This window comes from Xanthomonas sp. NCPPB 901 (genome assembly GCF_056725085.1).
In genome coordinates this window covers 1,034,044-1,147,911 of the sequence record NZ_CM161511.1, presented here as the reverse complement: position 1 = coordinate 1,147,911, position 113,868 = coordinate 1,034,044, and the positions used below count along the sequence as shown (strand labels likewise).

The window sequence follows — 113,868 nt, the reverse complement described above, 5'->3', positions numbered from 1 at the left end:
ACCACATCAGCGACGAAGCCACGGCCGAGCGCATCGCCGCCACGCTCAATGCCAAGTACCCTTCGCACAACTATCCGATCCTGCTCGCCGAAGCGCGCAAGATCGGCCTCAACGTGGACGCGATGCCGCCGCGGGTCAACACGCTGTTGCTGGAACTCAACCGGCTCTACAGCGAGATGGGACAGAAGGCGACCACCGACCTCGACGAGATCCGCGCGCACGGCAACGAGATCCTCAACATCTGGGAGGCCGACGGCCTGCAGGTCTACTTCCAGCAGGACAAGGACTGGTTCTACCGCAGCGAGGAGCGGCGCTGGATCACCATGAACGACAAGAGCAGCTGGCGCCGCATCGAACGGGTCAAGGGCAAGCTCAGGCGCAGCGTGATGCACGTGGCCTGAGTCTTCTCCGCAAGCTGCAAGGCGACCGCGGCGGACGCAGGCGCCGCCGCGGCGCGTACGGGCCCGGCGCCTGCGGAAACGGTCCCGCTACTTGCAGGCCTGGCCTTCCACGGTCATCTGCGCGGTGAACTGCGGCACCTGCGCGACCTTGCCGGCGGCCGCCTGCTGCCTGGCCTCTTCCAGGTAGATGCGCGACTGGCCCTGGCCGTCGCGCTCGGTGTTCAGCGCCACCGGCTTGCGCCACACCCGCACCACCGCCTGCTGCGACGGACAGGCGGCGCTGGGCACGCGGATCAGGTCGTTGAACTTCCAGCCGGTGGCCTCGCTCGGCTTGGCCTGGTCGAACTCGACCAGCTTCGCGCGCGGCTGGCAGGTCGGGCTGCTGCGCACCGCGGCGAACCGGTAGGGCTGCGCCGCATCGCCGGTGTACTCGCCCTCGAAGCGCACGCAGGCCTCGGGGATCTGGCGGATGGTGTGGACCACGCCCACCGCCTGCGGCGCGCTGGCCGGGCGCTGCAGTTCCGGGGTCGGATCCGCGGCCACGGCGGCCAGCGGCGCCATGGCGCACAGGCCAATGGCCAGGATCGAGGCGCGGGCGCGCAGCCGCGGGGAAATCGTCGATTGCATCGGGTTGGCTCCTGGAAGCGATGCGCCACGCTGCCATGCGCAGACTGAACCGCACGCCAAAAGTGAGACGCCACGCCTGATCGCTGGCGGCGGCACCGGGCCGGGCGCATACTCGCCGCGTTCAGGCCAGGTGACATTGCGATACGCACCAGCGGCGCGCGTTGTGGCCGCGGAGTCGTTGCATGCTTCAGCTCCTACGGTGTGATCCCACGGTATGTCCAGCGCTTGGGCGCCATCCACATCCTTGGGAGGGGTCATGCTGGAACGATATGCGGTCACCGTGGCACTGGCGTGCGCGGCTCTGGCGGTGCTCTATGGCATCGTCTCCACGCGCTGGATCCTGGCGCAACCCGCTGGCAACGAACGCATGCGGCAGATCGCCGATGCGATCCAGGAAGGCGCCCGCGCCTATCTCAACCGCCAATACCTGACCATCGCCATCGCCGGCGCAGTGCTGCTGGTGCTGGTCGGGGCATTCCTCAGCTGGTACACCGCCGGCGGCTTCGCGATCGGCGCGGTGCTGTCCGGGGTCGCCGGCTACATCGGCATGAACCTGTCGGTGCGCGCCAACGTGCGCACCGCCGAGGCGGCGCGGCGCGGGCTGGCGCCGGCGATGGCGGTGGCGTTCCGCGGCGGCGCGATCACCGGCATGCTGGTGGTGGGACTGGGCCTGATCGGGGTGGCCGGCTACTACGGCCTGCTGCAGTGGCTGGGCCACAGCGTGGGCGACAGCCTGCATGCGCTGGTCGGCCTGGCCTTCGGCAGTTCGCTGATTTCGATCTTCGCGCGCCTGGGCGGCGGCATCTTCACCAAGGGCGCCGACGTCGGCGCGGACCTGGTCGGCAAGGTCGAGGCCGGCATCCCCGAGGACGACCCGCGCAACCCGGCGGTGATCGCCGACAACGTCGGCGACAACGTCGGCGACTGCGCCGGCATGGCCGCCGACCTGTTCGAGACCTACGCGGTCACGGTGATCGCGACGATGCTGCTGGGCGGACTGATGGCCGCCGAGGCCGGCCGCAACGCCGTGCTGTACCCGCTGGTGCTGGGCGGGGTGTCGATCGTCGCCTCGATCGTCGGCACCTTCTTCGTGCGGGTGCGCCCGGGCGGCTCGATCATGGGCGCGCTGTACAAGGGCGTGGTGGTCTCGGCGGTACTGGCGGCGCTGGCGTTCTGGCCGGTCACCCAGCAGTTGATGGGCGACACCGCCGCCGGCGCCGGCAAGCTCTACGGCTGCGCACTGATCGGCCTGGCGCTGACCGGGCTGATCGTGTGGATCACCGAGTACTACACCGGCACCCAGTACAAACCGGTGCAGCACGTGGCCGCGGCCAGCACCACCGGCCACGGCACCAACATCATCGCCGGGCTGGGCATCTCGATGAAGTCCACCGCGCTGCCGGTGATCGCGGTGTGCGCGGCGATCTGGGGCGCGTTCGCGCTGTCGGGCCTGTACGGCATCGCCATCGCCGCCACCGCGATGCTGTCGATGGCCGGCATGATCGTGGCGCTGGACGCGTACGGCCCGATCACCGACAACGCCGGCGGCATCGCCGAGATGGCGGAACTGCCACCGGAGGTGCGCGCGGTCACCGACCCGCTGGACGCGGTCGGCAACACTACCAAGGCGGTGACCAAGGGCTATGCGATCGGCTCGGCGGCGCTGGCGGCGCTGGTGCTGTTCGCCGACTACACCCACAACCTGCGCGCCGCCCACCCCACCGAGACCTTCGCCTTCGACCTGTCCGACCACACGGTGATCATCGGCCTGCTGATCGGCGGCCTGATCCCCTACCTGTTCGGCGCGATGGCGATGGAGGCGGTCGGCCGCGCTGCCGGCGCCGTGGTGGAGGAAGTCCGACGGCAGTTCCGCGAGATCCCCGGGATCATGCAGGGCACCGGCAAGCCGCAGTACGACCGCGCGGTGGACATGCTGACCCGCTCGGCGATCCGCGAGATGATCGTGCCATCGCTGCTGCCGGTGGCGGTGCCGATCGTGGTCGGGCTGCTGCTGGGCCCGCGCGCGCTCGGCGGCCTGCTGATCGGCACCATCGTCACCGGGCTGTTCGTGGCGATCTCCATGACCACCGGCGGCGGCGCCTGGGACAACGCCAAGAAGTACATCGAGGACGGCCATTTCGGCGGCAAGGGCAGCGAGGCGCACAAGGCCGCGGTCACCGGCGACACCGTCGGCGACCCGTACAAGGACACCGCCGGGCCGGCGATCAACCCGCTGATCAAGATCATCAACATCGTGGCGCTGCTGCTGGTGCCGCTGCTGTAGCCGCAGGCGACGGGCGTCGGTGGCATGCCGGCGCCCGCTGCGCAAGGCGCGCCGTGGCCTCAGGCTACAGGCAGTCGATCAGGCCGTCGTTGATGCTGCGCTTGCTGTGCGGCAGCGGCGCGAACAATGGACGCTCGCCCGACAGCGCCGCATACAGCGCGTGCAGCCGGGTCTGCGGCTGCAACGGCGTACGGCAGTGCCACAGCCGCGCGTCGACCACGACCTGGCCGGTGTCCGGGTCGATGCTGGCCTCGCTGGCGCCGAAGCTCCACAGGCATTCCCCGATCACCCCGTCGCGCTGGCGCACCGAGCAGCGGTAGCGCAGCGGCCGGTAATCGCTGTAGTCGCCTTCGCAGAAGGTGTCGCCGCAGAGCTGGTCGAAGTCGTCGGCCAGCCGCCGCTCCAGGTCGGCGAACGCTTCCTGGCCCTCGCCGGGCGCCGGGTAGTCCATCGCATCCACGTAGGCCGCCTGTGCCTGCTGTGCCTGCGCGCCACTGCAGGCCAGCACCAGCACCAGCACCGCCAGCAACGGCAGCCGCGATCGTCGGAATCCGTTCATCGTATTGCTCCTTGGGGGACGGTGGGCACAGGGTCGCCGTTGCCCGCTGCCGGCACCATCGGCGTGCGCCCCATGCGGACCAGTATGGAGTCCGAAACCGTTGTAGGAATTCTCCGCACCGCCGTGCGCTGCATTGCAACAGCCAACCGACTAGAATGCCTGCCTCTTTAGAAGCCACTCCACTGGAGCTAGCGCATGGGTCTGGAACTGGTCACCTCCGGCAAGAATCTGCCGGACGAAATCAACGTCGTCATCGAAATCCCCAAGGATTCCGAGCCGGTCAAGTACGAAGTGGACAAGGCCAGCGGCGCGATCTTCGTCGACCGCATCCTCTCCACCCCGATGCGCTACCCCTGCAACTACGGCTACGTGCCCAACACCCTGTGCGGCGACGGCGACCCGGCCGACGTGCTGGTGGTGCTGCCGCTGCCGCTGGTGCCCGGCTGCGTGGTGCGCTGCCGCCCGGTCGGCGTGCTGAAGATGAGCGACGAGGCCGGCAGCGACGAGAAGATCCTGGCGGTGCCGGTGGCCAAGGTGTTCCAGGGCTACGCGCACATCGAGGACATCACCCAGGTGTCGGGTCACTGGATGGAGCGCATCGGCCACTTCTTCGAGCACTACAAGGACCTGGAGAAGGGCAAGTGGGTCAAGCTCGACGGCTGGGGCAACGCCGAGGAAGCCAAGCGCATCCTGCGCGAGTCCGTGAGCCGCTTCGAAGCCGGCGCCTGAGCCGCCCGCCACGGCGGGGCGCTGCCGCCCCGCCGTGGCCGATCCGCTTCACGTTTTGCCGTTGCCGGGGCACCGCCCTTCGGGGTTTGCGGTACATTGCGCCATGGCATTACCGAGCCGGCTCCGTCCGCGACCCGGCTCTCCTTGGGGGACAGTCTCTTGCGCATCCTGTTCGTCGGCGACGAAGCCAGCCTTCCGTCCGCAGTCACTGAATATATTCGCGATCTCGGCGAGGACTGGCAGGTCCAGAGCGTCGCCGACGGCAATTCAGCCATCGCCGCGGCGGCCACGGTGCGCCTGGATGCGGTGATCGCCGCGCCGACGCTGCCGGACCTGACCACCGCCACCCTGCTCGGCCAGATCCGCACGCTGAGCCCGGAAACCATCCGCATCGCGCTGATCGAGGCCGAGCAGAGCAACCGTGCGCCGCCGGCGCGGATCATCGGCGTGGCGCATCGCTTCCTGCCGCTGCCGCTGTCCCCGGAGATGCTGCTGGAGGCGGTCACCAGCCTGGAGGAGCTGCAGGAGCTGCTGGGCAACCCGCGCCTGCGCTCCAGCATCGGCCGCATCGAAAAGCTGCCCTCGCCGCCGCATCTATACCTGAGCCTGATGCACGCCCTGGAGCAGGACGAAGGCAGCAACGCCGCGGACCTGGCCAAGCTGGTCTCGGCCGACCCGGCGATCGCGGCCAAGGTGCTGCAGCTGTGCAATTCGGCGTTCTTCTCCAACGGCCGCACCATTTCCGACCTGCGCACCGCGGTGACCCGGCTGGGCACCGCCACCCTGCGCGACCTGGTCCTGGCCAGCGAAGTGTTCTCGGTGCAGGCGCTGTCCAATGCCGAGCGCAACGCGCTGCAGCATCGCTCGCTGCTGGCCTCCAAGCTGGCCTCGAAGATGCTGCCGACGTCCTGCGTCGAGTTGGGTTCGACCGCGGCGCTGCTGGCCGACATCGGCCTGCTGCTGCCGGGCGTGCGCGACGAGCGCGAGCCGGCCGCCGATGCCAACGACACCCGCCCCGGGCATGCCGAGGCCGGCGCCTACCTGCTCGGCCTGTGGGGCCTGCCGATGCCGATCATCGAGGCGGTGGCCTTCCATCGCCAGCCGCAGCGCTCCAGCAGCCGCAGTTTCTGGGTCACCGGCGCGGTGCACGTGGCGATGGCGCTGGCCAGCGGCTCGGAGGTCGACGAGGAGTACCTGGCCAAGACCGGCGTGCTCGGCAAGCTGCCGACCTGGCGCGAACACGCCGAAAACCTGATGGGGCTGACCTCGGCATAGGCCCACCATGGCGCGTGCGGCCTGCCGCCGCTCGCGCCGCGCATGGCGCTTGCACTCGTCAGCGTCCTTGCGGCTGCTGCCGCCCCACGCTCGGCGCATCGCGCGCCGGCACCGCGGCCCGCCAGCCGCTCTGTCCGCAAGACGCTCCCCGCCGCGCCCCCTTGCCGTGGTGCGACGACCGCGCCATCCCGAGTCGCGGCTGAAGCCGCTCCTACGCCTCCTACGCCTGGGCAATTGCATTCGGTCGGCTCGTGGCGACAGCGGCGTCCCGTCGCCGCGACCGCAGGCACGCGCTGCCAGGTGCCTCACGGCGCGATCGTCTGCCGGACCAACGCCGGCGAGGCGGACGCGAGGATGCGCCGCGCCACGGCTGGCAACCGCCCGCCCCGATACCCAGCACGCCATGTCACAAGCGCCGCGCAGGCACAAAAAAAGACGGGCCTTGCGGCCCGTCTTCGTGTCACGCAGACAACAACTGCATCAGAAGCGCTGGGTGTACTTCATGTACACGTAGCGACCGATGTCGAAGCCGCCGTAGTAGGCGAAGCTGCTGTCCGGGGCCGAGTACATCAGCGGACCGCGGTGGTCGAACACGTTGTTCGCACCGATGGCGATCGTCGCGTCCCACGGTGCCTTCCAGTTGACCTGCAGGTCGTGGAAGGTGTTGGCGCCGGTGTGACGCAGCGGATCGGATTCGCCGTTGGCGAAGTGGTCCGGCGCATCGCAGTAGTCCGTGGCCAGCGAGATGCAGCTCTCCTTCATGCCGGAGTAGTAGCGCAAGGTGTAGTTCACACCGAAGTCGCCCATCGTCCAGTTCACGCCCAGGTTGGAGCGCACGCGGAAGATGCCCGGCTCGCCCACGCGACCGATCGTGATGTTGTCGCCCGCAGCGTTCTGGCCGGCTTCGTCGTACTTGCTGACGTAGCTGGTCTGCCAGTCGATCAGGATCTTGCCGAACGCCATTTCCGGCAGACGGTAGCGGATGCCCAGATCGTAGCCTTCGGTCTCCATCTGGCCGAGGTTGGCCACGCCGTAGGTCATCGCCGAGATGTGGCCGTCGGCGGCGCGGGTCACGCCGGCGCAGCGCTCGGCATTGCCCAGCACGTAGCAGTCGCGCAGGATGCGGTCCACGCTATCGGCGATGATCATGTCCTTGATCTCGTAGCGGTACCAATCCAGCGAGATGTCCAGGCCCTGCACCCAGCGCGGGCTCCACACCAGACCGGCGGTCTTGCTGGTGGAGGTTTCCGGCTTCAGGTTCGGGTTGGAGCCGCTGATGAACTCGTCCGGCGTCTGGCACGGATAGGTGGTGCACGGCACGTAGCCCTGGCCGAGCTGGGTGTAGCCGACCGGCACGCCGGCCGCGGAACACGCCGCATTGCCGTTGACGCTGTTCGGCGCGCCCACGCCGCACGGATCGACGTACGACTCGAAGCTGCTGCTCAGGCCGCCGTACAGATCGCTGATCGTCGGCGCGCGGAAGCCCTCGGCGTAGGTGCCGCGGACCAGCAGCTCGTCGATCGGCTTCCAGGTGAAGCCGAACTTGGAGTTCACCGTGTCGCCGAAGTTGCTGTAATCCGAGTAGCGGCTGGCCAGGTTCAGGGTCAGCTGCTTGGCGAACGGCATGTCGGCCAGGATCGGCACGTTCAACTCGAGGTAGAACTCGTCCAGATCGTAGCTGCCGGAGGTGGTCTTGGCGCCCAGGCCGGTGCTCTCACCCGACTGCGCGAAGGCGTCCGGCGAGAAGCGGCCTTCTTCCTTGCGGTGCTCGTAGCCGACCGCGATGCCGAGGTCGCCCGCCGGCAACGTCGCCAGCGTGCCGCTCAGGTTGGCGGTGTAGCTGGTGGTCTTGGTCAGGCCGGTGTCGGTGAAGTACGGGAACAGGAAGGCCTGGGTGTCCGGATCGGCCAGCGAACCGGGGCCGGCCACGCCGTACGGCAGCAGCGGGTTCCACGGACGGCACGCGCTCAGCGACACCGGCGCGGCGGCGGTGCCGCACTGGGCGACGCCGTTGGCGTTGATGAAGGACGAACCCAGCGCCTGGCGCGCCGCGATCAGGCTCATGTCGCCGTGACCGGTCTTGGTGCTCTCGTTACGGTTCCACAGCGCACCGACGTCCCAGTCCCAGGTCTTGTCGGCGAAGTCGAAGGAGCCGCTGATGGTCGGCGCGAAGCGCGTGGTCTTCAGCTTGCTCTCGGTGGTGCGCGGCACTTCCCACAGGCGGCGGCGGAAATCGATGTCCTGGCCGATCGGGTTGAACGCGCTGTCGCCGGCCAGCGGGGTGCCGAACGCGGCGGACTGGTACGGATAGCCGGCGATCTGCTGATCGGTGGTGCGCTCGTTGTAGAGCACGTCGGCGTTGAAGACGATCGAGTCGGTCAGGTCGTAGTTGGCGTTGGCGAAAACCGACTTACGCTCGATGCCGGTCTGCACCATCATCTGCTGGTTGGCGTTGGCGCGTTCGGCCGCCGTCAGCGGGTGGTAGTCGGCCGGGTTGTTCGGGTTGCCGCCCTGGTTCAGGGTCTGCCACACCGCCACGTTCGGATCCGAGCAGTCCACGGTCAGCGGGTTGCACCAGCTGCCGTTCTGGCTGATCGGGCTCCAGCTGCCCGGGGTGGAGTTCGGGCCGCGGCTGCCGTCGCGGCTGAACCAACGGTTCTTGGCGAACACCGGATCCTGCTTGGAGTACTCGGCGGTCAGCGCCACGCCACCGCGCTCGCCCTGCGAGCCGATGGTGAAGGAGTACTGCGAGGTCTTGCCGTCGCCTTCGCCGAACTGGCCGAACTCGGCCGAGGCCTCGGCGCCGTCGAAGCGCTTGCGGGTGATGATGTTGACCACGCCGGCGATCGCGTCGGAGCCATAGATCGACGAAGCGCCGTCCTTCAGCACTTCGATGCGCTCGATCGCCGCCATCGGGACCTGGCTCAGGTCCTGCAGGCCGGAGGTGGACGCGCCCAGGCGCTTGCCGTTCAGCAGCACCAGCGTACGTTCGGCACCGAGGTTGCGCAGGTCGACGTAGTAACCGCCGACGTTCTCGCCGGAAGCCAGCGCGTCGGCACGCGAGATCGCCGGGGAACCGGCCGAGGTGAGGTTCTGCAGCACGTCGGCGACCGAGGTGTAGCCCTGGCGCTCCAGTGCCTGGCGGTCCAGGGTCAGGATCGGCTGCTGGGTCTCGACGTCGGCGCTGCGGATGCGCGAACCGGTGATTTCGATCCGGTCCAGCGTGGTGGTGGACGAGGCGGCAGCTTCTTGCGCGCCGGCAATCGCCGGCGTCAACGCGATCGCGATGCTGGCGGGCAGCAAGCCCAGCCGCACTGCGGGAGTGCGAAGGTTCATCAATCTCTCCAGGGTAACGTTAGGGGCGTGTTAAGACGCCCTCGGCACGTTACGTTCCGGTGAGCGCGGCTGCTTTGCCGCTGTCGCCCGCAGACTTTGCCGATTCTGGCGGCACCATGGCCGCATGCCGATATTGCGAGGCGGAGACGCCGAAGCGTGCGCGGAAGGCCCGGGCGAAACTGCAGCAGTTGTCGAATCCGCTGGCGGCGGCGACCTCGCCGATCATCATCGTGGTGTCGCGCAGCAGGTCCGCCGCACGTTCCAGGCGCAGGCGCGCCGACAGTGCCTGCGGACTTTCCTCGTATAGGCTCTGGAACGTCTTGGACAGGTACCAACCGGAGAAGTTGGTCAGTTCGGCCAGTTCGCTGATCCGCACCACGCGGTCGCGATGGCCGTCCAGATACAGCCGCGCGCGCTGCATGCGCCCGAACACCTGCCGCTTGCGCATCCGCGAGCGCCCGGGACAGCGCTGCACGCGGCGCGACAACTCGCCCTGCATGGAGGCCAGATGCAGCAGCACCGGCCGCATCGCCAACGCATCGCCGGGCCGCGCCGCCGCCTGCCGCCACAGCCGCAAGGCGGTGCGCGTCTCGCGCAGCGATAGCTCGCCGCGCCCGGTATACAAGGTCTCGTCGGCCATCCGCCCCAGGGCCTTCAGCGCCTCGCCGTCCAGGCTCAGGCCGATGCACAGGCCGTCGCGGTCGGTCTGCAGCAGCGGCCGCGAATCGCGTTCGAAGGCCAGCCACTGGCCGCGGCGCAGGGCGAAACGCCCCTCCTTGGCTTCGATCCAGGCGCTGCCGCGCAACTGCAGCCAGACCGTGAAGGCGTGTGCCGACGCCTGTACGCTGGCCAGGCGCGCCGCGCCCAGACAGGCCGGCCCCGCTGGCACGTCGTCGGCGTCCAGCACGAGTTGTTGTCCATGATCGACCAGGAAAGATTGCCGCATCCGAGCACCCGTTTGACGTAAACCGGTACGCAGTGTTTGCCGAATGTGGCGACAGGTCAGGAAGCCTTGGCGATATTTGTCCGAAATCGCCACGATGCCATTACGAACGACTTACGAAACTCATTTTTCTCGCCCGATCAACCACTTATGCGAGATCGTAGAGAACCATTCCGGCTGCTCGTGCATGCGAATGAAACCGATCTCGCTGCCGTCCTCGATCGCCAGGGCGACATAGACGTCGCCGCTGCGCGGGTCGATGCTGAAACCGTTGATGGCGCTGAAATGCTCGCGGTCCAGGCACACACTGGCATCGAGGCCGTCGTCGATCCGCGCCAGCCGGCTGGCGCACTCGCCGGTCTGGAACAGGTAATACACCGCGCCGCCGGGCCCCAGTGCCCAACTGCGGTAGCGCCACAGCGACGGCAGGCTGTCGTCCACGGCGCGCACGCTGCCCAGGTCCAGGCTGGCATCGGCGCGCCACAGGCCGCTGCGCGCAAGCCGGGTGAACAGGATCTGCCCGTTGGCCGGATCGGTCCGGACCTGGGACACGTCCGGCAACGCGGCCAAGGGCCGCCAGGGCACCGCGCGCCGATCGTACAACTGCAGCCGGGTCCGCCCGTTCTCGCCCAGCAGGACCAGCAACTGGCCGGGGTCGGCGGTGTACAGCGCCTGCAGCGGCTCGCCGGCCGGCACCGGCAACGCCGCCACGCTGCCGGACTGCGGCCGGACCTCGTAGATCGCCGAGCGCCCCTGCGCATCGCGGCCGCTGACCAGCAGGGCCTGGCTGTCGGCCGACCAGAGCAGCGGCTGCCGGGTCTCCGGGCGCACGCCATCGATCAGCCGCAGCGAGGCAGGCTGGGTCACGTCGCCCCACCACAGCCCATAGCTGCCGTCGCGATCGGAGGTGAAGGCGAGCTGGCGCCCGTCGGGCGCGATGCTCGGCTGTCCGTCGCGCCCGGTGGACGCGAACAGCCGCTGGCGCTCGCGCGGCGCGTCCACCGCCCGCATCGGGATGCGGTGCACGGCGAACTGCGGGCGCCGGTGCACGAAGGCCAGGCTGCCGCCGTCGTGGGCCAGGCGCGGCGCCTGCGCGTCGCTGATCCCCAGGTCGCGCAGGCGCCGGGTCTGGGTGTCCAGCCGGTACAGCCGGGTCTCGCCATCGACCCGGCGCCCGAAAACGATGCCCTGCCCGTCGTGCACCCAGTCCCAGCCGCGGATCTCGGCGAATTCATGGGTCAGCGGCTCGGCGATGCCGCCTTCGGCCGGCACCCGCCACAGCCCGCCCATTTGCGGATTGCGCACGAAGGCGATCCATTTGCCGTCCGGCGAGTAGCGCGGCGCATAGTCGAAATCGCCGGCGGCGACCGGGTAATCCAATGCCCTCCAGCGTCCGCTGTCCAGATCCAGCACGCGGATGCCGCGTGCCGGCTGGCGCCCGTTCATGCTGCCGAACACCAGGCCATGTCCGTCCGGCGTCCAGTCGAAGCTGAGCAGTTCGCTGCCGTCGCAGCGCGCGACCTCGCGCGCGGGCGCGCGTCCGTCGGCCTGGACCAGCATGACCCGGCACTGCCGGTCGGCCCCGAGGCGGGCGAAGGCGATGCGCGTGCCGTCGGGCGACCAGGCCGGCAGACGGTCGGACTCGCCGCGGGCCGGGACGCCCAGCGAGCGCGGGGGCGTACTGCCGGCGGCACCGCTGGTCGGCTGCACCAGCAACTGCGTGCCGTCGCTGCCGGCGGGGCGGGCGGCATAGGCCACCTGCGTGCCGTCCGGAGACAGCGCCGGCTCGAGCTTGAACCCGGACATGGCGGTGATCAGCCGATAGGGCCGCTTGGGGCTGCCCAACACCCGCTCCTGTTCGGCGCTGTCGGCCGGCACCGCCGGATCGCGCGCGAACCACCACCAGACGGCCAGCGCCAGCACCAGCATCGCGGCCGCACCGGCCGCGGCCGCCAGCCACGGCGGCAGGCGCCGCCGCGCCGCGGACACGGCGGCGGCCGGCGCACTGGCCGCGGCCGTGTCCGCGGGGGCGTGTGTGTCTACCGGGGAAGCCGACGCCGCGCCCGCCTCGGCCTCGACCTCAACCTCGACATCGGGCAAGGCCTGCACCGGCGCCACCAGGCGGTAGCCGGACTTGGCCAGGGTCTCGATGTACACCGGCGCCTCGCCGCGCACGCCGGCGGCGAAGGCCTTGCGCAACTGGGTGATGGCCTGGGTCACCACATCGTTGGTCGGCTGCGTGTCCGGCCAGACCTGCGCCAGCAGGGTCTCGCGTTCCACCACCTGGCCCGGCTGCGCCAGCAACACGCGCAGCACGCCCATCACCTTGGGCGTGAGCCGTTGCGGCCGGCGCGCGCGCGGCGCGTGCACTTCCCGCAAGGACAGCAGCACCAGGCAATCGCCCACCTGCATCCGTTGCGGAAGCGTCGGTGGGGTGAACGATGAGGAAACCATGTTGGACAACGAAGAACGCCGTGAAAAAAGTGCCGCGGATGCGGCGGCGACGCGGCCACGCGTGGCAACGCTGCGGGAGCCAACGAGCAAACTCGGCAAAATGAGGCAGCGGATGCCGCCAAGCGCGGCTTGTCATCGGATTCTACTCTAGTCATCGTCGCCGCAAATCGCGACGACGCATTCAGGCTCTCTCTCCGCCGACGAAATTCACATAATCGCCTCATGACTGCGCGCCCCTGGGCGCGCTTTTTTTTATCCCACGTTCACACTTTCATCTGCCGTGTGACGCTGAGTCCAATCAATCGCGACACCACCAAGGCGATATACATCACGCCGGCGAACTGTTCGATCATCACCAGCGCACGCGCGAACGGCTGCACCGGCACCACGTCGCTCAGGCCCACGCCCGAGAGCACGCTGAAGCTCAGATACAGCAATTCCATCCAGGTCCGCGGCGAGGCCGCGTCCACTGCCGCGGTAAAACTGCCCGGCAGCCATTGCTGACAGACCGCGAAGACGAACGCGAATGCCCAGGCCAGCAGCGTGAAGGTGGCGCCGGCGGCATAGAGTTCGTCGCGGGTGACCACGTGATCCTGCAGCATGTAGGCGATCAGGCTGCCGGCGGTATAGAAGTACAGCAGGCTTTCCAGCAGTTGCGCCCAGGCGGCCATCGCCGGATTGCCCAGCAGGGCCGCGGCGATCGACAGCGCCACCGACGGCAACGCCAGGCAGCAGGCGATCCACAGCGCCGAGGGACCGCGGTTGACCACCCACAGGGCCAGCGCCAGCACCACGATGCCGAAGGCGCCGAACAGCGAGCGCCCGGCCGCGGTGTCCTCCATCCACGGATACAGCAGCACGCCGAGCAACTGCACGCCGAGCAGCAGCGCGGACGGATGGCGACGCAGCGCGAACGCATAGCGCAGCATGAGACATTCCCTGTGGCGACCAGCGCGCATCATAGACGTGCGCACGCAGGACGCGGGCTGCCATCGCCGTGCGCGCGGCGGACATGGCGTCGTGCCGGCGCGCGCGGCCAGCGCACGCGCCGCAGCGGCGGTCGGCGGCAGACACACGGCGCCGCCGACCGACCGCCGCAGGTCACTCGGCGCGGTACACCTGCGCGCCGGCAGCGAGGAACTGCGCCGATTTCTCCGCCATGCCGGCCTGCAGGGCCGCCTCCGCGTCGACGCCGTGCTCGGCGGCGTAGTCGCGCACGTCCTGGGTGATCTTCATCGAGCAGAAGTGCGGCCCGCACATCGAACAGAAGTGCGCCAGCTTGTGCGCGTCCTTGGGCAGGGTCTCGTCGTGGAACTCGCGCGCCTTCTCCGGGTCCAGGCCGAGATGGAACTGGTCGTCCCAGCGGAACTCGAAGCGCGCCTTGGACAAGGCGTTGTCGCGCACCTGCGCACCGGGATGGCCCTTGGCCAGGTCCGCGGCATGCGCGGCGATCTTGTAGGCCATGATGCCGTCGCGCACGTCGGCGCGGTTGGGCAGGCCCAGATGCTCCTTCGGCGTGACGTAGCACAGCATCGCGGTGCCGAACCAGCCGATCATCGCCGCGCCGATCGCCGAAGTGATGTGGTCGTAGCCCGGCGCGATGTCGGTGGTCAGCGGCCCCAGCGTGTAGAACGGCGCCTCGCCGCACTCGCGCAGCTGCTTGTCCATGTTCTCCTTGATCAACTGCATCGGCACGTGGCCGGGGCCTTCGATCATGGTCTGCACGTCGTGCTTCCAGGCGATCCTGGTCAGCTCGCCCAGCGTCTCCAGTTCGCCGAACTGGGCGGCGTCGTTGGCATCGGCGATGCAGCCGGGGCGCAGGCCGTCGCCCAGCGAGAAGGCCACATCGTAGGCCTTCATGATTTCGCAGATGTCCTCGAAGTGGGTGTAGAGGAAGTTCTCGCGATGATGCGCCAGGCACCACTTGGCCAGGATCGAGCCGCCGCGCGAGACGATGCCGGTGACGCGTTTTGCCGTCAGCGGCACGTAGCGCAGCAGCACCCCGGCATGGATGGTGAAGTAGTCCACGCCCTGCTCGGCCTGCTCGATCAGGGTGTCGCGGAAGATCTCCCAGGTCAGTTCCTCGGCGCGGCCGTCCACCTTCTCCAGCGCCTGGTAGATCGGCACGGTGCCGATCGGCACCGGCGAATTGCGCACGATCCATTCGCGGGTCTCGTGGATGTGCCTGCCGGTGGACAGATCCATCACCGTGTCCCCGCCCCAGCGGATCGCCCACACCAGTTTCTCCACTTCCTCGGCGATGCCGGAACTGACCGCGCTGTTGCCGATGTTGGCGTTGATCTTGGTCAGGAAGTTGCGGCCGATGATCATCGGCTCGCTTTCCGGGTGGTTGATGTTGCACGGCAGGATGGCGCGGCCGCGGGCGATCTCGGCGCGCACGAACTCGGACGTGATCTGCTGCGGGATCGCGGCGCCGAACGCCTCGCCGGGATGCTGCGCGCGCAGTTGCGCATCGCGTACCTCCTGCAGGCGCTGGTTCTCGCGGATCGCCACGAACTCCATCTCCGGGGTCACGATGCCGCGCCGCGCGTAGTGCATCTGGGTGACGTTGGCGCCGTCGCGGGCGCGCCGCGGCAGGCGCCGCGCGGGGAAGCGCACCGCCTGCAGGCGCGCGTCGTCCTCGCGCGCGCGGCCGAACTGCGAACTCAGCCCGGCCAGCGCCACGCTGTCGCCGCGCTCGGCGATCCAGGCCGCGCGCAGCGGCGCCAGGCCGGCGCCGAGATCGATCCGCGCCTGCGGGTCGGTATACGGCCCGGAGGTGTCGTAGACGGTGACCGGCGCGTTCTCCTCGCCGCCGAACACGGTGGGCGTGCGGGTCAGCGCGATCTCGCGCATCGGCACCTGCAGGTCGGCGCGGGAGCCCTGCACGAAGATCTTGCGCGAGCCGGGAATCGGGCGGGTCACCGCCGCGGACAAGGTGTCAGTCTGCTGTTGCAGCGGGTTGGGTACGGCGTTCATCGGCATTCGTCCTGGTTCGGGTGACCCGCGGGAAGCGCGGGACGGCTGCGAGCGGACTCGCATCTCGGACGAAGCGGCGGCGCGGGCCCGCCACGGACACGCGCGCGCGCCACAGCGGACTTGCGAAGCTTCCCTACGCCGGTATCAACCGGATCAGGTTCGAAGGGACTGTCTCAACCGCGGCCTGCGCCGACGGTACCCCCGCTTCTGCGGCTATTAGACCCGTTTCCGTCGCAGGGCGCCAACCGGCGCGAGCTGAATGCCGGCACAGCCGCCGTGCGCATGTGTCAGCACCGCCACACGCCGCGCCGCCGGCGACAAACCGCGGCCACGTCGCCGGCCTAGGCTACGCAGACAAGAATCAGGGCTCTCTCTCTCATCGCCGTCGGCCCTGCCGGCGGCATTTTTTTGCAAGCGCGTGCGCAGGCTCATTCCAGCACGTAGGCCACGCGCACGCCGCCCCAGTGGCGCCTGCGCACATGCACCGGCACCGACAGGTCGAACAGGATCTGCCCGGTGTCGCGCCGGTACACCTGCAGCAGGTACGGCTCGGTGTGGCGGCCGACGTTGCGGCCGACCCGGTCGGCGAAGATGCGCTTGGTGCGGTTGCCGACCAGGTCGCGCGCGCGGTCGCCGCTGAGCGGCTGGCTGAAACGCAGGTTGTGGGTCGGCACGTAGCCGTCGACGTTCGCGCAGATCGCGAACACGATCCACGGATGCGCGGCCAGCAGCGGCTCCTGCAACGGCGGCAACAGTTCGTCGCACAGCGCGTCGAAGGCGGTGCGGTACTTGGGCGGGTCGATGCCGGGGATCGGGACATAGTCGGTGGCGAACAGCGCGTCCTCGCCGATGCGTCCGCGCGCGAGCGCCGTCTCGAACGCCTGGCCGATACTGGCCGCGGCGGCCTGGGCCAGGTCGCGCACGCGCGCATGCCGCGGCTGGCGCATCGGATCGGCGGGCAGGCGGAACAGGTTCACGCAGTCGTGCAGGGTCTCGCTGCCGGCCGCCAGGTCGGCGCTGCGCTGCACCACCCGCGCGGCATGTTCCAGGTTGCTGCGGCTGAGCCCGACCACGTGCTCGACGGCGCGGTCGATGCCGCCGATCTCCCCGCTCTGCGTGGCGATGCGGCCGGCCACCGCGTCCATCGCCGCGCTGGCGCGGCCGAGCAGCTCGCCGATGCCGCCCAGCACCTGCTCGGTGCGCTGCGCCGAGGCGGCGCTGTCCTGCAGCGCGGCGCCGGTCTCGCCGATGATGCCGCGCACGTCGCGCGCCGCGGTGGCGGCACGGTCGGCCAGTTGTCGGATCTCGGTGGCCACCACCGCGAAGCCGCGCCCGGCCGGGCCGGCGTGCACCGCTTCGATGCTGGCATTGATCGAGAGGATATTGGTCTGGAACGCGACCGCATCGATCACCTCGATCACCTGGTTGGCGCGTGCCGAACGCCGCGCCACCTCCTGCATCGCCTGGCCCAGGCTGCGCGCCGCTTCCACGCCCTGGCGCGCGCTGTCGTCGGCGCTGGCCGCCACCGCGATCACCGCGCGCAGGTCGCGGTCCATCTCGTGCAGGCCCTGCAGCAATTGCCGGGTGCTGGCGAGCACCGTCTGCAGCGCGTCCAGCTGGGTCTGCGATTGCCGCGCCAGTTCGTCGTTCTCGGCGACCACGTGCGGTACGTCGGCGGCGATCTGCAGCGACAGCGCCACCGCCTGGCGGATGGCCTCGGCCAGGTTGCCGAAACCGGCCGACAGGCGCCGGCCCGGCATCGCCTCGGTTTCCTGCGCCGACAGCGGCGTCTGCAGTCCCAGGTCCAGATCGCAGCCGGTCAGCCGCTCGCCGACCCGATCCAGCAGCGCCTGCGCCGCCGCGCCCTCCTGGATCCGCTGCGCCAGCGCCTGCAGCGCGGGGCTGATCGCGCCCTGCGCCTGGCCGGCGCCGAGCAGGGCGACGTCGCGCAACAGCGCCGCGGTTTCCGGGTGCGGCAGCGACAGCAACCAGCCCTGGCCGCCATGATCGCGGTCGCGCTGGTAACGCACGCGGCGCGTGGGGTCGGTACCCGGTGCCTGCCAACTGCCCTCGGCCTCGACCAGGGCGGCCAGCGGCAGGCCCCAGATCGCCTCGCTGGCGGCGCCGAGCAGGGTCTCGGCCGGCACGCCCAGCAGGTCCAGGGCGGCCCGGTTGGCGGCGCTCACGCGGCCGCCGGAGTCCAACCGCAACAAGGCGATCGGGGCATCCGGCAAACCGGCCGCAGGCGCGGTATCGGCATCGGGACTGCGTGAGAACAAGGCCATCGGCGTCTCCCTCGTTGCTGCGGGCATGGTATCGGCTTGCCCCCTGCCGTCGCAGCCATCGCGCCCGCAACCGGGATCGCCGTCATGGGCCGGCCCCGACGCACCGCGCCGAAGCGACCCTGCGGTGCACGATCGGGGTCCGGATCGCGCGCACCGGCCGCATCACGTCGCTGCTGGCGCCCTGCTGTTCCGGGTCCCGGGCACCCGGCCCTGGGACCCGGCGTTTTCCTCAGTAGCCAGCCGCCTGCCCATCCTTGCGGCTTTCCGAAGCCCCGTAGTACACGCCGCTGTCCGGGTCGCGGGCGATCGCCTGGTAGCCGCCGTAGGGGCCGTCGGCGAAGATCACCCGGTGGCCCTTGCGCATCAGTTCGCGGATGGTGTCGTAGGAAAAGCCGGTCTCCAGGTTCAGCTCGCCGCCGTCGCGCATCGCCGTGGCCTGCCCGGTCGGCTCGGTGGAGCCGTCGTGCTGGATCCGCGGCGCGTCGCCGGCCTCCTGCAGGTTCATGTGGAAATCGATCAGGTTCATCAGGATCTGCACGTGACCCTGCGGCTGCATCGCCCCGCCCATCACCCCGAAGCTCAGCCACGGCTTGCCGTCCTTGGTCACGAACGCGGGGATGATGGTCTGGAACGGACGCTTGCCCGGCGCGTAGCCGTTGGGATGGTCCTTCTGCAGCACGAACATCTCGCCACGGTCCTGCAGGATGAAGCCCAGCCCCGGCGGCGCCATGCCGCTGCCCATGCCGCGGTAGTTGGACTGGATCAGCGACACCATCATGCCGTCGGCGTCGGCCACGGTCAGGTAGATGGTGTCGCCCTCCTCCAGTTGCTTCGGGGTGCCCGGCTGCACTTCCTTGAGCGCGCGGTCCATCGAGATCAGCGCGCGCCGCTGCGCGGCATAGTCCTTGGAGATCAGCCGCGCCAGCGGCGCCGGCTGGAACGCCGGGTCGGCGTAGAACCGCGCGCGGTCGGCGAAGGCCAGCTTCTTGGCCTCGGTGAACAGGTGCACGTGCTCGGCCGAGCCGAACGGGATCTTCGAGAAATCGTAGCCTTCCAGGATGTTGAGCATCTGCAGCGCGGCGATGCCCTGGCTGTTGGGCGGCAGTTCCCACACGTCGTAGCCGCGGTAGTTGGTGGACACCGGCTCGACCCATTCGCCGTGGTGGCTGGCCAGATCCTCATAGCGCAGGAACCCGCCGTTGGCCTTGAAGTAGGCGTCGATGGTGCGCGCGATCGGCCCCTTGTAGAACGCGTCGCGGCCGCCGTCGGCGACTTGCTGCAAGGTGTTGGCGAGGTTCGGGTTCTTCCACAGCTCGCCCTTGCGCGGGGCGCGGCCGTCGATGGTGAACTGCTCCTTGAAGCCGGGGTACTGCGACAGGCGCGGCACCGAACGGTCCCAGTAGTAGGCGATGGTCTCGGCGACCGGATGGCCGTCGCGGGCGTAGCGGATCGCCGGCGCCAGGTTCTGCGCCATGCTGCGGCGGCCGAAGCGGTCGTGCAGCGCGAACCAGCCGTCGACCGCACCCGGCACCGACACCGGCAGCGGGCCGGTCGGCGGAATCTCCTTCAGCCCGCGGCGCTGGAACTCGGCCAGGGTCAGCGCCTTCGGCGAGCGCCCGGAGCCGTTGTAGCCATAGAGTTTCTGCGTCTTCGGGTCCCAGACGATGGCGAACAGGTCGCCGCCGACGCCGTTGCCGGTCGGCTCCATCAGCCCCAGCGCGGCATTGGCGGCGATCGCCGCATCCACCGCCGAGCCGCCGTCGCGCAGGGTGTCCAGCGCGATCTGCGTGGCCAGCGGCTGCGAGGTGGCGGCCATGGCGTGCGGCGCGATCACTTCCGAGCGGGTCGCGAACGGCTGGCCGGTGATGCGGTCGGCAGCCTGCGCCGGCACGGCCGCCGCCAGGGCCAGCGCGAGCGCCAGGCGCGCCATGGAAGGAAGCGAAACGGACATGCGCGGCTCTCCGGGAACGGGGACGCCCACCGTACCCGAGTACGGCCGACGGCGCCGCGCACGCGTGCACATCGCGGCATCGGCCATGACCGGATTTCCGCGCAATCGAGCGTTCACGCCGCCTGCGCCGCCTCCGTTTCATGCGTAACCATGCAGCGCTGGCGCGGCTTTCGGCACATTCGCCCACGCCGGCCCGCAACACAGTTGACAGTCGCGCAAAGCCCATGTTTATCTCGCTGCATGTTGCAGCGCCACACCCGCCCGAAGTCGACCCGCCAGCCCGCCGCCTTGCGCGCGGACGCTGCTGCGTCGCTCCTCGTACTCGTGCTTATTACCTCGCCCACAAGTGCGGGACGAACCGGCGTGTAAGCGACAGGCAGCCAGGATTCGATCAGACCCCGCACCGGCAACGGCGCGGGGTTTTTCGTTTCAGTGACCGCGAAGTCAAAAACCCCCTCACTCCAACACCGCTCAAGGACATCCGCCCCATGACCAGTTCCGCCCAGCCCACCACCAAGATCGCCATCGTCGGTTATGGCAGCCAGGGCCGCGCGCACGCGCTGAACCTGCGCGAGTCCGGCTTCGACGTCACCATCGGCCTGCGCGCCGGCGGCCCGACCGAAGCCAAGGCGCAGGCCGACGGCTTCGTGGTGAAGAGCCCCGCCGAAGCGGTCAAGGACGCCGACCTGGTCGCGGTGCTGACCCCGGACATGGTGCAGAAGAAGCTGTACGACGAAGTGCTGGCGCCGAACATGAAGCAGGGCGCGTGCCTGCTGTTCGCGCACGGCCTGAACGTGCACTTCGACATGATCAAGCCGCGCGAGGACCTGGACGTGGTGCTGGTCGCGCCGAAGGGCCCGGGCGCGCTGGTGCGCCGCGAGTACGAGATCGGCCGCGGCGTGCCGTGCATCTGGGCGGTGTACCAGGACAAGAGCGGCAAGGCCGAGCAGTTCGCGCTGGAATACGCCGCCGGCCTGGGCGGCGCCCGCGCCAACCTGATCAAGACCACCTTCAAGGAAGAGACCGAGACCGACCTGTTCGGCGAGCAGGCGGTGCTGTGCGGCGGCGCCTCGTCGCTGGTGCAGGCCGGCTTCGAAGTGCTGGTGGAAGCCGGTTACCAGCCGGAAATCGCCTACTACGAAGTGCTGCACGAACTGAAGCTGATCGTCGACCTGTTCTACGAAGGCGGCATCACCCGCATGCTCGAGTTCGTCTCCGAGACCGCGCAGTACGGCGACTACGTCAGCGGCCCGCGGGTGATCGACGCGGCGACCAAGGAGCGCATGCGCGACGTGCTGACCGACATCCAGAACGGCACCTTCACCAAGAACTGGGTGGCCGAGTACAACGCCGGCCTGCCGAACTACAAGAAGTTCAAGCAGGCCGACCTGGACCACCCCATCGAAACGGTCGGCAAGCAGCTGCGCGCCAAGATGGTGTGGCTCAACGGCGAGGCCGCTGCCGCGCCCGCCGCCGGCGGCTCCAAGGCCGCGTAACCCGCGGCTCCCCTACCCGCTTCCACCGAAAGGTCGCCACCGTATGAACTCCTCCGCTCACGGCACGCCCCGCAACGGCGCGCGCTGGCTGACGCAGGCCCTGGAAGCCGAAGGCGTGGACACGCTGTTCGGCTATCCGGGCGGCACCATCATGCCGTTCTACGACGCGCTGGTAGACAGCCAGCTCAAGCACATCCTGGTCCGCCACGAGCAGGGCGCGGCGCTGGCCGCCAACGGCTACGCCCGCGCCAGCGGCCGGGTCGGGGTGTGCGTCGCCACGTCCGGCCCGGGCGCGTCCAACCTGGTCACCGGCATCGCCGATGCGATGCTCGACTCGGTGCCGATGATCTGCCTGACCGGGCAGGTCGCCACGCCGCTGCTGGGCACCGACGCGTTCCAGGAACTGGACGTGTTCGGGCTGACCCTGCCGATCGTCAAGCACAGCTTCCTGGTGCGGCACGTGGACGACCTGCCGCAGGTGCTGCGCGACGCGTTCCGCATCGCCCGCGAAGGGCGGCCGGGCCCGGTGCTGATCGACCTGCCCAAGGACGTGCAACTGGCCGATGCCGCGCATCTGCCGGCGCATGTGCCGGCGGCGGTGCCGACCCCGCCGGCGCCGCAGGATGCGGTGCTGGCCGAGGCGCTGGCGGCGATCGCCGGCGCCGAGAAGCCGGTGATCTACGGCGGCGGCGGCATCGCCCTGGGCAATGCGGTGGAGGCGTTCCGCCAGTTCGTCGACGCCACCCGCATCCCCACCGTGCTGACCCTGCGCGGCCTGGGCGCGCTGCCGCACGCCCACCCGCATTACCTGGGCATGCTGGGCATGCACGGCACCCGCGCCGCCAACATGGCGGTGCAGGAGTCGGACCTGCTGATCGTGGTCGGCGCCCGCTTCGACGACCGCGCCACTGGCAAGCTGGCCGAGTTCGCGCCGTTCGCGCGGGTCATCCACCTGGACGCCGACGCCTGCGAGATCTCCAAGCTGCGCCAGGCCGACATCGCCGTGCCCGGCGACGTGGCGCAGGCGCTGCGCGCACTGGCCGCGGCGACCAGCACCTGCGAGGCCTGGCACGCGCGCTGCGTCGGCCACCGCGAGAAGTTCGGCGCGCGCTACGACGCGCCCGGGCAGGACATCTACGCGCCCGGCCTGCTGAAGCGGCTGAGCGAACTGGCCCCGGCCGACACGGTGATCGCCTGCGACGTCGGCCAGCACCAGATGTGGGTGGCGCAGCACTGCCGTTTCAACCATCCGCGCAACCACCTGACCAGCGGCGCGCTGGGCACCATGGGCTTCGGCCTGCCGGCGGCGATGGGCGCGCAGTTCGCCTGCCCCGACCGCACCGTGGTGCTGGTCAGCGGCGACGGCAGCTTCATGATGAACGTGCAGGAGCTGGTCACCATCGCCCGCTGCAAGCTGCCGGTGAAGATCGTGCTGCTGGACAACAGTTCGCTGGGCATGGTGCGGCAATGGCAGGAACTGTTCTTCGCCGAGCGCTACAGCGAGATCGACCTGTCCGACAACCCGGATTTCGCCGCGCTGGCGCAGGTGTTCGGCATCCCGGCCAAGCGCATCACCGCGCGCGGCCAGGTCGAGGACGCGCTGGCCGAGCTGCTGGCGCAGCCGGGCCCGGCGCTGCTGCACGTGGCCATCGACGCGCGCGCCAACGTGTGGCCGCTGGTGCCGCCCAACACCGCCAACAGCACCATGCTGGAAAGCAATCCCGCCGCCCAGCGCCAGGAGACGACACATGCGTTACCAGCTTGACCTGGTGCTGAAACCGATCGACGGCGCACTGCTGCGCGCGATCGGCATGGCCGAACGCCGCGGCTTCGCGCCGATCTCGATCAGCGGCGCGCCGGTGGCCGAGGACGCCGGCCGCTGGCACCTGCAGTTGGTGGTGGACGGCACCCGCCCGGGCGAGACCCTGCGCCTGCAGATGGAAAAGGTCTACGACTGCGAGTCGGTGCGCGTGACCGCGCTGGATGGGGTGGCGTGATGGGGCCGGGAGTCGGGAGTCGGGACTTGGGATTGGGCGCGCATCCCGACCTGTCGGGGTGCGTGGCAGCCCTGCCGCGCCAGCGCCGTGCAGCCATGCGGAGGCGCCTTCTTCAACGGAGGTCGCTTCTTCGCGTTCGCGCCCCGGATTCCCGCTGCGAATCCCCACTCCCGAATCCCGAATCCCGGCATCTCCATGTCTGATGCCGCCGCGCCTGCCCAGGAACCCGACGTACCCCACGTCGCCGTCAGCGTGGCCGACGTGCTGGCCGCGCAGGCGCGGCTGCGCCGCTATCTGTCGCCGACGCCGGTGCATTACGCCGAGCGCTTCGGCGTGTGGCTGAAGCTGGAAAACCTGCAGCGCACCGGCTCCTACAAGGTCCGCGGCGCGCTCAATGCGCTGCTGGCCGGGCTGGAACGCGGCGACGAGCGCGCGGTGATCTGCGCCTCGGCCGGCAATCACGCCCAGGGCGTGGCCTGGGCCGCGCACCGCCTGGGCGTGCAGGCGATCACGGTGATGCCGCACGGCGCGCCGCAGACCAAGATCGCCGGCGTCGCGCACTGGGGCGCCACCGTGCGCCAGCACGGCAACAGCTACGACGAGGCCTTCGCCTTCGCCCGCGAACTGGCCGACCAGAACGGCTACCGCTTCCTGTCCGCCTTCGACGACCCGGACGTGATCGCCGGCCAGGGCACCGTCGGCATCGAACTGGCCGCGCACGCCCCGGACGTGGTGATCGTGCCGATCGGCGGCGGCGGCCTGGCCTCCGGCGTGGCCCTGGCGCTGCGCTCGCAGGGCGTGCGCGTGGTCGGCGCCCAGGTCGAAGGCGTGGATTCGATGGCGCGGGCGATCCGCGGCGACGTCCGCGCCGTGGACCCGGTGCCCACCCTGGCCGACGGCGTCAAGGTTAAAATCCCCGGGTTCATCACCCGCCGGCTGTGCGCCAGCCTGCTCGACGACGTGGTGATCGTGCGCGAGGCGGAACTGCGCGAGACGCTGGTCCGCCTGGCGCTGGAGGAGCACGTCATCGCCGAGGGCGCCGGCGCGCTGGCCCTGGCGGCCGGGCGCCGCGTCGCCGGCAAGCGCAAGTGCGCGGTGGTGTCCGGTGGCAACATCGACGCCGGCGTGCTGGCGACGCTGCTGTCGGAGGTGCGCCCGCGCCCGCCGCGCAAGCCGCGCCGCCGCGCCGCCGAGCGACTTCGCAGCCAACGTCCCGCCCCGCCCGCTCCCGCCCGCATCGCGTCGTCCCCGCATCCCAATCCGCCAGCCACCGCCGCCGTAGAGGAACCCATCTGGTGAACACTTCTGCTTCTTCCCAGACCCCCCGCATCCGTATTTTCGACACCACCCTGCGCGACGGCGAGCAATCCCCCGGCTGCAGCATGACCCCGCCGCAGAAGCTGGTGATGGCGCGCGCCCTGGCCGAGCTGGGCGTGGACATCATCGAGACCGGCTTCCCGGCCAGCTCGCAGTCCGACCGCGAGGCGATGGCGCTGATCGGCCGCGAACTGCGCACGCCGACCCTGGCGGTGCTGTCGCGCTGCCTGGCCCCCGACATCGAGACCTCGGCACGGGCGCTGGAAGCGGCGGCCAATCCGCGCCTGCACGTGTTCCTGTCCACCAGCCCGCTGCACCGCGAGCACAAGCTGCGGATGAGCCGCGAGCAGGTGCTGGAGTCGGTACGCAAGCATGTCGCGCTGGCGCGCCAGTACGTGGACGACGTGGAGTTCTCGGCCGAGGACGCCACCCGCACCGAGGAGGATTTCCTGGCCGAGGTCGCCAGCGTGGCGATCGCCGCCGGCGCCACCACCATCAACCTGCCCGACACCGTCGGCTTCACCACCCCGGAAGAGATCCGCGGCATGTTCGCGCGGATCATCGCCAACGTCCCCGGCGCCGACCGGGTGGTGTTCAGCACCCACTGCCACAACGACCTGGGCCTGGCCGTGGCCAACTCGCTGGCCGCGGTGGAAGGCGGCGCGCGGCAGGTGGAATGCACCATCAACGGCATCGGCGAGCGCGCCGGCAACTGCGCGCTGGAAGAAATCACCATGGCGTTGAAGGTACGCAACGCTTTCTACGAACTGGACACCGCGATCCACACCCCGCGCATCGTCGCCACCTCGCAGTTGCTGCAGCGCCTGGTCGGCATGCCGGTGCAGCGCAACAAGGCGATCGTCGGCGGCAACGCCTTCGCCCACGAGTCGGGCATCCACCAGCACGGCATGCTGCGCCACCGCGGCACCTACGAGATCATGCGCCCGGAAGACGTGGGCTGGGAGTCCTCGCAGATGGTGCTGGGCCGCCACAGCGGCCGCGCCGCGGTCGAGCAGCGCCTGCGCGCGCTCGGCTACGTGCTGGACGAGGCCGAACTGAACATCGCCTTCGAGGCGTTCAAGGCGCTGTGCGAACAGCAGCGCGTGGTCAACGACGCCGACCTGCAGGCGATGATGCAGGACGCGCCGGAAAGCCAGGGCTACCGGCTGTCGTCGATGACCGTCAGCGACCGCGGCCAGCGCGCCAGCGCGCAGGTCGAGCTGTCCGACCCGGACGGCCAGCGGGTCAGCGAGCACGCCGAGGGCGACGGCCCGGTGGACGCGCTGTTCGCCGCGCTGTCGGCCGCCACCGGCGTGCAGCTGGTGCTGGACAGCTACCAGGTGCACAGCGTCGGCATCGGCGCCGACGCGCGCGGCGAGGCCAACCTCAGCGTGCGCCACGGCGAGGTCGAATACGACGGCACCGGCACCAGCCGCGACATCATCGAGGCCAGCGCGCTGGCCTGGCTGGACGTGGCCAACCGCGTGCTGCGCCAGCGCCAGGTCGCGCCGGCCGGCGCCGTCGACGCGCTGGCCTGAGCGGCCACAGCGCGGTCATCGTCGTCGTGCACGCTCACGTTCGCTCGCCCTCCCCACCCAGCTTTCCTGCCAGGTAGTACCGCAATGTCCGCCACTCCCCGCACCCTGTACGACAAACTGTGGGACGCGCACGTCGTCGTCCCCGAAAGCGCCGCCGCGCCGGCGGTGCTGTACATCGATCTGCACCTGATCCACGAAGTGACCTCGCCGCAGGCGTTCACCGAGCTCAAGGCGCGCGGCCTGAACCCGCACCGGCCCGACCGCACCAAGGCGACCATGGACCACTCCACGCCGACCCTGCCGCGCGGCGCCGACGGCAAGCTGCCGTACTACACCCAGGCCTCCGAGGCGCAGGTGGACATGCTCGCGCGCAACTGCGCCGACTACGGCATCGAACTGTTCGACATGGGCTCGGACAACCGCGGCATCGTCCACGTGATCGCGCCGGAACAGGGCTTCACCCAACCCGGCATGACCATCGTCTGCGGCGACAGCCACACCTCCACGCATGGCGCGTTCGGCGCGCTGGCGTTCGGCATCGGCACCAGCGAGGTCGGCCACGTGCTGGCCACGCAGTGCCTGCTGCAGCGCAAGGCCAGGACCATGGCGATCACCGTCGACGGGCCGCTGGCGCCGGGCGTCGGCGCCAAGGACGTGATCCTGCACATCATCGGCGTGATCGGCGTCAACGGCGGCACCGGCCACGTGCTGGAGTACCGCGGTTCCACCATCGAAGCGATGGACATGGAACAGCGCATGACCCTGTGCAACATGTCGATCGAAGCCGGCGCGCGCGCCGGCATGGTCGCGCCGGACCAGGTCACCTTCGACTGGGTCGCCAAGACCCCGCGCGGCCCCAAGGGCGCCGACTTCGAGGCCGCCGTGCAGCGCTGGTCGCAGCTGCGCAGCGATCCCGGCGCGCGCTTCGACGCCGAGGTGCGGATCGACGCGCGCGACATCCGCCCGACCCTGACCTGGGGCACCCACCCCGGCACCGCGATCGCGGTGGACGTGCCGATCCCGGCCGCGCAGGATCCGGCGGCGCAGAAGGGCCTGAACTACATGCACCTGGAAGCCGGGCATGCGCTGATCGGCACGCCGGTGGACGTGGTGTTCGTCGGCTCCTGCACCAATGGCCGGCTCAGCGACATGCGCGACGTGGCGCGGGTGCTGCGCGGACGCAAGGTGGCGCCGCACGTGCGCATGCTGGTGGTGCCGGGCTCGGAGATCGTCAAGCGCCAGGCCGAGGCCGAAGGCATCCACGAGGTGGTGCGCGCGGCCGGTGCGGAATGGCGCGAGTCCGGCTGCTCGATGTGCATCGCCATGAACGGCGACCTGGTGGCGCCAGGGCAACTGGCGGTGAGCACCAGCAACCGCAACTTCGAAGGCCGCCAGGGCCCGGGCTCGCGCACCCTGCTGGCCTCGCCGCTGACCGCGGCCTGGGCGGCGGTGAACGGCAAGGTCAGCGATCCGCGCGCGCTGTTCGCGGAGGTCGCGTGATGGCACCGCACATCGCCGCGTTCGCGGCCACGCTGACCTTCGTCGCCGCCACCACCCGCGCCTTCGCGCACCGCCACACGCCGCTGCTGCCGCCGTACGCGCCGCCCGCGGCGCTGCCGCCGGCGGCCGATGCCGAGGCGCCCGCCCCCGACTCCGTCGCTTCCCAGGAGACCCCGTGATGGCCGGCTTCGCCACCCTCACCTCGCGCAGCGTGGTGCTGCGCCAGACCAACATCGACACCGACCAGATCATCCCGGCGCGGTTCCTGTCCACCACCGAGCGCGCCGGTCTCGGCCGCCACGCCTTCAACGACTGGCGCTGGCAGGCCGAGGGCACGCCGAACCCGGAGTTCGCCTTCAACCAGGCGCACAACGCCGGCCGCCAGATCCTGCTGGCCGGGCGCAACTTCGGCTGCGGCTCCTCGCGCGAGCATGCGCCGTGGGCGCTGACCGACCTGGGCCTGCGCGCCATCGTCAGCAGCGAGATCGCCGACATCTTCCGCAACAACAGTCTCAAGAACGGCCTGCTGCCGATCGTGCTGGCCGAGGACGACGTGCAGACGCTGATGCAGCGCCCGGACGATGAACTGACCGTGGACGTGGCCGCGCGCGAACTGCGCACGCCCGACGGCCGCGTCTATGCGTTCCCGCTGGACGCGTTCTCGCAGACCTGCCTGCTCGAGGGCGTGGACGAGATGGGCTACCTGTTGCTGCGCCAACCCGACATCGAACGCTACGAGGCCACCCATGCACGCTGACATCGTCGTCCTGCCCGGCGACGGCATCGGTCCGGAAGTCGCCGCCGCCGCGGTCGCGGTGCTGCGCGCCGTGGCCGCGCGCCACGGCCACGACTTCCAGTTCCAGGAACACGACATCGGCGGCATCGCCATCGACCGCCACGGCGAGCCGCTGCCGGCGGCGACGCTGAGCGCCTGCCAGGGCGCCGACGCGGTGCTGCTGGGCGCGGTCGGCGGACCGAAGTGGTCCGACCCCAACGCCAAGGTGCGCCCCGAGCAGGGCCTGCTGGCGATCCGCCGCGGCCTGGGCCTGTTCGCCAACCTGCGCCCGGTCAAGCCGCACCCGGCGGCGCTGGACGCCTCGCCGATCAAGCCGCACCTGCTGCAGGGCGTGGATATCGTGGTGGCGCGCGAACTCACCGGCGGCATCTATTTCGGCGACAAGACCCGCAGCCCCAGCGACGCCAGCGACCTGTGCCGCTACACCGTCGCGGAGATCGAACGGGTGCTGCGCAGCGCGTTCCGCCTGGCGCAGCAGCGCCGCAACCACGTCGTCTCGGTGGACAAGGCCAACGTGCTGGAGACCTCGCGGCTGTGGCGCGACGTGGCCGCGCGGATCGGCCGCGAGGAATTTCCGGACGTGCGCCTGGAACACCAGCTGGTCGATTCGATGGCCATGCACTTGCTGGCCAAGCCGCGCGAGTACGACGTGATCGTCACCGAGAACATGTTCGGCGACATCCTCACCGACGAGGCCTCGATGCTGGCCGGCTCGCTGGGGCTGCTGCCGTCGGCCTCGCTGGGCGACGGCCGCATCGGCCTGTACGAGCCCATCCACGGCTCGGCGCCGGACATCGCCGGCAAGGGCATCGCCAATCCCTACGCGACCATCCTCAGCGCGGCGTTGCTGCTGCGCCACTCGCTGGGCCTGGAAGCCGAAGCCGCGGCGATCGAGCAGGCCGTCGGTGCCGCGCTCGACGCGCAGGCGTTCACCGCCGATCTCGCCGCGCCCGGCCAGGGCATCTCCACCGAGGCCGCCACGCAGGCGGTGCTGCAGCGCCTGCACGGCTGATCCGCGGCGGCGCCGCCGGCGCCGGCCGTCTCCCGCCCGCCGCGCCACGCGGCGGTGCGGGCCACCTGCCTCGCCGCGCTGCGCGTGCATGCCGCAGCCGCGGCGGCAATCACTCCGAGACCAAGCCCGTCGCGGCCGCGCGAACGCGGCGCCGCGTCCGCGCGGCCGCGGCGGCCTAGCCGACCACCCGATCGCGACCTTCGCGCTTGGCCTGGTACAGGTGCTTGTCGGCCTTCATCAGCAGGTCGCGGCGGGTGCGCAGGGTCGGCGACACGCAGGCGAAGCCGATGCTGGCGGTGAAGCGCACCGCGCGCCCGTCGTCGTCGTACAACACCAGGCCGGCCATGCGCAGGCGCAGCGCGTCCAGACGCGCGCGTGCCGGCTCCTGGTCCAGGCCGGGCAGCACCAGCAGGAACTCCTCGCCGCCATGGCGCGCAGCGAAGGCCTGCTCGCCGAGAATGGCGCGCAGCGCCTCGCCGACCCGGCGCAGCACCTCATCGCCGATCTCGTGGCCGTACGCGTCGTTGATCTTCTTGAAGTGATCGATGTCCAGCAACGCCACGCACAACGGCATGCGCGTGGTCAGCGCCCGCTCCAGCGCCGTGTTGAGGTACGGATCGCCGGTGCGCCGGTTGGGCAGGCCGGTCAGCGCGTCGTGCCCGGCCTGGTAGGCGAGCTTGCGCACCAGGTCCTCGCGTTCGAGATTGGCCAGCTTCAGCGCCAGGTTCTTGGCTTTCAGCTCGTGGGTGCGCTCGGCGATGATGGTGTTGAGCCGGCGCTGGCGGCGCCGGTAGCGGCGGCTGCGGCCGCGGTACCACCACAGGATCAGGCCGGTCACGCACAGCGCCACCAGCATCACGAACGGCCAGCGCTCCCAGAACGGCGGCACCAGTTGCAGGCGCAGCGAGGCGCTGCCGATGCGTTCGCTGCGCGACCAGTCCAGCGGGCTGGTCATCGCCTGTATCTCCAGCCGGTAGCTGCCCGAGGGCAGGTTGGTGTAGACGGCTTCCTCGCTGCTGCCGGCGTCGACCCACTGCCGGTCGAATCCCTGCAGGCGGTAGCGATAGCGCACCTTGTCCGGCGAGCGGAAGCTCAGCCCGGCATAGCCGATCGCGAGCCGGGCGACGCCGCCTTGCAGGCGGTAGTCGCTGCGCAGCGGCTGCGCCACGCCATCCACCTGCACCCGCGAGATCAGCAGCGACGGCGCACGCACGTTGCGCCGGCCCGGCAGCGCCGGATCGATCAGCGCCAGCCCGGCCGAGGTCGGGATCAGCAGCACGCCGTCGCGGCTGCGCCAGCCGGCCGGCGCGCTGCTGCCGTTGCCCTGCCCGCTGGGCATGCCGTCGCTGCGGTCGACGACGTCCACCGCCAGGGTGCTGCGCTGGCCAGCGTCCAGTTCCGCCAGGCGCGCACGCGCGATGCGCAGCAGGCCGCGGTTGCTGCTCGCCCACAGGTTGCCGTTGCCGTCGTCGAGCAGCCGGAACAGCTTGTCGCGCGGCAGGCCGACGCGATGGTCGTAGATGCGCCACTGCCCGCCGCGCAGCCGCAGCAGGCCGCGGTCGCTGGCGACCCACAGCGTGCCGTCGGCGTCTTCGAGGAAGTCGAAGGCGTTCTGCGCCGGGAAGCCGCGGCCGCTCGGCCGCGGCTGCAGCGTGCCGTCGCCCGCGAGCGTGGCGATGCCCTGGTTGGTGCCGATCCACAGCGTACCGGCGCGGTCGCGGTACAGCGCCTGCACCTGCCGCCCGGGCAGGCCGTCGGCGGTGCCGTAGGCGCGCGTGCGCTCGCCCTTGCGGTACTGCAGCCCCTCGTTGCCGCCGATCCACAGGCCGCCGTCGGCATCGGCCAGCAGCGCGCGCACCATGGTCCGCGGCACGCCCGCGGCCTCGCCCAGGCGCTGCCGGATGCTGCCGTCGGCCGACAGCAGCAGCACGCCCTGGTCGTAGGTGCCGACCCACATGCCGCCGTCGCGGGCGGCGGCCAGCGCCAGCACCGACGGATCGCGGCCAGCGCGCTCGCTCAGCCGCACTGGGCGGATGCGGCCGCCCTGCCAGCGGTCCAAGCCGGCGGCATGGCCGATCCAGATCGCGCCGTCGGCGTTCTGCTGGACCACGCGCACGTAGTCGCTGCCGAGTCCGTCCTGGCGAGTCAGGCCAGCGGCGTCGCCCTTGGCGACGCGGAACAGGCCGTCGGTGCTGCCGACCCATATCAGGCCCTCGCGGTCCTCGATCAGCGCCGGGCTGACCACGCCGGAGATCGACAGCACCTCCTCGCTGGCGCCGTTGGCGGCGTGCCGCAACAGTTGCCCACTGGACAGGCTCATCCACAGCTGGCCGTCCTGGTCCTGCAGCGCGGCATCCACGCGCTGGCCACGCCGCAGCCATTGCAGGCCGCCGTCGGCGCCGAGCCAGAACACGCCCTCGTCACTGGCCACCAGCAGGCCGCCGTGGCGGTCGAGGGTCAGGCGCCGGATCGACGCCGTGCGCATCGCCGCCGCGCCCCAGCGCTGCGCCTGCGTGCCGTGCGCGGTCATCCGGAACAGCCCCTGCGGCGTGCCCACCAGCACCGTATCGCGGTAGCGCAGCAGCGCGGCGATGCGGGTGTTGCGCAGCCCCGCGGCGGCGCCGACGTCGACCAGGCGACCATCGGCCTCGATCCGGAACAGGCCGTCCTCGCTGCCGACCCACAGCCCGCCGTCGGCGTCGCGCAGCATCGCGGTTACCCGCAGCCGCTGCGCGCGCGCATCGCCCAGATGCTCCCAGCGCCCGGCGGCATAGCGGAACACGCCATCGTAGGCGGTGCCGACCAGCATGCCGCCGTCGGCTTCGGCGAGCAGCGCGAACACCCCCGACAACTCCATGCCCGGGGTGTTCTGGCGATCGAAGACGGTGAAGCGGCGGCCGTCGAAGCGCGCCACGCCCTCCCAGGTGCCGACCCAGATCATGCCGTCGCGGTCCTGCGCGAGCGCATGCACCAGGTTGTGCGGCAGCCCCTCTTCCATGGTCCAGTGCGCGATCACCGGGCGTTCGAGCACCGCGCGTTCGCTCAGCGGCGCGGCCGCTTCGGCGCGCGCGGCGGCACTCGCGCAGCACAGCGCTAGCAATAGGCACAGACTCACGCCCAAGCGGCGACACAACGCATGCGCGCCGTCGCGAATATCGTGACGCCGATCCCCGTGCTCCATCGCTTTCCGAACTACACCGACAACGGCGCGCGGCAACCCCCTGTGGGCAGATGGCTAATCTATCACCGCCTGTTCGCCGCCGATGTCAGGGAGTTCCTGACGCCCCGGGCGACTGCACCGCCCCTTCGCGATTTCCGGCTCGCCGCTCCTCGGACGCGACGGAAGACGCAAGCCGAACGCAGCGTCACAATAATGAACCAACGGGTCTAGTATAAATATCGAACCGACTGGTCTAGTATTGCCACCATGGTCAGCAAATCGCCCGCCGCCTCCGCCAAATCCTCCTCGCGCCCCGCCGGGCCCGGCCGCCCCAAGGACATGGGCAAACGCGCCGCCATTCTGGAGGCGGCACGGGAGATGTTCACCGAACTCGGCTTCGGCGGGGTCAGCATGGACGGCATCGCCGCCCGCGCCGGCGTTTCCAAGCTCACCGTCTACAGCCACTACGGCGACAAGGAGACCCTGTTCGCCGAGGCCGTGCGCGCGCAATGCCAGGCGCTGCTGCCGGACGATCTGTTCGGGCACGCGCTGAAGGGGCCGCTGCGCACCCAGTTGGTGGAGATCGGCCAGGCCTTCTTCGCCATGATCAGCAGCGAGGCGGCGATGGCCACCCACCGCATGATGCTGACCCCCGGCACCGGCGACGACCACGTCCGCGAGATGTTCTGGAATGCCGGACCCAAGCGCACCCAGCAGCACCTGGCGCAGTTGCTGCAGGCCCACGTCGCCGCCGGCGCGCTGGACATCGCCGACCTGGACCTGGCCGCCTCGCAGTTCTTCTGCCTGGTCAAGGGCGAGCTGTATTCGCTGATGATGTGCGGCCTGTGCCGCGACGCCGGCCAGGACCGGATCCGCGCCCACGTCGAGGCCAGCATCGACTTCTTCCTGCGTGCCTATGCGGTGCGCTAGTCCGGCCGCGGGGCCGTCCGCGCTGGCCGATGACTTCCGGCACTGCGCGCCGGACCGTCCGGCGGCGATGCTGCGGCATACGCCCGGCCTCCGTGCCGGCTAAAATGCCCGGCCCTCCGCGTTGGATGCCCGAAATGACGATCGACTACTCCCAAGCCCGCGAAAAGATGGTGGAACAGCAGGTCCGTCCCTGGGACGTGCTCGACCTGCGCGTGCTCGACGTGCTGTCGCGGCTGCCGCGCGAGACCTTCGTGCCGCCGGCCCACCGCGCCGTGGCCTACGCCGACCTGGAGATTCCGCTGGGCCACGGCCAGTACATGATGAAGCCGGTCATCGAAGGCCGCATGCTGCAGGCCCTGGACCTGCAGCCGGGCGAGGACGTGCTGGAGATCGGCACCGGCAGCGGCTTCGTCAGCGCCTGCCTGGGCGAACTCGGCCGCGAAGTGGTCAGCCTGGAGATCGAGCCGGCGCTGGCCGCCACCGCGCGCGCCAACCTGGACGCCGCCGGCCTGGGCAGCAACGTCCGCATCGAGACCGCCGACGCCTTCGCCTGGAACAGCGAGCGCCGCTTCGACGTGGTCTGCGTCACCGCCGCGGTCACCGAGATCCCGGCCCAGTTCCTGGCCTGGCTGCGCCCCGGCGGACGCCTGTTCGCGATCCGCGGCCGCGCGCCGGTCATGGAAGCGGTACTGGTGCATGCCGAGGCCGGCGCGCCGCGCACCGAATCGCTCTTCGAAACCGACCTGGCGTACTACCTGCGAGGCGCAGCGCCAGTCCCCCAGTTCACATTCTGATCCATCAAGGAAGCCGCAATGATCCGCCGATCCCTCGTCCTGGCGCTGGCCGCCGCGCTGTTTCCGCTGGCCGCCAACGCCACGGACCTGCTGCAAGTCTACGAAATGGCCCGCAACAGCGACCCGCAGTTGGCCTCCGCGGAATCGACCCGGCTGTACGACAAGGAAGGCGAGGTGCAGGCGCGCGCCGCGCTGCTGCCGCAGATCAACGGCAGCGCCTCGCTGCAGCGCAGCCATAGCGAGGTCGAGCGCGGCGGCGGCGAACTGGCCGGCACCAGCAAGAGCCGCAGCTACGCCGTGCAGGGTCAGCAGACCCTGGTCAACTTCGCGCAGTTTTCCAACCTGCGCGCGCAGAAGGCGCGCAGCCTGGCCGCCGACTACACCCTGGATTCGGCCAACGACGACCTGATCGTGCGCACCTCGGCGGCCTACTTCAACGTGCTGGTGGCGATCGAGTCGCTGGTCGCCGCCGAGACCAACGAAGCCGCCGCCAAGAAGCAGTTCGACTACGCCGACAAGCGCCTGGAAGTGGGCCTGGCGCCGATCACCGACGTGCACGAAGCCCGCGCCGAGTACGACCAGGCCCGCGCCGACACGATCACCGCGCGCAACTCGCTGCAGGACCTGTACCAGGCGCTGACCGAGATCACCGGCCAGCCGGTGCGCGACCTGCGCGGCCTGCCGGAGGATTTCCGTCCGCAGTTGCCGGCCACCGGCGGCGACATCGACAGCCTGATCGCCTCGGCGCTGGACAAGAACCCGTCGCTGCGTTCCTACCAGTACCAGGTGCAGGCGGCCGAGGCCAGCGTGTCGGCGGCACGCGCCGGGCACCTGCCGACGCTGAACCTGTCGGCCAGCGCCGGCCGCGACGCGAACTGGGGCGACAGCGTCTCCGGCAGCGGCAGCACCCCGCGCGCCGACAGCAACACCATCGGCCTGACCTTGAACATCCCGATCTTCGCCGGCGGCGCCACCCAGTCGGCCGTGCGCCAGGCCCTGGCGCAGCGCGACATCGCCCAGGACACCTACGAACAGCAGAAGCGCGCGCTCGACCGCAACACCCGCAACGCCTACCAGACGGTGGTGGCCGGGATCAGCGAGATCGAGGCGCGGCGCCTGGCGGTGGTCTCGGCGCAGGCCGCGTTCGACGCCTCGCAGGTCGGCTTGGAAGTGGGTACCCGCACCGTGCTGGACGTGGTGCAGAACCAGCGCACCCTGTACCAGGCGCAGCTGGCCTATGCGCAGGCGCGCTACAACTTCCTGCAGAACCGCCTGCTGCTGAGCCAGGCGCTCGGCTCGCTGGACGTGGCCGAGGTGCAGTCGATCAACGCGCTGCTGACCCAGAGCGCCGAATCCAAGCTCAACTCGGCCAACAGCACGCAGTAAGCGCACGCACACGCGCTTGCCACCAGAACGGCGGGCCTTCGGGTCCGCCGTTGTTGTTTTGGGTCAGGCGTCGTGGAAGCCCCCTGTGGGAGGGACTTCAGTCCCGACGCGCTGCGCGATGGATGAGAGGGACGGCGCTTGCCGTGCGTCGCGAATTGGACGGCACCTCGAGGAACGACGAATGTCATTCGTAGATCGGCTTCAGCCACGACGACGCGCTACCGATAACGCCTCGTCGCGGCTGAAGCCGCTCCTACACGTGTGCACATCGCACACCATGTGGCGTGCGGTGTCGGACCAAACCATATGACGCAGCGAACGCCATCCTCTGCAATGGCGCAGTGATCCGGAAGCTCCCTGTGGGAGGGACTTCAGTCCCGACGCGCTGCGCGATGGAATGGACGGAATGGGCGCACGGAGCGTGTCATGCGTCGCGACTGAAGTCGCTCCCACGCGGGGGCTTCTGCACGTCGGCAGGCGTCCCTCCAGGCGCGTACCTCTCGACGCGCCGGCGCGCTACTCCTCCACGCTCGCGCCATCCGCCAATGGCGGCAGATGCGGGGCGATCAGTTGCAAGGTCCGCTGCAGCGCGCCGCGGCCGTTCGCGACCAGGGCGCAGCCGGCCTCGGCCATGCGCTTGCGCGCCTCGGCGTCGGCCAACAGGGTCTGCAGCGCCGCGCACACGGCGCCGGCATCCTCGCAGATGGCCACCGCGCCGGCCTCGCGCATGCGCCGCGAGATTTCGGAGAAGTTGTGCAGGTGCGGGCCGGTGACCGACGGCGTGCCGACCGCGGCCGGCTCCAGCAGGTTGTGGCCGCCGATCGGCTGCAGGCTGCCGCCGACGAAGGCCACCTGCGCGCAGGCATAGAACCCCATCAGCTCGCCCAGCGTATCGATCACGAACACCGCATCGTCGCTGTCGGGCCACTCCTGCTGGCGACGCGTGGCCACGCGCCAGCCCTGGTCGCGCGCCAGCGCCTCGACCTTGGCGAAGCGTTCCGGATGCCGCGGCGCCCACAACAGCAGCAGGTCCGGCCACTGACGGCGCAGTTGCCGGTGCATCTCGATCACCGCCGCTTCCTCGCCGTCGTGGGTGCTGGCGGCGATCCAGACCGGACGCGCCGCCGGCACGCGCGCGCGGAACGCGGCGACCACCTCCGGCAGATGCGCGGGCGCGGCGATGTCGAACTTCAGGTTGCCCAGCGCGCGCACCTGGTCGGCGCGCGCGCCCAGTGCGACGAAGCGCTCGGCATCCTCCTGCGACTGCGCCGCCACGCAGGTGACGGTGCGCAGCGCGCGCCCGATCAACGGCCGCAGCACCCGGTAGCCGCGCAGCGAGCGCGCCGACAGCCGCGCATTGAGCACGTACACCGGAATGCCGCGGTCGCGGCAGCCGAACAGCATGTTCGGCCACAACTCGGTCTCCAGGATCAGCGCCAGGCTGGGGCGGAAATGCTGCAGAAAGCGGCCGACGCTGCCGGGCACGTCGTAGGGCAGATACACATGGTCCAGGGCGTCGCCCCACAGCGCGCGCACCCGCTCCGAGCCGGTCGGGGTGATGGTGGTGATCACCCAGCGGATGTCCGGGCGCTGCGCGCGCAGCGCATTGACCACCGGCGCGGCGACGTTGACCTCGCCCACCGAGACCGCGTGCAGCCACACCCGCGGGCGGCCGCGCGCCTGCGAGTACGAGGCATAGCGCTCGTCCCAGCGCTGGAAGTACTGGCGCACGCGGAAGCCGCGCCAGACCAGGTGATAGACGGTGACCGGCAGCAGCAGATAGAGCACGGCCGAGTACAGGCCGCGCAGCAGCCGCTCGATGAAATCGTTGCGCATCCGGACAGCATAGCCGGTTGCGCGCGGCCGGCGGCAGACGATCGCCAGGCACGCCACGGCGTGCGCGCCGACGCGGTCGTGCGCGTGCCCGGCTAAACTTGCGGCATGTCTGCTGCCCCCACTCCGCCCGCGTCCGCCACCCAGGCCGCACCGCCGCCCCGCTCGCCCCGCCACTGGCCCACCTGGCTGTTGCTCGGCCTGGCGGTGATCGCCGCACGCCTGCCCTGGCTGTTGCAGCGCGCACTGGGCCGCGGCATCGGCTGGCTGGCGCTGCGCCTGGCGCGCACCCGCCGCCACGCCGCCGAGGTGAACCTGGCGCTGTGCTTCCCGGAGCAGAGCCCGGCATGGCGCGCGCGCCTGCTGCGCGACAGCTTCGATGCGCTGGGCGTGGGCGTGTTCGAGTTCGCCCGCGCCTGGTGGGGCGGCATCGGCGCGATTCGCCGGCGGACCCGCATCGAGGGCCTGGAACACCTGCAGGCGCTGCAGGCGCAAGGCCGCGGCGTGCTGCTGGTGTCGGGCCACTTCATGACCCTGGAGATCTGCGGCCGCCTGCTGTGCCAGTACGTGCCGCTGGCCGGCATGTACCGGCGCCACCGCAATCCGGTGTTCGAATGGGCGGTCAAGCGCGGCCGCCTGCGCTACGCCAGCGCCATGTTCGCCAACGAGGACCTGCGCGGCAGCGTGCGCCACCTCAAGCGCGGCGGGTTCCTGTGGTACGCCCCGGACCAGGACATGCGCGGCAAGGACACGGTGTTCGTGCCGTTCTTCGGCATGCCCGCGGCCACCATCACCGCCACCCACCAGTTGGCGCGGCTGACCGGCTGCGCGGTGGTGCCGTACTTCCACCGCCGCGAAGGCGCCGACTACATCCTGCGCATCGCACCGCCGCTGGAGGACTTCCCGTCGGAGGACATGGTCGCCGACACCGCGCGGGTCAACGCCGCCATCGAGGCGATGGTGCGCGAGGCGCCGGCGCAGTATCTGTGGATCCACCGCCGCTTCAAGCGCCAGCCCGGCGGCCGCAGCGACTTCTACGAGCGCGGCTGAACGCTCAGCCCGGCGCCGCGGCGTCGGCGCGCTCGCCCGGCTCGGGGTCGTTCGCCAGCAGGGCGCCGGCATACAGGCCGAGCAGCAGCATGGTCAGCCCGCCCCAGAACGACGAATAGAACGCCAAGTGGGTGTTGAACGGGAACACCGTGATCAGCAGCGCCTGCATGGCCGGCCGCGCGCGTTCGCGCGCCTGCGCCGACGCGTAGCGCCAGGCGCGCCACGCCTGCGCCGCCCCGGCCAGCCACAGCAGCAGGCCGATCACGCCGGTCTCGGCGAGCACCTCGAGCACGATCTGGTGGGCGTGGAAGGCCGGCTCGCGGCCCCACTCCCCGGCATGGGTCGGGTCCGGGTCGCAACTGATGTAGGCCTCGCGGAAGCCGCGCACGCCGACGCCGTTGATCGGATGCTGGCGGATCATGCACCAGGCCGCGGTCCAGATCTGCGCGCGCCCGGTCAGCGCCGCGTTGAGGTCGGCCGGATGCCCGCTGAGCGCGCGCGCGGTGCGTTCGAAGCGGTCGTGCACCTGCGGCGACACCACCCCCAGCCCCGCGGCCACCAGCAGCCCCACCAGGCCCAGCCCCAGCAGCTTGCGCGCACCAAGCAGGCGCCAGCCCGACAGCACCAGCAGCACCGCGTAGGTCACCCATGAGGCGCGCGATCCCGCCAGCACCAGCACCACGCCCACCGCGCCGGCCGCGAACAGCCAGCCCCAGGCGCCGCCACGGCGCGCGGCCACCCACAGCAGGAACGGCGACACGCTGGCCAGCACCTGGCCGAACTTCAGGTTGCAGGGGCCGAACACGCCGCTCAGGCGATCGGCCAGGGCGATCTCCTGCGGCGTGCACAGGCCATGGTGGCTGATCGCCCACTTCAACTGGTCCATCGACCAGAACAGCGGGCTGGTGCCGCACAGCGCCTGCGCCAGCGCGTCCGCGGTCCAGAGCGCCGCGATCACCGCCAGGCCGTTGAAGGTGATGCGGCGCCCGCGCGGCGTCGCCACCGCCATCGCCACCAGCCACAGGAACGGCAGGAAGCGCAGGTCCACCGCCGATTCGCGCAGGGCCAGCGGCACGTCCACCGCGCCCAGCGCCGACAGCGGCTGCGGCAGCCAGTAGGCCAGGAACAGCAGCGTGGTCAGCGCCCAGGCCGGGCCGCTGAGCAGGCGCGCGCCGCCGCGGAAGCGGCTGTGCAGCAAGCGCGCCAGGGTGACCAGCGCGCCCAGCGCCAGCACCCCGGCGGCCAGGCCCGGCGCCGGCCACAGCGCAACGAACAGCAGCACCCAGACCGGCGCCCAGCGCTCGCGGACCTCGGGCGGGGCGGAAGCGGACAGGGAACCGTCAGGGGTGGAGTTCGTCATAGATCGCCAGGGTGCTGCGCTGCATCGCCTGCAGCGTATAGGGAAGCGTCGCCGGCGGCGCCGGTGGTTGCGCCAGCAGCGCGCGTGCGGCGGCCAGCAGGGCCGCGGCATCGAAGGGCGCCACCGCGCCGGCCGGCTGCAGTTGCGCCAGCAGTTCGCCGACCCCGCCATGCGCCCAGCCCAGGACCGGCCGGCCGACCGCCAGCGCCTCGACCACGGTGCGGCCGAACGCCTCGGGCTTGCGCGAGAGCTGCAGCACCAGATCGCTGGCGGCGTAGGCCTCGGCGATGCGCGCGGTCGGCGGGGTGAACGCCACCGCGTCGGCCACGCCAAGCGCGGCCGCCTCGGTCTCCAGTTCGCGCACGTAGGCCTCGCGCCCGGCCTCGCGCGCGCCCGGCAGCCACAGCCGCGCGTCGTGGCCCTCGCCGCGCAGCGCCGCCAACAGGCGCAGCGCGTCGGCGTGGCCCTTCAGGCGGGTGCCGCGCCCGGGCAGCAACAGCAGCGGCCCACTCCCGGCCAGCGCCGGCGCCTGGCCGGCGGCCCAGGCCCGCGCCGCCGGATCGGGCCAGGCACGGCGCGGGAACTGCGCCGGATCGATGCCGCGCGGCACCACCCGCAGGCGCGCCGGATCGGTCTGCGGATAGTGCTGCAGCACGTAGGCGCGCACCGTCTCGGACACGCAGATCACCCGCTCGCCGCGGGTCATCACCGCGCTGTAACGGCTGGGCGAATTGAGCCCGTGCACGGTGGTCACCAGGCGCGGCCGCTGGCCAGCCGGCATGCCCTGCAGGGCGCGCCAACCCAACCAGGCCGGCAGCCGCGAGCGTGCGTGCACGATGTCGGCGCGCTCGCGCGCGAACAGGCGCCGCAGCGCCGGCACGTGGCGCAGGGTCAGCAAGGATTTGCGGCCGATGTCCAGGGCGATGTGCTCGGCACCGGTGGCGGCCAGCGCCGGCAACAGCCGGCCGCCGGCCGAGACCACCACGGCGCGATGCCCGGCGTCGACCAGGGCCTGAGCGATTTCCAGCGTGGAGCGCTCGACGCCGCCGGACTCCAGCGCCGGCAGCAGCTGCACCACGGTCAGGCGGTGCATCGAACCCGGATCAGTCGACCAGCACGAAGACCGCGCCGCAGTACGGGCACTTGGCTTCGAGGCCGGGCTCGTCCTCGATCGGCAGGTAGACCCGCGGATGCGAGTTCCACAGCGCCATCTCCGGCGTCGGGCAGCTCAGCGGCAGGTCGGCGCGGCGCACCTCGTAGCGCGTCTGGGCATTGGCGGGCGCGGTGGCGGTATGGCTCATGGCGGTGGGGACACGGCGAAGGGGACAGGCGATTCTAGCAGCCTGTCCCGGTGCCGGACGCAGTCCCGGCGGCCGCCGCGACGCGCTTCTTTCACACGGCGTTCTTATCCGCTTGATGCAGGGCGAACGCAACACTATGCTGGTGTCACGCGGTGCCAACATGCCGCTTTGAGGTGTCTCGTGGATATAGGTGTGCGTTTGATGCAGGCGCGGCGAAATGCCGGTTTCACACTGCGCGAGCTTGCCGCCTTGCTGGGCGTGGCGCATAGCACTCTCGGTCACCGGGAGAACAACCGTTCGGTTCCCAATGCCCGGCATTTGCTGAAGATCGCCGAACTTACTGGCGTCGATGCCTATGTGCTGCTGACCGGCAAGCCGTCCAAGCTGAACCAGAACGATAGCGACAGCCTGCCGTTGCCGGTGGGCAAGCGCATGGCCTGAACGCGGCGCGGCGCCGCGGGCGCCGTCCTCGTGCCTGGCCTCCCCTCGCGCGGCCTCCGTGCCGGCCGCGCGCGGCATCATGCAAGTGGCACTGCGACACATGCTGTCGCCCGCGCATGAAAGCGTTTTCAGTCACCCCTTTCGCTTTGCCTCCCTGGCCGACCGACCCGGCACGGCCCGGACGCGCGCATAGCGCCGACCAGGCCTCTGGCGCCCTGCCGCCCACGCTCCGATCCCGTTGTGCGCGCCGCTGCGGGCGTTTCCGCGCAAGAAATCCCCTGTGATGTGCATGCCTGCCGGCGCTTCGTGCGTCGTCGCACGCGCCATGCTGCCGCCGCGGCGGCGGCAGCGCACATGCACATCGACGCTGGGCGCCACCGGCGCTGCCGCCGGTGCGCGCAGATGCATGCCGGCGCCGCCGTGTGCGGCGCCGACGCGGCGGCTTACTTCTCCGCTTCGCGCTGCTTGCGGATCTGCGCATCGACCGCGGCGATCGCGGTCATGTTCATCACCCGGCGCGAGGTGGCGCTGGTGGTCAGGATGTGCACCGGCTTGGAGATGCCCATCAGGATCGGGCCGATCGCCACGCCGTCGGTGAACACGCGCACCAGGTTGTAGGCGATGTTGGCCGCTTCCAGGTTCGGCAGCACGAACAGGTTGGCGCGGCCCTTCAGCGTGCTGTTGGGCATGATCTGCTTGCGCAGCGCCTCGTCCCACGCGGTGTCGCCCTGCATCTCGCCGTCGATGTTGAGCTCGGGCTTGCGCTTGAGCAGCGCCTCGCGCACCTGGCGCATCTTCAGCGCATCGCGCGAATCGTGGCTGCCGAAATTGGAGTGCGACAGCAGCGCGATGTTCGGCTCGATGCCGAACAGCTTCAGGCGATAGGCGGCCTGCAGCGTGGCTTCGACGATCTGCTCCACGCTCGGATCTTCCTGCACGTGGGTGTCGACGAAGAAGAACGCGCCCTGCTGGTTGATCACCCCGGTCATCGCCGAGGTCGAACTGACCCGCGACTCCAGCGGGATCACGCTGCGCGCATAGCCGAGCTTCTTGTGGAAGCGCCCGACCACGCCGGTGAGCAGCGCATCGGCTTCGCCGCGCGCGACCATCACCGCCGCGATCAGCGTGGGCCGCGAGCGCATCAGCTCCTTGGCGGCGGTGACGGTGACGCCGCGGCGCTCGGTGAGCGCGTGGTAGTACTGCCAGTAGTCGTTGAAGCGCGGGTCGTCGTGGATGTTGGTGATCTCGAAATCCACGCCGGCGGTGATGCGCAGGCCCAGGCGCTGGATGCGCGCCTCGATCACGTCGGGGCGGCCGATCAGGATCGGGAACGCCAGGCCTTCGTCGATCACGCTCTGCACCGCGCGCAGCACCACCTCTTCTTCGCCCTCGGCGTAGACCACGCGCTGCTTGTCGGCGCGGGCGCGGTCGTACACCGGCTTCATCATCAGGCTGGTGCGGTAGACGAACTGGCTGAGCTTGTCGCGGTAGGCCTCCATGTCGGCGATCGGCCGCGTGGCCACGCCCGAGTCCATCGCCGCCTGCGCCACCGCCGAGGACAGTTCGACCAGCAGGCGCGGATCCAGCGGCCGCGGGATCAGGTAGTCGGGGCCGAAACTCGGCGTCTCGCCGCCGTAGGCCGCGCCCAGGTCCGAGGCCTCGCGCCGCGCCATCGCCGCGATCGCCTTGACGCAGGCGACCTTCATCTCTTCGTTGATGCCGGTGGCGCCGACGTCGATGGCGCCGCGGAACAGGTACGGGAAGCACAGCACGTTGTTGATCTGGTTCGGATAGTCCGAACGGCCGGTGCCGATGATCGCGTCCGGGCGCACCGCCTTGGCCGCCTCCGGGGTGATCTCGGGATTGGGATTGGCCAGGGCGAAGATCACCGGCTGCGGCGCCATCGTCGCCACCATCTCCGGCTTGAGGATGCCCGCGGCCGACAGGCCCAGGAAGATGTCCGCGCCCTCGACGATCTCGGCCAGGGTGCGCTTGTCGGTGTCGCGGGCGTAGCGCGCCTTGTCCGGGTCCAGGTCGGTGCGGCCGGTGTGGATCACGCCGTCGCGGTCCAGGGCCAGGATGTTCTCCGGCTTCAGGCCCAGCGACACCAGCATGTTGACGCAGGAGATGCCGGCCGCGCCCATGCCGGTGGTGGCCAGCTTGACCTCTTCGATCTTCTTGCCGGTGACCACCAGCGCGTTGAGCACGGCCGCGCCGACGATGATCGCGGTGCCGTGCTGGTCGTCGTGGAACACCGGGATGTTCATGCGCTCGCGCAGCTTGCGCTCGACGATGAAGCACTCCGGCGCCTTGATGTCTTCCAGGTTGATGCCGCCGAAGGTCGGCTCCAGGCTGGCGATGATGTCGACCAGCTTGTCCGGATCGTTCTCGTTGATCTCGATGTCGAACACGTCGATGCCGGCGAACTTCTGGAACAGCACGCCCTTGCCTTCCATCACCGGCTTGGACGCCAGCGGGCCGATGTTGCCCAGGCCCAGCACCGCGGTGCCGTTGCTGATCACCGCCACCAGGTTGCCGCGCGCGGTCAGTTCGCTGGCCTGTTTCGGGTCGGCGACGATGGCCTCGCAGGCGAAGGCCACGCCCGGCGAATAGGCCAGGGAGAGGTCGCGCTGGGTCAGCATCGGCTTGGTCGCGGAGACCTTGATCTTGCCCGGCGGCTGCTGGCGGTGGTAATCGAGAGCGGCCTGTTTGAAATCGTCGTTTGACATCGAGGGCTTCTTTTGTCGAAAGGCGCGGAGGCCCGGAATTCTACCCCCAGGCGCAGGTGCGGTCCTGTCTGGCGGCTGTCGCCACGTCCTTGTACGCCGGGAAAAACGCGACGCGCCGGCACTGCCGGCGCGTCGCAAGGGGCAACGGATCAGCGGATCGCGGAGGGTTCCGTGGCCACCACCGGCAGCGGGCTTTCGCCGCCATCGAGCGTCAGGCGCAGGCGATCACGATCCAGCGCGTTCTCCCAGCGCGAGACCACCACGGTGGCCACCGCGTTGCCGATGAAGTTGGTCAACGAGCGGCATTCGCTCATGAAGCGGTCCACACCCAGGATCAACGCCATGCCGGCCACCGGCACTTCCGGCACCACTGCCAGCGTCGCCGCCAGGGTGATGAAGCCGGCGCCGGTCACGCCGGCCGCGCCCTTGGAGCTGAGCATCGCCACCAGCAGCAGCGCGATCTGGTGGCCGAGGGTGAGTTCGGTGTTGGTGGCCTGGGCGATGAACAGCGCCGCCAGGGTCATGTAGATGTTGGTGCCGTCGAGGTTGAACGAATAACCGGTGGGCACCACCAGGCCGACCACCGACTTGCTGCAGCCGGCACGCTCCATCTTCTCCATCAGCGACGGCAGCGCCGATTCGGACGACGACGTGCCCAGCACCAGCAGCAGCTCCGCCTTGAGGTAGCGGATCAGCTTGAGGATGGAGAAACCGCACAGACGCGACACCGCGCCCAGGATCACCAGCACGAACAACAGCGAGGTCAAGTAAAACGAACCCACCAGCCAGGCCAGGTTGACCAGCGACTCCACGCCGTACTTACCGATGGTGAAGGCGATGGCGCCGAACGCGCCGATCGGCGCGGCCTTCATCAGGATGTGCACCAGCTTGAACACCGGCGCCACCAGCGACTCCAGCAGGTTCAGCACCGGCTTGCCGCGCTCGCCGACCATCGCCAGCGACACCCCGAACAGCACCGCCACGAACAGCACCTGCAGGATGTTGTCGCCGACGAACGGGCTGAGCAGCGTCTTCGGGATGATGTCCATCAGGAAGCCGACCAGGGTCAGCTCGTGCGACTTCTCCACGTAGCTGTGCACCGCGCTCTGGTCCAGGTCGGCGGCATTGATGTTCATGCCGGCGCCGGGCTGCACCACGTGCGCGACGATCATGCCGACGACCAGCGCCAGGGTGGAGAAGAACAGGAAGTACACCATCGCCTTGACGAACACCCGGCCCACCGTCTTCAGGTGGGTCATGCCGGCGATGCCGGTGACGATGGTCAGTAAGATCACCGGTGCGATGATCATCTTCACCAGCTTGATGAAGGCGTCGCCCAGCGGCTTGAGCTTCTCGGCGAACGCCGGCTCGAAGTGGCCGAGCACCGCGCCGATGACGATGGCGACGACCACCTGGAAGTACAACTGCCGGTAGAACGGCAAGTGCCGCGGCGCGTGGCCGACCGGGGACGTTGGGATATGCATGGAGAGCTCCGGAACGGTCCGCCCACCCGACGCGGGTCGCGGAATGCTGCCTTTGTACGCGTCGCCGGCGTCTAAGCAGATAACCTATTGGTACTAGGCCCGGTGCCTGGCCGTGTCGACGCGGTTACAGTGTCGCGGTACGCTCACGGACGGGCTGTCACACAGCGCAGCGCGCGTTCTCAGGGGAGACGGCGCTGCAAGAACTGCAACATCGCCGTAAAGAAACGCCGGGCGCGTCCGCTATCGCCTGCGGGGGTATCCGTCCGGCACCGTGTCCGCACCGCGGCGGCATCGCCGTTCGCGTGGCGGCCCGCCGCCGCACTGCCCGCACCACCGCATCACCTGCGCGGCCGGGGACCGCCGCGCCTTCTTTCCTTATCGAGACGACTCCATCATGCGCCACACCCTTCTCTTCGCTGCGCTGGGCCTGACCGCCGCCGCTCCCGCCGTCGCCGCCAACGGCTTCGACAACTGGCCGACCAAGGTCGCCTTCAACGACGGCACCGAACTGGCCGTGACCGGCAACTACGCCTACGACTGGAACAACTTCTCCAACGACGACGGCCGCCTGGAGGACGACAACGCGTTCCGGCGCAAGGAGTTCGGCGCCACGCTGAAGAAGAAGGGCGTATACGACGCGATGGTGTACTTCGACTTCCAGTCCAAGCTGTGGCTGGACGTGTTCTTCCGCTTCGAGACCAAGGCGCTGTTCGGCGCCGACTACGGCAAGGTGCGCCTGGGCTACATCAAGGTGCCGGTGGGCCTGGAAGGCGTGACCAGCTCGCGCGCGGACAGCTTCCTGGAAGTGGCGCTGCCGGTGCAGGCGATCTACCAGGGCCGCCGCACCGGCGTGGAGTGGACCTTCGAGCGTCCGCAGTACCTGCTGCAGGCCGGCGCCTACGGCGGCAAGGACCTGCAGGGCGACAACCCCGGCACCACCCAGGCGGTGCGCGGCGTGTGGACCCCGTTCAAGGCCGACGGCGACGTGCTGCACCTGGGCCTGGCGTACTCGCAGGAGAATCCGCGCGGCTACCACAATGGCCTGGACGTCAGCTTCAGCCCGCGCGCGCGCTTCCGCGCGCGTCCGGAAGCCGGCCTGACCGACGTGCGCCTGATCGATTCGGGCACGCTGGTCGACGTCGACCAGGTGCGCCGCACCGGCCTGGAAGCGATCTGGATCAAGGGCCCGTTCTCGATGCAGGGCGAGGCGCTGCGCGCCGACGTGACCCGCGACAACGGCCGCCCCGACTACACCGCCGACGGCCAGTACGTGTTCGCCAGCTACGTGCTGACCGGCGAATCGCGGCCGTACAGCGCCGGCAACGTCGGCAACATCAAGCCGGCCAACGCCTACGGTGCGGTCGAGCTGTTGGCGCGCTACAGCCGCCTGGACCTGGACGACGGCACGGTGCTCGGCGGCCGCCAGCACGACTGGACCTTCGGCGCCAACTGGTACCTGACCAGCCACTTCAAGTTCCAGGTCAACTACGTGCGTGCCGATGCCGAGCGCGCCGGCGCGCACACCAAGCCGAACTCGCTGGACGTGCGCGCCCAGGTCCAGTTCTGAGCCAGCGCCTACCGGCCGATCCGACACGATCGGCCGGGGGGCGTGCCGCGGCGCCTCGAACCGCGGCGACATCCGGCGACGGCGCCGACAGACAGCGCACGCCCTGACCTTGCCGCCCGCGGCGCGTCCGCGGGTCGGCACCGGCGACGCGCCGCGGCGCGATCGCCGCCCGAGTCCGCCGCAGGCCGCTTCCTGCCGTGTAGCGGTCAGCGACACCGGCCAGCGCCGCCGCATGCCGCAAACGGCAGCGCACCCTCTAAGCTGATGCGGCCCCGCCCGCCGCGTTCTTCCGCATGCCCTCGCTCCTGCGCCATCGCCGCCTCGTCCTGCTGCTGACCGTCATCGTCGGCGGCATGGCGCTGGCGATGCTGTCGGCGCAGCGCATCGCCGAACAGCGCGCGCTGCGCGCCGAGAGCGTGCAGTTGCGCCAGCAACTGGAGCTGTACGCGCAGACCCTGCAGCAGCGTATCGACCGCTACCGCACCCTGCCGCAGGTGCTGGCGCTGGATCCGGAACTGCGCGACGCCCTGACCCACCCGTTGGACCCGGCCACGCAGCGGCAGCTGAACCTGAAGCTGGAACGCGCCAACGACGTCACCCGCTCCTCGACCCTGACCCTGATCGACGCCAACGGCGTGGCCCTGGCCGCCAGCAACTGGCGCCTGGCCAGCAGCAACGTCGGCGCCGACTACAGCTTCCGCCCGTACGTGAAGCAGGCCTTGGCGCAGGGCAAGGGCCGTTTCTACGGCATCGGCATGACCACCGGCGTGCCCGGCTACTTCCTTTCGCAGGCGATTCTCGATGCGCGCGGACGCGCGCTCGGGCTGGTCGTGATCAAGATCGAACTGGCCGCGCTGGAGCACGAATGGCTGCGCGTGCCCGACGTGGTGCTGGTCAGCGACCGCCATGGCGTGGTGTTCCTGTCCAGCCGCGACGTCTGGCGCTACCGGCAACTGCAGCCGCTCAGCGCGCACGAGCGCGACGAACTGCTGGCCACCCGCCAGTACGCGCAGCAGACGTTGCTGCCGGCGCAACGGCGGGTGCTGGAGACGCTGGACAACGGTAGCCAGGTGATGCGCATCGACATGCCCGCACAGCCGGCGCCGCTGCTGTGGCAGAGCATGGCGTTGCCGGAAGGCGGCTGGCGCCTGCACCTGCTGCACGATATCGGCGGCAGCCGCGCCGCCGGCCGTGGCGCCGCGCTGGCCGCGGCCGGCATCTGGCTGGCGCTGTCGTTCCTGGGCCTGCTGTTCCAGCAGCGCCAGCGCCTGGCGCGGCTGCGCCAGCGCAGCCGGCGCGAACTGGAGTCGCTGCTGCAGCAGCACGCGCAGGAACTGCGCACCGCGCAGGACGGCATCGTGCAGGCCGCGCAACAGGCCGACACCGGCCTCAGCCGCAGCCTGGAGCACCTGCCGCAGGGCGTGGTGATCATCGACGCGCAGTTGCGCCTGGTGGCGTGGAACTCGCGCTACCTGGAGATCTTCCGCTTTCCCCCGGAGCTGATTCGGGTCGGCCGCCCGATCGAGGACGTGTTCCGCTACAACGCGCGCCGCGGCCTGCTCGGCCCGGGCCCGGTGGAGGCGGCGATCCAGCGCCGCCTGGACCACCTGCGCAGCGGCCGCCCGCACATGCGCGAGAGCGAGAAGGACGACGGCACGGTGCTGGAAATCCGCGGCAATCCGCTGCCCGACGGCGGCTTCGTCACCAGCTACGCGGACATCACCAGCTACAAGAACGCCGCGCGCGAACTGCGCTCGCTGGCCGACGCGCTGGAGCATCGCGTCGCCGAACGCACCCGCGACCTGGCCGAGGCCAAGCGCGAGGCCGAGAACGCCAACCGCTACAAGACCCGCTTCGTGGCCTCGGCGGTGCACGACCTGCTGCAGCCGCTCAACGCCGCGCGCATGTTCGTCTCGGCGCTGCGCGGCAAACTGCACGAGGCCGATGCGCGGCAGATCGCCGACCACGTCGACAACGCGCTGGCGGCGCAGGACGCGATCCTCAACAGCCTGCTGGACATCTCGCGGCTGGAGGCCGGCACGCTGAAGACGCAGGTGCAGGACCTGGCGCTGGACCCGCTGCTGCAGACCCTGGCGCGCGAGTTCGGCATCGTCGCCGAGGGCCGCGGCCTGCGCCTGGACTACGTGCCGACCCGCGCCACCATCCGCAGCGACGCGACCCTGCTGCGGCGCATCCTGCAGAACTTTCTGTCCAACGCGGTGCGCTACACCCCGCGCGGGCGCGTGCTGCTGGGCTGCCGGCGCGACGGCACGCAGCTGCGCATCGAGGTCCACGACCAGGGGCCGGGCATCCCCGACGCCCTGCAACAGGAGATCTTCGAGGAGTTCCGCCGGCTCGGCGACGGCGTGGCCAACGACCGCGGCGCCGGCCTTGGCCTGGCGATCGTGGAGCGCATCGGCCGCCTGCTCGGCCATCGCATCGGCCTGCGCTCGCAGCTGGGCCGCGGCAGCGTGTTCTCGGTGCGCGTGCCGCTGGGCGATGCCGCTGCGGCGCAACGCCAGGCGCCGGCGGCGATGGCCAGCGACAACGGCGACGACCCGATCCTGCATGGCTGCCGGGTCTGGTGCATCGACGACGACCCGCGGGTCTGCGAGGCCAGCCGCACCCTGCTCACGCGCTGGGCCTGCCAGGTGGAACTGGCGGCCGGCCCGGAACAGGCACTGGCCGCGGCGCAACCGGCGCAGGCGCCGGAACTGGTGCTGCTGGACGTGCGCATGGGCGACTGCGACGGCCCGACCCTGTTCGCGCAGCTGTGCGCACGCTGGCAGGCCGAGCCGCGGGCGATTCTGATCACCGCCGAAGCCGATCCGGCGCTGCGCACGCTGGCGCAGGAACGCGGCTGGGGTTTCCTGGCCAAACCGGTACGGCCCCCGGCCCTGCGCGCGTTGATGACGCAGATGCTGCTGCGCCGCGGGTGAGGCGTGTGCTTGTGGATTGGATCTCTGGCCACCGTACCCTCATCCGCCCCTGCGGGGCACCTTCTCCCGGCGGGAGAAGGGAACAGCCCCGCTCTAGCCCCTCTCCCCCCGGGAGAGGGGTTAGGGTGAGGATCCGGAGCGCGCAGCGCCACGCAAGACCTCATCCGCAGTTGGCGCGCCAACCCCGCCGCTGCCAAGGTCGCGAAGGATCCCTGGCCGCCGTACCCTCCTCCGCCCCTGCGGGGCACCTTCTCCCGAGGGGAGAAGGGAACAGCCGCGCCTTAGCCCCGGGAGAGGGGTTGGGGTGAGGGTCGGGGCGCGCAGCGCCACGCAAGACCTCATCCGCGGTCGGCACGCCAAGCCCGCCGCTGCCCAGGCCGCGAAGGATCCCTGGCCGCCCTACCCTCATCCGCCCCTGCGGGGCACCTTCTCCCGGGGGGAGAAGGGAACAGCCGCGCTCTAGCCCCTCTCCCCCCGGGAGAGGGGTTGGGGTGAGGGTCGGGGCGCGCAGCGCCACGCAAGACCTCATCCGCGGTCGGCGCGCCAAGCCCGCCGCTGCCCAGGCCGCGAAGGATCCCTGGCCGCCCTACCCTCATCCGCCCCTGCGGGGCACCTTCTCCCGGGGGGAGAAGGGAGCAGCCGCGCTTCCATAGCCTCTCTCCCGCAGGGAGAAGCGGGCCGGCGTCACCACTCGCGCGGGGCGATCAGTGCTTCGACGTCGGCGTCGGCGAAGCCGTAGGCCTTGGCGATGTGCAGGAAATCCATGCCGATGTTCTCGCGCGCGGCGGTCTCGATCTCGCTGTCGTGGGCCTCGAACTCCAGCGCCAGCTTGTTGAACTCCTCAGTGGCGGCATGGGTCAGCCGGTACAGCGCCGGCAGGTCCGCCGGTTCCTGCGCCTCGATCGCCTCGCACAACCGCAGCAGGATATTCTGCCCCTTGCCGACCAGCGACCGGGGAAAGTAGTCGTCGTCCAGCATCTCCTGCAGGAACGGATAGTGGGCGGTCTGCTCGTTGCGGATGGTCGTGGTGGGCATGGTCCGGTGGTCTCCGCCCGCAGGGGGCGCGGGCATCGGCGCATAGCATCGCGTATCCGGGCGCCGCGGAAAACGCCCCCCGCCCGCGCGCCGGTTCAGGCCTCGCCTTCCGGCTCCAGCGCCTTCACCAGCACCGCGGCCTGGGTGCGGCTGTGGCATTCGAGCTTCTTCAGGATCGCGGTCACGTGGACCTTGACGGTGTTCTCGGCCAGGCCCAGTTCGTAGGCGATCTGCTTGTTGAGCAGGCCGTCGGCCAGGCACAGCAGCACCCGGAACTGCTGCGGGGTCAGTTGCGCCAGGCGCGCGGCCAGTTGCGCGTCGGCCTCCGAGCGCGCCGCGGTCAGCGGCGGGAACCAGGTGCCCCCGTCGAGCACCGCCGCCACCGCGATGCCGATGGTCTCGGCCGGCGAGGACTTGGGAATGAAACCGGCCGCGCCGAACTGCTGCGCGCGGCGGATCACCCGCGGGTGGTCGTTGGAAGAGATCACCACCACCGGCACGTCCGGACGCTCGCCGCGCACGTGCAGCAGGGCCGAGAAGCCGCGCGCGCCGGGCATGGCCAGGTCCAGCAGGATCAGGTCGGCATCGGCCTGCGCGGCCAGCGCGGCGTCCAGGGTGGCGGCGCTGGCCGCCTCCACCACCAGGGCGCGCGGTAAGGCCTGGCGCAAGGCGTGCAGCACGGCGGCACGGAACAGCGGGTGGTCGTCGGCGACCAGGATCGTCGGGGCATCCATGGGCGTGAAAGCGGCTGGCACGAGGCCGCGAGGCCTCGTCGGGTGGGCGCGGACAGCGCGCAGGACCCGCAGTGTACGTGCGGGGCCGGGCGATGCCGAGCATGCGGGATGCCAGCGGGCGGCGGCGTGGCCGCCGGCTGGCCACGCTCGACGCAGCGCATGCCTGCCCGGGGACGCGCCACGTCGCAGGACGTTCCGCACCGGACGCATACTGCGCGCGCTGCGCAGCCGGCAGCAAAGCCACCGCCCGCCACACATTCAAGGCTGGACCCACCATGGCCGATAACACGGCGTGATCGTCTCGCTCTCCAACCTGCTGGGCCGCCTGCCACTGGCCGCGTCCTGCCTCACCCTGTGCGTCGCGCTGGCCCCGGCCGCGTCCGCGGCCGTGACGGTCGACGACGACGACCTGCCCAGTAGCCTGGAGCACTTCGGCCTGGACGAGGGATTGTCGCAACTGTCGGTCAACGCCCTGCAGAGCGACGACCAGGGCTTCCTGTGGGTGGGCACGCAAGAAGGCCTGAACCGCTTCGACGGGCATCTGTTCCGTAGCTACCGGCGCGAGCTCGGCGGCGACAGCCCGCAGAGCCTGCTCAGCAGCAGCATCGACAGCATCGGCTTCGAGCCGCGCGGCAACCGCCTGTGGCTGGGCACCAACGACGCCGGCCTGGAAGTGATCGAGCTGGCGACCTGGCAACACCACCGCCTCGGCGCGCAGCAGGGCCTGTCGCACAACCGCATCACCCAGATCCTGATCGATCCGCAGGGCGGCGCCTGGCTGGGCACCGAACGCGGCGTGGACCGGGTCGCGGCCGACCTGCGGCAGGCGCGGGCGCTGGGCGGCGATGCACCGGTGGTAGGCCTGACCTGGATGCCGGACGGCACGCAGCCGGTGGCGCTGGACCGGCAATGCCGGCTGTGGCGGCTGAGCCGCGACGCGCGCGAGGAACTGCCGGCGCCGCGCGGCATCGACGAATGCGTAGGGCTGCAGTCCGGGCCGGAAGGGCTGTGGCTGGCCTCGGCGCGCGGCGGCCTGTTCCAGCTCGATGCGCACGGCGCGGTGCTGGCGCACTGGACGCCGGCGCAGCTACTCACCGGCGGCAGCGACCTCAGCGCGCTGATCCGGCTGCACGATGGCCGCGTGCTGGTCGGCACCACCAATGCCACGGTGACGCAACTGGACAGCGCGCGCCATATGCCGCAGCGGCTGAGCTTCGACATGCCGCCGAACAGCGCCATCATCCGCTTCTACCAGTCGCCCGACGGCACCTGGTGGATCGGCACCTACACCGCCGGGCTGTACCGGGTGCGCCCGTTGTCGGCGGTGATCCGCAACGACGAGGAGCGCGTCGGCGACACCCACGACTGGCCCAGCAGCAGCGTGCGCAGCATCTGGCGCGACGGCGAGCGCATGCTGATCGGCACCGATCAGGGCCTGTTGCTGCGCGACGGCAGCCGTGCCGCCTGGCGCCTGGTGCCCGGACTGAGCAGCCAGGCGATCCGCAGCATCGCCGCCGACCGCGATGGCTGGTGGCTGGGCACGCGCCAGGGCCTGTGGCGCCTGGACCGGAACGGCGCGCTACGGCGCCTGAGCGGGCTGGCCGACGAGCACATCAACGATCTGCTGCTGGAAGGCGACACGCTGTGGGTGGCCACCCGCCGCGGCCTGACCCGCGTGGTCGGCGGACGCGTGCGCAACGATCCGCGCTGGGCGCCACTGAACGGACACACCCTGACCCGGGTCTACCGCGACAGCGACGACACGCTGTGGATCGGCTGCAACGACTGCGGCCTGTGGCGCATGCGCAGCGGCCGCCCCGCCGAGCCGTACCGCCCGCGCGGCCACGCCCTGTACGCCTCGGTGTGGTCGCTGTACGCACACGACGGCGTGCTGTGGGTCGGCACCTTCTCCGGCGGGCTGTACCGCATCGACCTCAAGCACGACGTGGCGCTGCGCTACAGCGACCGCGAGGGGCTCAGCAGCAACGTCATCTACACCATCCTGCCGGATCCGCAGGGGCGGCTGTGGCTGAGCACCAACAATGGCCTGAGCGTGTTCGATCCACGCACCCGCATCGTGCAGAGCCTGGGCCGCCGCGACGGCCTGCAGAACCAGGAGTACAACAGCGGCCGCGGCTACCGCGACGCGCACGGGCTGCTGTATTTCGGCGGCACCCAGGGCGTGGATGTGATCGACCCCACGCGCCTGCCGCTGCGTAGCCCGCAGGCGCGCGCGGTACTCACCGACCTGCGCATCCTCAATGCCGGCGAGGACCGCGACGGCGGCGAGAACCAGACCGAGAGCGACGTGGTCTACGCGCAGCGCATCGCCCTGGACCATCGCGACAACGTGTTCACCATCGGCATGACCGCGATCGACTTCGCCGCCCCGGGCACCGCGCGCCTGCGCTACCGCGTCGAGGGACTGCAGAAGGGCTGGGTGTACCCGCAGACCGCGCACAGCGACTTCTCGGTCAGCCACCTGCCGCCGGACCGCTACACCCTGGTGGTGGAAGCGGCCGGCCGCGACGGCCAGTTCGGCGCTGCGCGACGGCTGCAGATCGAGGTGCCGCCACCGCCCTGGCGGCATCCGCTGGCCTACGCCGGCTACGTGGTGCTGGGCCTGGCGCTGCTCGGCCTGGCGCTGCACCGGGTGCGGCGCACGGTCAACCGCGAGCGCGACATGGTGGAACTGCTGAACCTGACCGTGGCCGAGCGCACCCGCCAGCTCGAGCGCGCCAACCAGCAGTTGCTGCAGAGCAATGCGCGGCTGCAGGCGGCCACGCGCCTGGATCCGCTGACCCAGGTCGCCAACCGCCGCGAACTGCAGGACTGGCTGGCGCGCGAGTGCCCGGCCCTGCTGGCCGCGCTGGACGAGGGCCGCAGCGCCGATGCGCTGTACTTCTTCATGATCGACGTGGACAACTTCAAGCGCATCAACGACGACTACGGCCACCAGGCCGGCGACGCGGCGCTGGTGCACTGCGCCGCGCGCCTGCGCCGGCTGTGCGGCGACCGCGACCTGCTGGTGCGCTGGGGCGGCGAGGAGTTCCTGCTGGTCACCCGCCTGCCGCACGAGGACGCCGCCAGCGCCCTGGCCGAAGGCCTGCGCGCGGCGGTGGCGACGCAGCGCTTCGCCCAGGCCGAGCGCGACCTGACGCTGACCTGCTCGATCGGTTTCGCGCCATGGCCGTTCGTGGCCGCGTGGCCGGCGCTGGGTGACTGGGAACAGAGCGTGGGCCTGGCCGACCGCTGTCTCTACGCCGCCAAGGGCGCCGGCAAGGACACCTGGGTCGGACTGGCGCCGGGCGCGGCCCCGGACCGGCCGCGCCTGCACGCGCTGCTGGCCGGCGGCGCGCCGGAGGCGCTGGGCGACAGCGTGCGCGTGCTGTGTTCGCCCGGGCGCCAGCCGCGCTTCGCGCGCTGAGCGCCGCCAGCGCGGCTCAGCGCGGCGGCGCCTGCTGCATGCTGCTGCGCCAGGCGTCGAGGAACTGGCGCCGCTTCAGCGCATCCAGGTACACCAGCAGCCCCGGCCCCAGCGCGATCGGGCGGAACGCCGCGGCGGCGGCCGGCCCACCCGGCGCCGCCCTGCCCGGCTGCGCCAGGATCGGCTGCAGCCGCGCCTCGCGCGACAGCACCTGCTGCCCGCGCGGCGACAGCAGATAGTCCAGGAAACGCCGCGCCTCGGCCGCATGCGGGCTGTCGCGCGGGATCACCGCGGTGCGCAGCGCGACCAGGGTGTAGTCCTCCGGCTGCACGATCGCCAGCGGCGCGCCGGCATCGATGCGCGCCTGCGCGTACGAGCCCAGCACGTTGTAGGCCAACAGCAGCTCGCCGCGCGCGACCTTGTCCAGCAGCACGCCAGTACGTTCCTCCAGCACCACGTGGTTGTCGCCCATCGCCGCCAGCAGCGCCCCGGCCATGCTGCCGAGCTGGCTGTCCTGGGTCGCGAACAGGTAGCCCACGCCGCTGCGCTCCACGTCGTAGGTGCCGATGCGCCCGCGCAGCGGCAGGCCCGGCGCGCGCAGCAGTTCCAGCAGCCGGCGGCGGGTACGCGGGACCTGCGCGGCCGGCAGCCGCGCGGTGTTGTAGACGATCGCCACCGGCTCGTAGCTGATACCGAACAGTTCGTGGCGCCATTGCGCCCACGCCGGCAGCGCCTCGGTCTGCGGCGAGCGGTGCGCCAGCGCATGGCCGTCGTTCACCAGCTTGGTCTGCAGGTCCATGCTGGCGCTGATCAGCAGATCGGCGCAGCGCGGACCCGGGCCCGGCTGCAGATAGCGTTGGTAGATGTCCCAGGCGATCGCGTCCTGGTACACCACCTCGGTGTGCGGATGCAGGCGCTGGTAGTCGCCGATCACCGCGGCGAACACCTCGATGTCGGTCGACCCCTGGATGCACAACTGCGCGGTGGCGGCGCCCTGTGCCGGGAAGCGGCGCACGTCGCCGGGCGCGGCCAGCGCGGTGCCGGCGAGCAGCACGGTCAGCAGCGGCAGGCGGCGCAGCAGCGCGGACAGGCTCATGGATGCAACCTCGGCAGGTGCAGGCTGGCGATCAGGCCGCCGCCCACGCGGTTGGACAGGTCGATACGCCCGCCATGCGCTTCGACCACGCGCTTGACGATCGCCAGGCCCAGCCCGGCGCCGCCGGCGGCCGCGCCCTCGCCGCGCACGAAGCGCTCGAACACGCGCTCGGCCTCGGCCGCGGCGATGCCCGGGCCGTGGTCGGCCACGGTCACCACGCAGTCGCGCGCGCTGCAGGTCAGCGCCACCTGCAGCGCGCCGTCGCCGCCGTACTTGCAGGCGTTGTCGATCAGGTTCTTGATCGCTTCGCGCAACAGCAGCGCATCGCCGCGCACCAGCGCCGGTTCGCTGGCGATGGCCAGCTGCACGCGCGGCCGCGGCGCGGCCTGCGGCACGGCCTCGTGCAGCGCCTGGTGCAGCACCTCGGCCAGGTCGACGCTGGCATAGCGCTGCAGGTTCGAACGATGGATCACGCTGGCGTCGCTGAGCAACTGGTTGAGCAGGCGGCTCATGTGCGTGGCATTGCGCTCGATCGCTTCCAGGCTGCGGCGCATCTCGTGCGGATCGTCCTCGTCCAGCGCCAGTTGCGCCTGCGCGCGCAGCGCCGCCAGCGGCGTGCGCATCTGGTGCGCGGCCTCGGCCATGAACGCGCGCAGGGTCTCGTTGCTGCCGGCCAGGCGCGCCATGAAGCGGTTCAGCGCCGCCACCATCTGCTGCATTTCCTGCGGCGCGGTCGCCGCCACCGGCTTGAGTTCGGACGGTTCGCGCCGCGACAGCTCGCGTTCGAGCGTGCGCAACGGCCGCAGCGCGCGCGACACGCCCAGCCACACCAGGGCCAGCGCCAGCAACGACAGCAGCCCGATCGCGACCAGCGCGTGCAGCACCACGTCCTGCGCCAACGCCTCGCGGGCGCGACGGGTCTGGCCGACCTGCACCCACACCTGATCCTGCGCCGCCGCCGAGGACACCCGCCGCGACACCACCGCAAAGCGCACCGGCTCGCCGCTGTAGACCGCGTCGAACAGGCGCGGCGGTGCGCTGGCACGCGGCAGCGACGGTGCCGCCGGCAGGTCGTCGTAGCCGGTGATGGTGCGCCCGCGCGCGTCGAACACGCGGTAGAACACCCGGTCCTCCGGCGCCATCGCCAGCAGGTCCAGCGCCGCGTACGGCAGGTCCACCTGCCATTGGCCGCCGGCCAGCGCCACCGAATCGACGATGGACAGCGCCGAGGACACCAGCAGGTGGTCGTAGGAGCGGTTGGCGGCGCGTTGGCCGTAATCGCGCGCCACGAAGAACAGCGCCACCGCGCCGAGCAGCGACAGCGCGCCCAGGTAGCGCAGCAGCGTGCGCCGGATCGACGGCGCCGGCGCAGCGGCCTCAGCCATCGCCGTCCGCCGCCGGATCCGGCGGCGTCGCGGCCGCCTCCAGCTTGTAGCCGACGCCGCGCACGGTGACGATGCGCAGCGGCGCGTCGGCCAGCTTCTTGCGCAAGCGGCCGACGTACAGCTCGATCGCGTTCGGCCCGGCCTCGTCGTCGAAGCCGAACAGCCCGTTGCCGATCTCGTCCTTGCCCACCACCTGGCCGAGCCGGCCGATCAGAATCTCCAGCAGGCGGTACTCGCGGTTGGGCAAGTCGATCGGCGCGCCGTCCAGGCTGACGCTGTGCGCGGCGTTGTCGAAGGCGAAGCCGCCGAGCTGCACCACCTCGCTGGCCTGGCCGCGGTTGCGCCGCAGCAATACCCGGCAGCGCGCCTCGAACTCGCGGAAATCGAACGGCTTGCCCAGGTAATCGTCGGCGCCCACGTCCAGCGCCTGCACCCGGTCCTCGATGCCGTCGCGCGCGGTCAGCATCAGCACCGGCGTGGTGTCGCCGCGCTCGCGCAGTCCGGCCAGCACGCGCAAGCCGTCCAGCCCCGGCAGGCCGATATCCAGCACCACCAGATCGAAGCGCTGGTAGCGCAGCACCCCCGCCGCGCTCAGCCCATCGCGCTGCCAATCCACCGCGTGCCCGCTGCGACGCATGCGCCGCACGATCGCATCGGCGAGATCGGCGTTGTCTTCTACCAGGAGCAGGCGCATTGGGGGCTGGGAATCGGGAATCGGGAATGGGGAATGGCAACAGCAACAGCAACAGCAGAAGCCTAGCGCATCCGGGAACGTGCTTTTTCGATTCCCCACTCCCGATTCCCCATTCCCGCCCCCCGACAGGTCAATGACAGCTACGCCCAACTAGGCTGCGCCCATGCCGGTCCGCGGCGGGTGCTGCCGGGCCGATCCAATCGCTGCGACACGCACCTGGGAGGGGACGTGGAACTGAAGACTCTGACATTGGGCAGCGCCTGCGCGTTGCTGTGCCTGGCCGGATCGGCGCGTGCCGCCACCGACGACGACGGCCCGGTGACCGCCGAACTCGGTGGCCGCCTGCACTGGGATTTCGCCCACTTCGACAACGACCGCCGCGGCACGCCCAATCCCGACGACACCGAGATCCGCCGCCTGTGGCTGGACGTGTCCGGCAAGGTGTTCGGCTTCGGCTACAAGGTCGAGGGCGACTTCGCCGGGCTGCAGGACGATTTCAACGGCAAGGGCATCGAGGCCAAGGACGTGTACCTGACCCGCACGTTCGGCGCCGGCATCCTGACCGTGGGCCAGTTCAAGCAGTACTTCACGCTCGACGACCGCACCGGCTCCAACTTCGGCCAGTTCCTGGAGCGCAGCGGCGCGGCCACTACGCTGGCGCCGCTGTACCGCAAGGCGGTGTCGTGGCAGGCCGCAGGCACCGACTACACCTGGGCAGCCAGCGTCTACAGCCTGCAGAGCATCGACGTCTCCAACGTCCGCGGGCATGCGTTCGGCGGTCGCGGCACCTGGGCGCCGGGCGCGCGCGATGGCGACGTGCTGCACCTGGGCCTGTCGCTGGCGCACGAGCACTACGACCATCCCGGCGCCGGCGGCGCGCCGGCGCTGAGCATCCGCCCGCGCCCGGCCGGGCACCTGTCCGACGACAGCCGCATCACCCTGGCACGCTTCGCCGACGGCCGCGACACCGACGTGGACAAGTGGTCGCTGGAATACGCGCAGGTGCGCGGACCGCTGTCGTGGCAGGGCGAGTTCAGCGGCGGTGTGTTCGACGACGGCGCGCAGCGCGCCGACGTGCTGGCGGCGTACGGCTTCGTCAGCTGGTTCGCCACCGGCGAATCGCGCCGCTACGACCGCAAGACCGGGCGCTTCACCCGCATCAAGCAGGTCAACCACCGCTACGGCGCGTTCGAACTGGCGCTGCGCTACGACCGCATGTGGGGCGAACAGCACCGCGACGGACAGCCGGATCTGCTCGACGCCTCCACCGCCTCGTGGACGCTGGCCGGCAACTGGTACCTCAAGCCGAACCTGCGGCTGATGCTCGACCTGATCGACAGCCGCAACCGCGACCACCTGACCGGCGTGACGCTGGACCACACGCGGGCGATCACCGGGCGCTTTCAATATGACTTCTGAGTGCCGGGAATGGGGAATGGGGATTGGCGATTCGCCACGGCGGGATCGCGTGATGTGACGTCTGGTCGGCTTTCGATTTTCGGATCTCCGCTGCGGGATCCGCCTTCTTTCATGCACCACCCTGAGGAACTTCCATGCTGACCGCGCTCGGTTTCGGAATGGTCATTACCTTCATGTACCTGATCATGAGCAAGCGGCTGTCGCCGCTGGTCGCGCTGATCATCGTGCCGATCGTGTTCGCGCTGGCCGGTGGTTTCGGTACCGGCATCAACGAGATGATGCTCGAGGGGATCAAGAAGATCGCGCCGACCGGCGTCATGCTGATGTTCGCGATCCTGTACTTCGGGGTGATGATCGACGCCGGCCTGTTCGATCCGCTGGTGCGGCGCATCCTGCGCCTGGTCAAGGGCGACCCGATGAAGATCGTGGTCGGCACCGCGGTGCTGGCGCTGCTGATCTCGCTCGACGGCGACGGCTCCACCACCTACATGATCACCGTCTCGGCGATGCTGCCGCTGTACCGCCGGCTGGGCATGAACGCGTTGAACATGACCTGCGTGACCATCCTCGCCGGCGGGGTGATGAACCTGACCCCGTGGGGCGGGCCGACCGCACGCGCCGCCACCGCGCTGCACGTGGACCCGGCCGACGTGTTCGTGCCGCTGGTGCCGGCGATGGCGCTGGCGATCGCCGGCATCCTGCTGCTGGCCTGGTACCTGGGCATGAAGGAGCGGCGCCGCCTCGGCGTGGTCGCGCTGCCCGGCGATGCCTGGCTGGATAGCAGCGTGGCCGACGACGGCGAGGCGCTGCCCACCGTGGAGGACGCCGAGGACATCAAGCGGCCGCGGCTGCTGTGGGTGAACCTGGCGCTGACCCTGGCGCTGATGGCGGCGCTGGTGATCGGCGTGCTGCCGATGCCGGTGCTGTTCATGGTCGGCTTCGCGCTGGCGCTGCTGATCAACTACCCGAACCTGGCCGAGCAGCGCCGCCGCCTGGTCAACCATGCCGGCAACGTGCTGTCGGTGGTGTCGCTGATCTTCGCCGCCGGCGTGTTCACCGGCATCCTGTCCAACACCGGCATGGTCGAGGCGATGTCGCGCAGCTTCCTGGCGGTGATCCCCGATGCCTGGGGGCCGTACCTGGCGGTGATCACCGCACTGGCCAGCATGCCCTTCACCTTCTTCATGTCCAACGACGCCTTCTACTTCGGCGTGCTGCCGATCCTGTCCGACGCCGCCAGCCACTACGGCATCACCCCGGTGGAGATGGCCCGCGCCTCGCTGGCCGGGCAACCGGTGCACCTGCTCAGCCCGCTGGTGCCGTCCACCTACCTGCTGGTCGGCCTGGCCAAGGTCGACTTCGCCGACCACCAGCGCTTCACGCTGAAGTGGGCGGTGTTGGTGTCGTTGGTGCTGATGGCTGGCAGCCTCCTCTTCGCGCTGTATCCGCTGGCGGCTTGAGCGCTGCCGGGAATGGGGAATCGGGAATCGGGAATCGCAACAGCGGCCTCGCTTCCCAACATTCCCGATTCCCCATTCCCGATTCCCAACTCCGAAGGAGTTCTCCATGACCCTAAGAATCGCCTACGTCACCAGCGGCATGGGCAGCATCGGCACCGCGATCTGCCAGAAGCTGGCGCGCAACGGCCATACCGTGGTCGCCGGCTGCGGTCCCGATTCGCCGCGCAAGTCGGCATGGCTGCGCGAGCAGCGCGAGCTGGGTTTCGACTTCATCGCCTCCGAGGGCAACGCCACCGACTGGGATTCCACCGTGGCCGCGTTCGCCAAGGTCAAGGCCGAGGTCGGCGAGATCGACGTGCTGGTCAACAATGCCGGCGGCAGCCGCGACATGCTGTTCCGGCAGATGGGCCGCGAGGACTGGCAGGCGGTGATCGCCAGCAACCTGCACGCGCTGTTCAACATCACCAAGCAGGTGGTGGACGGCATGACCACGCGCGGTTGGGGCCGCATCGTCAACATCGGCGCGGTCAGCGCGCAGAAGGGCCAGATCGGGCAGATCAACTACGCCACCGCCAAGGCGGCGATGCAGGGCTTCAGCCGCGCGCTGGCGCAGGAAGTGGCCTCGCGCGGGGTCACCGTCAACACGGTGTCGCCCGGCTACATCGCCAGCGCGGCGATCAGCGGCTTCCCGCCCGACGTGCTCGACCGCCTGGCCAGTTCGGTACCGCTGCGCCGGCTCGGCAAGCCCGAGGAAGTGGCCGCGCTGTGCGCCTGGCTGGCCTCCGACGAGGCCGCCTACGTCACCGGTGCCGACTACGCGGTCAACGGCGGCCTGCACATGGCCTAGGGCATGCCCTCGCCTCTCGCGCTGTGCGCGCCGCGGTCGCACGTGCGCGTGGCAGGCAAGCGCCATGACATGGACGGGCGCCAGCCACGGTGACACGCCTGCGCGCCGCACAGGCGCGGCCCACCGCCTGGATCTGGCCTGCGCGGCGTAGCGGCGCCCACGCGCGGGACGCGCCGCGGCCCCATGGCGACGATGCGGCCGCGGCGTGCAAAGCGCCGCGCGACCCGGCTGGCATACACTGCCGATTCCGCTTCGCTGGTCGCGTGTCTTCTCCACATGTCCGACAAACCCGAACCCGCCGCACCCGGCGCGCGCCTGCAGATGGCCGACATCGCGCGCATGGCCGGCGTGTCCGAATCCACGGTGTCGCGCGCCCTGGCCGACAATCCGGTGGTCGCCGAGCGCACCCGCGCCTATATCAAGCAACTCGCCCTCGAGGCCGGCTACCGGGTCGACCCGGTCGCGCGCAGCCTGCGCTCGCGCCGCTCCAACATCGTCTGCGTGGCGGTGCCGCTGATGCACGCGCACGAGCAGCCGCTGTCGGACCCGTTCATGATGACCATGCTGGCGCTGCTCGCCGACGCGCTGACCGCGCGCGGCTACAGCATGCTGCTGTCCAAGCTGGACCAGCACCAGGACCACTGGGTCGAGGACCTGGCGCGCAGCAGCCGCGCCGACGGCGTCATCATGCTCGGCCAGAGCCACGAACACGCCGCGCTCGACGCCGCCGCGCGCGGCGGCCTGCCGATGCTGGTGTGGGGCAGCCGCATCGATGGCCAGGCCTATGCGAGCGTGGGCAGCGACAACCTGCGCGGCGGCGAACTGGCCACCGCGCACCTGATCGAACACGGCCGCCGGCGCATCGCCTTCCTCGGCGACGAGCAATTGCCCGAAGTGGCGCCGCGCTTCGCCGGCTACCGACGCATGCTCGACGCGCACGGCCTGGCGTTCGATACGCGGCTGCACGCACGCAGCCACTTCCTCAGCGAGGACGCCTACCGCCTGACCCGCGCGATGCTGAAGAAGACCGACCCGCCGGATGCGGTGTTCGCCGCCTCCGACGTGATCGCACTGGGCGCGATCCGCGCCCTGATCGAGGCCGGCCACCGCGTCCCGCAGGACATCGCCCTGGTCGGCTTCGACGACATCCCCCTGGCCGCCTACAGCCAACCGCCGCTGACCACCGTGCGCCAGGACCTGGCCCATGCCGCCACCCTGCTGGTGGACGGTGTGCTGAGCCTGATCGCCGGCACACCGGTGGAGTCGGTGGAGATGCCGGTGAGTCTGGTGGTGCGGGAGTCGGCTTGAAGGCTGGGAGTGGGGAATTGGGAATGGGGAATCGGAAAAGCGTTGGTCGCGTGCTGGCAGTGTTTTGGCTGGCGGAGACCGCTGCATTCGAGTTGCGTACCCTCACAAGGGATTACGCGCAAATTTTTGAGGTGGAGATCGGTTAGCGCACGGCGTCTCAGCGCGCGGCGCCACGCTTTTCCGATTCCCTATTCCCCGTTCCCCATTCCCGGCCCTTCACCAACAGCATCGCCGCCGCCAGCATCAACGCGCCTTGAAGGCGGGGAGTGGGGAGTCGGGAATGGGGAATCGGAAAAGCGTTGGTCGCGTGCTGGCAGTGTTTTAGCTGGCGGAGGCCGCTGCATTCGAATTGCGCGCCCTCGCAAGGGATTACGCGCAATTTTTGAGGTGGAGATCGGTTAGCGCCCGGCGTCTCAGCGCGCGGCGCCACGCTTTTCCGATTCCCTATTCCCCGTTCCCCATTCCCTGCCCTTCACCAACAGCATCGCCGCCGCCAGCATCAACGCGCATTGAAGGCGGGGAGTGGGGAGTCGGGAATGGGGAATCGGAAAAGCGTTGGTCGCGTGCTGGCAGTGTTTTGGTTGGCGGAGACCGCTGCATTCGAGTTGCGTACCCTCACAAGGGATTACGCGCAAATTTTTGAGGTAGAGATCGGTTAGCGCACGGCGTCTCAGCGCGCGGCGCCGCGCTTTTCCGATTCCCCATTCCCCGTTCCCCATTCCCGGCCCTTCACCAACAGCATCGCCACCGCCGCCGCCAGCATCAACCCGCCGGCCAGGCGGATCACGTTGCGCGGGTCGCTCTGCAGCAGACTGTCGTAGTACAGCGGCAGGGTCACGATCTGGATCAGCATCGGCAGCACGATGAACAGGTTGAACAGGCCCATGTACACGCCGGTGCGTTCGGGCGGGATGCTATTGGCCAGCATCAGGTAGGGATTGCCCATCATGCTGGCCCAGGCCAGGCCGATGCCGATCATCGGCAGCAGCAACAGCCAGCGGTCGTGAATCGACGGCAGCACGTACATGCCGATGCCGGCGGCGACCAGGCAGGCGGCGTGGGTGGCCTTGGGGCCGAAGCGGCGCGCCACGGGCACCATCGCGAAGGCGGCCAGGAACGCGACGAAGTTGTAGAAACCGCCGATCTGCCCGTTGACCAGACCGGCCTCGCGGAAGCCATGCGAGTCGGCCACGGTGGTGCCGAACAGGGTGGTCGACAGCGACAGCACGATGTACTGCCAGTAGCAGAACATCGCATACCACTGGAACAGCATCACCGGCGCCATCTGGCGCATGGTCGGCGGCATCTGCCGCACCGCGTCGACGATCTCGCGCAACGTCGCCAGCGGCCCGGCGGCGGCCCCGCGCAATCGCTGCAGCGCCTCCGGCGGCAATGCCGGCTCGCGCACGCTGCGCGCGGTGAGCAGGATCGACGCGGCGGAAAAGCCCGCACCGATCGCGAACGCGGCGATGGTGACGTAGGGAATGTGGTGGGCGTTGGCCGCGTCCTGGTTCATGCCCAGCCACACCAGCAGTGGCGGAGTGACGTAGGCCAGGGTCTGGCCGAGGCCGGTGAACGCGCTCTGGGTCAGGTAGCCCAGCGGTCGCTGCGGCGGCGCCAGCACGTCGCTGACCAGCGCGCGGTACGGCTCCATCGCCACGTTGTTGGCCGCATCCAGCATCCACAGCAGCGCCACCGCCATCCACAACGCGACGCTGAAGGGCATGGTCAGCAGGCACAGGCTGCACACCAGCGCGCCCACCACCATGTACGGCATGCGCCGCCCCCAGCGGGTGACGGTGCGGTCGCTGAGCGCGCCCACCACCGGCTGTAGCACCAAGCCGGTGATCGGCCCGGCCAGCCACAGATACGGCAGGTCGGCGTGGTCGGCGCCCAGGTAGTTGTAGATCGGACTCATGTTGCTCTGCTGCAGCCCGAAGCTGTACTGCACGCCGAAGAACCCGGCGTTGAGCGCCAGCACGCGCGAGAGCGGAAGCAAGGGGCGATCGGAACGCATGAGCATCGGCATCGGCCTGGACGGGACGGGGACGCGGAGGGCGTCCACCGCGGCGAGCGGAGTGTGGAGGCGTTTGCAATCGTTTGTAACGCTGCGCCGCACCATGCAGAATGCCCGCCGATCTCCCAGCAAAGGTAGGCGAAGACGCCGTAGGCGGGTTTGCTGCACTGCAAATTGCAATCGATTGCACGCAGCCGTATCTCTAGGCCGCCGCACCGATCGTCCGCGGCGCGCCGTGCCGGCTCCGGCGCAGGCGCGCGGCGGCCACCGCACCACCTACCGCACACCATTCGCTTTGGGAGAGACAGCGATGCACCACCCTTCGATCCGCCTGCAGACTCTGGCCCTGGCCGTCGCCGCAGCGCTGTCCGCGCCTGCCGCCTTCGCGCAGCAGGCCACGCCCACCACCGCCGACGCAGCTGCGGCCAAGCGCGATGTGACCAGCCTGGATTCGGTGTTCGTCACCGGCACCGCCACGCCCAAGAGCAAACTGAAGTCCAGCGTCGCGGTCAGCACCGTCGGCGCCGAGGCGATCGAACAGTCGGCGCCGCGCAGCACCGCCGAGATCTTCCGCAACATCCCCGGCATCCGCTCCGAATCCAGCGGCGGCGAAGGCAACGCCAACATCGCCGTGCGCGGCCTGCCGGTCGCCTCCGGCGGCGCCAAGTTCCTGCAGTTGCAGGAAGACGGCCTGCCGGTGCTGGAGTTCGGCGACATCGCCTTCGGCAACGCCGATATCTTCGTGCGCGCGGACTACAGCCTGGAGCGCATCGAGGCGATCCGCGGCGGCTCGGCCTCCACCTTCGCCAGCAATTCGCCCGGCGGCATCATCAACTTCATCAGCAAGACCGGCGACACCGCCGGCGGCAGCGTCGGCCTCACCCGCGGCCTGGGCGGCTACGACAACACCCGCCTGGACTTCGACTACGGCGCGCCGTTCGCCGAGCACTGGCAGTTCAACGTCGGCGGCTTCTATCGCCGTGGCGATGGCGTGCGCGACGCCGGCTACACCACCGACAAGGGCGGCCAGCTCAAGGCCAACCTGACCCGGCTGTTCGACAACGGCTACGTACGCGTCTACGCCAAGTACCTCAACGACCGCGCCGCCGGTTACCTGCCGGTGCCGACCCGGGTCAGCGGCAGCGACGGCGCGCCGCACTTCGGCAGCATCGACGGCTTCGACCCGGGCACCGACACGCTGTACAGCCCGTACTTCCGCAGCAGCGCCACCCTCGATGGTGGCAATAAGCCCTCGCGCGTGGAACTGAGCGACGGCATGCATCCGCTGTCGCGCGCGTTCGGCGCCGAAGCGCAGTTCGAGATCGGCGGCTGGACCCTGACCGACAAGTTCCGCATCGCCGACACCTCCGGCCGCTTCGTCTCGCCGTTCCCGGCGCAGGTCGCCGACGCCGCCGCGCTGGCCGCCAGCATCGGCGGCGCCGGCGCCAGCCTGCGCTACGTCGACGGTCCGAACGCCGGCCAGGCCTACACCGGGCTGGCGCTGCGCACGCATCTGTTCAACGTGCACCTCAACGACCTGGGCAACGCGGTCAACGACCTCAGCCTGGCCCGCGGCTTCGCCAACAGCGACGGCGGCAACCTCAACCTCAAGGCCGGCTGGTACACCTCGCGGCAGACCATCGACGTGGACTGGACCTGGAACTCCTACGTGCAGTCGCTGGCGCACCGCCCGCGGCTGCTGGACGTGGTCGCCGCCGACGGCAGCCTGCGCTCGCAGGACGGCCTGTACGCCTACGGCGTGCCGTACTGGGGCTTGGACATCACCCGCCACTACGACGTGCGCTACGACATCAACGCGCCGTACCTGGCGCTGAGCTGGGACCAGGGTCCGCTGAGCCTGGACGGCAGCCTGCGCTACGACATGGGCCGCGCGCGCGGCACCACCGCCGGCGGCCTGCTGGCCAGCAACGTCGATGTGAACGGAGACGGCGTGATCGAGGCGCCGGAGCGCAGCGTGGCGACCATCGACTACGGCAACCCCAAGCCGGTGCGCTACGACTGGAACTACCTGTCGTATTCGTTCGGCGGCAATTACATGCTCACCGACGACCTGGCCGCGTTCGCGCGCTACAGCCGCGGCGCGCGCGCCAATGCCGACCGCCTGCTGTTCGGCGTGGTCCGCGACGACGGCTCGGTGTCCTCCAACGAGGCGGTGAACGTGGTCAAGCAACTGGAAGGCGGCCTGAAGTGGCGCAGCGGCGGCCTGAGCCTGTTCGCCACCGCCTTCGCCGCACGCACCCAGGAGCAGAACTACGAGGCCACCACCCAGCGCTTCTTCGACCGCACCTACAAGGCGCACGGCCTGGAGCTGGAAGCGGCGTACCGCGCCGGCGGCTTCAACCTCAACGGCGGGCTGACCTGGACCGACGCCACCATCGACAAGGACCAGATCACCCCGGCCAACGCCGGCAACACCCCGCGCCGCCAGGCCCGCTTCGTCTGGCAGCTGACGCCGAGCTACCGCGGCGAGCGCTACCAGGTCGGGGTCAACGCGATCGGCACCAGCTCGGCCTATACCCAGGACAGCAACCAGCTGAAGATGCCCGGCTACACCCAGGTCAACCTGTTCGGCGACTACCGCATCACCGATGCGCTGACGGTCTCGCTCAACGTCAACAACCTGTTCAACACCTTCGGCCTGACCGAAGCGGAGGAAGCGTCGATCGCCGACGCGCCCTCCGGCGTGATCCGCGCGCGCTCGATCCCGGGCCGCACCTCCAGCATCAGCCTGCGCTACGACTTCTGACGAGGACCGCACATCCGCGCCCCGCCCGGGGCGCGGCCAAGCCCCCCATGACCGCACCCGCTCCTTCCGCACTGTCCTCGCTCGCCCGCACCCTGTGGCAGGCGCATCTGTACCCGGACACCGCCGACGCACTGCTGCCGCGCCTGCAGCGCCATGGCGAACGCCTGCTGACGCCATTGCACGCGCTGTACGGCGCGCATCCGGCGTTCGCGCAATGGCTGCCGCAGTGGCTGACGCAGCTGGCCGCCGCGGCCAACGCGCGGCCGCCGGCACTGCGCCAGCTCGATGCCGAGCGCGCGCCCGACTGGTTCGCCACGCCGACGATGCTCGGCTACAGCGCCTACGTCGACCGCTTCGCCGGCACCCTGCGCGGCGTCGGCGAACGCGTGCCGTACCTGCAGGAACTGGGCGTGCGCTACCTGCACCTGCTGCCGTTCCTGCGTGCGCGCGACGGCGACAACGACGGCGGCTTCGCGGTCAGCGACTACGGCCAGGTCGAACCGCGGCTCGGCGATACCGCCGACCTGGCGGCGCTGACCGCACGCCTGCGCGAGGCCGGGATCAGCCTGTGCGCCGACTTCGTGCTCAACCACACCGCCGACGACCACCCGTGGGCGCTGGCGGCCAAGCGTGGCGATACGCGCCACCTGGACTACTACCACCACTTCCCCGACCGCAGCGCGCCGGACGCCTACGAACGCACCCTGGGGCAGGTGTTCCCGCACACCGCGCCCGGCAACTTCACCTGGGTGGAGGAGACCGACGCCTGGCTGTGGACCACGTTCTATCCCTACCAGTGGGACCTGGACTGGAGCAATCCGGCGGTATTCGGCGAGATGGCGCTGGCGCTGCTGCACCTGGCCAACCTGGGCGTGGAAGTGTTCCGCCTGGATTCCACCGCCTACCTGTGGAAACGCCCGGGCACCGACTGCATGAACCAGCCGGAGGCGCACACCATCCTGCAGGCGCTGCGCGCGCTCACCGACATCCTGGCCCCGGCGGTGCTGTTGAAGGCCGAGGCGATCGTGCCGATGGCGCAATTGCCGCCCTACTTCGGCACCGGCGCCGCCCGCGGCCACGAATGCCACCTGGCCTACCACAGCACGCTGATGGCGGCCGGCTGGGTGGCGCTGGCCGAGCAGCGCGGCGACATCGTGCAGGCGGCGATCGCGCGGACGCCCGCGCTGACGCCGGCCTGCGGCTGGCTCAGCTACGTGCGCTGCCACGACGACATCGGCTGGAACGTGCTGCAGCGCGAAGCCGCCGGCGGCGACGGCGTGGCCCCGTTCGCGCTGGCCCGCACCGCGCAGTTCTATGCCGGCCGCACCGCCGACAGCTACGCGCGCGGCGAAGCGTTCCAGAGCAGCGGCGACGGCGTGCACGGCAGCAACGGCATGAGCGCCGCACTGACCGGCATCGCCGCGGCGCTGGCCGCCGGCGATGCCGACGCGCTGGAACTGGGCGTGCGCCGCCTGCTGCTGCTGTACGCGGTGGCGCTGGCGATGCCGGGCATCCCGCTGCTGTACATGGGCGACGAACTGGCCCTGGGCAACGACGAGGACTATCGCCACGACCCGCTGCGCCGCCACGAAGGCCGCTGGCTGCACCGCCCGGCCATGGACTGGACGCGCGCCGCGCAGCGCCACGATGGCGACAGCCTGCCCGGCCAGGTCTACGCCCGCCTGCGCGGACTGATCGCCGCACGTTCGGCGACCGCGGCGCTGGCCGCCGACCAGCCGCTGCGCGCGGTGCCGCTGGGCAACCCCGCCCTGCTCGGCCTGGCCCGCGGCGAGGCGTTCGTGGCGGTCTACAACTTCAGCGCGCAGCCGATCGCGGTGGATGTCGCCGCGGCGCTGGGCGACGGCGACTGGCAGGCCATCGCCGACGGCGGCAGCGATCCGGCAGCACTGTCGAACTGGAACGGCATCCTGCCCGCGTACGGCCTGCGCTGGTGGCGGCGCGGCTGAGTCGATAACAGCAGCGGCGCCTGTGCGCGCCGCTGCTGCATACCCGCGCACGCTTCTGCGTGTCTGCACTCGGGACTGAAGTCCCTCCCACACGGCGCTGCCTGCCTGGCACGCGGCGGCGCATGTGTGCATCGCAGGAGCGGCTTCAGCCGCGACCAGCGTCAATGGGAAAGCCTGTCGCGGCTGAAGCCACTCCTACGGAAGGCAGAGCGAAATTGGGTCCAGCGGGGCGCTACAAAAGCGGTTACCAAAGGTGCGCATCAACCGCTGCACCAGCACCCCGCCAGAAAACGACGCCCTCTCGTACCGAGACGGCGGTCGCCTTGCCATCATCGCGATCGGGACGTGCTCATTTCCGGCGCAGCAACCCCAGCAACGCCTCGGCCGCGGCTTCGGACGAGGCCGGATTCTGTCCGGTCACCAGGCGACCATCCTCGACCACGTGCACGCCCCAGTCGGCGACCTTGCTGTACTGGCCACCCAGGCGCTTCAGTTCGTCCTCGACCAGGAACGGCACCACCTCGGTCAGGCCCACCGCGGCCTCCTCGCTGTTGGTGAAGCCAGTGACGCGGCGGCCCTTGACCAGGGGCGCGCCGTCGGCCGCGGTCACCCGGCGCAGCACGCCCGGCGCATGGCAGACGAAGCCGATCGGCTTGCCGGCGCGCGCGAACGCTTCGATCAGGGCGATGGAATCGCGATCCTCGGCCAGGTCCCACAGCGGGCCATGGCCACCCGGATAGAACAGCGCGTCGTAGTCGTCCATGCGCACCGACGCCAGCGCCTGCGTGTTCGCCAGTTGCTGCTGCGCCGCCGAGTCGTCCTTGAAGCGACGGGTCGCCTCGGTCTGCGCGTCCGGCGCATCGCTCTTCGGGTCCAGCGGCGGCTGCCCGCCCTTGGGCGAGGCCAGGGTCAGCGTGGCGCCGGCGTCCTGGAACGTGTAGTACGGCGCGGCGAATTCTTCCAGCCAGAAGCCGGTCTTGTGGCCGGTGTCGCCGAGGCGGTCGTGCGACGTCAGCACCATCAGGATCTTCATGCGGAACTCCTCGTGAGGGGAAGCGGCCATGCGGAGGCATGGCCGGGCGCCGCAGTATCGGCAGCCGCGCATTCGCGACGGGTGAGCGCGGCGTGGTCCCGTTCAGTCCACCTGGTCCATGCGGATGCGGTTGGCGAACAACGAGAACGCCAGCATCCCGGCCAGGCCGCTGGCGCGCGCCACCCACGTCGGCAGCCAGCGCGGCGGCGCCAGCACCCCGGCTTCGAACAGCGGCGCGAATGCGGCCACGTCTTCCAGCGCCATCTTGCCGGCGAACAGCCAGCGGCACAGCGGCAGGCGATCGCGCTGCAGCGCCTGGCGGAAGAAGGTGTGCACCGAGACCAGCCCGCGCAGGTACACGGTGTCCTTGGTGAAGGCGGTGCCGCCGGTGGTCGGCACGCCGCGGAACACGCGCTGCGCCGAGGAGAAACTCTCCGCCGGCGCCTGCCCGGCCGCGTCGAAATAGCGGAACACCTCGATGAAGTCGGCACCGTCGCGGGCCAGCGCGATCGCCTCGATGCGCAGGCTGATCCGCTTCATCCGCGCGATGTCGATGCTGCCGGTGATCTGCTCGGCGAAGGTCGCCAGGCCTTCCTGGGTGGCGGTGGTGCGCGGCGAGGACAGGGCCAGGCTCGGCAACTGCGCCTGTTGCCGGCCGTTGAGCGCGGTCAGCGAATGCACTAGCGCCTCGTGGTGGAACAGCTGCGCGCGGTCGTAGTCGCTGAAGTGCGCGCCGGAACGCAGGCGGATGCGCTGCGCGCCGGCGGCGGCCTTGGCCAGCAGGTCCGGATCCAGCTCCACCGTGATGACCCGCGCGCCGAAGAACTCGTCCAGGTCGCGCTGCAGCAGCAGGCGCAAGGCGGTGGCCGAGACCGGCACCTGTTCCTCGGCCGAGAACAGTTCGCGGTCCAGTTCCTGGGCGATGCGGATGAAATGGCCGGCGGCCTCGCGGGTGGTGGGGCCGTGGCCGGGCATCGGATCGTCCGGCACCCCGAACAACTGCGCCGAGTAAGTCCCCACCGCCGGCGTGCCGAGCGCTTCGAGCAGGGCGGCGGCCAGGTCCCAGCTGTGCACCGAGGCCTGCAGGTAGGCGCCGAGCGGATGCGCCGGGTCGGCGGCGTGGGCGATCGCCGCCAGCTCACGGCGGGTGTCGGCGAAATCCAGCTTGGGGTAGTGCACCTGCGGCAGCTGCGGCTGCCCGCGCGCCACGCTCTCCAGGAACGGCGCCTGCAGCGCCACCGGCCAGCTGGCCAGCGCCAGCAGGCGGATGCCGCGCACCGCCTTGACCAGCCGCGCATCGAGCGCGGCGTGATGGCGAATCTCGGCCGACAACGCGCGCTTGGCCACGGCCGGCGTCAGCGGCGGCTGTTGCGCGGCGGCGGGCGCTTGCCGCCCGGCTTGCCGCCACCGGGCTTGCCGCTGCGGCCGGCGGCCGCGTTCTGCGCCTGGCGCTGCGCCAGCTTGCCGGCCGCGCCGGCCACTTCCTCGCGCAACTTCAGGTAGTTGGCCAGGCGCGCGGCCTCGATCTCGCCGCGTTCGATCGCCGCCTGCACCGCACAGCCCGGTTCGGCCAGGTGCGCGCAGTCGTTGAAGCGGCACTGCGCGGCCAGCGCCTCGATGTCGGCGAAGGCGCCCTCGGCCAGGTCTTCCTCGCCGGTGGGCTTGAGTTCGCGCATGCCGGGGGTGTCGATCAGGCAGGCGCCGGACGGCAGCGGCAACAGTGCGCGGTGGGTGGTGGTGTGGCGGCCGCGCGAGTCGGTGGCGCGTACCGCCGCGGTGCGCATCTTCTGCACGCCCAGCAAGGTGTTGGTGAGGGTGGACTTGCCGGCGCCGGACGAGCCGACCAGCACCGCGGTCTGCCCCGGCCCCAGCCACGGCCGCAGCGCGGCGACGCTGTCGGCCTGCCGCGCGTTGACGGTCAGCAGCGGGATCGATTGCGCCGCCAGTTCTTCCAGCACCGCCAGCGCGTCGTCGGCGTACTCGGTGAGGTCGGCCTTGGTCAGCACCACCACCGGCGCCGCACCGCCGCCGCCCACCAGCAGCAGATAGCGCTCGATCCGGCGCGGATTGAAGTCCGCATCCAGACCGCAGACGATGAACACCGTGTCGATGTTGGCCGCGATCACCTGCTGGTGATAGTGCTCGCCGGCGGCGCCGCGCTTGATCGCGGTGCGCCGCGGCAGCAACGCGACGATGCGCGTGTCCTCCAGCAGCACCCAGTCGCCGACCGCGGCGCGTTCGTGGCTGGGAAAGCGCGGGCGCTGCCAGTCCGGCAGCGATTCGACCTTGAACCCGGTGTCCACCGCATCGGCGACCACGTAGCCGGTGCGGTGCTGCTCCACCACCCGCGCCGGCCGCGCCTGCGGATGCGCGTCGAACAAGGCGCGCCAGGCCGGCTCCTCGGGCAGTCCGGGCCAGGGCCAGCCGATGGGGCGCAGCGCGTCGAAGTCGATCGGGGAAGAGGTCATGGGCGAATTCTAGAGGGTGTGCCAGGCGCCGAGGTGAGCGGGAGGCGGCCACGTGGAGACACGCACCGGCCGCGCGACGCGGCGCAGACGGGCCAGCCGCGGCGGCGACGGCGCGCCACCGGGTGGTTTCCCACGGAGTCGTCGGAAGCGGCGCCAGCCCACGCCGCCCCAGCGGCGCCGCAGCGGCGCCGCGGCCAGCGGATGCCATCAGCGGGCCGCGCCCCGGGGCCGAGGCCCGCCGCCGTAGACGGTCGCGCCGCGGCGCCGCCCCCGGCCGGCCGCCATGTCACATTTCCGCTACCATGCAACTCCCACGCCCCCACCGGCCAATGCGATGCCCACCCTGCCGATCAAGCCGCTCGCGATCCGCGAACGCCTGTCCGAAGTCCGCTACGAGATCCGCGGCGAACTGGCACGGCGAGCCCGCGAGTTGGAGGCCCAGGGGCGCAAGCTGATCAAGCTCAACATCGGCAATCCCGGCGCGTTCGGCTTCCGTGCCCCGGAACATCTGCAGCGCGCGATCGCCGACGACATGGGCCGCACCGATCCCTACACCCACCAGCAGGGCCTGCCGGAGGCGCGCGAGGCGATCGCCGCGGCCTACGCCCGGCGCCAGCATCCGGACGCGCACCCGGACCGCATCTTCGTCGGCAACGGCGTCAGCGAGCTGATCGACCTGTCGCTGCGCGCGCTGCTCAACCCGGGCGACGAGGTGCTGGTGCCGTCGCCGGACTATCCGCTGTGGTCGGCCGCCACCATCCTCAACGACGGCCGCCCGGTGTACTACCGCTGCGCGCCGGAGAACGGCTTCCAGCCCGACCCGGTGGAGATCGAGACGCTGGTGTCCTCGCGCACCCGTGCCATCGTGCTGATCAACCCGAACAACCCCAGCGGCGCCAGCTACTCGCGCGCGCTGCTGGAGAAGATCGTGGCCATCGCGGTCAAGCACAACCTGCTGCTGATGGTCGATGAAATCTACGACCAGGTGCTGTACGACGACGCGGCGTTCGTGTCCGTTGCCCCGCTGGCCGGCGCGCATCCGTGCATCAGCTTCGGCGGCCTGAGCAAGGTGCACCGCGCCTGCGGCTGGCGCGTGGGCTGGGCGCTGCTGTCCGGCGACGCCGAGCGCGTCGGCGATTTCCGCAACGCCATGGACCTGCTCGGCGCGCTGCGGCTGTGCGCCAACGTGCCCGGCCAGTTCGCGATCGATGCCGCGGTCAACGGCCCGGACACGATCTCGCCGCTGTGCGCGCCCGGCGGCCGCCTGTACGAGACCCGCCGCGCGGTGATCGAGGCCTGCGCGGCCAGCGAGCACCTGTCGCTGGTGCAGCCGGCCGGCGCGCTGTATGCGTTCCCGGCGGTGGTCGGCGCCGCCGCGCGCGGGTTCGACGACCACGCCTTCGCCCTGGAGCTGATGGAACAGGAAGGCGTACTGGTGGTGCCCGGCTCCAGCTTCAACGTGCCCTACCGGCACCATTTCCGCGTCACCCTGCTGCCGGAAGCGGCGACGATGCGCGAGGTGTTCGCGCGCATCGACCGGGTGCTGGCGCGCCGCGCCGAGGACGCCACCAAGGTGGTGCCGCTGAAGCCGCGGGCGGCTGTGGGGCGGTGAATCGGGAATGGGGAATCGGGAATCGGGAATGGGCAAAGCGTGCCGGTCGGCGCGGCTGAGCGCATGAGCGGCCACGTTTCCACGGTCGCGGCGCGATGAGCGAATCCATTTCGGCCCCCCAGCACCACGCACCCTTGCGCTATCTGGCGCTGGGCGACTCCTACAGCATCGGCGAAGGCGTGGACGCCGACGGACGCTGGCCGCTGCAACTGGCCGCGGCGCTGCGCCGCGACGGCATCGCCCTGGACGATCCGCAGATCGTCGCCACCACCGGCTGGACCACCGACGAATTGGACGCCGGCATCGACGCGGCGGCCCCGCAGGGCCCGTTCGACCTGGTGACGCTGCTGATCGGCGTCAACAACCAGTACCGCGGCTATCCGCTCGCCGACTACCGCGCGCAGTTCGACGCGCTGCTGCAGCGCGCGATCGGCTTCGCCGGCGAGCGGCCGCAGCGGGTCGTGGCGGTGTCGATCCCGGACTGGGGCGTGACCGCGTTCGCGCAGCCGCCCGCACACGACCCGGCGCGCATCGCCGCGCAGATCGACGCCTTCAACGCCGCCGCGCAGGCCTGCTGCGCCGCGCGCGCGGTGCGCTTCGTCGACATCACCGGCTGCAGCCGCGACGGCGGCGGCGATCCGGCGATGCTGGCCGCCGACGGGCTGCATCCGTCGGCGGCGATGTACGCGCGCTGGACCGCGATGCTGTTGCCGACGGTCCGCGATGCGTTAGCCTAGCTGGCATACGACGCCCGCTGCCAAGGACCGACATTGCGCGACGCCAGCACCACCCAGCCCATGACTCGCCCGCAGGCCCAGGCCATCGCCCGCGCCTTCCTGCCCACGCATCCGCTGGGCAACCGCTACGACTACTACTACACGCGCACCAAGCTGCGCACCGATCCGCTGTATCCCGGCGTGCTCGCCGCGCTGCGCGGCACCGACGCGCCGGTGCTGGACCTGGGCTGCGGGCTGGGCCTGCTGGCGCACGCGCTGCGCGCCGACGGCCAACGCCAGCGCTACCACGGCGTGGACATCGATGCGGCCAAGATCCGCCGCGCCGCGGCGATCGCCGCGCGCAACGGGCTCCAGGACACCCGCTTCGAGGTGGTCGACCTGGGCCAGTCCTGGCCCGAGCACCATGGCAGCGTCGCGATCCTGGACGTGCTGCAGTACCTGGACCGCGACATGCAGTCCAACCTGGTCCGCAGCGTGGCGCGGATGCTCACCCCGGGCGCCAAGCTGGTGATCCGCAGCGGCCTGGGCGATACCAGCGGCCGCGGCCGCACCAGCCGCATCACCGACGTGCTGGCGCACCTGGCTGGCTGGATGCAGGAACTGCCCAAGGCCTATCCCACCCGCGACAGCCTGCAGGCCCAGCTCGACGCCGCCGGCCTGCGCGCCAGCTTCGCGCCGCTGTACGGCAACACCCCGTTCAACAACTGGCTGATCGTGGCGGAGCCGCGTTGACGCAGACGCGACACCGCGCACGCCGCGACCGCATCGACTTCGCCACCCCGCACCCGGGTTGCCACCCATGACTGCACCCGTGCCACGACCGCGCTCCGGTTTGGGCATCGCGGCCCTGGCGACCAGCCTGATCGCCGCGGTCGTGCTGCTCGCGGCGCTGTTGCTCAGCACCTTCTTTGTCGTCCCCACGTTCGCCGCTGGCCCGGACACGCCGATGTCGCTGCTGCTCGGCCTGCTCGCGCTGCTCACCGCCATCGCCCAGGTCTGCGCCATCGCGCTGGGCATCGGCAACTGCCTGCAGCCTGATCGCAGCAAGCGTTACGGCATTCTCGGCCTGTTGTGCGCCCTGCTGACCCTCGGCGCGATGGCGATGCTGATCGCCCACGCCTGGCCCAGCCGGGCTGATTGCAGCGTCCGCGCGCCTGCCCGCAGGCGGCAGGGTCCAGGCCGCATGACGACGCAGGTGGCACCCCGATGGACGCCTGCCTCAGTCCGGGCGCGTCGCCCGCAGCCCACGCGCCTGCAGCGCCTGCAACACGCCCTCCACGATCGCAGGGTTGTGCCCGTGCGCCGCGCCCTCGTGCAGCAGCACGATGGCGCCGGGCCGCAGGTCGCGGGCGATGCGCGCGACGGTGGCGGCCGGGTCGCAGCGCACGCCGTCGAAGCCGCGCGCGCTCCAGGCCACCCGGGTCAGGCCATGCCGGCGCAGCGGCGCGGCGACGAAGGGATTGGTCATGCCCACCACCGAGCGGTACCAGTGCGGCGCGGTGCCGGCGATCGCGGCCAGCGTCTGCTGCGCCTGGCCGATCTCCTGGGCCATGCGCCGCGGCCCCAACGCCCAGAACCAGGCCTGCGGATGGTGCTGGCTGTGGTTGCCGATGCCGTGGCCGCGGCGCAGGATCTCGCGCACCAGCTGCGGGCGCGCGGCGGCGCGGGCGCCGACCAGGAAGAAGGTGGCCTTGGCCTGGTGGCGGTCGAGCAGGTCCAGGATCGCCACAGTATCGTCTGAGGGGCCGTCGTCGATGGTCAGCCACACCCGCGGCGCGGCGCCGGGCAGGCGGTCCAGCACCGGCGCGTACAGCCGCGCCCGCGGCAGGAACACCGGCAGCACCAGCGCCGCGTGCGACAGCAGCAGCGCCGGCAGCCCGACCCGCCACCCGTAGGCCCACCACAGCGCCGCCACCAGCGCCTGCGAGGCCAGCGCCCAGGGCAGCCAGCGGTAGGGGTGGCGCGGGATGCGATGCAGCGTTTCCGGAACTGTCATGCCCCATGATGCCATGCGGCGTAGAATGGCCGGTCCGACTCCGCGACGACTGCCTGCCATGTCCCTCGACCCCGCCCTGCGCTCCCGTATCGAAACGCTGCTCAGCTCCAACCGCGTCGTGCTGTTCATGAAAGGCCAGCCGGGCATGCCGCAGTGCGGCTTCTCCGCCAAGGCGGTGGGCGCGCTGAACGAGCTCGGCGTCGACTTCGCCCATGTCAACGTGCTGGCCGACCAGGACATCCGCGAGGGCATCAAGGTCTACGGCGACTGGCCGACCATCCCGCAGCTGTACGTGGACGGCGAGCTGATCGGCGGCAGCGACATCATCCTGCAGATGGCCGGCAGCGGCGAACTGAGCGAACTGCTCGGCGTGCCGGCGCCGGACCGCACCCCGCCGTCGATCACCATCACCGATGCCGCCGCCGAGATGCTGCGCGGCGCGCTGGCCGATGCCCCGGGCGCGAGCCTGGCGCTGGCGATCGACGCGCAGTTCCAGCCGAACTTCCAGCTGGCGCCGACCGATCCCAACGCCATCGCCGCCGAGTCCAACGGCCTGCGCGTGCAGTTCGACCTGGGCAGCGCGCGCCGTGCCGACGGCATCACCATCGACTGGGTGGACGACCTGCGCGGCCGCGGCCTGGCCATCGACAATCCCAACGCGCCCAAGCCGGTGCAGGACCTCAGCCCGCGCGACGCCGACGACCGGGTGCGGGCCGGCGGCCTGATCCTGGTGGACGTGCGCCCGCCGGAAGAGCGTGCGGTGGCGGCGGTCAACGTGCCGTTCCGCACCCTCGACGGCGAGCAGCGCGCGCAACTGGAAGCGCTGCCCAAGGACACCGCCCTGGCCTTCCTGTGCCACCGCGGCGGCCGCAGCGCGCAGGCGGCCGAGCACTTCCGTTCGCTCGGCTTCACCAACGTGCACAACGTGGTCGGCGGCATCGACGCCTGGACCGACCAGGTCGACGGCAGCGTGCCGAAGTACTGAGCCACGCAACTCGTCGTTCGCGCCCAGCGGGGACGCAGCGAAGGGGGCGATCGAAAGATCGCCCTTTTTTGTGCCCGCGCCCCGCAGCCCGCGCGCGATATCGCCCCACAACACGAACATCCCGTAGGAGCGGCTTCCCTGGTCTCCTGCGCGAGTACTGGGCGAATGCCGACGGCTGCGCCAGCCGCCTGGTGACTCCCTGTGGGAGGGACTTCAATCCCGACTGCATGAGGTCCGATGCACCAGCAGCTTCGCTCGTCGCGACTGAAGTCGCTCCCACAAGAAGCGGATTCCCTGGGCTCCTGCGCGAGTACTGGGCGAATGCCGACGGCTACGCCAGCCACCTGGTGACTCCCTGTGGGAGGGACTTCAGTCCCGACTGCATGAGGTCCGATGCGCCAGTGGCTTCGCTCTTCGCGACTGAAGTCGCTCCCACAAGGAGCGGATTCCCTGGTCTCCTGCGCGACTGCTGGCCGAATGCCGACGGCTGCGCCAGCCGCCTGGTGACTCCCTGTGGGAGGGACTTCAGTCCCGACTGCAATGAGGTCCGATGCACCAGCAGCTTCGCTCGTCGCGACTGAAGTCGCTCCCACAAGGAGCAGATTCCCTGGTCTCCTGCGCGAGTACTGGGCGAATGCCGACGGCTACGCCAGCCGCCCGGTGACTCCCTGTGGGAGGGACTTCAGTCCCGACTGCAATGAGGTCCGATGCGCCAGTGGTTTCGCTCGTCGCGACTGAAGTCGCTCCCACAAGGAGCGGACTCCCTTGTCTCCTGCGCGACTGCTGGCCGAATGCTGACGGCTGTGCCAGCCGCCCGGTGCCCCCCTGTGGGAGGGACTTCAGTCCCGACTGCAATGAGGTCCGATGCGCCAGCAGCTTCGCTCGTCGCGACTGAAGTCGCTCCCACAAGGAGCGGATTCCCTGGTCTCCTTCGCGAGCACTGGGCGAATGCCGACGGCTGCGCCAGCCGCCCGGTGACTCCCTGTGGGAGGGACTTCAGTCCCGACTGCAATGAGGTCCGATGCACCAGCAGCTTCGCTCGTCGCGACTGAAGTCGCTCCCACAAGGAGCGGATTCCCTTGCCTCCTGCGCGAGTACTGGGCGGGTGACTCCCTGTGGGAGGGACTTCAGTCCCGACTGCATAAGGTCCGATGCACCAGCAGCTTCGCTCGTCGCGACTGAAGTCGCTCCCACAAGGAGCGGACTCCCTGGTCTCCTGCGCGGCTGCTGACCGAATGCCGACGGCTACGCCAGCCGCCTGGTGACTCCCTGTGGGAGGGACTTCAGTCCCGACTGCATGAGGTCGGATGCGCCAGTGGTTTCGCTCGTCGCGACTGAAGTCGCTCCCACAACACGCCCGATGCCCTCCGCCGTCATGGGCGCACTCCGACGCAACGCACGCGGATCATCGGCGCCGCGACACAGATCCGCCGATGTTCGACAGGAGCGCGGCGTATGCGGCGGCGAACGTGTAGGCACCGCCTCTCTCAACCAGACATCCCTCAACCAGCGAACCCACCCGCATCCAGGAACGCCTGCTCCTCCGCCGTGGTCGTGCGCCCCAGCGCCGGATTGCGGTGCGGGAAGCGGCCGAAGCGCTGGATCACGTCTTCGTGCACCACCGCCCACTGCAGCGACTCGGCGTCGCCGAGCGCGCTGAACAGCTCCACCGCCTGGCGCTGCCGCGCGGCGTCCTCGGCATGCGTGTAGGGCAGGTAGAAGAACATCCGCAACTCCGCGTCGGCCTGCAGGTCGAAGCCGGCCGCCAGCGCCTGGTCGGCGTAGCGGCGGGCCAGGCCGTCGGTGGCGAAGGCATGCGCGCTGCCGCGGAACACGTTGCGCGGCACCTGGTCGAGCAACAGCAGCAGCGCCAGCGCGCCCTCGGCATCGGCCAGCCAATCGGCGCGTTCGCCGCGCGCGGCGGCATGGTGCGCCTCCAGCAGGTGCAGGCGGACGTTGGCGTCGAAGGAGTCGTTGGCGGCGAACCAGCGCTCGCGGCCGGCGCTGCGCCAGAAGTCCACGACGGCGCGCGCAGGGGTGTCGGTCATCGCAATGTCCATGGTCGGCAAACGGCCTGGATAGCAGATCCGGCGTCGCGGCGCGGTGCAGCCGGGCGCGCCGATGCGGCACCTGCACTTGGCAAGCGCGCCGGCTCGGGCTAGCGTGCGGGCACGGCCGCAAGGGCCGCGTCCATCTTCCGGGGAAAATCCGATGCGTCATCTGTTGCTCGCCTGCCTGGGCGTGGCGTTGTGCGGTCCGGCCGCCGCCGCCTCGCGTTTCGTCGACGATCCCTATCCCAGCACCTACCGCGCGCTGCCGTCGGTGCCGGTGCTGATCGAACACGCCACCGTGCTCACCGGCACCGGCGAGCGCCTGGACGACGCCGACGTGCTGCTGCAGGACGGCCGCGTGCAGGCGGTCGGCCGCGCGCTGGCCGCGCCGGCCAACGCCACCCGCATCGACGGCCACGGCAAGTGGGTCACGCCCGGCATCATCGACGTGCACTCGCACCTGGGCGTGTATCCCAGCCCGGGCGTCAGCGCGCACAGCGACGGCAACGAGGCGACCGCGCCGGTGACCCCGAACGTATGGGCCGAGCACTCGATCTGGCCGCAGGATCCGGGCTTCGGCACCGCGCTGGCCGGCGGCGTCACCGCGCTGCAGGTGCTGCCCGGCTCGGCCAACCTGGTCGGCGGCCGCGGCGTCACCCTGAAGAACGTGCCGGCCACCACCTACCAGGCGATGAAGTTCCCCGGCGCGCCGTGGGGCCTGAAGATGGCCTGCGGCGAGAACCCCAAGCGGGTGTACGGCGAGAAGGGCGGCCCGTCCACGCGCATGGGCAACGTCGCCGGCTACCGCGCCGCCTTCATCGACGCCAGCGAATACCTGCGCAAGAACGCGCCGAAGCAGAAGAGCCCGCCCAAGCGCCACTGGTGGAGCCGCGGCGCCGGCGCCAACGACAGCAGCGGCGACAGCGGCGGCAAGCGCGACCTGAAGCTGGACACCCTGGCCGGCGCGATCAACGGCGACATCCGCGTGCACATCCATTGCTACCGCGCCGACGAGATGACCACCATGCTCGACCTGGCCAAGGAGTTCGGCTTCAAGATCGCCGCCTTCCACCATGGCGTGGAGGCCTACAAGATCGCCGACCGCCTGGCCCAGGAGAACGTCTGCGGCGCGCTGTGGGCGGACTGGTGGGGCTTCAAGATGGAGGCCTTCGACGGCATCCAGGAGAACATCGCCCTGGTCGATCGCCCGGCCAACGGCTGCGCGATCGTGCACTCGGACTCGGAGGAAGGCATCCAGCGGCTCAACCAGGAAGCGGCCAAGGCGATGGCCGCCGGCCGCCGCGCCGGCATGGACATCCCGCCCGAACGGGCGATCCGCTGGCTGACCAGCAACCCGGCCAAGGCGCTGGGCATCGACAAGCAGACCGGCTCGCTGGAGCCGGGCAAGATGGCCGACGTGGTGCTGTGGAACGGCAATCCCTTCAGCTCCTACGCCCTGGCCGACAAGGTCTACATCGACGGCGCGCAGGTCTACGACCGCGCCGACCGCCGCCTGCAACCCACCTCCGATTTCATGCTCGGCCAGGAGGCTGCCCGATGAGCCGCACCATCTCCTCGCCCCACCGCCTGGCGCAGCGCCTGGCCCTGGCCGCGTGCCTGCTGCTGGGCAGCGCGCCCGGCTTCGCCCAGGACGTGCTGATCCGCGGCGCCACCGTGCACACCGCCAGCGCCCGCGGCACCCTCGCCAATGCCGACGTGCTGGTCCAGGGCGGGGTGATCCGCGCGGTCGGCCCCGGCCTGGCCGCGCCGGCCGGCGTCGCCGTGGTCGAGGCCAAGGGCCGGCCGCTGACCCCGGCGCTGTTCGGCGGGATCACCGAGATCGGCATCGAGGAGGTCTCCGGCGAGGCCTCCACCGTCGACAGCACGCTGACCCTGCCGCACGACCAGCCGATGCGCCCGGAGTTCGACGTGACCCTGGCCTACAACCCCGAGTCGGTGCTGATCCCGGTGGCGCGGGTCGAAGGCATCGGCTTCACCGCGCTCGGCGCCAACAGCGGCGGCGCCTTCGTCGCCGGCCAGGGCGCGGTGATGCGCCTGGACGGCGGCGCCGACCCGATCGGCCCGCGTGCGCTGTACCTGCACCTGGGCAGCGATGCGCTGGAGCTGAGCGGCAAGTCGCGCGCGGCGCAGTGGATGCTGCTCGACCAGCTGGTGGCCGAAGCGCGCGGACGCATGCCCGCCGATTCGCCGCATGCGCTGCTGACCCCGGCCGGCCGCGCGGTGCTGGCGCGCTACCTGGCCGGCCAGGGCCGCATCGTGGTCACGGTGAACCGGGCCGCCGACATCCGCCAGCTGCTGCGCTGGGCGCAGCGCGAGAAGGTGCGCATCGCCATCGCCGGCGGCGACGAGGCCTGGAAGCTGGCGCCGCAACTGGCGGCGGCGCAGGTGCCGGTGTTCGTCAATGCGCTGGACGACCTGCCGGCCAGCTTCGACCAGATCGGCGCCACCCTGGAGAACGCCGCGCGCCTCAACGCGGCCGGCGTGGCGGTGAGCTTCACCCAGGGCGGCGACGGGGCGCACAACGCGCGCAAGCAGCGGCAGCTGGCCGGCAATGCGGTGGCCCACGGGCTGCCGTGGGACGCCGCCCTGGCCGGCCTGACCCGGGTCCCGGCCGAGGCCTTTGGGGTCGGCGATCGCCTGGGCAGCATCGCCCCGGGCAAGCTCGCCGACCTGGTGCTGTGGGAAGGCGATCCGCTGGACGTGGCGCACTACGCCGAGCAGGTCTGGCTGGGTGGCCGCGCCATCCCGATGCGCTCGCGGCAGACCGAGTTGCGCGACCGCTACATGCAGCAGGGCGGCGCACTGCCGAAGGCCTACACCCACTAAGCCTCGCCGAGGCAGCGGCGACGGCAGCGGGCAGACGCTGCCGTGCCCCGGTGGCAGCGCCGTCGCCTCGCGCTGCCGCCGCGCGGCTGAGCGCCGCCCCACCGGCACGCGGAGGCGACATCCCGCGCCGCACCCGCGCGCCGTAGGCTGTGCGCCCCGTTGCCCGCGCGCGTACTGCCATGCCCCGCCTGCCCTGCCTGCTGCTGTGCCTGTTCGCGCTGACCGGCGCGGCGTCCGCACGCGCCGACGCCGGCCACTTCGGCGTCGCCAGGGTCGGCGAGCGCTTCGTCGTCGACAGCGGCGCCGACCTGGTATTCAGCGTGGACGCACGCACCGGCGACGTGGTCTCCATGCGCTATCGCGGCAGCGAACTGGAGAGCCCGGAGGCCAAGCACTCGCAGATCGCCTCCGGCCTGGGCCGCGCCAGCGTCACCGCGCGCACCGTCGGCGACACCATCGTGGTCGCGGCCAGCGCCGGCGACCTGGTGCAGTACTACCTGGCGCGCAAGGGACGCGACGCGATCTACCTGGCCACCTATGCGCCGACCCTGCCGCCGGTCGGCGAACTGCGCTTCATCGCCCGGCTCGACGCGGCCAAGCTGCCCGACGCCGAGCGCGTGCCGGATTCCAATGTCGGCACTGCGATCGAAGGCCAGGACGTCTTCCTGCTGCCCGACGGCCGCACCAGCTCCAAGTTCTACTCGGCGCGGCGCGCGATCGACGACAGCGTGCATGGCGTCAGCGGCCCCGGCGTGGCGGTGCGGCTGTGGATGGGCGATCGCGAACACAGCGCCGGCGGGCCGTTCTTCAAGGACATCGCCACGCAGAAGACCGCGCGCACCCACGAGCTGTACAACTACATGTTCTCCCACCACACCCAGACCGAGCCGTACCGCGGCGGCCTGCACGGGGTGTACGTGCTGCAGTTCAGCCAGGGCGGCGCGGCGGCGCAGGTGCCGCCGGACCTGCGCTTCGTCGACGCGTCGCTGGGCTTGCAGGGCTTCCTGGGCGCGGCGGGGCGCGGCGCGGTGGCCGGCCAGGTCTTCGGCGTCGCCGCGGGACAGCCGGCGGTGGTCGCCCTGCGCAACGCGCAGGCGCAGTACTGGGCCAGGGCCGATGCCGATGGCCGCTTCCGCATCGCCGGCATCCGCCCCGGCGCGTACCGCATCGCGCTGTACCAGCACGAGCTGGAGGTGGCCCACGCCACCGTGCAGGTCGCGGCCGCGGCCACCGCGCAGGCCGACCTGCACGCGGTGCCGCTGCCGGGCCAGGTGATCTGGCAGATCGGCGATTCGGATGGCACGCCCGCCGGCTTCCGCAATGCCGCACTGCTGGCGAGCGCGCATCCCTCCGACCGGCGCATGGCGCCATGGGGGCCGCTGACCTATCGCGTGGGCCGCGATGGACTCGACGCATTCCCGGCGGCGCAATGGCGCGGCGTCAACACGCCCACGCGCATCGCCTTCGTGCTCGGGCCTGACCAGGTCCACGCCTACCGCCTGCGGCTGTTCGTCACCCTGACCCAGGCCGGCGGCCGTCCGCAGCTGCGGGTGAACGATCGCTGGAGCGGGCCGGTGCCGCCGCGCCCGGAACAGCCGGACAGCCGCGGCATCACCCGCGGCACCTATCGCGGCAACAACACCGTGTATCTGTTCGATATTCCCGCCAGCGCCGTGCAGGCCGGCCGCAACACGCTGGACATCGAGGTCGCGTCCGGCACGCCGGACAACGGCTTCCTCGGCCCCGGCCTCGTCTTCGACAGCGTGCAGTTGCTCGCGCCGCAAGCGACGCCGTGAGGATCTGGAGCAAGGCCGGTTGCCTGCGCACGCCGGCACCGGTGCCGGATAGCCAGGCCGCGATGCCGAGCACATGCGCAACGCCCTGCCGCCCGGCGCCGCCGACGCGCTCCTGACGGTTGCCCGCGGCGACCCGCACAACCCACCGCTGCGAGGCGCCGCCGGTGAAGCGGGCGCGGTGGCACCCGCATGCCCCCGTCAGTTGGCGCCGATGTTGGCCTGGATCCACGCCCAGCCGTTGCCGCGCACCACCTCGAAGCCGGCCTCGACCACGTGCAGGTACATCGCGTTGCTGAAGCGTCCGTCCTGCGCGCGATGATCGTGCAGCCAGGTCAGGAACGGCTTGATGTCGATGTTGAGATTGCCGTTGCTCGGCAGGGTCGACTGGCCGGCGGTGTTGTGCGGGATGAAGGTGTAGACGTAGTAGCCGGCGGCGCTGTTCATGCCTTCCCACAGATCGAAGGTGTAGCCGCCGGCGCTGATGACGTTGCTGGCGGTGAGCGTGCCGATCGGATACGAATTGTGGCCGCCCCAGATCATCACTTCGGCCTGCGGGATCGCGCTGGACGAGGTGCTGCCGTCCCAGCGAAAGAACAGGTCGTAGGCGAAGTCGCCGGCCAGGTTGCTGCCGCCGGACGAGTACGCGAAGCTGGCCGGCAACGCCCGCAAGGCCGAGACCTGCCGCGGAAAGGTGCGGTCGGCGGTGGGATTGAAGCCGTAGTGCGAGCCGCGCAGGATCGCCGGATAGCCGTACAGGCTGGCGTTGGGGAAATTGAAGGTCACGGTCATGCTCGGCGTGCTGCCGCTGTGGAACGTGCCCTGGATGACGTTGTTGGGATCGTTGAAGTTGTTCACCCAGGCGTACTGGTTGCCGTACACCTGGTAGGGACCGGCCAGCGCCATCGGTGCGGCGGCGAACAGGGCCGCGGCCGACAGCGCGCGCAGGGATCGCATCCAGTCGCGCGGCGGCCGGGCGAGCGTGGCGGGACGGCGCTGCGAAGCGGCGGCGGAAACGGGAGCGGAAGCGTGCATGTCGGTCTCTCCTGAGCGTGCAGCGGCAGCGAAGGTGCTGCCGCGATGGACGCTAGCAAGGCGCACGCGCGGCGAGCTATGACAAGACGCGCGCGCGCCATGCGCCAGTGCAATAGCGCTACCGCGATCCAGGCCGCGGACGCGCGGCGCTTCACAGATATCGCGTGCGGGCGAGATTGTCGCCAGGGCATCGTCTACGTATCGCGGTCACCGCGGAAGCGGGCGGCACCGGCCTCTCGCGCTGCACCATGCGCAGGCCGCGATTCGCGGCGCGCGCGGCGCCGCGATAAGCTGTCGGGTCCTTGCGGAGAAGCACGATGAAGCTGCGCTGGTATTTCGATTTCATCTCGCCCTTTTCCTATATGCACTGGCAGCAGTTGAAAACGCTTCCGGAGTTCGAGCGGATCCAGCCGCTGCCGATCGTGTTCGGCGCGGTGCTGGCGCAGCTGCAGACGCGCGGGCCGGCCGAGGTGCCGCACAAACGCGAATTCACCTACCGCTTCGTGCAATGGCAAGCGCAGCAGCAGGGCGTACCGCTGCGCTTCCCGCCGGCGCATCCGTTCAACCCGCTGACCGCGCTGCGCCTGTGCATCGCCGCCGGCACCACGCCGCAGGCCATCGATGCCATCTTCGACTGGCTATGGCGCGACGGCCATGCCGGCGACGACGCCGCGGCGTTGGCGCAGGTCGGCCAGGCGTTGGGCATCGCCGACGTGGCCGCGGCCACCGCACAGGCGCAGGTCAAGGCGCAACTGCGCGCCAACACCGAGCAGGCGCTGGCCAACGGCGTGTTCGGCGTACCGACCCTGCAGATCGACGACACCCTGCTGTGGGGCAACGATGCGCACCCGCTGATGCGGGCGGTGCTGGCCGACCCGCAGCTGCTGCAACGCGGCGAGATGGCGCGCCTGGGCAACCTGCCGGCCGCGGTGCAGCGCGGCGCCTGAGCGGCCTCCATGCCTCTCGACACGTCCCACTCCAGGAGAACCAGCGGATGCGCATCGGCCTCGTCATAGATTCCGCCTGCGATCTGCCGCAGGACTACATCGCACACCACGGCCTGGTGGTGTTGCCGATCAGCGTGCGCATCGGCGACACGATGCTGGCCGATCGCCGCGACGAGCAGGCCACGCTGGAGTTCCTGCACAGCCAGGTCGGCGCGCACGGCGCCGAAGCCGAAACTGTGCCCTTCAGCGTGGCGCAGATCCGCGCGCTGTTCCTGGACCGGCTGGTCATCGACTACGACCACGTGTTCTGCCTGACCATCGCCAAGACCCGCAGCCCGATCCACGACCACGCGCAGCAGGCCGGCTTCGCCATCCTCAACGACTACAAGCCGATCCGCCAGGCCGCCGGCCACGCCTCGCCGTTCGCGCTGCGGGTCATCGACACCCAGAACCTGTTCGCCGCACAGGCGGTGGTCGCCGCCGAGGCGGTACGGTTGCGCGCCGGCGGCGCCGGCGTGCAGGCCATCCGCGAACGGCTGGAAACGCTGGCCGAGCACACCCATGGCTACATGGTCGCGCGCGACCTGTACTACCTGCGCAGCCGCGCGCGCAGCAAGGGCGACCGCAGCGTCGGCCTGCTCAGCGCCGCGCTCGGCTCGGCCCTGGACATCAAGCCGGTGCTGCACTGCCACCGCGGCGAGACCGCGCCGGTGGCCAAGCTCAAGGGCTTCGACCATGCCGTGCAGACGCTGTTCGGCCTGGCTGCCGAGCGGGTGGCCACCGGGCTGATGACGCCCACGCTGTGCCTGAGCTATGGCGGCGCGCTGGCCGAACTGCGTGCCCTGCCCGGCTACGCGGCGCTGCGGCAGGCCTGCGACACTCATGGCGTGGAGTTGCTGGAAAGCGTGATGAGCCTGACCGGCATGGTCAACGTCGGCAAGGGCGCGCTGGTGCTGGGCTTGGCCGGCGACCGGCTGCGCTTCGGCTGATGCGCCCGCCGCGGCGGCGTCGACGGCGAGGCGCCGCCGGCTCTGCTAGGCTGCGCGGCTTCGTACCGCCCACAAGAGATGCCCATGGCCGTTACCTACTCGATCAGCCTGCCCGATCCCGCCCGTGCCCGCGGCAGCCACCCGACGCTGAGCTTCAGCGCGCACGGCGCCGACGCCTTCGCCGAACAACTGCAGGCCGCCCTGAGCGATCCGGCCTGGTTCGAACGCTGGCGCGCGCTGCAGCCGGAGCCGGACGAGGTCGATCCGGCCCTGGGCGTGACCGATCCGGCAGCGCGGGTGACCGGCCGCCAGGACGATCTGCGCATCGACCTGTCCGCCACCACCAGCGTCCCCGGCGATATCCTCAAGCAGCGCATGCGCCTGCTTGCCGGCAGCGGCTGGGAACTGCGCGACGTGCGCTGAGCCGAACGCCCCGGCCACCGCGCTGCGGTGGCCGGCCCGCGCACACGGTGCTACGCCACACCTAGGACGCGGCCACCGCCCGGCGCGGCCAGGACCAGCGCAGATTGACCCCCAGCGTCCCCAGCACGATCAGCGCCAGGCCCAGCCACTGCACCGGCACCAGCCGGTGGCCGTACAGCAGGTAGTCCAGCAGCAGCGTCACCAGCGGATAGACGAAGGCGACCACCGCGATCACCGCCACGTGCAGGTGCCGGTAGGCGCTGTAGAACAGCACGTACACCACGCCGCTGTGGATCACCCCCAGCCCGACCAGCCAGAACCAGTGGTCGCCGGGATGCAGCGCGGCGCTGCTGGAGAAGCCGGCCAGCATCGCCGCACCGACCCAGCACTGCACCGTCACCACCGCCAGCGGCCGCTCGCGGCTGATCCGCCGCGACATCAGCAACGACGCCCCGCACAGCAGCGCGCCCAGCAGGGTCAGCGCGATCCCGCCCAGATAGCCGCGGTCGGCGCTGGACCACAGCCGCAGCGGGTCGGCCGAACAGGCCACGCCGACGAAGGCCAGCAGGGTCCAGCCCAGGTCGGCGCGGCGGCTGCGCTCGCCCTGCAGCAGCGCCGCCAGCAGCAGCATCACGAACGGGAACACGTGGTAGACCATCGTCGCCACGCCGATCGACGAGCGCGCCATGCCGGCGAACAGCGCCACCCAGTTGAGCACCAGCAGCACGCCGCTGAACGCGGCGTCGCGCAGCAGTGCGCGCTCGCGCCACAGGCCGCGCAACTGCCCGCCGAGCAGGCCGCACACGGTCAGGAACAGCGCGCCGAACAGGCAGCGGTAGAACACCGCGGTCACCGGGTCCTGGCCGCTCTCGTGCACGAACACGCCGACCGAGCCGATCAGCACCTCGGCCAGCAGCAACTGCCACAGGGCGCGCCGCGCGGTGCCCGCCGATGTCGCGACGGCCGCGCTCACAGCGCGATGCTCCCGTGCAGGTACTGCACGGCCGCGCCGCGCACCTGCACGTGGTCCGGCATCACCCGGCAATCCAGTTCGCCGCCGCGCGCCGAGGCCTGCAGCGCGCGCAAGTCGCGCTTGCCCAGGCGCTGCGCCCACAACGGCGCCAGCGCGGCGTGGATGGAGCCGGTCACCGGGTCCTCGGCACCGCCATTGGCCGGCCAGAAATAGCGCGACACGAAATCGTGGTCGCGGCCGGGTGCGGTGACCGCGACATCGCGCGGCGCCAGCGCCAGCATCCGCACCAGGTCCGGCACCACCGCGCGCACCTGGCCTTCGTCCGCATACACGGCGATGTAGGCCTGCGCGTTGCGGTACGCCGCCTGCGGCGCGATCGACAGCGCCTGCGCGAGGGCCTGCGGCACCGTCGCCAACGCCGTCGGCGCCAGGTTCGGAAAGCGCAGGACGAAGCGTCCGTCGGCCTCGCGGTCCACCGCCAGTTCGCCGACGCCCGCAGCGCGGAACCGCAACGGCAGCGGCGCCAGGCCCTGGGTGACCACGACGAAGGCGCTGGCCAGGGTGGCATGGCCGCAGAACGTGACCTCGCGCAGCGGCGAGAACCAGCGGATCGCGAACGCGCCGTCGGCCTCGCGCACGAAGAACGCGGTCTCCGAAAGATTGTTCTCGCTGGCGATGGCCTGCATCAGCGCGTCCGGCAACCACGCCTGCAGCGGCACCACCGCGGCCGGATTGCCGCGGAACCGCACCGCGGTGAACGCATCGACGATGAACAGCGGCACCTGCACGCACGGCCTCGCGGGAATCGGAAGGGACGCGGCCAGTGTGCGCCGGGGTGGGCGACCAGCACAGAGTCAGATACCCTGCAAATCGACCGATACAGATGAGCCCACCGCATGCACCTGTACGAAGCCCTCGCCAGCCAGCTGCGCGAACAGATCGCGCAGGGCACCCTGCGCGCCGGCGAGCGCCTGCCGTCGATCCGGCAACTGGCCGCCGGCCACGGCATCAGCACCGCCACCGCGGTGCAGGCCTGCCTGCAGCTGGAACGCGAAGGCCGGGTGCAGGCGCGTCCGCGCTCGGGTTACTTCGTGCGCGCCGCGGCGACGCCGCTGCCGGCCGGCGCCACCCCGTCGCGGCGGCGCGCGCCGGGCGCGGTCGCCAATCCGGCGCTGCAGGGCGTGCTGGACATGCTCGCGCGCTCGGACCTGGTGCCGCTGCACACCGCCACGCCGGCGGCGGCACTGCTGCCCGGCGCGCAGCTGGCCAGCGCGCTGGCGCGGCAGTTGCGGCGCCAGCGCAGCGCCGCGCTCGACTACGCGCCACCGCAGGGCCACGCCGCGCTGCGCCGGCAGATCGCGCAGCGCTACGCGCACTGCGCCACCGCGGTGGAGGTCGACGAGGTGGTGGTGACCGCCGGCGCGATGGAGGCGATCAGCCTGGCGCTGCGTACCCTCACCGCGCCCGGCGACGTGGTGCTGGTCGAGACCCCGACCTACCACGGCATCCTGCAGGCGGTGGCGGCGCTGCGGCTGAAGGTGCTGGAGGTGCCCAACCGGCCCGGCCAGGGCATCGACGCCGTGCGCCTGGACGCGCTGCTGCAGCGCACGCCGGCGCGCGCGGCGGTGCTGGTGCCGAACTTCAACAATCCGCTCGGCAGCCTCACCCCCGATGCCGCCAAGCGCGCCCTGCTGGACAGTTGCGCGCGCCACGGCACGGTGGTGATCGAGGACGACATCTACGGCGAACTCGACTGGTCGGGGCAGCGCCCACGGCCCCTGCGCCATTTCGACACGCATGGCAACGTGATCACCTGCGGCGCCTTCTCCAAGGTGCTGGCGCCCGGCCTGCGCGTGGGCTGGCTGCTCGGCGGCGCCTGGACCGACACGCTGGTGCGCGCCAAGTACTTCTCCACCATCGGCGGCGCCAGCCTGCCGCAACTGGCCCTGGCCGACTACCTGGAGCGGCACGACCTGGAGCGCCACCTGCGCAAGCTGCGCCGCACCCTCGCCGACAACGGCCAGCGCCTGCGCGAGGCGGTGCTGCGGCACTGGCCGGCCGGCACCCGCATCGGCGACCCGGCCGGCGGCCTGTCGCTGTGGCTGCAACTGGCCGACGCCGGCAGCGGCCAGGCCCTGTTCGAGGCCGCGCTCGCCGAGGGCATCGGCACCTCGCCCGGGCACCTGTTCTCCAGCCGCGGCGACTACGCCGACCACCTGCGGTTGAGCTGCGGCCAGCCGTGGACGCCCGCACTGGAACAGGCCATGCGCCGGCTCGGCGCGCTGGCCGCGCGGTTGCCGCGCTGAGCGCGGCGTGCAGCGCCGCGCCGCGGCCCCGGCCCGAAACTCGCGCGGCCAGTGCCGGCCTCCCTGGCGATCGCCAGGCGTGCTGGCCGCGACGCCCGAGCGGGGGTAATGCGCCGGAATCCACACAGGCGCCGGCCGCTCGCGGCGGTCGCCGCCGCGGTGCGACACAGCGACACCGCAGCGCTGGCAGCGTCCGCCGCGAGCGCGTGGACGCGATCGCCGGCAACCAGGGGCGGTGGCGCTATGGCGTCGCCGCGCCGATCGCCAGCGCCACGCAGGCGCCGAACAGGGTGCAGGCGAGCATCGCCACCGGGCCGAGCGGGCTGCGCCAGCGCTGCCAGGGGAGCTGCAGGGTGCGACGGCAAGACATGGCGCGGCTCCGATCCAGGGACGTGGCGATGGCGAACCCTGCGGAATCTAGCCAGCGCCGGTCTCAGCAGACGCGAACGCGATCGCACAACCGCATGCCGGACGGTGCCGCCCCCTGTTTGTTTACGAGACCGGCCACGTGCCGCCCATCGCGGTCACCGGCCTGTCATGTGCGCGGCCGGCAAGGGGCGCCGCCTGCGCCGCTCGCCTGCGGCCGCCCCGCATGGGCAGCACGGCCTGGGACACCGCTGGAATGTGGCATCGCCGGCACCGCGGCGTGCGGCACCCGTCCGGCGGTCCGCAGCGCGCGCGGCCGCCGGCGGAGCGCGCTCAGCCCTGCAGCGCGCGCGCGTGGAAGGCGATGTGCTCGCCGATGAAGCTGCCGATGAAGTAGTAGCTGTGGTCATAGCCGGGCTGCACGCGCAGGGTCAGCGGATAGCCGGCGGCCTCGGCGGCGGCCTGCAGCAGCTGCGGGCGCAACTGCGTGTCCAGGAACTCGTCGCCGCCGCCCTGGTCGATCAGCAGCGGCAGGCGCTCGCTGGCGTGGCCGATCAGCACGCTGGCGTCGTACGCCTGCCATTGCGCGCGGTCCTCGCCCAGGTAGGCGGTGAAGGCCTTCTCGCCCCACGGCACCTGGCTCGGCGCGACGATTGGCGAGAACGCCGACACGCTGCGGTAGCGCCCGGGATTCTTCAGCGCCACCACCAGCGCGCCGTGGCCGCCCATCGAATGGCCGCTGATCGCGCGGCGGCCGTTGTGCGGGAACTGCGCCTCGATCAGCGCCGGCAGTTCCTGCACCACGTAGTCGTACATGCGGTAGTGCTCGGCCCACGGCGCCTGGGTGGCGTTGACGTAGAAGCCGGCGCCCTTGCCCAGGTCGTAGCCCTCGGCGTCGGCGACGTGCTCGCCGCGCGGACTGGTGGCGGGCGCGACCAGGATCACCCTGTGCTCGGCCGCATAGCGCTGCGCGCCGGCCTTGGTGATGAAGTTCTGCTCGGTGCAGGTCAGGCCGCTGAGCCAGTACAGCACCGGCAGTGTGGCGTGCTCGGCCTGCGGCGGCAGGTACACGGCCACCTGCATGGGGCAGCCGAGCACGGCCGAGTCGTGGCGATAGACGTCCTGCCAGCCGCCGCAGCAGGCGTGGTGTTCGATGCGTTCCATGGACAGTTCCGAAAAGAGGGCCTGCGGCCGCGACCGGCCGCAGGCGGGATGCCGCGACGCGTCGCACAGCGACGCGCGGCGGCGGGCTTCAGTGCAGCACGCCGTTCTTGCGCGCCACGTGGGTGGAGATCGCGTCCATCAGCGGCGGCGACAGGCAGTCGTACGGTTCCAGCTGCAGTTCGCGCAGGCGGTTGCGCACCCCGTCCATCGCTTCCGGCCGCGTGCCGCTCTCGATGATCGAGGACACGAACGCGGCGAAGCCCGGCGCCGACCAACCCTGCTGCGGCGACAGTTCCGTATGCACGAAATCCAGGCCGTAGAACGGATGTTCGGTGTTCTCGATGCGGCCGTACATGTGCACGCCGCAGCCGGTACAGGCGTGACGGCGGATCGTCGCGCTCTCGTCCACCACCTTCAGCTTCTCCGCGTGCGCGGTCACCTTGACCTTGTCGCGCGGCACCACGGCCACCACCGAGAAGGTCGCGCCCTTCGGCTTCCAGCACTTGGTACAGCCGCAGGCATGGTTGTGCGCGGTCTGCGCCGCCACTTCCACCACCACCTTGTCGCTGGCGCAGTGGCATTCCAGGGTGCCACCCTGGAACTGCTCCGCGCCGGCACGCACGCCGGCATCCACCGACGGATGAATCGTCACAGTACTCATCTTGCCCCCTCCCGGGTTCATTGCGTCGCTGCAATGCGCGGAAACGGCCGCGCGCCGACCTGACCTGCGGGGTCAGAAGTGAATGACGGTGCGGATCGACTTGCCCTCGTGCATCAGGTGGAAGGCTTCGTTGATCTCGTCCAGCGGCAGGGTGTGGGTGATGAACGGATCGAGGTCGATCTCGCCGTGCATCGCCTGCTCCACCATGCCCGGCAGCTGGGTGCGGCCCTTGACCCCGCCGAACGCGCTGCCGCGCCAGACGCGGCCGGTGACCAGCTGGAACGGGCGGGTGCTGATTTCCTGGCCGGCGCCGGCCACGCCGATGATCACGCTCTCGCCCCAGCCCTTGTGGCAGCACTCCAGCGCCGAGCGCATCACGTGCACGTTGCCGATGCACTCGAAGCTGAAGTCCACGCCGCCGTCGGTCAGCTCGACGATGACTTCCTGGATCGGCTTGTCGTAGTCCTTCGGGTTGATGCAGTCGGTGGCGCCCATGCTGCGCGCCAACTCGAACTTGCCCGGATTGGTGTCGATGGCCAGGATGCGCCCGGCCTTGGCCTGCACCGCGCCCTGGATCACCGCCAGGCCGATGCCGCCCAGGCCGAACACCGCGACGGTGTTGCCCTCCTGCACCTTCGCCGTGTTGTGCACTGCGCCGATGCCGGTGGTGACGCCGCAGCCGAGCAGGCACACCTTCTCCAGCGGGGCTTCGGGATTGACCACCGCCAGCGAGATCTCCGGCACCACCGTGTACTCGCTGAAGGTGCTGCAGCCCATGTAGTGGTAGATCGGCTGGCCGTTGTAGGAGAAGCGGGTGGTGCCGTCGGGCATCAGCCCCTTGCCCTGGGTGGCGCGCACCGCCTGGCACAGGTTGGTCTTGCCGGACAGACAGAACTTGCACTTGCGACACTCGGCCGTGTACAGCGGGATCACGTGGTCGCCGACCTTGACGCTGGTCACGCCCTCGCCCACCGCCTCGACGATGCCGCCGCCCTCATGGCCGAGCACCGCCGGGAAAATGCCTTCCGGGTCGTCGCCGGACAGCGTGAACGCGTCGGTATGGCACACGCCGGTGTGGGTGATGCGCACCAGCACCTCGCCCTGGCGCGGCGGCTCGACATCGATCTCCACGATCTGCAATGGCTGGCCGGCTTCGAAGGCAACGGCGGCTCGGGATTTCATGTTCTTTCTCCTGGCTGAGGAAATGGGTGGGGGTGTGGATCACTTGAGATAGGAGCGGACCAGCATGCCCATCTCGCGCACGCGCGCGGCGCGCTGCGCGTCGGAGCTGGCGGGCTGGCCGAATTCTTCGCGGACGTGGGCTTCCATCACTTCCGACATCAGGCCATTGACCGCACCGCGGATGGCGGCGATCTGCTGCAGCACCGCAGCGCACTCGGCGCCGCCTTCCAGCGCGCGCTCCAGCGCTTCGGTCTGGCCGCGCAGGCGGCGGATGCGGGCCAGGACGCGCTTCTTCTCGTGGGGGGTGTGCGGCATGCGATGGGAACCCGGGAACTATACTGGGGGATAGTATACAGACGACCCCAAAAAGGAAACGCCTACGCACGCTGCGGACCCGCCAAACCTGGCCCGACCGCCGCCGCACGCCGCGCCAGCGCAGGTGCCGGCGCATGCCAACGCGTGTCGGCACAGGACACAAAACGGCCATGTTCGCGCTGCCGGCGCTGCCTATGATGGCGAGGCGTTCATGCGCGGGCCCCGCTCCGGCCGACCCGACCGTGCCCGCCCCCAGTTCCAGGCAGCCGCGGCCACGTCTAGACTGGGCGACTCCCGTGTGGCCGCCCTTCAAGATCGTGGACATGAAATCCTTCATTCTGGTCGTCGACGACGATCCGGATCTGCGCCGACTCATCAGCGAGTTCCTGAGCGACCACGGCTATCAGGTGGACACCGCCGAGACCGTGGCAGAGATGCGCCTGCGGATGGCCGAGCGCCAACCGGACCTGGTGGTCCTGGACGTGATGATGCCCGGCGAGGACGGCCTCAGCGCCGCCCGCCAGCTCGCCAGCGAGCGCGGCGCGCCGGCGGTGATCATGCTCAGCGCGCTGGGCAGCGACACCGACCGCATCATCGGCCTGGAAGTCGGCGCCGACGACTACCTGGCCAAGCCGTGCAATCCGCGCGAACTGCTGGCGCGGGTGCGCGCCCTGCTGCGGCGCAGCCAGGCGGCCACGCTGCCGCCGGAAGCGCGCGGCAACGTCTACGAGTTCGCCGGCTGGCGGCTGGACGTGATCCGCCGCGACCTGCGCGACCCCACCGGCATCTTCATCAACCTCTCCGACGGCGAGTTCGCGCTGCTGCGCACCTTCGTCGAGCATCCGCAGCGCGTACTCAGCCGCGACCAGCTGCTCGACTACGCGCGCGGCCGCGACACCGAGGTCTACGACCGCGCCATCGACAGCCAGATCAGCCGCCTGCGCCGCAAGATCAACGAACGCGTACAGACCGAACTGATCCGCACCGTGCGCAACGAAGGCTACATGCTGCTGCCGAGCGTCGCCCGCCTGTGAGCGGGCCCACGCGCGCCCGCCGCGGCGTGCCGATCTTCGCCCGCGCCTTCCTGCTGCTGGTGGTGGCGCTGCTCACCGCCCAGCTGATCGGCATCGCCCTGGTGCTGCGCACCCCGGTCTACGAGATGCCGGTACATCCGCCGGAGGTGATCGCGCTGCTCAGCACGCGCATGCCGGCCGGCACCCAGACCCTGAAGGTGCAGGACACCGCGCATGCGCCGCTGCCGGCACCCGACCAGGTGCGCGACCGCAACGCCGAACGGGTGATGGCGCACTGGCTGGAGGTGGAGCCGGACCAGGTGCGCTTCTACCGCAACAGCGACGGCCGCCTGGAACGCCTGCGCCTGCGCCTGGGCGAACGCCCGCCGCCGCCGCCGCATGCCGTCGCCGCCGACGACGACACGCCCGCGCACGACGCGGTGCTGGCGCCGCCCAGCGCGCAGCAACCGCCTCCGATGCAGCCGCAGCCCGCCCCGGGCGAGCCACCGCGCACTGGCGCCTTCGGCGCGACCATGCGCGCGGTGGGCTGGCGCGAGCGCGGCTTCGCCCCGGCGGTGCCGCTGCTGGATGGCTTCACTGCCGCCCTGCGCCAGCCCGACGGGCACTGGCGCAGCGTGATGTCGCCGCCGCGCCGTTTCTCCAACGCCTTCAAGACCCAGGTGGTCATGCTGTTCCTGGTCGGCATGCTGGCCATGCTGCCGCTGGCCTGGTGGTTCTCGCGGGCGCTGTCGGCGCCGATCCGGCGCTTCGCCGAGGCGGCCGACCAGCTCGGCCGCAATCCCGATGCGCAGCCGCTGCGGCGCAGCGGCCCCAGCGAGATCGTGCAGGCGGCCGATTCGTTCAACGCCATGCAGGCGCGCCTGAACCGGCTGATCAACGAGCGCACGCACATGGTCGCGGCGATCGCCCACGACCTGCGCACGCCGCTGGCGCGGCTGGCGTTCCGCCTGGAGACCCTGCAGCCGCCGTTGCGCGAGAAGACCATGGCCGACATCGACGAGATGAAGGCGATGATCTCCGCGGCGCTGGACTTCATCCACAACGACAGCCGCCGCGGCACGCGCTCGCCGCTGGATTTCCGCCTGCTGGTGGAAAGCGTGGTCGACGACGCCAGCGACACCGGTGCCGACGTCGTCCTGCTGCTCGGCGACGCCATCACCCTCGACGGCGACCCGCTGTCGTTGCGGCGCATGGTGATGAACCTGGTGGAGAACGCGCTGAAGTACGGCAAGCGCGCGCGCCTGCAGTTGCGGCACGAGGCCGGCGAGTGCGTGCTGTGGATCGACGACGACGGCCCCGGCATCGATCCCGCGCAACGCGAAAAGCTGTTCCTGCCGTTCTTCCGCGGCGAGAACTCGCGCAACCGCGACACCGGCGGCATCGGCCTGGGCCTGTCGGTGGCGCACAGCATCGTGCTGGCGCATGGCGGCCAGATCGCGCTGGACAACCGCCCGGAAGGCGGCCTGCGGGTCAGCGTGCGGCTGCCGTGCCAGGCGCTCGGCGGCTGAGCCGGGCGCGCCACCGCACGGCCGCGCGCCGCTCGCTTCAGCGCTGCTGCGGCTCGACCACCACCGCCGTGCCATAGCACAGCACCTCGGTCAGGCCGGCCATCAGCTCGGTGGCGTCGTAGCGCACCGCGACGATGGCATTGCCGCCCATCTGCCGGGCGTGCTGCAGCATGTCCCGGTAGGTCTCCAGGCGCGCCTGCTCGCACAGCTGGGTATAGATGGTGATGTTGCCGCCGAACAGCGTCTGCAGCCCGCCGAGGAAATTGCCGACGATGGAGCGCGAGCGCACGGTGATGCCGCGCACGATGCCCAGATTGCGCACGATCCGGTAGCCGGGAAGCTCCAGCGCGGTGGTCACCATCGCATCGTTCAACTGAGAGGTCGTCGCGCGCGGCGGCGAAGAATTGTATGGATCGCTCATCGATGTCCCCTGCTGGCGTGGCCCGTGCCTCCGCGGACCGCGGACCCGGCGCGCACGCACCGAGGCCGGCAGTGTTAGCACCGCAGGAAGAACCACGCAATCGCCAGGCCCAGGCTGCCACTCCACAGCAGCAGCATCGCCACGCCGCCGGCCAGAACGACCGCCACGCGCCGCCATCTGCGCAGCCCGCGCGAGCGCCGCACCACGTGCACGCACAGCCAGCCGCCCAGCAGCACGCCGCTGGCGACCACCGCCCATCCGAGCAGATCGATGCGCGGATCCTTGGGACCGAACTCGGGGGGGCATCGGCTCATCGCATGCGCGGACGTCATGCATCCGAGCAACGCAGCCAGAACGCCGGCCAATCCTCCCCGATGGCGCCGAGAACCGCTGCTGCGAGTCTCGCACACCGGCAGTGCGCCCCATGCGCCACTCCGTTCGCCCACATGGCGATCCTTCCAATGCAGGATCGGAATGATGAAGAGCCAGAGCATAAGCGGCACCGCCAGGAGCCCTCCGACAGCGACGATCACCTCATGCTCCGTGCTCGCGCCAACGACGATGAGCACGCCCCCAATCCAGCGGCGCCCCCGAATCGCTTGAGCCACCGCCATTTCGACTCGAACCAATCCGCACGCGCCATGCCGCTCTCCGTGCCTGAGGCAACGTTTACTGAAAAACGCGGAAAACTGCAGATCAGCGCATCGGCGGCGTGCCGCTGCCGGCCCCGGTCGGCAATGGACGCCGGAACTCGGCAGCGACAGGCGGCGAAAGCAGGCGCGCGATGATCCAGCCGTGCAGTACGACGAACATAGCGGCAAAGACCATGCCCATCACCGCCATGGCCCACACCATTGGCTGCATGTCCGGCGCGCCGTGCATCTGCGCAACAGCGAGCTGCTTCTGCATGAACGAGATCATCTGCACCTGCAGGACCGCACCGACCAAGTTCCACGTGATCGCCAGCAGCATGAGGCCGATGAAGCACCACCGCGCCCAGCCTCGACGTTTCAAGAGGCCGATCGAGCTCGCAAGGGCCGATGCGGAGAGCAGCAATGTCCCCAGGGATAGCCAACGAAAGTTGGAAAACAAGAACACCGCGACCGGCGGCATCTCCGGAGGAAGCGCACGCATCGTCTCGGCAAAACCGGCCTGGTCGAACACTGCGAAAAAGACCACGGCCTGCATGATGCCGACCAACGTCCCGGAGCCGGACAGTGCGATGAAGATCCAGGCCAGTATCGTGACGAAGCTGGATCGCGACGGCGCTTGGCCCATGACGTCCCCCTGAAGACCAATACCGCATTGTCGCCTGCCTCATGGCCGCCGTCATCACCATTCAGGCGCATCAATGGCCAAGACGCGAGGCCGCACGCCAGGCCAGCCGGCCGACGCAACCCACGATCGACGTTGCGCCATCCGCATGCACCGGAGCGGCAAGCCGTTTGCCCGAACGTACCGATATCAAGAAGGCGGCAAGCATTCCCAACGTGGTGAACAACACCGCGCCTGGCGCTGGTCCACGTGCGAGCGGAACGCCGCACGAAACGAACAGAGAGGCGAAGCCGAAGAAATCTGCAGCAATCCGTCGGCCCGCCGCTGCCCGACCTGGGGCACGACCAGCGCGCGAATGGGCTGTGGCAAGGCGCCTAGCGCGAGCGGAATACTCGTCGCCACCATGACGGCGCCTACGGCGTTGCGGCCCCCGCGTGTCGCTGCGCCAGCGCCGCGGCATGGCGCGCCAGCAACAGCGGCATGGCGGTCGCCCGCCAGAACACCAGGCTGACGTATCCCGAGGACATGCCGCCATGGCTGAGCCGCGGCACGAACACCGATTCCACCGCGGCGTCCAGCGCCGTGCCGACCAGGCGTGCGAAAGTGTCGGCAAGCAGCGCCTCGCACTGCGCCGCCGTCGCCGGCAGCGGCACGCAGGCGAAGGTCGACGCCATCTCCTGCCACAGATACGGGTCGCCGCGTCCGCCCCATGTGGGCGGCTCGTCCTGGAACAGGCCCGCCATGTCCTCGATCGCGGTCATCGTCCTGCTGGCTTACGCGCGTACGGCGCTGCGCTCAGTACGCGAACTCGCGGAACACGTGGTCGATGTCGCCCCGCCAGGCGCCGTGGTACAGCGCCAGCTTGCGCTCGGCCGCGGTCTCGCCGCCATGCAGGATCTCCACCAGCGGCTCCAGGAAGCGCGATTCGTCCTGGCCGTCGCGGTTCAGGCGCGCGCGCCGGCGCAGGCCGGACAGGGAAATCTTCACCGCCTCGGCGGCCAGGTCCTGCACGGTGCCGTTGCGGAACGGCAGCTTCAGCGCGTGCCGCGGCACGCCGTCGCGCAGGGCATGGCGCTCGGCCAGGGTGAAGTCCTTGACCAGGTCCCAGGCCGCGCCCAGCGCCGCGTCGTCGTACAGCAGGCCGACCCAGAACGCCGACAGCGCGCACAGCCGGCCCCACGGGCCGGCGTCGGCGCCGCGCATTTCCAGGTACTTCTTCAGCCGCACTTCCGGGAACGCGGTGGTCATGTGGTCGGACCAGTCGCGCAGGGTCGGCAACGCGCCCGGCAAGGCCGGCAACTTGCCCTGCATGAAATCGCGGAAGCTCTGCCCGCTGGCGTCCACGTAGGTGCCGTCGCGGTAGGAGAAGTACATCGGCACGTCGAGCAGGTAGTCGACGTAGCGCTCGTAGCCGAAGCCGTCCTCGAACACGAAATCGAGCATGCCGGTGCGGTCGGCGTCGGTGTCGGTCCAGATGTGCGAGCGGTAGCTGAGGTAGCCGTTGGGCTTGCCCTCGGCGAACGGCGAATCGGCGAACAGCGCGGTGGCGATCGGCTGCAGCGCCAGCGACACGCGGAACTTGCGCACCATGTCCGCTTCGCTGGCGTAGTCCAGGTTGACCTGCACGGTGCAGGTGCGGGTCATCATGTCCAGGCCGAGCGCACCGACCTTGGGCATGTACGCCTGCATGATCTTGTAGCGGCCTTTGGGCATCCACGGCATCTCGTCGCGACGCCACTTCGGCTGGAAGCCCATGCCGAGGAAGCCCAGGCCCAATTCGTCGGCGACCTGCTTGACCTCGTTGAGGTGGCTGCCCACTTCCACGCAGGTATCGTGGATGGTCGGCAACGGTGCGCCGGACAGTTCCAGCTGGCCGGCCGGCTCCAGCGTCACCGAGGCGCCGTCGCGCAGCAGGGCGATGGTGTGCCCGGCTTCCTGCACAGGCTCCCAGCCGAAGCGGGTCAAGCCCAACAGCAGGGCTTCGATGCCGCGCTCGCCCTCGAAGGTCGGCGGCCGCAGGTCGTCCAGCCGGAAGCCGAACTTCTCGTGTTCGGTGCCGATGCGCCACTGCGCCTCGGGTTTTTCTCCGGAGGCCAACACCTGGACCAGTTCGGCACGGTCGGTGATCGGCGTCTCGGCAACGTGGCTGGGGCTCGACAAGGGCAGGACTCGCACGGCGGGTGGAGCGATGTGGGGACCATTCCCCGCCACCGCAAGGCCCGCACTATAGCGTGCCGGGAGCGAGGCCCGTGTCGCTACCGGCGGTACTGCAGCATTCCACGGCCGCGCCGCCGCTGGCGTCGAGAGTGAGACGCAGCAAGCGTTCGCGGCACCGGCTCGGCTAGGCTGCGGTCTCCCCCACCCGTTTCGTTACAGGCAGTGCCATGCGCCCTCCCCACTCCGAACGCCATCGCACCGACCGCGCCGGCTGGCTGCGCGCGGCCGTGCTCGGCGCCAACGACGGCATCCTGTCCGTGGCCGGCCTGGTGGTCGGCGTCGCCAGCAGCGGCGCGGCGGCGACGACGGTGCTGACCACCGGCATCGCCGGCCTGGTCGCCGGTGCGATGTCGATGGCCGCCGGCGAATACGTGTCGGTGCAATCCCAAGCCGACACCGAACACGCCGACCTGGCGCTGGAGCGCCGCGAGCTGCACGAGGATCCGCAGAGCGAACTGGACGAACTCACCGCGATCTATCGCCAGCGTGGACTCGATCCCGGTCTTGCCCGCCAGGTCGCCGAGCAGCTGACCGCGCACGATGCGCTGGGCGCGCACGCGCGCGACGAGCTCGGCATCACCGAGAGCCTGCGCGCGCGCCCGCTGCAGGCGGCCGCCGCGTCGGCGGCGGCGTTCTGCAGCGGCGCGGCGCTGCCGATCGTGGCCGCGTGGCTGGCGCCGGACGGCCGGCAACTGTGGGTCACCGGCACAGCGACCCTGATCGGCCTGTCGCTGACCGGCGCGCTGGCCGCGCGCGCCGGCGGCGCCTCGGGCCTGCGCGGCGCGGTGCGGGTGGTGTTCTGGGGCGCGGCGGCGATGCTCGCCAGCGGCGCCATCGGCCATGCGTTCGGCGTGCATGTGTGAGTGCGCGCAGCGCCCTGCGGTAGCATCCCCATCCATGGCCGCCAGCGGCTCTCACCCCACCTTGCCGCAGGCTTGCCTGGCCGCCTGCGCTGGCGTTTGGAATCGCACTGTGTTGCCGTAATACTGCTGGTGGCTGCGATGGCGACGACAGGCACGTCCGACCCAGCCAGACGCAAAGGGCAGACGGCAAGGCCAGCGCCCCCATCCCTGGAAACAGCACAGAAGTGGAGTCCTGAAAATCAACACCGGTACCGTCGCCGTCGACCACACGGGATTTTCCGTTTCATCGCTGGATGAGGCGATCAAGTTCTGGACGCAGGCCATGGGCTTCGAACTCGTTCGCACCGGCGAAATGGGCGGCGAGTTCCTGCGAGAGGTCACGGGTGTCGACGATCCGCGTTGCCGCATGGCGCTGGTGGTCTCGCCTGCCGGGTTTCCCATCGAACTTCTGGAGTACTCGACCGCCAGCCGCTTGGGCAAGGCCCCCGAGAGTGCTGGCGCGATCGGCGCGGCGCATCTTGCGGTCACCGTGGCGGATATCGAGCTGACAATCGCCAGGATCCAGGCGCACGGATGGCACCTGAAAGGATCTGCGCGGCCGATCCAGGCCGGTCCACGCGCCGGAACCGTGGTCGCCTACGTCAGCGGTCCCGACGGGATCACCATCGAGCTGATGCAACCTCCCAGGTAAGAGCAGCCAACAAAGCGGCTACGCCGCCGCCGGACGGGCGCGGACGGTACTCGGAATCCCCAAGTACCACTGTTGCACTGCGGCTGCTGTGCGCCGTCCACGCCCGCCTGGCGACCGCTCGCGACGTTTTGTTAGCCGCTCTACGTCGCATCCGGTGTGGGGGGCGGGCGCTGCGGGACGGCGCAGCGGTGCGGTGCGGCTGGTGTTCCGTGGCGCGGCGGCGATGCTCGTCAGCGGCGCCATCGACCGCGCGTTCGACGTGCCTGGCCGAGCGCGTGCAGCGCCCTGAGGTAGCATCGTGGCCATGGCCGACACCACTTCTTCCGACGCCTTGCTGCTGGCGCGCCTGGCCAGCCTGGCCGACTGCGCGCAGGCCGAGGGCTACGCCTGCATCAGCGCGCGTCGCGAACACGGTGCGCGCTCGGTGGAGATCCCGCGGCCGCAGCTGGCGATCCTGCTGCAGGGGCGCAAGCAGGTGCGCACCGCCACACAGGCCCTGGAGTTCGTGCCGGGCGACCTGTTCCTGGTGACGCGGCGCTGCCGCATCGATGTGGTCAACATCCCGGATCCGCACAGCGGCCTGTATCTGAGCGTGCTGGTGCCGCTGTGCGAGGAAGCGCTGAGCGCCGCCCGCGTGCTGTGGAACGAACCGCTGCCCGCCGCCGGCGCGGAACTGGCGCGCCTGCGCGCCGAGGAGGTCGGCAGCACCCTGCTGCAATGGCGGCAGGCGCTGCAGGACGGCCGCTACACCGAGGCGCGGCTGGCGCTGGCGACGCTGGTGGTGGCGCTGTGCCGGCGCGGCCACGGCGGCCTGCTGCTGCCGCCGGCGCCGAGCGTGGCCGCGCAGGTGCGCGACCTGATCGCCGCGCAGCCGCAACGCGCCTGGCGTTCGCGCGACATCGAGGAGAGTCTGGGCCTGAGCGGCGCGACCCTGCGCCGGCACCTGGCCGGCGAACGCACCTCCTTGCGCGAACTGCTCGCCGATGCGCGCCTGGCGCATGCGATGCAGCTGCTATACACCACGCGCTGGCCGCTGAAGACGGTCGCCGCGCACGCCGGCTATCGCTCGGTGCGCAGCTTCAGCCAACGCTTCCAGCAACGCTACGGCCTGGACCCGTCCAGCATCGGCAACTGAGCCGCGTCGGCGCTGAGCGCCGCGCGCAGCGGAATGAGCGAATCGCGCAGCGACGCGAGCGCAGCATGCCGGTACCGCGGCGCCTGCCGCCCTACCGGGAAATCCCCATGTCCGTGTTTCCGTTGCGCGCGCTGTGCGCGCTGGCCCTGAGCGCCGGCGCGGCGCTGACGCTGCCGTCCCCCGCCCATGCCGCCGCGCCGGCTCCCCAAACGCAGGTGCCCGGCGTGTATCGCCAGGCGATCGGCCGGTTGCGCGTCACCGCCCTGTTCGACGGCACCGTGGCGCTGCCGCGCGCGCAACTGGCGAACATCCCCCCGCAGGCGATCGCGCGCCTGCTCGACCACCACTACGTGCCGGAGAACGACAAGGGCCTGCAGACCGCGGTCAACGCCTATCTGATCCAGGACGGCACCCACCTGACCCTGGTCGACACCGGCACCGCGACCTGCTTCGGCCCCGGACTCGGCCAGGTGCTGGCCAACCTGCGCGCGGCCGGCTACGCGCCCGAGCAGGTCGACGACGTGCTGCTCACCCACGCGCATCCCGACCACCTGTGCGGCTTGCTCGACACGCAGGGCCAGCCCGCCTATCCCAACGCGACGGTGTGGCTGAGCGCCGCCGACGCCGCGTACTGGCTCGATCCGGCCAGCGCTGCCGGCGCACCGCAGATGCTGCGCTTCGCCTTCCCGCTGGCGCGTGCGGCGGTGGCGCCGTACCAGGCCACGCAGCGGCTGCGCCGGTTCCGCCCCGGCGATGCGCTGCCCGGCGGCGCGGTAGCACTGGATACCCACGGGCATACGCCCGGGCACGTGTCGTACCGCTTCGATGGCGGCGCGGGGCAGCAGTTGCTGGTGTGGGGCGACCTGGTGCACTACCACGCGGTGCAGTTCGCGCAACCGCAGGCGGCGTACGAGGCCGACAGCGACCGCGACGCGGCGATCGCCGCGCGCAAGCGCATGCTGGCGCAGGCCGCGGACCACGGCTGGTGGGTGGCGGGCGCGCACCTGCCGTTCCCGGGGCTGGGCCATGTGCGCCGCGAGGGCGAGGCGTTCGCCTGGGTGCCGGCCGAATTCTCGCCGTTGCCGGTCGCGCCTTGAGGATGGTCTTCTCCCTGTGGGAGTAAGGAGTTAGGTACTGGCCCCTCTCTCCGCGGGAGAGGGATTTGGGTGAGGGTCCGACGCGAAGCGTCTCGCGGAGTTCGGGCGCTCGAGGCTGCGCCCGTACCCTCATCCGCCCCTTCGGGGCACCTTCTCCCGACGGGAGAAGGGAAAGCGCTAGCCCCTCTCCCCCCCGGGAGAGGGGTTGGGGTGAGGGTCCGGCGCGAAGCGTCTCGCGAAGTTCGGGCGCACGAGGCTGCGCCCGTACCCTCATCCGCCCCTTCGGGGCACCTTCTCCCGACGGGAGAAGGGAAAGCGCTAGCCCCTCTCCCCGCGGGAGAGGGGTTGGGGGGAGGGTCCGGCGCGAAGCGTCTCGCGCAGTTCGGGTGGACGAGGCTTCGCCCAGCACCGCCGCACTGACTACGCGGCGCTCGGCTCCGTCTCCAGTCCCAGCCATCTACCGACGATGCCACGCGCCTCGTCCACGCCCTGGCGGCTCTCGCCGGAGAAGGCCTGCACGCTGACCGTGTCGCCGAACGCACTGGCCAATTCCTTGCGCACCTGCTGCAGCGCCTGCGCCTGCTGGCCGCGGCCGAGCTTGTCGGCCTTGGTCAGCAGCGCATGCGCCGGCAGGCCGCGCTGCACCGCGTAACCGAGCATCTGCCGGTCGTAGTCCTTGAGCGGATGGCGGATGTCCATCACCACCACCAGCCCGCGCAGGGCCTCGCGGGTGCGGAAATACGTGTCGATGAACTTCTGCCAGTGCGCCTGCAACTCCAGCGGCACCTTGGCGTAGCCGTAGCCGGGCAGGTCCACCAGGTAGCGCTCGGGCTGGACCTGGAAGAACACCAGCTGCTGGGTGCGGCCGGGCGTCTTGGAGACGCGGGCCAGGGCGTTCTGCCGGGTCAGCGCGTTCAGCGCGCTGGACTTGCCGGCGTTGGAGCGGCCGGCGAAGGCCACTTCCCAGCCACCGTCCTCCGGCAACTGGCGGGCATTGTGGGCGGAAAGCAGGTAGTGGGCACGTTCGAGGATCAGCGACATCCCCCTAGGATCGCACGTCCGCGGCCCCGGGCGGGCTTCGTTGACCGCCGGGGCGCGGCATGCCGATAATCGCGCGAGTGCGGTCGCCGGCCTGGCAGCCGCGGGGTCGGGTCATACGGAGCTTCAGCAATGCGCCACGCTCGCGTTCTTGCCTTTGCCGGTCTAGCCGTTTCCGTCGCCGCCGCGGTCGCGTTCGCGCAGACCTCGGTGGTGCCCATTCCCGACAACGCTCCGGTGCGCACCACGCCGCTGGAGGGCGACGTCGGCAAGGCCGCCTGGGGCGACCCCAAGGCCGGCCAGGCCAAGGCCGCGGCCTGCGCCGCGTGCCATGGCCCGGACGGCAATCCCGCCATCGCCATGTATCCGCGCATCGCCGGCCAGATGGAGCGCTACAGCGCGCGGCAGATGGCGCTGATCGCCCACGGCGAGCGCACCAGCGGCGCGGTCGCGGCGATGGTGCCGTTCGTGCAGCCGCTGAGCGCGCAGGACATGCGCGATATCGGCGCCTACTTCGCCACGCAGAAGGCCGGCGCCGGCATCGCCGACGATGCGGTGATCGCCGACGGTCCGTACGCGGGCATGAAGTTCTACGAGGTCGGCCAGCAGCTGTACCGCGGCGGCGATGCGAGCCGCGGCATTCCCGCGTGCATGGCCTGCCACGGCCCGGCCGGCGCCGGCAACCCCGGCCCGGCGTATCCGCACCTGGGCGGCCAGCACGCCGATTACGTGGCGCGGCGCCTGCAGGAATACCAGGCCGGCACCACCCAGGAACGCGATCCGACCCTGTTCAAGATCATGGCGCAGGTGGCCAAGCCGCTGACCGACCAGGAGATCAAGGCGCTGGGCAGCTATCTGCAGGGCCTGCACGACCGCGCCGACGATGCGGCCGCCGCGCAGGTGGCGCCTGCGGCGGCAACGCCACAGCAGCCGGCGCCCGCGCAACAATCCTGACTGTGCGCCGCTGCGGCGGCGCCGGCTCCCGTTTCCCCTTCGCGCCGGTCCCGACGACCGGCGCGCGTTTTTTGCCATTGGAGATTGCATGAACCGATTGCCCAGCCTGCTGTTGTGCCTGCTCGCCCTGCTGCCGTTGAGCGCCTGCGCGCAACCCAAGTCCGCCACCGCGGTGGAGGGCGAGAACTACACGCTGATCGCCGATCCCAAGCCGTTCGCGCCGCTGGCCGGCAAGATCGAGGTGGCGGAAGTGTTCGGCTACCCCTGCCCGCATTGCGCGCATTTCGAGCCGCTGCTGGAGGAATGGGCCGGCAAGCAGGGCAAGGACGTGCGCCTGACCCTGGTGCCGGCGGCGTTCGGCGGCTACTGGGACAGCTTCGCCGCCGCCTTCTTCGCCGCGCAGCAACTGGGCGTGCAGAGCCGCAGCCACCGCGCCATGTTCGAGGCCATCCACGACAAGCACAGCGTGCCGGTGCAGAACGTGGCGCCGGAGGAACTGGCCACCTTCTACGCCGACTTCGGGGTCAAGCCGCAGGCCTTCATCGCCGCCTACCAGAGCCCGCAGGTCGCCGCGCAGGTGAAGGCCGCGCGCGATTTCGCCGTGCGCGCCGACATCCCCGGCACCCCGGCGCTGATCGTGAACGGCAAGTACTTGGTCAAGGGCAAGAACTTCGAGGACATGCTGCGCATCACCGACGCGCTGATCGCCCGCGAGCGCGCTGGCAAGTAATCGGCGCACGGCGCTTCATCCACGCCATGGCATCATGACGGGGTAGCCGGACCGCGCTTGCGGCGCGTCCGGCATTTCCCCCCATCCTGCTGGAGATGTCGCCGATGAAGACCCGCTTCGCCCTGACCCTGATGGCCCTGCTGCCGATCCTGGTCGCATGCAAGGCCCAGGACGGCACTGCCGACACCGTCGCCCCGGCCTCCGGCACCACCGCGGCGCCGGCCGCGCCTGCCGCCGGCAACGACGCCGCCGCCGCGCCCGCCGAAACGCCGGCCGCCCCCGCGGCCACCACCGCCGATGCCGCCGCGCAGCCCGCCGCCGCCGAAGGCGACAGCGCCGCCCCGGCCAAGCCGGTCGCCGCCAGGACCCCGAACGGTCCGGAGCCGGTGGCCGGTACCGACTATGTCGACATCCCGGGCGGCCAGCCGTTCCAGCCGACCAACGGCAAGATCGAGGTCGCCGAAATCTTCGGCTACGTCTGCCCGGCCTGCGCGCGCTTCCAGCCGCTGATCGGTCCGTGGAAGGCCGGCCTGCCGTCCGACGTGCGCTTCGTGTACGTGCCGGCGATGTTCGGCGGCACCTGGGACGACTACGCCCGCGCGTTCTACGCCGCCGAGGCGCTGGGCGTGCAGGAAAAGACCCACGATGCGCTGTACAAGGCCATCCACGTCGACGAGACCCTGAAGGGCGAGCGCGGCCGCGACTCGGTGCAGGACATCGCCAACTTCTACGCCAAGTACGGCGTGGACCCGAAGCAGTTCGCCGATACCATGGGCAGCTTCGCGGTGGCCACCAAGACCAACCGCGCCAAGCAGTTCGCCACCCGCAGCGGCATCACCGGCACGCCGTCGCTGATCATCAACGGCAAGTACCTGGTCAAGGGCAAGAGCTACGACGACATGCTGCGCATCGCCGATCACCTGATCGCGCGCGAACGCGCGGCGATGGCCAAGTAAGCGCCGTTCGCCGGGCCGCACCGCCGTGACCGCTCCCGCCACCCGCACGCTGCGCGTGCTGACCGCCAACATCCAGGCCGGTTCCAGCACGCGCCGCTACAGCGACTACGTGACCCGCAGCTGGTCGCATGCGCTGCCGGCCGGGCGCAAGCGCAGCAGCCTGGACGCGATCGCGCAGCTGGCCAGCGACCACGACATCGTCGGCCTGCAGGAGGCCGACCCCGGCAGCCTGCGCTCGGGCTTCACCAACCAGACCCACTACCTGGCCGAACGCGGCGGCTTCAACTACTGGAGCCACCAGCCGAACCGGCGCGTCGGCGGCGTGGCCTCCAGCGCCAACGGCCTGCTCAGCCGGCTGGAGCCGGTGGAAGTGCAGGACCACGCCCTGCCCGGTCGGCTCGGCGGGCGCGGCGTGCTGCTGGCCAAATTCGGCAACGGCGCCGAAGGCCTGGCGGTGGCGGTGGCGCACCTGTCGCTGGGCGCGAACTCGCGCGCATCGCAACTGGCGTTCATCGCCGAACTGCTGTCCGATCATCCCAACGTGGTGCTGATGGGCGACTTCAACTGCGTCGCCGACCGCCCGGAAATGCAGCTCCTCTACCAGCGCACCCGGCTGCAACCGCCGGGCTGCGTGGTGCCGACCTTCCCCAGCTGGCGCCCGCAGCGCGCCATCGACCACATCCTGGTCAGCGACGGCCTGCGCTGCAACGCACAGCGCGCCGTGCCCGCCGCCTTCTCCGACCACCTCGCCGTGGCCACCGAGATCGAAGTGCCGCAGCACTTGCTGCGCTGAAGCGCACCATCGCCCAGGCGTGCTCATGAGGGAGAGCTTCCTCATGAAGGAGGGGCTGCAGCCCCGACCCGACGCGCCCGACTTGCACGGCAGACCCCGCGCCCCGGGATATTCGGGAGCCCGTCCCCAACAAGACGCGAGCTGCTTATGGGCACGCCGGGACGCATCCTGCAGGAGCGGCTTCAGCCGCGACGGGCTTACCGGGAACGCCCGTCGCGGCTGAAGCCGCTCCTACGGGCATCCCCAGGCGTCGCTCCCCTCCATCGCATCCGCAGTGCCTTGCGCGAGCACACACGTGCGCCCGCAAGGCGCAATCGCGCGGGCAGCGACTAGAACTTCAGATCCGCGCGCACGTACAGATAGCGGCCGCCGGGGATGCCGTAGGTGGAGGCGTCGTAGCCGTTGAGCGAGCACGACAGGCAGATCGGCGGGTCCTTGTCGAAGACGTTGTTGACGCCGCCGCTGAGGGTCAGGCCCTTGAGCCAGTCGAAGCGGTAGCCGACCTGCAGGTCGTGGTAGGTGATCGCATCCAGCGTGTTGGTGCCGGCGACCGGGTCGCTGCACACCGGGAACGCGACCGCATCGCCGCACTGCTCGGTCAGCGCGGAGATGTGCCGTAGCGTCCACGACGCATTCCAGCGGCCAAGCGACCAGTCCAGGCTGAGGTTGCTGGTCCACTCGGGAATGGAACTGTCCACCACTTCCACGCCCGGGCGTTGCGGCTGCACCTGGCCGGCGGCGCCGGTGGCGACGTAGCGGGTGACGAAGGTGTTCTGCCAGGCGACCTTGAAGCGGCCGGCGGCGGTTTCCGGCGAGTTCCAGAACAGGTCCACGTCCCAGCCGTCGGTCTTGATCGAGCCGAGGTTGGTCAGCCGGTTGTTGAAGCCGTTGATGCCGCCGGTGGAGGCGCGGGTGATGCCGTCGCAGTAGGTCGGCGACAGCGTATCCACGCACAGGTCGAGCTGGGTCTGCGCATTGATCGCCTGGATCGCGCCGTCGATGTCGTGGCGGTAGAAGGTCACCTCCACGTCGAAGCGGTCCGACCACGGCACGTTGCTGGCGAACCACGGGCTCCAGACGAAGCCGGCACTGAAGCTGCGCGCCTTCTCCGGCTCCAGCGCGCGGTTGCCGCCGGTGGTCACCGAGATCTGCGAGTTGGCCTGCTGGTAGCCGGCCGGCACGCCGAGCGCGGCGCAGTTGCTGGCGCTGCCGCGCGGCGCGGTGCCGCCCAGGCCGATCGAGCACGGGTCGGACAGGGTCAGGTCGGCGCGCGCGGCCGAGCCGTACAGTTCGCCGATGCTGGGTGCGCGGAAGCCTTCGGCATAGCTGGCGCGCAGCACGAAGTCCGGCGCCACCTGCCAGCGCAGGCCGTACTTCGGGGTGAACTTGCCGCCGAAGGTGGAGTAGTCGGAATAGCGCCCGGCCAGGCTCAGGTCCAGTTTGTCGCCCAGCGGCGAGTCGGCGAAGATCGGCACGCTCAGTTCGAGGTAGGCCTCCTTGACGTCGTAGCTGCCCTGCGTCGGCAGCGACGGCACGCCGTTGTAGTGGCCGATCACGGTCAGCGGATCGGGGCGGTAGAAGCCCTCGTACTTGCGGTACTCCACGCCGGTGGCGAAGGACACCGCGCCGGCCGGCAGCCGGAACAGGTCGCTGCTGAGGTTGGCGGTGAACTGGGTCAGTTCGTTCTGGCTGCGGTCGTGCACCACCGGCTGGATCCAGCGCAGCATGTCCGGGGTGATGCTGCCGGCGCCGCCGAAGATGTTCAGCGGCACGCAGCCGGCCACCGCCGCGCACGCCGCCGGATCGCCCAGCGCCAGGTTGATGTTGTAGATGTTGTAGCTGCCGTAGTTGGTCTGCTCGGCCTTGTTCTTGCTGTAGGCGCCGTTGACGTCCCAGAACCAGGTGCGGTCGGCGCTCTCGAAGCTGCCGATGAAGCCGGTGCCGACGTACTGGGTGTCCACGCGCTGCTCGAACACGCGCGGGCCGCCTTCCACCGGGCGGCGCCCGATCATGATCAGGTTGCTGGCCGAGTCCAGCGCGAAGCCGAACGGGTTGTACGGGTTGGCGGCGGAGATGACGATGTTGTCGGCCAGCGGATTGCCGGTGCCGGCGTCGGGCCCGAGGAAGATCGGCTCCGGCGCGGCCTGGTTGGTCGATTCGCGGCGGTTGCCGAGCAGCTTCAGGTACCACTGCACGTCGTCGTTGAAGAAGAAGCGGAACTGGCCGAACACGCCCTTGCGCTCGGACGGCGTCAGCAGCAGGTTGGACGCGGCGAAGTTGTAGCGGTCGGCGGTGGTGAAGCAGTGGTAGTCGTCGCTGCGGGTACAGCCGCCGGCGCCGTCGTAGCGCGGCGCGCCGACGCCGCTGTTCGGCGTCAGGTTCTGCTCGGCGCCGGTGTTGGGATCGACGAAGATGAAGCGCCCGTCCGGCGTGGCCGAACTGCCGAAGGTCAGGCCGGTGCCGGGGATCGGATACAGCGACTGCGCACGGTCGCGGGCGTAGATCGGATCCTGCTTGGTGTAGCTGGCGCCGAGGAACAGGCTGGTGCGCACGGTGCTGTGGCCCCAGGCCAGGTCCACGCCCTTGTTGGCGCCGTCGCCCTTGTCGTACTCGCCGTAGTTCAGCGTGACCTGGCCACCTTCGAAATTGCGCCGGGTGATGATG

90 protein-coding genes, 1 other RNA gene, 2 pseudogenes and 1 riboswitch (2 of these 94 cut by a window edge) are annotated in these 113,868 nt (G+C 70.7%); of the genes and pseudogenes, 50 read left to right on the top strand and 43 right to left on the bottom strand.

The features are described 5' to 3' along the window. Positions 1 to 401, top strand: partial view of a hypothetical protein gene (locus tag AC1PME_RS04715; protein WP_481097462.1) — the 3' end only. It extends 616 nt beyond the left edge of the window; only the last 401 of its 1,017 coding nucleotides appear in the window; the start codon falls outside the window, past its left edge; it ends in the stop codon at positions 399 to 401. An 87-nt stretch (positions 402 to 488) separates the two neighbouring features. Here the strand turns inward: AC1PME_RS04715 and AC1PME_RS04710 are convergent, their stop codons facing one another. Continuing rightward, complete coding sequence (locus AC1PME_RS04710) at positions 489 to 962, bottom strand: hypothetical protein (protein ID WP_429002520.1); 474 nt, start codon at positions 960 to 962, stop codon at positions 489 to 491. A 322-nt stretch (positions 963 to 1,284) separates the two neighbouring features. Here AC1PME_RS04710 and AC1PME_RS04705 point away from each other — a divergent pair, with 322 nt between their 5' ends. Beyond that, positions 1,285 to 3,312 carry a sodium-translocating pyrophosphatase gene (locus AC1PME_RS04705; RefSeq protein ID WP_481097461.1) on the top strand — a complete coding sequence of 676 codons (2,028 nt, stop codon included), beginning with the start codon at positions 1,285 to 1,287 and terminating at the stop codon, positions 3,310 to 3,312. A gap of 64 nt (positions 3,313 to 3,376) precedes the next feature. Here AC1PME_RS04705 and AC1PME_RS04700 read toward each other — a convergent pair whose 3' ends face one another. Then, on the bottom strand, positions 3,377 to 3,871 hold the full coding sequence (locus tag AC1PME_RS04700; RefSeq protein ID WP_481097460.1) for a hypothetical protein: 495 nt from the start codon (positions 3,869 to 3,871) through the stop codon (positions 3,377 to 3,379). A gap of 195 nt (positions 3,872 to 4,066) precedes the next feature. Here AC1PME_RS04700 and ppa point away from each other — a divergent pair, with 195 nt between their 5' ends. Together ppa and AC1PME_RS04690 are read left to right on the top strand one after the other, a co-directional pair. Further along, positions 4,067 to 4,600 carry an inorganic diphosphatase gene (ppa, locus tag AC1PME_RS04695; RefSeq protein WP_254460510.1) on the top strand — a complete coding sequence of 178 codons (534 nt, stop codon included), beginning with the start codon at positions 4,067 to 4,069 and terminating at the stop codon, positions 4,598 to 4,600. A 159-nt stretch (positions 4,601 to 4,759) separates the two neighbouring features. Continuing rightward, positions 4,760 to 5,875, top strand: coding sequence for an HDOD domain-containing protein (locus AC1PME_RS04690; RefSeq protein WP_307548824.1), 1,116 nt, complete (start codon positions 4,760 to 4,762; stop codon positions 5,873 to 5,875). Between the two features lie 480 nt (positions 5,876 to 6,355). On the opposite strand, the gene AC1PME_RS04685 is transcribed toward AC1PME_RS04690, so the two are convergent. The 7 genes from AC1PME_RS04685 to ggt form a co-directional block, all read right to left on the bottom strand. Beyond that, the gene (locus AC1PME_RS04685) at positions 6,356 to 9,211 is read right to left on the bottom strand and encodes a TonB-dependent receptor (RefSeq protein ID WP_481097459.1); all 2,856 of its coding nucleotides are present in this window, start codon (positions 9,209 to 9,211) and stop codon (positions 6,356 to 6,358) included. Between the two features lie 49 nt (positions 9,212 to 9,260). Further along, positions 9,261 to 10,157, bottom strand: a complete 897-nt coding sequence (locus tag AC1PME_RS04680; RefSeq protein ID WP_254461350.1) for a helix-turn-helix transcriptional regulator — start codon at positions 10,155 to 10,157, stop codon at positions 9,261 to 9,263. 120 nt (positions 10,158 to 10,277) lie between these two features. Further along, on the bottom strand, positions 10,278 to 12,608 hold the full coding sequence (locus tag AC1PME_RS04675; protein ID WP_481097458.1) for a winged helix-turn-helix domain-containing protein: 2,331 nt from the start codon (positions 12,606 to 12,608) through the stop codon (positions 10,278 to 10,280). A gap of 263 nt (positions 12,609 to 12,871) precedes the next feature. Continuing rightward, positions 12,872 to 13,537: an ion channel gene (locus AC1PME_RS04670; RefSeq protein WP_481097457.1), complete on the bottom strand. Its 666-nt coding sequence runs from the start codon at positions 13,535 to 13,537 to the stop codon at positions 12,872 to 12,874. Positions 13,538 to 13,709: 172 nt separating this feature from the next. Continuing rightward, positions 13,710 to 15,587, bottom strand: coding sequence for a phosphomethylpyrimidine synthase ThiC (gene thiC / locus AC1PME_RS04665; RefSeq protein ID WP_481097456.1), 1,878 nt, complete (start codon positions 15,585 to 15,587; stop codon positions 13,710 to 13,712). A gap of 112 nt (positions 15,588 to 15,699) precedes the next feature. After that, positions 15,700 to 15,800, bottom strand: a riboswitch (TPP riboswitch). Positions 15,801 to 16,015: 215 nt separating this feature from the next. Next, the gene (locus tag AC1PME_RS04660) at positions 16,016 to 17,872 is read right to left on the bottom strand and encodes a methyl-accepting chemotaxis protein (protein WP_481097455.1); all 1,857 of its coding nucleotides are present in this window, start codon (positions 17,870 to 17,872) and stop codon (positions 16,016 to 16,018) included. A 229-nt stretch (positions 17,873 to 18,101) separates the two neighbouring features. Then, on the bottom strand, positions 18,102 to 19,823 hold the full coding sequence (ggt, locus tag AC1PME_RS04655; protein ID WP_429002494.1) for a gamma-glutamyltransferase: 1,722 nt from the start codon (positions 19,821 to 19,823) through the stop codon (positions 18,102 to 18,104). Positions 19,824 to 20,311: 488 nt separating this feature from the next. Between ggt and ilvC the strand changes: the two genes are divergently transcribed. From ilvC to leuB, 9 genes are all read left to right on the top strand, one after another. Then, entirely contained in the window at positions 20,312 to 21,319 is a 1,008-nt protein-coding gene (gene ilvC / locus AC1PME_RS04650) for a ketol-acid reductoisomerase (RefSeq protein ID WP_254460502.1), read from the top strand. A gap of 43 nt (positions 21,320 to 21,362) precedes the next feature. Then, positions 21,363 to 23,084 carry an acetolactate synthase 2 catalytic subunit gene (gene ilvG, locus AC1PME_RS04645; RefSeq protein ID WP_307548812.1) on the top strand — a complete coding sequence of 574 codons (1,722 nt, stop codon included), beginning with the start codon at positions 21,363 to 21,365 and terminating at the stop codon, positions 23,082 to 23,084. Continuing rightward, positions 23,068 to 23,316: an ACT domain-containing protein gene (locus AC1PME_RS04640; RefSeq protein ID WP_254460500.1), complete on the top strand. Its 249-nt coding sequence runs from the start codon at positions 23,068 to 23,070 to the stop codon at positions 23,314 to 23,316. The genes ilvG and AC1PME_RS04640 overlap by 17 nt, the downstream gene beginning before the upstream one ends. Positions 23,317 to 23,511: 195 nt before the next feature. Continuing rightward, on the top strand, positions 23,512 to 24,615 hold the full coding sequence (locus tag AC1PME_RS04635; protein WP_481097454.1) for a threonine dehydratase: 1,104 nt from the start codon (positions 23,512 to 23,514) through the stop codon (positions 24,613 to 24,615). Continuing rightward, the gene (locus AC1PME_RS04630) at positions 24,612 to 26,171 is read left to right on the top strand and encodes a 2-isopropylmalate synthase (protein ID WP_481097453.1); all 1,560 of its coding nucleotides are present in this window, start codon (positions 24,612 to 24,614) and stop codon (positions 26,169 to 26,171) included. Before AC1PME_RS04635 ends, AC1PME_RS04630 begins: the two co-directional genes overlap by 4 nt. Before the next feature lie 84 nt (positions 26,172 to 26,255). Further along, a complete protein-coding gene (leuC, locus tag AC1PME_RS04625; RefSeq protein WP_481097452.1) occupies positions 26,256 to 27,671 on the top strand; it encodes a 3-isopropylmalate dehydratase large subunit in 1,416 nt (471 codons plus the stop codon). Then, positions 27,671 to 27,850 (top strand): hypothetical protein, encoded by a 180-nt coding sequence (locus AC1PME_RS04620; protein WP_254460496.1) that lies wholly within the window; start codon positions 27,671 to 27,673, stop codon positions 27,848 to 27,850. Before leuC ends, AC1PME_RS04620 begins: the two co-directional genes overlap by 1 nt. Beyond that, positions 27,850 to 28,428: a 3-isopropylmalate dehydratase small subunit gene (gene leuD / locus AC1PME_RS04615; protein ID WP_481097451.1), complete on the top strand. Its 579-nt coding sequence runs from the start codon at positions 27,850 to 27,852 to the stop codon at positions 28,426 to 28,428. Before AC1PME_RS04620 ends, leuD begins: the two co-directional genes overlap by 1 nt. After that, on the top strand, positions 28,418 to 29,479 hold the full coding sequence (gene leuB, locus AC1PME_RS04610) for a 3-isopropylmalate dehydrogenase (RefSeq protein ID WP_481097450.1): 1,062 nt from the start codon (positions 28,418 to 28,420) through the stop codon (positions 29,477 to 29,479). The genes leuD and leuB overlap by 11 nt, the downstream gene beginning before the upstream one ends. A gap of 175 nt (positions 29,480 to 29,654) precedes the next feature. On the opposite strand, the gene AC1PME_RS04605 is transcribed toward leuB, so the two are convergent. Beyond that, complete coding sequence (locus AC1PME_RS04605; RefSeq protein ID WP_481097449.1) at positions 29,655 to 32,660, bottom strand: two-component regulator propeller domain-containing protein; 3,006 nt, start codon at positions 32,658 to 32,660, stop codon at positions 29,655 to 29,657. Positions 32,661 to 32,906: 246 nt separating this feature from the next. Here AC1PME_RS04605 and AC1PME_RS04600 point away from each other — a divergent pair, with 246 nt between their 5' ends. From AC1PME_RS04600 to AC1PME_RS04590, 3 genes are all read left to right on the top strand, one after another. After that, a complete protein-coding gene (locus tag AC1PME_RS04600) occupies positions 32,907 to 33,569 on the top strand; it encodes a TetR/AcrR family transcriptional regulator (protein WP_254460493.1) in 663 nt (220 codons plus the stop codon). A gap of 134 nt (positions 33,570 to 33,703) precedes the next feature. Beyond that, positions 33,704 to 34,363, top strand: a complete 660-nt coding sequence (locus AC1PME_RS04595; RefSeq protein ID WP_254460492.1) for a protein-L-isoaspartate O-methyltransferase family protein — start codon at positions 33,704 to 33,706, stop codon at positions 34,361 to 34,363. An 18-nt stretch (positions 34,364 to 34,381) separates the two neighbouring features. Beyond that, positions 34,382 to 35,749: a TolC family outer membrane protein gene (locus AC1PME_RS04590; RefSeq protein ID WP_254460491.1), complete on the top strand. Its 1,368-nt coding sequence runs from the start codon at positions 34,382 to 34,384 to the stop codon at positions 35,747 to 35,749. Between the two features lie 516 nt (positions 35,750 to 36,265). On the opposite strand, the gene waaA is transcribed toward AC1PME_RS04590, so the two are convergent. Further along, entirely contained in the window at positions 36,266 to 37,585 is a 1,320-nt protein-coding gene (waaA, locus tag AC1PME_RS04585; protein ID WP_481097448.1) for a lipid IV(A) 3-deoxy-D-manno-octulosonic acid transferase, read from the bottom strand. 105 nt (positions 37,586 to 37,690) lie between these two features. Here waaA and AC1PME_RS04580 point away from each other — a divergent pair, with 105 nt between their 5' ends. Beyond that, on the top strand, positions 37,691 to 38,632 hold the full coding sequence (locus AC1PME_RS04580; protein WP_481097447.1) for an LpxL/LpxP family Kdo(2)-lipid IV(A) lauroyl/palmitoleoyl acyltransferase: 942 nt from the start codon (positions 37,691 to 37,693) through the stop codon (positions 38,630 to 38,632). Positions 38,633 to 38,636: 4 nt separating this feature from the next. Here AC1PME_RS04580 and AC1PME_RS04575 read toward each other — a convergent pair whose 3' ends face one another. From AC1PME_RS04575 to AC1PME_RS04565, 3 genes are read right to left on the bottom strand one after another with little or no spacing between them, the layout of a single operon-like run. Next, a complete protein-coding gene (locus tag AC1PME_RS04575; RefSeq protein ID WP_481097446.1) occupies positions 38,637 to 39,992 on the bottom strand; it encodes an O-antigen ligase family protein in 1,356 nt (451 codons plus the stop codon). Further along, positions 39,973 to 41,085 (bottom strand): glycosyltransferase, encoded by a 1,113-nt coding sequence (locus AC1PME_RS04570; RefSeq protein WP_481097445.1) that lies wholly within the window; start codon positions 41,083 to 41,085, stop codon positions 39,973 to 39,975. Before AC1PME_RS04570 ends, AC1PME_RS04575 begins: the two co-directional genes overlap by 20 nt. Positions 41,086 to 41,095: 10 nt before the next feature. Further along, positions 41,096 to 41,293 carry a zinc-finger domain-containing protein gene (locus tag AC1PME_RS04565; protein WP_010344507.1) on the bottom strand — a complete coding sequence of 66 codons (198 nt, stop codon included), beginning with the start codon at positions 41,291 to 41,293 and terminating at the stop codon, positions 41,096 to 41,098. A 201-nt stretch (positions 41,294 to 41,494) separates the two neighbouring features. Between AC1PME_RS04565 and AC1PME_RS04560 the strand changes: the two genes are divergently transcribed. Then, the gene (locus tag AC1PME_RS04560) at positions 41,495 to 41,734 is read left to right on the top strand and encodes a helix-turn-helix domain-containing protein (protein ID WP_481098069.1); all 240 of its coding nucleotides are present in this window, start codon (positions 41,495 to 41,497) and stop codon (positions 41,732 to 41,734) included. A gap of 443 nt (positions 41,735 to 42,177) precedes the next feature. Here AC1PME_RS04560 and AC1PME_RS04555 read toward each other — a convergent pair whose 3' ends face one another. Both AC1PME_RS04555 and AC1PME_RS04550 read right to left on the bottom strand, forming a co-directional pair. Next, positions 42,178 to 44,463 carry an NADP-dependent malic enzyme gene (locus AC1PME_RS04555; protein WP_254460486.1) on the bottom strand — a complete coding sequence of 762 codons (2,286 nt, stop codon included), beginning with the start codon at positions 44,461 to 44,463 and terminating at the stop codon, positions 42,178 to 42,180. 149 nt (positions 44,464 to 44,612) lie between these two features. Continuing rightward, on the bottom strand, positions 44,613 to 45,947 hold the full coding sequence (locus AC1PME_RS04550; protein ID WP_481097444.1) for a dicarboxylate/amino acid:cation symporter: 1,335 nt from the start codon (positions 45,945 to 45,947) through the stop codon (positions 44,613 to 44,615). 394 nt (positions 45,948 to 46,341) lie between these two features. Here AC1PME_RS04550 and AC1PME_RS04545 point away from each other — a divergent pair, with 394 nt between their 5' ends. Both AC1PME_RS04545 and AC1PME_RS04540 read left to right on the top strand, forming a co-directional pair. After that, on the top strand, positions 46,342 to 47,514 hold the full coding sequence (locus AC1PME_RS04545; protein WP_481097443.1) for an OprO/OprP family phosphate-selective porin: 1,173 nt from the start codon (positions 46,342 to 46,344) through the stop codon (positions 47,512 to 47,514). A 293-nt stretch (positions 47,515 to 47,807) separates the two neighbouring features. After that, positions 47,808 to 50,453 carry a hybrid sensor histidine kinase/response regulator gene (locus tag AC1PME_RS04540; protein WP_254460483.1) on the top strand — a complete coding sequence of 882 codons (2,646 nt, stop codon included), beginning with the start codon at positions 47,808 to 47,810 and terminating at the stop codon, positions 50,451 to 50,453. A gap of 684 nt (positions 50,454 to 51,137) precedes the next feature. Here AC1PME_RS04540 and AC1PME_RS04535 read toward each other — a convergent pair. Both AC1PME_RS04535 and AC1PME_RS04530 read right to left on the bottom strand, forming a co-directional pair. Then, on the bottom strand, positions 51,138 to 51,488 hold the full coding sequence (locus AC1PME_RS04535) for a DUF5713 family protein (RefSeq protein WP_481097442.1): 351 nt from the start codon (positions 51,486 to 51,488) through the stop codon (positions 51,138 to 51,140). A 95-nt stretch (positions 51,489 to 51,583) separates the two neighbouring features. Continuing rightward, positions 51,584 to 52,222 (bottom strand): LuxR C-terminal-related transcriptional regulator, encoded by a 639-nt coding sequence (locus AC1PME_RS04530; protein WP_048490880.1) that lies wholly within the window; start codon positions 52,220 to 52,222, stop codon positions 51,584 to 51,586. A gap of 292 nt (positions 52,223 to 52,514) precedes the next feature. On the opposite strand from AC1PME_RS04530, the gene AC1PME_RS04525 reads away from it, so the two are divergent. Further along, complete coding sequence (locus tag AC1PME_RS04525; protein WP_481097441.1) at positions 52,515 to 55,649, top strand: two-component regulator propeller domain-containing protein; 3,135 nt, start codon at positions 52,515 to 52,517, stop codon at positions 55,647 to 55,649. A 16-nt stretch (positions 55,650 to 55,665) separates the two neighbouring features. Here AC1PME_RS04525 and AC1PME_RS04520 read toward each other — a convergent pair whose 3' ends face one another. The 3 genes from AC1PME_RS04520 to AC1PME_RS04510 are packed head-to-tail and all read right to left on the bottom strand — an operon-like array spanning position 55,666 to position 58,824. Then, on the bottom strand, positions 55,666 to 56,745 hold the full coding sequence (locus AC1PME_RS04520; protein WP_307548779.1) for an ABC transporter substrate-binding protein: 1,080 nt from the start codon (positions 56,743 to 56,745) through the stop codon (positions 55,666 to 55,668). Continuing rightward, the gene (locus AC1PME_RS04515; RefSeq protein WP_254460479.1) at positions 56,742 to 58,130 is read right to left on the bottom strand and encodes a sensor histidine kinase; all 1,389 of its coding nucleotides are present in this window, start codon (positions 58,128 to 58,130) and stop codon (positions 56,742 to 56,744) included. Before AC1PME_RS04515 ends, AC1PME_RS04520 begins: the two co-directional genes overlap by 4 nt. Next, the gene (locus AC1PME_RS04510; RefSeq protein ID WP_481097440.1) at positions 58,123 to 58,824 is read right to left on the bottom strand and encodes a response regulator; all 702 of its coding nucleotides are present in this window, start codon (positions 58,822 to 58,824) and stop codon (positions 58,123 to 58,125) included. Before AC1PME_RS04510 ends, AC1PME_RS04515 begins: the two co-directional genes overlap by 8 nt. 228 nt (positions 58,825 to 59,052) lie before the next feature. Between AC1PME_RS04510 and AC1PME_RS04505 the strand changes: the two genes are divergently transcribed. From AC1PME_RS04505 to AC1PME_RS04490, 4 genes are all read left to right on the top strand, one after another. Next, a complete protein-coding gene (locus AC1PME_RS04505) occupies positions 59,053 to 60,243 on the top strand; it encodes an OprO/OprP family phosphate-selective porin (RefSeq protein ID WP_481097439.1) in 1,191 nt (396 codons plus the stop codon). A gap of 134 nt (positions 60,244 to 60,377) precedes the next feature. Then, on the top strand, positions 60,378 to 61,703 hold the full coding sequence (locus AC1PME_RS04500; RefSeq protein WP_481097438.1) for a CitMHS family transporter: 1,326 nt from the start codon (positions 60,378 to 60,380) through the stop codon (positions 61,701 to 61,703). 106 nt (positions 61,704 to 61,809) lie between these two features. After that, positions 61,810 to 62,550 carry an acetoacetyl-CoA reductase gene (phbB, locus tag AC1PME_RS04495; RefSeq protein WP_160961783.1) on the top strand — a complete coding sequence of 247 codons (741 nt, stop codon included), beginning with the start codon at positions 61,810 to 61,812 and terminating at the stop codon, positions 62,548 to 62,550. Between the two features lie 276 nt (positions 62,551 to 62,826). Next, positions 62,827 to 63,858 carry a LacI family DNA-binding transcriptional regulator gene (locus tag AC1PME_RS04490; protein WP_254460475.1) on the top strand — a complete coding sequence of 344 codons (1,032 nt, stop codon included), beginning with the start codon at positions 62,827 to 62,829 and terminating at the stop codon, positions 63,856 to 63,858. Positions 63,859 to 64,528: 670 nt separating this feature from the next. Here AC1PME_RS04490 and AC1PME_RS04485 read toward each other — a convergent pair. Further along, positions 64,529 to 65,875, bottom strand: coding sequence for an MFS transporter (locus tag AC1PME_RS04485; protein WP_307552856.1), 1,347 nt, complete (start codon positions 65,873 to 65,875; stop codon positions 64,529 to 64,531). 310 nt (positions 65,876 to 66,185) lie between these two features. Between AC1PME_RS04485 and AC1PME_RS04480 the strand changes: the two genes are divergently transcribed. Both AC1PME_RS04480 and AC1PME_RS04475 read left to right on the top strand, forming a co-directional pair. Continuing rightward, positions 66,186 to 68,642 carry a TonB-dependent receptor gene (locus AC1PME_RS04480; protein WP_481097437.1) on the top strand — a complete coding sequence of 819 codons (2,457 nt, stop codon included), beginning with the start codon at positions 66,186 to 66,188 and terminating at the stop codon, positions 68,640 to 68,642. A gap of 47 nt (positions 68,643 to 68,689) precedes the next feature. Continuing rightward, positions 68,690 to 70,609 (top strand): alpha-amylase family glycosyl hydrolase, encoded by a 1,920-nt coding sequence (locus AC1PME_RS04475; protein ID WP_481097436.1) that lies wholly within the window; start codon positions 68,690 to 68,692, stop codon positions 70,607 to 70,609. 349 nt (positions 70,610 to 70,958) lie between these two features. Here the strand turns inward: AC1PME_RS04475 and AC1PME_RS04470 are convergent, their stop codons facing one another. From AC1PME_RS04470 to rsgA, 3 genes are all read right to left on the bottom strand, one after another. Continuing rightward, on the bottom strand, positions 70,959 to 71,642 hold the full coding sequence (locus tag AC1PME_RS04470) for a type 1 glutamine amidotransferase domain-containing protein (protein ID WP_481097435.1): 684 nt from the start codon (positions 71,640 to 71,642) through the stop codon (positions 70,959 to 70,961). A gap of 102 nt (positions 71,643 to 71,744) precedes the next feature. Continuing rightward, positions 71,745 to 72,989, bottom strand: coding sequence for a flavohemoglobin expression-modulating QEGLA motif protein (locus AC1PME_RS04465; protein ID WP_481097434.1), 1,245 nt, complete (start codon positions 72,987 to 72,989; stop codon positions 71,745 to 71,747). Positions 72,990 to 72,997: 8 nt separating this feature from the next. Further along, positions 72,998 to 74,110: a ribosome small subunit-dependent GTPase A gene (rsgA, locus tag AC1PME_RS04460; RefSeq protein WP_307548759.1), complete on the bottom strand. Its 1,113-nt coding sequence runs from the start codon at positions 74,108 to 74,110 to the stop codon at positions 72,998 to 73,000. A gap of 334 nt (positions 74,111 to 74,444) precedes the next feature. Here rsgA and AC1PME_RS04455 point away from each other — a divergent pair, with 334 nt between their 5' ends. From AC1PME_RS04455 to AC1PME_RS04445, 3 genes are all read left to right on the top strand, one after another. Then, positions 74,445 to 75,722 carry a pyridoxal phosphate-dependent aminotransferase gene (locus AC1PME_RS04455; RefSeq protein WP_254460469.1) on the top strand — a complete coding sequence of 426 codons (1,278 nt, stop codon included), beginning with the start codon at positions 74,445 to 74,447 and terminating at the stop codon, positions 75,720 to 75,722. Positions 75,723 to 75,817: 95 nt separating this feature from the next. Continuing rightward, positions 75,818 to 76,459, top strand: coding sequence for an SGNH/GDSL hydrolase family protein (locus AC1PME_RS04450; protein WP_307548756.1), 642 nt, complete (start codon positions 75,818 to 75,820; stop codon positions 76,457 to 76,459). 60 nt (positions 76,460 to 76,519) lie between these two features. Beyond that, positions 76,520 to 77,191 (top strand): methyltransferase domain-containing protein, encoded by a 672-nt coding sequence (locus AC1PME_RS04445; protein ID WP_481097433.1) that lies wholly within the window; start codon positions 76,520 to 76,522, stop codon positions 77,189 to 77,191. Between the two features lie 487 nt (positions 77,192 to 77,678). On the opposite strand, the gene AC1PME_RS04440 is transcribed toward AC1PME_RS04445, so the two are convergent. Then, on the bottom strand, positions 77,679 to 78,470 hold the full coding sequence (locus tag AC1PME_RS04440) for a polysaccharide deacetylase family protein (RefSeq protein ID WP_481097432.1): 792 nt from the start codon (positions 78,468 to 78,470) through the stop codon (positions 77,679 to 77,681). A gap of 43 nt (positions 78,471 to 78,513) precedes the next feature. Here AC1PME_RS04440 and grxD point away from each other — a divergent pair, with 43 nt between their 5' ends. Next, positions 78,514 to 79,440: a Grx4 family monothiol glutaredoxin gene (gene grxD / locus AC1PME_RS04435; protein WP_481097431.1), complete on the top strand. Its 927-nt coding sequence runs from the start codon at positions 78,514 to 78,516 to the stop codon at positions 79,438 to 79,440. Positions 79,441 to 80,942: 1,502 nt separating this feature from the next. Here grxD and AC1PME_RS04430 read toward each other — a convergent pair. After that, positions 80,943 to 81,488 (bottom strand): DUF924 family protein, encoded by a 546-nt coding sequence (locus AC1PME_RS04430; RefSeq protein ID WP_481097430.1) that lies wholly within the window; start codon positions 81,486 to 81,488, stop codon positions 80,943 to 80,945. 163 nt (positions 81,489 to 81,651) lie between these two features. Here AC1PME_RS04430 and AC1PME_RS04425 point away from each other — a divergent pair, with 163 nt between their 5' ends. The 3 genes from AC1PME_RS04425 to AC1PME_RS04415 all read left to right on the top strand — a co-directional run bounded on the left by AC1PME_RS04425 (position 81,652) and on the right by AC1PME_RS04415 (position 86,134). Beyond that, positions 81,652 to 83,052 carry an amidohydrolase gene (locus AC1PME_RS04425; protein WP_481097429.1) on the top strand — a complete coding sequence of 467 codons (1,401 nt, stop codon included), beginning with the start codon at positions 81,652 to 81,654 and terminating at the stop codon, positions 83,050 to 83,052. After that, positions 83,049 to 84,338, top strand: a complete 1,290-nt coding sequence (locus AC1PME_RS04420; protein ID WP_481097428.1) for an amidohydrolase family protein — start codon at positions 83,049 to 83,051, stop codon at positions 84,336 to 84,338. Before AC1PME_RS04425 ends, AC1PME_RS04420 begins: the two co-directional genes overlap by 4 nt. 179 nt (positions 84,339 to 84,517) lie before the next feature. Next, positions 84,518 to 86,134, top strand: a complete 1,617-nt coding sequence (locus tag AC1PME_RS04415) for a rhamnogalacturonan lyase B N-terminal domain-containing protein (protein WP_481097427.1) — start codon at positions 84,518 to 84,520, stop codon at positions 86,132 to 86,134. Positions 86,135 to 86,332: 198 nt separating this feature from the next. Here the strand turns inward: AC1PME_RS04415 and AC1PME_RS04410 are convergent, their stop codons facing one another. Next, complete coding sequence (locus tag AC1PME_RS04410; RefSeq protein WP_481097426.1) at positions 86,333 to 87,166, bottom strand: GH12 family glycosyl hydrolase domain-containing protein; 834 nt, start codon at positions 87,164 to 87,166, stop codon at positions 86,333 to 86,335. Between the two features lie 151 nt (positions 87,167 to 87,317). Continuing rightward, on the bottom strand, positions 87,318 to 87,512 hold the full coding sequence (locus AC1PME_RS04405; protein ID WP_481097425.1) for a hypothetical protein: 195 nt from the start codon (positions 87,510 to 87,512) through the stop codon (positions 87,318 to 87,320). Here AC1PME_RS04405 and AC1PME_RS04400 point away from each other — a divergent pair. From AC1PME_RS04400 to AC1PME_RS04390, 3 genes are all read left to right on the top strand, one after another. Further along, entirely contained in the window at positions 87,484 to 88,113 is a 630-nt protein-coding gene (locus AC1PME_RS04400) for a DsbA family protein (RefSeq protein WP_481097424.1), read from the top strand. The genes AC1PME_RS04405 and AC1PME_RS04400 overlap by 29 nt on opposite strands. Positions 88,114 to 88,160: 47 nt before the next feature. Then, positions 88,161 to 89,102 carry a DegV family protein gene (locus AC1PME_RS04395; RefSeq protein ID WP_481097423.1) on the top strand — a complete coding sequence of 314 codons (942 nt, stop codon included), beginning with the start codon at positions 88,161 to 88,163 and terminating at the stop codon, positions 89,100 to 89,102. An 84-nt stretch (positions 89,103 to 89,186) separates the two neighbouring features. Then, complete coding sequence (locus AC1PME_RS04390; RefSeq protein ID WP_254460459.1) at positions 89,187 to 89,525, top strand: hypothetical protein; 339 nt, start codon at positions 89,187 to 89,189, stop codon at positions 89,523 to 89,525. Positions 89,526 to 89,586: 61 nt separating this feature from the next. Here the strand turns inward: AC1PME_RS04390 and AC1PME_RS04385 are convergent, their stop codons facing one another. Together AC1PME_RS04385 and AC1PME_RS04380 are read right to left on the bottom strand one after the other, a co-directional pair. Further along, a complete protein-coding gene (locus tag AC1PME_RS04385) occupies positions 89,587 to 90,498 on the bottom strand; it encodes a DMT family transporter (protein WP_481097422.1) in 912 nt (303 codons plus the stop codon). Then, positions 90,495 to 91,286 carry a PhzF family phenazine biosynthesis protein gene (locus tag AC1PME_RS04380; protein WP_481097421.1) on the bottom strand — a complete coding sequence of 264 codons (792 nt, stop codon included), beginning with the start codon at positions 91,284 to 91,286 and terminating at the stop codon, positions 90,495 to 90,497. Before AC1PME_RS04380 ends, AC1PME_RS04385 begins: the two co-directional genes overlap by 4 nt. Before the next feature lie 108 nt (positions 91,287 to 91,394). On the opposite strand from AC1PME_RS04380, the gene AC1PME_RS04375 reads away from it, so the two are divergent. Next, complete coding sequence (locus AC1PME_RS04375) at positions 91,395 to 92,804, top strand: aminotransferase-like domain-containing protein (protein ID WP_481097420.1); 1,410 nt, start codon at positions 91,395 to 91,397, stop codon at positions 92,802 to 92,804. Between the two features lie 241 nt (positions 92,805 to 93,045). Here the strand turns inward: AC1PME_RS04375 and AC1PME_RS04370 are convergent, their stop codons facing one another. The 5 genes from AC1PME_RS04370 to AC1PME_RS04350 form a co-directional block, all read right to left on the bottom strand. Further along, entirely contained in the window at positions 93,046 to 93,174 is a 129-nt protein-coding gene (locus AC1PME_RS04370) for a hypothetical protein (protein WP_481097419.1), read from the bottom strand. 329 nt (positions 93,175 to 93,503) lie between these two features. Further along, on the bottom strand, positions 93,504 to 94,334 hold the full coding sequence (gene fghA, locus AC1PME_RS04365) for an S-formylglutathione hydrolase (protein ID WP_481097418.1): 831 nt from the start codon (positions 94,332 to 94,334) through the stop codon (positions 93,504 to 93,506). Positions 94,335 to 94,422: 88 nt separating this feature from the next. After that, positions 94,423 to 94,995, bottom strand: coding sequence for an S-(hydroxymethyl)glutathione synthase (gfa, locus tag AC1PME_RS04360; protein ID WP_481097417.1), 573 nt, complete (start codon positions 94,993 to 94,995; stop codon positions 94,423 to 94,425). 72 nt (positions 94,996 to 95,067) lie between these two features. Next, positions 95,068 to 96,177: an S-(hydroxymethyl)glutathione dehydrogenase/class III alcohol dehydrogenase gene (locus AC1PME_RS04355; protein WP_254460453.1), complete on the bottom strand. Its 1,110-nt coding sequence runs from the start codon at positions 96,175 to 96,177 to the stop codon at positions 95,068 to 95,070. Positions 96,178 to 96,216: 39 nt separating this feature from the next. Continuing rightward, on the bottom strand, positions 96,217 to 96,492 hold the full coding sequence (locus AC1PME_RS04350; RefSeq protein WP_048490915.1) for a metal/formaldehyde-sensitive transcriptional repressor: 276 nt from the start codon (positions 96,490 to 96,492) through the stop codon (positions 96,217 to 96,219). 323 nt (positions 96,493 to 96,815) lie between these two features. Between AC1PME_RS04350 and AC1PME_RS04345 the strand changes: the two genes are divergently transcribed. From AC1PME_RS04345 to AC1PME_RS04335, 3 genes and pseudogenes are all read left to right on the top strand, one after another. Next, on the top strand, positions 96,816 to 97,526 hold the full coding sequence (locus tag AC1PME_RS04345) for a response regulator (protein WP_481097416.1): 711 nt from the start codon (positions 96,816 to 96,818) through the stop codon (positions 97,524 to 97,526). Beyond that, a pseudogene (locus tag AC1PME_RS04340) lies at positions 97,523 to 97,850 on the top strand (two-component sensor histidine kinase); the annotation flags it as partial. The gene AC1PME_RS04345 and the pseudogene AC1PME_RS04340, both read left to right, overlap by 4 nt. A gap of 224 nt (positions 97,851 to 98,074) precedes the next feature. Next, positions 98,075 to 99,034, top strand: a pseudogene (locus AC1PME_RS04335) (ATP-binding protein); the annotation flags it as partial. A 37-nt stretch (positions 99,035 to 99,071) separates the two neighbouring features. On the opposite strand, the gene AC1PME_RS04330 reads toward AC1PME_RS04335, so the two are convergent. From AC1PME_RS04330 to AC1PME_RS04310, 5 genes are all read right to left on the bottom strand, one after another. Then, positions 99,072 to 99,455 (bottom strand): YbjQ family protein, encoded by a 384-nt coding sequence (locus AC1PME_RS04330; RefSeq protein ID WP_481097415.1) that lies wholly within the window; start codon positions 99,453 to 99,455, stop codon positions 99,072 to 99,074. 74 nt (positions 99,456 to 99,529) lie between these two features. After that, on the bottom strand, positions 99,530 to 100,024 hold the full coding sequence (locus AC1PME_RS04325) for a hypothetical protein (protein ID WP_481097414.1): 495 nt from the start codon (positions 100,022 to 100,024) through the stop codon (positions 99,530 to 99,532). Between the two features lie 127 nt (positions 100,025 to 100,151). Then, a complete protein-coding gene (locus AC1PME_RS04320) occupies positions 100,152 to 100,733 on the bottom strand; it encodes a hypothetical protein (RefSeq protein ID WP_481097413.1) in 582 nt (193 codons plus the stop codon). Between the two features lie 410 nt (positions 100,734 to 101,143). Next, the gene (locus tag AC1PME_RS04315) at positions 101,144 to 101,491 is read right to left on the bottom strand and encodes a hypothetical protein (RefSeq protein WP_481097412.1); all 348 of its coding nucleotides are present in this window, start codon (positions 101,489 to 101,491) and stop codon (positions 101,144 to 101,146) included. A gap of 34 nt (positions 101,492 to 101,525) precedes the next feature. Next, entirely contained in the window at positions 101,526 to 102,890 is a 1,365-nt protein-coding gene (locus tag AC1PME_RS04310) for a glutamate--cysteine ligase (protein ID WP_481097411.1), read from the bottom strand. A 224-nt stretch (positions 102,891 to 103,114) separates the two neighbouring features. Between AC1PME_RS04310 and AC1PME_RS04305 the strand changes: the two genes are divergently transcribed. The 5 genes from AC1PME_RS04305 to AC1PME_RS04285 all read left to right on the top strand — a co-directional run bounded on the left by AC1PME_RS04305 (position 103,115) and on the right by AC1PME_RS04285 (position 106,733). Then, positions 103,115 to 103,810 (top strand): VIT1/CCC1 transporter family protein, encoded by a 696-nt coding sequence (locus tag AC1PME_RS04305; protein ID WP_481097410.1) that lies wholly within the window; start codon positions 103,115 to 103,117, stop codon positions 103,808 to 103,810. 232 nt (positions 103,811 to 104,042) lie between these two features. Continuing rightward, complete coding sequence (locus tag AC1PME_RS04300; protein ID WP_481098068.1) at positions 104,043 to 104,501, top strand: VOC family protein; 459 nt, start codon at positions 104,043 to 104,045, stop codon at positions 104,499 to 104,501. A 61-nt stretch (positions 104,502 to 104,562) separates the two neighbouring features. Beyond that, positions 104,563 to 104,638: non-coding RNA, sX9 sRNA (locus AC1PME_RS04295), on the top strand. A gap of 167 nt (positions 104,639 to 104,805) precedes the next feature. Further along, positions 104,806 to 105,636 (top strand): helix-turn-helix domain-containing protein, encoded by an 831-nt coding sequence (locus AC1PME_RS04290; RefSeq protein ID WP_481097409.1) that lies wholly within the window; start codon positions 104,806 to 104,808, stop codon positions 105,634 to 105,636. Between the two features lie 107 nt (positions 105,637 to 105,743). After that, entirely contained in the window at positions 105,744 to 106,733 is a 990-nt protein-coding gene (locus AC1PME_RS04285; RefSeq protein ID WP_481097408.1) for an MBL fold metallo-hydrolase, read from the top strand. A gap of 420 nt (positions 106,734 to 107,153) precedes the next feature. Here AC1PME_RS04285 and yihA read toward each other — a convergent pair whose 3' ends face one another. Beyond that, positions 107,154 to 107,774, bottom strand: a complete 621-nt coding sequence (gene yihA / locus AC1PME_RS04280; RefSeq protein WP_254460443.1) for a ribosome biogenesis GTP-binding protein YihA/YsxC — start codon at positions 107,772 to 107,774, stop codon at positions 107,154 to 107,156. Between the two features lie 129 nt (positions 107,775 to 107,903). Here yihA and AC1PME_RS04275 point away from each other — a divergent pair, with 129 nt between their 5' ends. The 4 genes from AC1PME_RS04275 to AC1PME_RS04260 all read left to right on the top strand — a co-directional run bounded on the left by AC1PME_RS04275 (position 107,904) and on the right by AC1PME_RS04260 (position 111,204). Further along, positions 107,904 to 108,725: a c-type cytochrome gene (locus AC1PME_RS04275; protein WP_481097407.1), complete on the top strand. Its 822-nt coding sequence runs from the start codon at positions 107,904 to 107,906 to the stop codon at positions 108,723 to 108,725. Between the two features lie 88 nt (positions 108,726 to 108,813). Beyond that, positions 108,814 to 109,455 (top strand): thiol:disulfide interchange protein DsbA/DsbL, encoded by a 642-nt coding sequence (locus tag AC1PME_RS04270; RefSeq protein ID WP_254460441.1) that lies wholly within the window; start codon positions 108,814 to 108,816, stop codon positions 109,453 to 109,455. Between the two features lie 104 nt (positions 109,456 to 109,559). Then, a complete protein-coding gene (locus AC1PME_RS04265; protein WP_481097406.1) occupies positions 109,560 to 110,411 on the top strand; it encodes a thiol:disulfide interchange protein DsbA/DsbL in 852 nt (283 codons plus the stop codon). Between the two features lie 25 nt (positions 110,412 to 110,436). After that, positions 110,437 to 111,204, top strand: a complete 768-nt coding sequence (locus tag AC1PME_RS04260; protein ID WP_254460439.1) for an endonuclease/exonuclease/phosphatase family protein — start codon at positions 110,437 to 110,439, stop codon at positions 111,202 to 111,204. A gap of 329 nt (positions 111,205 to 111,533) precedes the next feature. On the opposite strand, the gene AC1PME_RS04255 is transcribed toward AC1PME_RS04260, so the two are convergent. After that, positions 111,534 to 113,868 carry the 3' portion of a TonB-dependent receptor gene (locus AC1PME_RS04255; protein WP_481097405.1) on the bottom strand. Its footprint extends 512 nt past the window's final position, so the window shows 2,335 of its 2,847 coding nt (coding positions 513-2,847); the start codon falls outside the window, past its right edge; it ends in the stop codon at positions 111,534 to 111,536.

What these genes read in the sequence shown, in the direction of transcription:
- AC1PME_RS04710 (WP_429002520.1), bottom strand. Translation starts at nt 962, where the DNA reads ATGGCGCCGCTGGCCGCCGTGGCCGCGGATCCGACCCCGGAACTGCAG.
- AC1PME_RS04705 (WP_481097461.1), top strand. Translation starts at nt 1,285, where the DNA reads ATGCTGGAACGATATGCGGTCACCGTGGCACTGGCGTGCGCGGCTCTG.
- AC1PME_RS04700 (WP_481097460.1), bottom strand. Translation starts at nt 3,871, where the DNA reads ATGAACGGATTCCGACGATCGCGGCTGCCGTTGCTGGCGGTGCTGGTG.
- ppa (WP_254460510.1), top strand. Translation starts at nt 4,067, where the DNA reads ATGGGTCTGGAACTGGTCACCTCCGGCAAGAATCTGCCGGACGAAATC.
- AC1PME_RS04685 (WP_481097459.1), bottom strand. Translation starts at nt 9,211, where the DNA reads ATGAACCTTCGCACTCCCGCAGTGCGGCTGGGCTTGCTGCCCGCCAGC.
- AC1PME_RS04680 (WP_254461350.1), bottom strand. Translation starts at nt 10,157, where the DNA reads ATGCGGCAATCTTTCCTGGTCGATCATGGACAACAACTCGTGCTGGAC.
- AC1PME_RS04675 (WP_481097458.1), bottom strand. Translation starts at nt 12,608, where the DNA reads ATGGTTTCCTCATCGTTCACCCCACCGACGCTTCCGCAACGGATGCAG.
- AC1PME_RS04670 (WP_481097457.1), bottom strand. Translation starts at nt 13,537, where the DNA reads ATGCTGCGCTATGCGTTCGCGCTGCGTCGCCATCCGTCCGCGCTGCTG.
- thiC (WP_481097456.1), bottom strand. Translation starts at nt 15,587, where the DNA reads ATGAACGCCGTACCCAACCCGCTGCAACAGCAGACTGACACCTTGTCC.
- AC1PME_RS04660 (WP_481097455.1), bottom strand. Translation starts at nt 17,872, where the DNA reads ATGGCCTTGTTCTCACGCAGTCCCGATGCCGATACCGCGCCTGCGGCC.
- ggt (WP_429002494.1), bottom strand. Translation starts at nt 19,823, where the DNA reads ATGTCCGTTTCGCTTCCTTCCATGGCGCGCCTGGCGCTCGCGCTGGCC.
- ilvC (WP_254460502.1), top strand. Translation starts at nt 20,312, where the DNA reads ATGACCAGTTCCGCCCAGCCCACCACCAAGATCGCCATCGTCGGTTAT.
- ilvG (WP_307548812.1), top strand. Translation starts at nt 21,363, where the DNA reads ATGAACTCCTCCGCTCACGGCACGCCCCGCAACGGCGCGCGCTGGCTG.
- AC1PME_RS04640 (WP_254460500.1), top strand. Translation starts at nt 23,068, where the DNA reads ATGCGTTACCAGCTTGACCTGGTGCTGAAACCGATCGACGGCGCACTG.
- AC1PME_RS04635 (WP_481097454.1), top strand. Translation starts at nt 23,512, where the DNA reads ATGTCTGATGCCGCCGCGCCTGCCCAGGAACCCGACGTACCCCACGTC.
- leuC (WP_481097452.1), top strand. Translation starts at nt 26,256, where the DNA reads ATGTCCGCCACTCCCCGCACCCTGTACGACAAACTGTGGGACGCGCAC.
- AC1PME_RS04620 (WP_254460496.1), top strand. Translation starts at nt 27,671, where the DNA reads ATGGCACCGCACATCGCCGCGTTCGCGGCCACGCTGACCTTCGTCGCC.
- leuD (WP_481097451.1), top strand. Translation starts at nt 27,850, where the DNA reads ATGGCCGGCTTCGCCACCCTCACCTCGCGCAGCGTGGTGCTGCGCCAG.
- leuB (WP_481097450.1), top strand. Translation starts at nt 28,418, where the DNA reads ATGCACGCTGACATCGTCGTCCTGCCCGGCGACGGCATCGGTCCGGAA.
- AC1PME_RS04605 (WP_481097449.1), bottom strand. Translation starts at nt 32,660, where the DNA reads ATGGAGCACGGGGATCGGCGTCACGATATTCGCGACGGCGCGCATGCG.
- AC1PME_RS04600 (WP_254460493.1), top strand. Translation starts at nt 32,907, where the DNA reads ATGGTCAGCAAATCGCCCGCCGCCTCCGCCAAATCCTCCTCGCGCCCC.
- AC1PME_RS04595 (WP_254460492.1), top strand. Translation starts at nt 33,704, where the DNA reads ATGACGATCGACTACTCCCAAGCCCGCGAAAAGATGGTGGAACAGCAG.
- AC1PME_RS04590 (WP_254460491.1), top strand. Translation starts at nt 34,382, where the DNA reads ATGATCCGCCGATCCCTCGTCCTGGCGCTGGCCGCCGCGCTGTTTCCG.
- waaA (WP_481097448.1), bottom strand. Translation starts at nt 37,585, where the DNA reads ATGCGCAACGATTTCATCGAGCGGCTGCTGCGCGGCCTGTACTCGGCC.
- AC1PME_RS04580 (WP_481097447.1), top strand. Translation starts at nt 37,691, where the DNA reads ATGTCTGCTGCCCCCACTCCGCCCGCGTCCGCCACCCAGGCCGCACCG.
- AC1PME_RS04575 (WP_481097446.1), bottom strand. Translation starts at nt 39,992, where the DNA reads ATGACGAACTCCACCCCTGACGGTTCCCTGTCCGCTTCCGCCCCGCCC.
- AC1PME_RS04570 (WP_481097445.1), bottom strand. Translation starts at nt 41,085, where the DNA reads ATGCACCGCCTGACCGTGGTGCAGCTGCTGCCGGCGCTGGAGTCCGGC.
- AC1PME_RS04565 (WP_010344507.1), bottom strand. Translation starts at nt 41,293, where the DNA reads ATGAGCCATACCGCCACCGCGCCCGCCAATGCCCAGACGCGCTACGAG.
- AC1PME_RS04560 (WP_481098069.1), top strand. Translation starts at nt 41,495, where the DNA reads ATGCAGGCGCGGCGAAATGCCGGTTTCACACTGCGCGAGCTTGCCGCC.
- AC1PME_RS04555 (WP_254460486.1), bottom strand. Translation starts at nt 44,463, where the DNA reads ATGTCAAACGACGATTTCAAACAGGCCGCTCTCGATTACCACCGCCAG.
- AC1PME_RS04550 (WP_481097444.1), bottom strand. Translation starts at nt 45,947, where the DNA reads ATGCATATCCCAACGTCCCCGGTCGGCCACGCGCCGCGGCACTTGCCG.
- AC1PME_RS04545 (WP_481097443.1), top strand. Translation starts at nt 46,342, where the DNA reads ATGCGCCACACCCTTCTCTTCGCTGCGCTGGGCCTGACCGCCGCCGCT.
- AC1PME_RS04540 (WP_254460483.1), top strand. Translation starts at nt 47,808, where the DNA reads ATGCCCTCGCTCCTGCGCCATCGCCGCCTCGTCCTGCTGCTGACCGTC.
- AC1PME_RS04535 (WP_481097442.1), bottom strand. Translation starts at nt 51,488, where the DNA reads ATGCCCACCACGACCATCCGCAACGAGCAGACCGCCCACTATCCGTTC.
- AC1PME_RS04530 (WP_048490880.1), bottom strand. Translation starts at nt 52,222, where the DNA reads ATGGATGCCCCGACGATCCTGGTCGCCGACGACCACCCGCTGTTCCGT.
- AC1PME_RS04520 (WP_307548779.1), bottom strand. Translation starts at nt 56,745, where the DNA reads ATGAGCCTGTCCGCGCTGCTGCGCCGCCTGCCGCTGCTGACCGTGCTG.
- AC1PME_RS04515 (WP_254460479.1), bottom strand. Translation starts at nt 58,130, where the DNA reads ATGGCTGAGGCCGCTGCGCCGGCGCCGTCGATCCGGCGCACGCTGCTG.
- AC1PME_RS04510 (WP_481097440.1), bottom strand. Translation starts at nt 58,824, where the DNA reads ATGCGCCTGCTCCTGGTAGAAGACAACGCCGATCTCGCCGATGCGATC.
- AC1PME_RS04500 (WP_481097438.1), top strand. Translation starts at nt 60,378, where the DNA reads ATGCTGACCGCGCTCGGTTTCGGAATGGTCATTACCTTCATGTACCTG.
- phbB (WP_160961783.1), top strand. Translation starts at nt 61,810, where the DNA reads ATGACCCTAAGAATCGCCTACGTCACCAGCGGCATGGGCAGCATCGGC.
- AC1PME_RS04490 (WP_254460475.1), top strand. Translation starts at nt 62,827, where the DNA reads ATGTCCGACAAACCCGAACCCGCCGCACCCGGCGCGCGCCTGCAGATG.
- AC1PME_RS04485 (WP_307552856.1), bottom strand. Translation starts at nt 65,875, where the DNA reads ATGCGTTCCGATCGCCCCTTGCTTCCGCTCTCGCGCGTGCTGGCGCTC.
- AC1PME_RS04480 (WP_481097437.1), top strand. Translation starts at nt 66,186, where the DNA reads ATGCACCACCCTTCGATCCGCCTGCAGACTCTGGCCCTGGCCGTCGCC.
- AC1PME_RS04475 (WP_481097436.1), top strand. Translation starts at nt 68,690, where the DNA reads ATGACCGCACCCGCTCCTTCCGCACTGTCCTCGCTCGCCCGCACCCTG.
- AC1PME_RS04470 (WP_481097435.1), bottom strand. Translation starts at nt 71,642, where the DNA reads ATGAAGATCCTGATGGTGCTGACGTCGCACGACCGCCTCGGCGACACC.
- rsgA (WP_307548759.1), bottom strand. Translation starts at nt 74,110, where the DNA reads ATGACCTCTTCCCCGATCGACTTCGACGCGCTGCGCCCCATCGGCTGG.
- AC1PME_RS04455 (WP_254460469.1), top strand. Translation starts at nt 74,445, where the DNA reads ATGCCCACCCTGCCGATCAAGCCGCTCGCGATCCGCGAACGCCTGTCC.
- AC1PME_RS04450 (WP_307548756.1), top strand. Translation starts at nt 75,818, where the DNA reads ATGAGCGAATCCATTTCGGCCCCCCAGCACCACGCACCCTTGCGCTAT.
- AC1PME_RS04445 (WP_481097433.1), top strand. Translation starts at nt 76,520, where the DNA reads ATGACTCGCCCGCAGGCCCAGGCCATCGCCCGCGCCTTCCTGCCCACG.
- AC1PME_RS04440 (WP_481097432.1), bottom strand. Translation starts at nt 78,470, where the DNA reads ATGGCATCATGGGGCATGACAGTTCCGGAAACGCTGCATCGCATCCCG.
- grxD (WP_481097431.1), top strand. Translation starts at nt 78,514, where the DNA reads ATGTCCCTCGACCCCGCCCTGCGCTCCCGTATCGAAACGCTGCTCAGC.
- AC1PME_RS04430 (WP_481097430.1), bottom strand. Translation starts at nt 81,488, where the DNA reads ATGACCGACACCCCTGCGCGCGCCGTCGTGGACTTCTGGCGCAGCGCC.
- AC1PME_RS04425 (WP_481097429.1), top strand. Translation starts at nt 81,652, where the DNA reads ATGCGTCATCTGTTGCTCGCCTGCCTGGGCGTGGCGTTGTGCGGTCCG.
- AC1PME_RS04420 (WP_481097428.1), top strand. Translation starts at nt 83,049, where the DNA reads ATGAGCCGCACCATCTCCTCGCCCCACCGCCTGGCGCAGCGCCTGGCC.
- AC1PME_RS04415 (WP_481097427.1), top strand. Translation starts at nt 84,518, where the DNA reads ATGCCCCGCCTGCCCTGCCTGCTGCTGTGCCTGTTCGCGCTGACCGGC.
- AC1PME_RS04410 (WP_481097426.1), bottom strand. Translation starts at nt 87,166, where the DNA reads ATGCACGCTTCCGCTCCCGTTTCCGCCGCCGCTTCGCAGCGCCGTCCC.
- AC1PME_RS04400 (WP_481097424.1), top strand. Translation starts at nt 87,484, where the DNA reads ATGAAGCTGCGCTGGTATTTCGATTTCATCTCGCCCTTTTCCTATATG.
- AC1PME_RS04405 (WP_481097425.1), bottom strand. Translation starts at nt 87,512, where the DNA reads ATGAAATCGAAATACCAGCGCAGCTTCATCGTGCTTCTCCGCAAGGAC.
- AC1PME_RS04395 (WP_481097423.1), top strand. Translation starts at nt 88,161, where the DNA reads ATGCGCATCGGCCTCGTCATAGATTCCGCCTGCGATCTGCCGCAGGAC.
- AC1PME_RS04390 (WP_254460459.1), top strand. Translation starts at nt 89,187, where the DNA reads ATGGCCGTTACCTACTCGATCAGCCTGCCCGATCCCGCCCGTGCCCGC.
- AC1PME_RS04375 (WP_481097420.1), top strand. Translation starts at nt 91,395, where the DNA reads ATGCACCTGTACGAAGCCCTCGCCAGCCAGCTGCGCGAACAGATCGCG.
- AC1PME_RS04370 (WP_481097419.1), bottom strand. Translation starts at nt 93,174, where the DNA reads ATGTCTTGCCGTCGCACCCTGCAGCTCCCCTGGCAGCGCTGGCGCAGC.
- fghA (WP_481097418.1), bottom strand. Translation starts at nt 94,334, where the DNA reads ATGGAACGCATCGAACACCACGCCTGCTGCGGCGGCTGGCAGGACGTC.
- gfa (WP_481097417.1), bottom strand. Translation starts at nt 94,995, where the DNA reads ATGAGTACTGTGACGATTCATCCGTCGGTGGATGCCGGCGTGCGTGCC.
- AC1PME_RS04355 (WP_254460453.1), bottom strand. Translation starts at nt 96,177, where the DNA reads ATGAAATCCCGAGCCGCCGTTGCCTTCGAAGCCGGCCAGCCATTGCAG.
- AC1PME_RS04350 (WP_048490915.1), bottom strand. Translation starts at nt 96,492, where the DNA reads ATGCCGCACACCCCCCACGAGAAGAAGCGCGTCCTGGCCCGCATCCGC.
- AC1PME_RS04345 (WP_481097416.1), top strand. Translation starts at nt 96,816, where the DNA reads ATGAAATCCTTCATTCTGGTCGTCGACGACGATCCGGATCTGCGCCGA.
- AC1PME_RS04330 (WP_481097415.1), bottom strand. Translation starts at nt 99,455, where the DNA reads ATGAGCGATCCATACAATTCTTCGCCGCCGCGCGCGACGACCTCTCAG.
- AC1PME_RS04320 (WP_481097413.1), bottom strand. Translation starts at nt 100,733, where the DNA reads ATGGGCCAAGCGCCGTCGCGATCCAGCTTCGTCACGATACTGGCCTGG.
- AC1PME_RS04315 (WP_481097412.1), bottom strand. Translation starts at nt 101,491, where the DNA reads ATGACCGCGATCGAGGACATGGCGGGCCTGTTCCAGGACGAGCCGCCC.
- AC1PME_RS04305 (WP_481097410.1), top strand. Translation starts at nt 103,115, where the DNA reads ATGCGCCCTCCCCACTCCGAACGCCATCGCACCGACCGCGCCGGCTGG.
- AC1PME_RS04290 (WP_481097409.1), top strand. Translation starts at nt 104,806, where the DNA reads ATGGCCGACACCACTTCTTCCGACGCCTTGCTGCTGGCGCGCCTGGCC.
- AC1PME_RS04285 (WP_481097408.1), top strand. Translation starts at nt 105,744, where the DNA reads ATGTCCGTGTTTCCGTTGCGCGCGCTGTGCGCGCTGGCCCTGAGCGCC.
- yihA (WP_254460443.1), bottom strand. Translation starts at nt 107,774, where the DNA reads ATGTCGCTGATCCTCGAACGTGCCCACTACCTGCTTTCCGCCCACAAT.
- AC1PME_RS04275 (WP_481097407.1), top strand. Translation starts at nt 107,904, where the DNA reads ATGCGCCACGCTCGCGTTCTTGCCTTTGCCGGTCTAGCCGTTTCCGTC.
- AC1PME_RS04270 (WP_254460441.1), top strand. Translation starts at nt 108,814, where the DNA reads ATGAACCGATTGCCCAGCCTGCTGTTGTGCCTGCTCGCCCTGCTGCCG.
- AC1PME_RS04265 (WP_481097406.1), top strand. Translation starts at nt 109,560, where the DNA reads ATGAAGACCCGCTTCGCCCTGACCCTGATGGCCCTGCTGCCGATCCTG.